Here is a 114,327-nt window from a genome sequence, read left to right as displayed (position 1 = left end):
TTGCGCCGGGTCTGCTCGCGCACGTTGGGCTCGCCGTTGATGACCCGCGATACGGTCTTCATCGAGACGCCGGCGTGCGCGGCGACGTCCTCGATGCGCAGGCCCTGCGTCGCGCGTTTGCTCATCGCGTCGCGCCCGCCGCCGGTGCCGCCCAGATGAAGCTGGCGATGCTGCGCGCCGGCAGGGTGTAGCGGAAGCCGCGTGCGCCATCGGCCACCGCCACGGTGCGTTCGCGGTCGGCGCTGTTGACCGCCACCAGCACTCGCGAGCCGTCGGGATTCAGGAACGCCACGTTGTCCACGCCTTCGCCGCCTTCGCTGGAATCGATGCGCCAGGCCTGCGGCCGCACGAAGCGGCTGGCATGGGCGAGCGCATAGTACTCGTCGGTGCGCACCACGCGCTCGCCGTCCGCGGCGATGTCGACGACGCCGCGACAGGTGTCGCAGCCACCGGCATGCGGACCGCCCTGCAGGTCCAGCGCAAGGTTCCAGAACAGCACGCCGCGCGCGCCGTGGCGCACCGACTGCACGATCAGCCGCCGCGCCTGCAGGGTCAGGCCGCCGCTGCGCAGCGGTTCCCAATCGCCGCCGGAACACTCGGTCATGTAGGCGTCCTTGTCCGGGTAGGCCGCCTGCACCGGGCTCTGCGCGGCGGGATCGCCGGCATAGCAGTGCCACGCGACGGCGGCGACATGACGCCGCGCCCGCGCATCGACGAGCACCGCCAGCGGCTCGTGCGGCTGGTCCCAATTGTGGTCCCAGTCGAAGATCAGCGGCGGATCGCGGCGCGCGTCGAGCAGCGGGCCGAGGTGGCGGCCGATCAATTGCGCGCGCTGGCTCGCCTCCAGGCGCATGCCCGGATAGTCCTTGGGGGTGAAGCCGGGTTCGTTCTGCAGGGTCAGGGCGAAGATCGGCACGCCGGCCTGCGCATAGGCATCGACGTAGCGCAGCAGGTAGCGGGCGAAGGCGTCGTAGTACTCCGGCTTGAGCGTGCCGCCGATCAGGCTGCCGCTGGTCTTCATCCACGCCGGCGCGCTCCACGGCGAAGCCATGATCTTCAGCTCGGGATTGATCGCCAAGGCCTGCCGCGCGATCGGCAGCACGTCGTCGCGGTTGGGAGCGATGCTGAAGTGCGCCAGCGCCGGGTCCGGCGCGTTGTCCGGGGTATCGTCGAGGCTGTAGTGGCGGCGCGAGAAGTCCGAGGCGCCGATGGTCAGCCGCGCGAAGCTCAGTCCCAGGCCGCCGTCGGCGCGCCCGAACAGTTCGCGCATCAGCGCGTCGCGGCGCGGCGGCGGCAGTTGCTGCAGCACCCAGGCCGAGGCATCGGTGATCGATGCGCCGAAACCGAGCATGCGCTGGCGCCGCGCCGCGGCATCGATGCGGATGTCGGCGTGCGCCTGCGTGGTCCAGGTCGCGGCCGGCGCCGGGGCGAGCGCCTGGCGATGATCGTGGGTGGTGATCCAGACCTGGATCGTATCGGCCGGCGCTGGTGGCGTGGCCACGGCGAGGCTGCAGCAGACGCCGAGCAGGGCGCCGCAACAGGCACGTGCAGCGCCTCGCCGGGTAGCGCGCGCGGCCGCGAAACGCCGCGCAAACCCCGTGTTGCGCCGCAACGATTCTATGCGGCGCGACGCCGCATCGGCGAAGAACGTCATGAATTTGCGTGGCTGCGGCATTGCGCGCTCCTACCGGGATTGACCGCACTGGATACAGCGCGTATGACAGCGCTGTCAAAAATGCCGGGAGGGGCAGCACATGAAGGGGATGCAGGAATTCTTCGTCGCCCGCGCACGCCGCGGCGTGCCGGCACGGCGGCTGCTGGCCGTGGCCTGTTGCATCGCCGCGCTGCAGCAGGCGCACGCGCAAACCGCCAGCCCGGCCGTGCCGGCGCAGCAGGACACGGTCGGCACGCTGGACGCGGTGCGCGTCACCGGCATCCGCCATGCCATCGAGACGGCGGTGGAGACCAAGAGCGAATCGTCGCTGATCGTGGAGGCGATCTCGGCCGAGGACATCGGCAAGCTGCCGGACGTGAGCATCGCCGATTCGATCTCGCGGCTGCCGGGCGTGGCCACCCAGCGCGTGGACGGGCGCTCGCAGGTGATCAACATCCGCGGCATGTCCGAGCAGTTCGTCGGCACCACGCTCAATGGTCGCGAACAGGTCAGCACCGGCGACAGCCGCGGCGTGGAGTTCGACCAGTTCCCGGCCGAACTGATCAACGCGGTCACCGTCTACAAGACCGCCGACGCCGCGGTGATCGGGCAGGGCCTGTCCGGCACCGTGGACCTGAAGACGATCCGCCCGCTGGACCTGGACGAGCGCCGCATCGTGGTCAGCGGCAACGGCGAGAAGAATTCCTTCGGCAAGCTCGGCGACGATGGCCACGACACCGGCTACCGCGCCGCGGCGTCCTACGTGGACCAGTTCGCCGGCGACACCATCGGCGTGGCGCTGGGCGTGGCGCGGCTGAATTCGCCATTCCAGGAAAAGCACTACAAGGCATGGTGGTGGGGCAATCCGGACAGCTGGGGCGCCACGCAGCCGGGCAAGCCGCCGGGCGCGGTCGCGCTGCAGGGCTCCGAAGCCTGGATCAAGTCGCGCGAGCTCACCCGCGACGGTGTGATCGGCACGCTGGAGTACAAGCCGAACGAGCACTTCCACAGCGTGCTCGACGGCTACTGGTCCAAGTTCGAGCAGAACGAGACGATGCACGGCGCGATGTGGTCCAACGCGCCGGACTTCAGCAACGCGCTCGGCCAGCAGGTCGCCTATCGCGACATCGTCACCAGCGACCGCCAGGGCGTGCCGATCATCACCCAGGGCACCCTCAGCGGCGTGCAGCCGGTGCTGCGCAACGACCGCAACGACCGCGAGGACAAGCTGCTCTCGGTCGGCTGGACCAACACGCTGCGCTTCGCGCCCTGGGCGCTGAGCCTGGACCTGAACTACTCGCGCGCCGAGCGCCGGCAGTCGCAGCTGGAGACCTACGCCGGGATGGCCGATCCGCAGGACATCGGCTTCGACCTGCCGCTGAGCAACGATTTCGCGCGCTACTCGCTCGCCGACCTGGCCGATCCCGGCGCGGTGTATCTGTGGGACCCGCAGAAGTGGGGGCACGATGGGCGGGTAGAGAATTCCTGGCAGAAGGACGAGATCAAGGCCGGCCGCCTGGAGTTCAACTACGACGTCGACACCGCGCTGGTGCGCAGCTTCGACCTGGGCGTGAACGTCAACCGGCGCAGCAAGGACAAGCGCGCCGATGTGTACTTCGCCGACCTGCCGGGGCGCACGCCAACCCTGGTCGACCCGTCGCTGCTGTATGCGCCAACCTCGCTGGGTTTCGCCGGCATCGGCGACATCCTCAGCTTCGATCCGCGCGCGCTGCTGTCGCGCTACTACGACGTATCCTTGTCGGAGAGCAACGACGACCTGCGCAAGGACTACGTGGTCGAGGAGGACGTCAACACCTACTACCTGCGCGCCAATATCGACATGGACCTGGGCGAGCGCGTGCGCGTGCGCGGCAATGCCGGCCTGCAGTACATCAGCACCGACCAGTCGTCGACCGGCTTCAACGCCAGCGGCGGTGCGGTGGTCGGCGCGCAGACGCTGGGCGCGCGCTACCACGACGCGCTGCCGAGCCTGAACCTGGTGTTCGACTTCGGCGACGGCTGGATGGCGCGCCTGGGCGCGGCCAAGCAGCTGATGCGCCCGCCGATCAACTACCTCAGCGCCGACGCCAGCGCCGCGGTGGACACAACCACCGGACTGTGCAGCGGCAGCGGCGGCAACCCGACCTTGCAGCCGTACCGCGCCGATGCGCTCGACCTGTCGCTGGAGAAGTACTTCGGCTCGGCCAGCTACGTCAGCCTGGCGCTGTTCTACAAGGACCTGCAGACCTACATCTATCGGCAGAACCTGACCTGGGACTTCACCGGCTACAACCCCGACGGGCAGACCCCGGTGTCCAATATCGGCACCTTCAGCACCTGGGCCAACGGCAGCGGCGGCTACATGCGCGGCATCGAGTTCGCGGCCAGCGTCACCGGCGACGTGTTCAGCGAGCGCCTGGACGGCTTCGGCGTGCAGGTCAACGGCTCCTACACCGAATCGTCGATCGACCCCGATCCCAGCGACAACTCGCCCGGCACCGACACCATTCCCGGCCTGTCCAAGATCGTCGCCAACGCCACGCTGTTCTACGAGAAGCACGGGTTCGGCGCGCGCGTCAGCCAGCGCTACCGCGACGCCTACCGCGGCGAGTACGGATCGCTGTTCGGCCAGCGCAGCTACCGCAACACGCTCAGCGAACGCGTCACCGACCTGCAGCTGAGCTACGACTTCCCGGACAGCGGCAGGCTCAAGGGGCTGTCGTTGATGTTCCAGGTCAACAACCTGACCAACGAGGCGTTCCGCACCGAGGTCAGCGCCGCCGGCATCGCGTCGACGGTGTTCTTGCCGGAGGAATACACCGAGTACGGCCGCCAGTACCTGCTCGGCTTCCGCTACAAGCTCTGAACCGGCGGCCGCGTACGCCGCACCGGGCGCCGCGCTGCTGCGCGGCGCCCGGCCGCCCATCGATGGAGGAAACCGCATGTCTACACCGCACCCCTGGGCCCGCGCGCTGCTCGCCGCCGCCAGCCTCGCCGCCGTGGCCGACGCCGCGCCGCCGGCCGCGCAGGATCCGGCCAGCGAGGCGCGCATCGCGCAGATCCTGGGCGGCATGACCCTGGCGCAGAAGGTCGGGCAGATGACCCAGGCCGAGATCAAATCGATCACGCCCGAGCAGGTGCGCCAGTACTACATCGGCTCGGTGCTCAATGGCGGCGGTTCGTGGCCGGGCAAGAACAAGCACGCGCGGGTGCAGGACTGGCTGCAGCTGGCCGACGCGTACTACCAGGCGTCGATGCGCACCGATGCGCAGGTGCCGATCCCCATCGTCTGGGGCACCGATGCGGTGCATGGGCACAGCAACGTGTACGGCGCCACGCTGTTCCCGCACAACATCGGCCTGGGCGCGGCGCGCGACCCGGCGCTGGTCGAGCAGGTCGCGCGCGCCACCGCACAGGCCAGCCGCGCCACCGGCATCGCCTGGGCGTTCGCGCCGACCCTGGCGGTGGCGGAGAATCCGCGCTGGGGGCGCACCTACGAGAGCTTCTCGTCGGACCCGGCGCTGGTGCGCAGCTACGCCGCCGCCTACGTGCGCGGCATGCAGGGCCGGCTCGGCGACGATGCCAGCGTGCTGGCCACCGCCAAGCACTACCTCGGCGACGGCGCCACCGAGCACGGCCGCGACCAGGGCGTGGCGCGGATCGACAAGGTGCGGATGGTCAACGTGCACGGGCAGGGCTACTACGGCGCGATCGAGGCCGGGGTGCAGACGGTGATGGCGTCCTACAGCAGCTGGAACGACGTCGGCGCCGGCGTCGACTACGGCAAGATGCACGGCGCAGAACCGCTGCTGACCGGGGCACTGAAGCAGAAGATGGGCTTCGACGGCTTCGTCGTCTCCGACTGGAACGGCATCGGCCAGGTGCCGGGCTGCAGCAATGCCAGCTGCGCGCAGGCGATCAACGCCGGCGTGGACATGGTGATGGTGCCCGACGACTGGAAGGCGTTCATCGACAACACCGTGGCCCAGGTGCAGTCCGGGCAGATCCCGCAGGCGCGTATCGACGATGCGGTGCGGCGCATCCTGCGGGTCAAGCTGCGCGCCGGGCTGTTCGCGCACAAGCCGTCCGCCAGCCGCTACGCCGGGCGCGAGGATGCGCTGGTGCAGCGCGACCTGGCGCGGCGCGCGGTGCGCGAATCGCTGGTGCTGCTGAAGAACGAGCGCAGCGTGCTGCCGCTGCGCCGCGGCCAGCGCCTGCTGGTGGTCGGCAGGCGCGCCGACAGCATCGCCGACCAGGCCGGCGGTTGGTCGCTGACCTGGCAGGGCACCGACAACGGCAACGCCGATTTCCCCAATGCGCAGAGCATCCTGGCCGGCTTGCGCGAGGTCGGCGGCGCCGCGCAGGTGCGTTATGCCGAGTCGGTTGCCGCGGCGCAACCGGGCAGCTATGACGCGATCGTCGCGGTGATCGGCGAAACCCCGTATGCCGAGGGCAGCGGCGACATCGTCGCCTCCAGCACCATGGCGCACAGCCAGCGCCACCCGGAGGACCTGAAGACGCTGCAGGACGCGGCCGCGACCGGCAAGCCGGTGATCACCGTGCTGTTGTCCGGGCGGCCGCTGTACGTCAACGACCTGCTCAACCTGTCGCAGGCCTTCGTCGCCGCCTGGCTGCCGGGCAGCGAGGGCGGCGGCGTGGCCGACGTGCTGTTCGGCGGCGCGCACGATTTCCGCGGCCAGCTGAGCTTCCCGTGGCCGGCGCAGGCCTGCCCGCCGCCGGTGGCGCCGGCCGATCCGGCGCGTCCGCCGCTGTTCGCGGTCGGCTACGGCTTGCGCTACGCGCGCGGCGGCCGCGTCGGCGCGCTGCCGGTGCAACTGCCGGACAATTGCGGCGCGGCCACTACGCTGCCGGTGTTCAACCTGCGCGATGCGCCGCCGTTCGCGCTGAAGCTCGCCGCGCGCGGCCAGGAGCACGCGCTCGGCGCCGATCTCAACACCGCGCTGCAGTGGCCGCAGCCCGAGCCTGCGCTGAGCGTGCGCACGGTGCAGGTCAACACCCAGCAGGACGCCAAGCAGGTGACCTGGCACGCGCCGGCGCGGCTGTTCGCCAGCAGCCCCGGTGGCCAGAACCTGACCGCGATGGCGCAGGCGCACGCGGCGCTGCAGTTCGACGTGGTGGTGGAGCACGCGCCCAGCGCGTCGGTGACGCTGCGCCTGGGCTGCCTGCGCGGCTGCGGCGACGGCATCGACATCGGCCCGCTGCTGGCCGCTGCCGGCAGCGGCAAGCGCACCGTGACCGTGCCGCTGGCCTGCTTCGCCAAGCGCGGCGCCGACCTGGGCGGCATCGACATGCCGTTCGCGATCGATGCCGATGCGCCGTTCGCGGCCGCCTTCACCCGCATCGAGATCGTCGCCGGCGCCGCGGATGCGGGCGACGCGGTGCAGTGCCAGTAGCCGCGCTGCGCAGCGCAAGCGGCCGCGGCTAGGTTGCGAGCCGGGGATGCGCGTGGCGCCGCCCGGCCCGCGCATGCGTGGCGAAGCGCGCCGGATGTCGGCGGTTCCCGTTCGCGGACGCCGCCGTCCGCGCTCTGCGCTCTGCGCTTGACGCGCGATAGGCTACCCTGGCGCCCCGTTGGTCGTTGGCGTTTTTCGATGTTCCGCTGGTTCGAATCCCTGATCGAGGTCTTCCCGAAGGTGGAGACCGAGATGCCGCCGCGCGGCGTGGCGCGCTTCTACCTGCATTACCTGCGTCCGCTGTGGCCGCTGCTGCTGGCCACGCTGGTGGCCGGGCTGCTGCTGGCGCTGGTGGAAGTGGCGATGTTCGACTTCCTCGGCCGCATCGTCGACATGCTGGCCGAGCGGCCGGGGCCGGAGTTCTTCCACCGCCACGGCGGCGAACTGCTGTGGATGGCCGCCATCGTGCTGGTGGCGCGGCCGCTGTTCGTGGCGCTGCACAACCTGCTGGTCAACCAGGCCATCGTGCCCGGGCTGAGCAACCGCTCGCGCTGGCTGATGCACAACTACGTGGTGCGGCAGAGCCTGGGTTTCTTCCAGAACGACTTCGCCGGGCGCATCGCCAACCGGGTCATGCAGACCGGCACCTCGCTGCGCGAGTCGGCGGTGCAGATGGTCGATGCGCTGTGGTACATCGCCGTCTACACCGGCAGCGCGCTGTGGCTGTTCGCCCAGGCCGACCCGTGGCTGATGGCGCCGCTGCTGGTGTGGCTGCTGGTCTACGTGGGCCTGATGGTGTACTTCGTGCCGCGGATGAAGGAGCGCGCGTGGATCGCCTCGGATGCGCGCTCCAAGGCGATGGGCCGCATCGTCGACGGCTACACCAACATCGCCACGCTGAAGCTGTTCTCGCATGCCGGGCGCGAGCAGAGCTACGTGCGCGAGGCGATCGGCGAGCTGGCGGCCAAGCACCGCCGGCAGACCCGCATGACCACGGCGATGGACACCGCCATCGCCGTCGCCAACGGCTTCCTGATCGCCGCCACCTGCGCGCTGGCGCTGTGGCTGTGGAGCCGCGGCCAGATCAGCGTGGGCGCGATCACCCTGGCCACCGGCCTGGTGATCCGCATCCACAATATGTCCGGCTGGATCATGTGGACGGTCAACGGCATCTTCGAGGACATCGGCGCGGTGCAGGACGGCATGGAGACCATCGCGCAGCCGGCGCAGGTGCAGGACCGCGCCGACGCGGTGCCGCTGCGCGTGGAGCGCGGCGACGTGCGCTTCGAGCACATCCATTTCCACTACGGCAAGCGCGGCGGGGTCATCGCCGGGCTCGACCTGCAGGTGCGCGCCGGCGAGAAGATCGGCCTGGTCGGGCCGTCCGGCGCCGGCAAATCGACCCTGGTCAACGTGCTGCTGCGGCTGTACGACCTGGAGAGCGGACGCATCCTGATCGACGGCCAGGACATCGCCGCGGTCACCCAGGAAAGCCTGCGCGGGCAGATCGGCCTGGTCACCCAGGACACCTCGCTGCTGCACCGTTCGATCCGCGACAACCTGCTGTATGGCCGGCCCGACGCCAGCGAGGCGCAATTGCGCGCCGCGGTGGCCAAGGCGCGCGCCGCCGAGTTCATCGAGCAACTGGTGGACGGCGAGGGCCAGCGCGGCTACGACGCGCAGGTCGGCGAGCGCGGGGTCAAGCTGTCCGGCGGCCAGCGCCAGCGCATCGCCATCGCCCGCGTGCTGCTCAAGGACGCGCCGATCCTGATCCTGGACGAGGCGACCTCGGCACTGGATTCGGAAGTGGAAGCGGCGATCCAGGACAGCCTGGACGAACTGATGGCCGGCAAGACGGTGATCGCGATCGCGCACCGGCTGTCGACCATCGCGCGGATGGATCGGCTGGTGGTGATGGACCTGGGCGCGATCGTCGAAACCGGCACCCACGCCGAACTGGTCGCGCGCGGCGGCCTGTACGCACGGCTGTGGGCGCGGCAGACGGGTGGGTTCGTAGGAGCGCGCTAGCGCGCGGCGTCAGCGCATTCGCGCTGTCGCCCCCACAGTTTGCTACGCAAACCGTGGGCCCCGGCTCACCATCTCCCACATCCCCCGCGCCTGTCGGCGCGCCCCCCTTGACTCAAGGGGGGCTTTTCTCCAGTTGGATCGCGTGAGGTCATCGGGCGCGGGGAACCGCTTTTACGAATCCCCAATCCCGAATCCCGAATCCCCGCCGCTCACTGGATCGGTTCGTCCAGCATCAGCTCCCGCACGAACCGCACCGGCGGCGCGCCGTAGGACAGCACCTGGTCGTGGTAGGCCTTCAGGTCGAAGGTGTCGCCGAGCTTGGCCTGCATCGCCTTGCGCAGGTCCAGGTGTTCCTGCACGCCGACGAAGTAGGTCGGCAGCTGTGCCGAGGTCAGCTGCGCACGCACCCATTTGCCCTCGGCTTCGCTCTGCTGCTGGAAGGTGTCGTGCACCATCAGTTGCATGGCCTGTTCCTTGCTCCAGTTGTCCACGTGCACGCCCTGGTCGAGCAGGGCGTTGGCGAGGGTGCGCAGGTAGAACTTCAGCTGCACCAGGTGGAACAGCGGGTCGTTGTCCAGGTAGCCCTGCTCCTGCATCATCCGCTCGGTGTACACCGCCCAGCCCTCGGCGAACACGCCCGAGCGCAGCACGCCGCGCAGGGTCGAGGGGAACTTGGCAGAGTGCCAGCCTTCCACGTAATGGCCGGGCACGCCTTCGTGGATGCTCAGCAGGTGGATCATGCGGCCGTTGTATTCGCGCAGGAACGATTCGGCCTGCTGCGCGCTCCAGTCGTCGGGAATCGGCGACACCGCGTAGAAGGTCTTCAGGTTCTTGTCCAGCGGGCCGGGCGAGTCGCAGTAGGCCACCGCCACGCCGCGCTGGAACTCTGGCATCAGGATGATGTCCACCGGCGCGTCGGGCAGGGTCAGCAGGTTCTTGCTGCGCACGAACTCGGTGGAGGAGGCCAGCGAGGCCTTGGCATCGTCGACCACCTTGTCGCGCGCCGGATGCTGCGCATAGGCCAGCTCCAGCGCCGCCTCGATCGCGGCCTGCTGCTGCGCGTCGCTCGGCGCATCGACCAGCGCCGGCGCGTTCGGGGCGTCCTTCAGCACGGTGCGGGCGATGCCGTACATCTCCTCGCGCACGCGCTTGAGCTCGGCTTCGGCGCGCTGCTTGATCTCGGCGCGCGACAGCGAGGAATTGAGCGCGAACTTCAGCTTCTGGTCGTACTTCTCCGCGCCGATGCGGAAATCGCCCTTGGCGTTGGGCACCAGGGTCTTGTCCAGCCAGGTCTGCTGTTCGGCCACCGCCTGCTTCAGCCCGTCGATCGCCGCCTGCAGGCGCTGCGCGTCGGCTTCGGGCAGTTCCTTGACGTGCGGGACGATGAAGGTGTCGACGATGCTGAGGATGCCCTGGTTCTGCTTGGCCACGGTCTGCGCGTTGATCAGCGGCACCCGTGCCGGGTCCAGGTTGGCGCGCGCCTGCGCGAACAGCGCGGGGATCTTCTCCATGCGCGCGGTGGCCGATTTCAGCCGCTCCGGCAGCGGCGCGAATTCGCGCGCCATCAGCCCGTAGATCGCGCCGCCGGCCAGGCCGTTGTAGACCTGCGGATCCCAGGCCCAGCTCTGCGCCACCTCGCTGTTCCAGATGTCCGACTGCAACTGGTTGCGCAGGATCGCCGCGTCCACCTGGTTCTCGCGCGAGAGCTTGGCCACGTCCAGCTTGTCCAGTTCGGCCAGCAGCTGCTTGCTCGCGTCCAGGCTCTTCTGCCGGCCGGCGGCGCTGAGGTCGTCCAGTTCGCTGTCGTAGCGGTGGTCGCCGGTCTGGGTGGCGCCGACCGGGGACAGCTGCATCCAGGTGTCGACGGCGCGCTTGGACAGCGCGGCGAAGGCGGTGTCGGCGGCCGGGTCGGCGGCCGCGGCGGCGCTGCCGGGCGCGGCGGCGGATGGCGTCGTCGGGGCATCGGCGGGTTTCTGGCAGCCGGCGAGGGCGGCGAGCAGGGCGGCGGCGAGCAGGTGCTTGCGCATCGGGGTTCCTGTAGTGGGTCGATCCGCCAGCATAGGCGGCCGCCGCTGCGCGCGCACCTGCCGTTGGATTACCCTTGCGCTTCTTCTTGGTCCTCGGAGTGCAGGGATGAACTACTCGGGCAGCTGCCATTGCGGCCGCATCGCATTCGAACTGGAAACCGAGGCGCCGATCGCCGAGGTCTACGATTGCAACTGCTCCATGTGCCGGCGCCGCGGCGGACTGCTGTGGTTCGGCGCGCGCACGGCGCTGTCGCTGCGCAATGCGCCGGAGGCGCTGGGCACCTACCGCTTCAATCGCCTGCACATCGACCATCATCATTGCCCGGATTGCGGCATCGCCCCGTTCAGCGAGGGCACCCACCCCAAGACCGGCGAGGCCACGGTGGCGGTCAACGTACGCTGCCTGCCGCAGGTGGATCTGACGGCGCTGCAGGTGCACAGCGTGGACGGGGCGAGCCTGTGAGGGCGCGGCCCTTGCACTGGGGCGTGCTGTTGCTGGCGTTGGCCGCGGGCGGTTGTTCCAAGCACGCCGACAGCGCCGGCGGTGCGGCCGAAGCGTCCGCGGCGGCACCGACCGCGGATGGACGCGCGGCGATGCTGGCCTACGAGCACGACGTGAGCGTGCAACTGCCGGCGGCGCAGATCGAGGCGCGGCTCAAGCAGGCCCAGGACAGCTGCCTGAGCGGGCGTTTCGGCGTCTGCAACGTGCTGTCGGTGGAACAGCGTGGCGGCGAGCATCCGCAGGCCTCGCTGAGCGTGCGCATCGTGCCCGCTGGGGTCGAGCCGCTGATCGCCCAGGCCGGCAGCGGCGGCGAGATCGGCAGCCGCAGCACCCGCGCCGAGGATCTGGCGCAGGCGGTGCAGGACAACGCCGCCCTGCAGCAGCGGTTGCAGGCCGAGCAGCGGCGGCTGCAGGAGTTCCAGCAGCGGCGCGACCTCAGCGTGGCCGACATGATGAGCCTGTCGGCGAAAATGGCCGAACTCGACACGCAGCTGCTGGCGGCAAGTCAGGACGCGGCGCAGCATCGGCGGCGCATCGAGACGCAGCGGCTGACCCTGCAGTTCGCCACGCCCGACGGCGAACGTGGCCGCAGCGAGATCGGCGAAGCCTTCGCCGACACCGGCGCGATCTTCGCCTCCGCCACCGCCTGGGCGATCCGCGTGATCGCGGCGCTGACCCCGTTCCTGCTGCTCGGCGCGGTGCTGTGGTGGCTGATCGCCTGGCTGCGCCGGCGCCGCAGGCGCGTCTAGGAAGCTGGCGCTCTCTATCACTTGTAGGAGCGGCTTCAGCCGCGACGGGCTCTACCGATGAAGCCCCTCGCGGCTGATGGCCCGAGGCCACCCAAAGCCGCTCCTACAGTCCCCCGGCAGCCGTCCTTCGGCAGCCGAGAGAGAACGCGCTAGCCTTCGTCCTGCTCGAACTCCACGATCACTTCCAGGTCGAAGGCCAATGCCTCCACCGCCTCGCGCAACTTCTGTGCAGTGGCCAGGTTGCCGGCCTCGATCTCGACCTCGTGGGTGCCGGGACCCTGGTCGTCGGGCAGCCCGGCGGAGCTGGAATCGTCGTCGTCCATATGGTTCATCAGGTCGTCGATCTCCTCGACGTGCTCGATGCCTTCCAGGCTGCCGAGCAGGTTGATGATGGCGCGGGCGTCGTCTTCGCTGCCGGTGATGCGGATACGGAGCAGGGGCATGGGCCGTTCTCTGGGTAGGGGAAGGCAAGGCTAGGCAGGCGCCGGCTAAGGCGAAGTGATGACGCCTCAGGATGCGCGCGCGGCCTGCTCCGGCACCGCCGCGTCGAGCACCGGCGACAGCAGCGCGTCGGCCGCGGCGCGCAGCATCGCCGGGGCGATGTAGTGGCGATGCGCGCGCGCGATCGTGGCCATGTACAGGCGCCCGAACCAGTTGCGGCAGGCCACGCGCGTGTCCAAGCTCAGTTCGACGCTGCCATCCTCGTCCAGTGCCACGCCCACGCAACTGCGGAACAGCAGATGGCGGTCGTCGGCGCCGAGCAGCACCTGCGCGCGCCGGTCGTGCGCGGCATGCGCCTGGTCCAGCACCGGGAAGCGGCCGGCGAACAGGCGCTCGCGCTGCGGCGACAGCAGCGAGGACACCGGACAGCCCAGCGGCGAGGTGCGCAGCCGCAGCGGCGCGACCAGCGTGTTGCGGATCCGCATCAACCAGGTCACGCCGAGCGGCGGACGCTGCATGAAGCCCTCCAGCAGCGCCACCATCAGCGCATGCGCGCCGCGCTGGTGCACCTGGTGCGCCTGCAGCCGCAGGCGCACGCTGTCCTGATGATCGTGCGCCGGCAGTTCGCGCCACAGCAGCGAACCGGGCACCGGCTGCGGGTGCGCACGCACCGCCGCCAGCCGCGGCGCCAGCGCGACGAAGCCGGGCGGGTGCCGCCAGCGGCCCAGCGCCTGGCGCAGGCGCCCGCTGAGCGCGCGCAGGCTCGCGCACCAGGCCAGCCGGCGGCTGCCGGGCGAGGCCGACAGCGACAGGCGCACCGTCGGCACCTGCAGCGCCCGCGCCTGCGGCGATGCCAGCAGCGCGGTCACCGTGTCCGGCAGCAGTTCGGTCAGCGTGGCGATGTCGGCGGTGCCGGCCAGCACTTGCGCGCGGACCTCGGCGGCGAGATCGCCGCCGGCCTCGTCGCTGTGGCAGGACAGGGCGAAGAACGCCGGATGCGTCGCGTTCGCGCGCAACGGCGCGAACTGGTGCCAGGTGCCGCCGCCGAAGCGCACGGTGAACAGGCAGTCGGCCGGCAGGTCGACATGGCGCAGCGCGGCCAGGAAATGCTGCGGGTCCTGCTCGAGTTGCGCCATCGACGCGGTGCAGAAGCGCAACTGCGCGCCGCCGCTGCCGGTGATCGCGGTGAACATGCGGTGCCCGGCGTGGCGATGGAAGGGATGCCCGTTCGCGCCGACCGCGAAGGAGAACAGCGAGGTCGTTTCGCCGTTGGCGAAATCGGTGCCGGCCAGACGCGCCGACGGCTCGTCCAGCGCGTCGTGGAAGCTGGGATGCGCGCGCTGGCGCACGCAGGCCTGGGCGATCAGCGGGTCGCCGGCGCCGGCGCCGAGCTGCGCGATCAGCGTCACTTCCACCGGCAGCCCGCCGCTGTACGAGGCCAGGCGCACGGACGGAAAGCCGGTCTGTGCGGCGGCGCGATCCCTGGGCGGGGCGGTGGTCATCGGCGGGCTCCTTGTGGCCGTTGCGGGTAGGGCTCAGACGTTCTTCTTAGCCAGCTTGCGCGCTTCGCGCTTGAGCGGGCCAGCGGTGGGGCAGACCTCGAAGGCGAAGCCGCTGAGCGTGTTGACCAGGTTGTCGGGGGTGAGCCGGTACACCACGAACTGGCCGCGGCGCTCGCTGGACACCAGGCCGGCCGCTTCCAGCACCGACAGATGCCGCGAGATCGCCGGGGCGCTCATCGCGAAGCGTTGCCCGATCTGCCCGGCGCTGAGTTCCTGCGCCGACAGGTAGGCGAGGATCTCGCGGCGCGGGCGGGAGGCGAGGGCTTCGAACACGCGATCGATGGACATCAGGGATTAGATAATTAACGAATTAGCTAATTAATGATGCATTGGTGGCCGCGTGTCAAGCGCCGTATGGGAAGTCCAGTTTCGGGCGATGGCCTTTTGTAGGAGCGGCTTCAGCCGCGACAGGATCCATCGGTAACGCCTGTCGTGGCTGAAGCCGCTCCTACAAAAGCGCAGCCAGGCGAGAACAGTTAGCTCGCCCCCGGCGGCAGCCCCAGCAGCTCGGCCGGCAGCGCCGGCATCGGCGTGCGTTCGTCCAGCGCCTCGCGCTTGAGCCAGTCGATGAACTGGCTGGCCGCCGGGCTGGGCAGGCGGTGGCCGGGATGCACGATGTAGTAGGAGTAGCGCGCCTTCAACGCCGGGCCGGGCAGCCGCACCAGTTCGTAGCGTTGCAGGTACGGCTGCGCGATGTGCTTGCGCGCCAGCACCGCGCCGACGCCGTACACCGCCGCGCGCATCGCGTCGGTGCTGTCGTTGAAGGTGTGCATCGGCGGCAGCGCCACGCCGCGCACCGCGGCGGCGCGGAACCAGTCGCGCCAGCCCTGCGGCGACATGTCGCTGAGCAGCGGCAGCTGCGCGATCTGTTCGGGATGGCGCAGCGTGGCCAGCTGCGGCAGGGCCGGGGAGGCCACCGGGAACAGTTCGTCGTCCATCAGGTGGTGCGAGGTCAGCCCCGGCCACGCGCCCTGGCCGTAGCGGATGCCCAGCTCCGGACCGCCGTCCTCGAAGCGCGAGAACGCCGCGTCGGTCTGGATGTCCAGGCGCACGTGCGGATGCGCCTGGCAGAAGCGCGGCAGCCGCGGCAGCAGCCAGCAGTAGGACAGCGAGCGCAGCGTGGTGATGCGCAGCGGCGCGGTGTCGGCCTGCGGGTGCAGGTTGCCGGCCACCGCGGCGATATCGGCCAGCGCCGCGCTGGCCGCATCGGCCAGCTGCCGACCCTCGGCGGTCAGCTTGACCCCGCGCGCGTGGCGCTGGAACAGCGTCGCGCCGAGCAGCGCCTCCAGCTTGCGCACATGGTGGCTGACCGCGCTGGCGGTAAGGTGCAGTTCCTCCGCGGCATGGGCGAAGTTCTGGTGGCGCGCCGCGGCGGCGAACACGCCGAGCGCGGGCAACAGGGCAGGGCGCAATTGCATCGGCAGACACGCGGCAGATTTGTGGCTCGCGACGATACTACGCGCTTGTGGGCATTGCGACGGCGCGCGATCCTGGCAGCCATGCGCAAGATACGCGGCCGGTGCGGGCCACGTACCGGCGCGGCCCCCGCTTCCCGTGACCCGTTGCCCGTGTGGCTGCAGGCGCACAGGCGCCGCCACACGCGACGGCATCGACAACGAACCCAGGAGACAGCACGGTGAATGCAGCCAACCCCGCGTCCGGCGATCCGGCCGACGGCCTTCCGGCGCCGGCGGTGCGCGACTGGCGCACGCCGCTGGAGCTGCTGTTCCTGGGCATCGTCTGGGGCTGCTCGTTCCTGTTCATGCGCGTGGCCGCGCCGCAGTTCGGCGCCTACGCGCTGGTGGAACTGCGTCTGGCGCTGGGAGCGACGGTGCTGCTGCCGTTCCTGTGGATGGCGCGCGCGCGCTTTCCGCTGCGGCGCTGGCCGACCCTGGCGGCGATCGGGCTGCTCAACTCCGCGCTGCCGTTCCTGCTGTTCGCCTGGGGCGCGCAGCATGCGCCGGCCGCGATCGGCGCGATCTGCAACGCGATGACCGTGCTGTTCACTGCGCTGATCGCGTTCCTGTTCTTCGGCGAGAAGATCGGCGCGCGCCGCGCGGTGGCGCTGCTGATCGGCTTCGTCGGCATCGTGGTGCTGGCCACCGGCAAGTCCGCCGGGCTGAGCGTGGGGCCGGCCGCGTTCGCCGGCGCCACCGCCTCGCTGCTGTACGGCATCGGCTACAGCCTGGTGAAGCGCTACATGAGCGACCTGCCGGCGGCGGCGTCGGCGGCCTCGACCCTGGGCTGCAGCGCCTTGCTGCTGGCGCCGCTGGCATGGACGCACTGGCCGACCGCGCCGGTGCCGGCCGCGGCCTGGGCCTGCGCCGGCGCGCTGGGCGTGGTCTGCACCGGCCTGGCGTTCCTGATGTACTACCGGCTGATCCAGCGCATCGGGCCGGCGCGCGCGTCCACCGTGACCTACCTGGTCCCCGTCTTCGGCGCGCTGCTGTCGTGGTCGATCCTCGGCGAGCCGTTGACCTGGAGCATGCTGCTGGCCGGCGCGCTGATCCTGGGCAGCGTCGCTTTCAGCCAGCGCGCGCGCTAGAGACCGCCGCGATTCCCGTAGGCTGCGTGGCTGCAGTCAGGTTCAAGCCACAGGCCGTCCTTGCACCTGCAGGTGGCAAGGAAAAGCGAGTGGACGGATACTTTTCCGAGCCCGGGTGGCGTGCCCGGGAATCGATGACACGCGCCAAGGACATCCCGATGACCGCTTCCCTGCTCGCATCGCAGTTCGCCTACAAGGCCTGGGCCAATGCCGAACTGCTGCAGGCGCTGGCGCAGATCGATGCGGCAGCGTATCCGGCGCAACGCCTGCGCGCGATCCGGCTGTTGAACCACACCTATGTCGTGGACCGGATCTTCGCCGCGCACCTGGACGGCGGCACGCATGCGTTTACGGCCAGCAACACGCCGCAGACGCCGGAACTGGATGCATTGCACGCGTCCGTCGCCGAATCCGACCAATGGTATGCCGGCTACATCGCCCAACTCGACGCGACCGCATTGCGGCAGTCGCTCGCGTTCCGCTTCACCGACGGCGATGCCGGCCGCATGACCCGCGAGGAAATGCTGTTCCACGTGCTGGCGCATGGCGCCTATCACCGCGGCAACATCGCCATGCTGCTGAGCGAGTGCGGGCTGGAGCAGCCGCGCGAGCTGTTCACCCGCTTCCTGCACGCGCGCGAACCCCAGCGCCGAGGCGCGGCGTCGGCTTAGACGCTGGGCCGCGTCGCCAACGCTAAACCGCGCTGCAGTGCATGAGCTGACGATGAGATGCAATCATGTTTGGCTAGCGACTGGATCTGCCTAACCAACCTGCCTCGACGATCTCGACAGCCGACAAGATTTTCTGCGCAAAAGCGCGAGCCTGCGTCACGTCGAACTCGACCGCAGCTTCGTAGGGCATTGCGACGACCTTGATGAAGATGACGCACTCGTCCTGACGCGCCTCGCAGTCAACGGTCTCTTGGTAAGGCTGCCTGGAGAGGTCGGTCATGTTTGTTGGGGTGCCTGACGTGCAGGTGCGGGGCAACCGGAGCGCGCGTTAGCCAACGCGCGCTCGCAAGCAGTGATTGCTTTGTCGACTAGTTGTTCGCGGAGTTTTCGGCACGTAACCATTACTGCGGTGGCGTGCGCACCGGCAGCGGTACGTTGCACAGGTCGATGTGCCCGGCCGGGCGCTTGTAGAAATCGTCGCGGCGGTTGCGCCGCGCTTCGGCGACGTCGCGGAAGGTCTGGGTGTCGGTGCGCAGCAACTGTAGCGGGGTGCGCTCGGCTGCGGGCAGGTCGCTGGCGAGCTTGATCGCGCGGATCGGGGTGCGCTGTTCGGGCTCGGCGTAGAAGCCCATCGGGTCCGGGCCGCGCGGGATCACGCTGAGCAGTTCCATGCCCTTGACCACGCGCCCGACCACGGTGATGTTGCGGTCCAGCTGCCGCGGCGATTGCCCGGTGACCACGTACAGTTCGGCGCCGATGCTGCTGTCCTCGTCGTTGTTGCGGCCGGCGCCGAGGGTGCCGTAGCAGTGTGCCAGCCAGGCCTTGCCATCCTTGGGATCGCGCGCGGCGGGGAAGCCGTCGACGAAGCCCACTTGCGGCGCCCAGCCGTCGCGGTCGGGCAGCGCCTGGAACGCCAGGCCCTTGGCGTCGCGCTGGAACTCGGCAGGCAGGTGCCGCTTGGCCGACCCCAGCGACTTGGCCTTGCCCGCCTCCTCGCCGTCGGGATCGCCGAACTGCACCACGAAGTTGTCCTGCGAACGGTAGACGCTCAGGCCGTCCCAGAAGTGCTCGTGGGCCAGGGTGCGGATGTTGCCGACATGCTCCGGCGCGAATGCCGGCGCCAGCTCGATGACCACGCGGCCGGCGTCCAGGTCCAGGTACAGCGTGTTGGCCGGGTCCAGCGTGCGCCAGTCGGCGGGCTTGGACGCGTCCAGGATCTGCTGCGGACTGCGGTACGGCGCGGCAGGCGCGGCGGCCAGCGCGGCGGTGGCGGACGACAGCAGCGCGAGGGCGAGCAGGGTGGGGCGCAAGGGCATGACGGCAGCCTGGAGGACGGTAGCCGATTCTTACCCATGCGCCTGCGGTGCGCCAATGGCGGCGTCGCCGCCTCGACGCCGTGCCGGCACGCTCAGCGCGATGGCGCGCGTTGCTGGGCCTCCGCCAGGTCCTGCGTGGCGGACGCGGCAGGCGGCGCGGTCGCGCGCAAGGCATCGAGCTGGCGCACGCTGTCCTGCAGCGGGATGGCCGCGGCGGCCTGCGCATCCACGTAGGCGGTGCGCTTGTCCGCGGCCATCGGGTCGCCCTGCACCGCGAACACGCGGCCGGCGTCGTTGCGCAGCACATGGTCGACCTGGCTCAGGCCTTCGCGCTTGGCCGACAGCAGCAGTTGCGTCGCCAGTTGCGGATCGGCCGGCCTGAGTCTGGCGTCGATCGCGCACTGCATCGCGTAGTCGGGGTGGGTCGGGTCGCGCGGATCGGGCGAAGTAGCCGCGCGCGTGGCCGGTGCGGTGGCCGCCGGATTGGGCTCGGCCCCGCCGATCCCGGCATCGATGCGGGTCAACGCGCCGCTCAGTTCGCCATCGGCGTCGGTGGCGACGGTGAACAGGCGTTGGCTCAGGCCGTGCGGCGAATTGCCCATGTTGCGCGCCAGGCCGACCGCGAAGTCCTGGTTGCTGGCAGTGGCGTAGGCGCCGGCCTGGTCGCGCTCGGACGGGCGCGCCTGCGCCGCCCTTGCGTACTGCTCGCGCAACGCGCCCATCTGCGCTTCGGAGAAGCTCAGGGTCAGGTCCTGGCCGGCGGCGATGGGGCCGTCCGCGGTGTCTTTCCCGGACAACGCGGCGTTGAGCAGTTGCGCCTGATTGCCATCGACCTTGCCGAAGCCGAGCTGGTAACGGCGCGACTCGACGTCTTCGCTGCCGGCGGCATCGAACTGGCGGGTGAGGGTGAGCGGCACGTTGTCGGCGTACTGCAGGCGGCTGCTGACGGTGCTGCTGCCGTCGGCATGGGTGGTGCGCACGTTCTCGCCGCTGTTGCGCTGCCCGGCCAGCTCCACGCTCAGCGATTCGCCCAGGCCGAGTTTGGCGCGGGTCTGCGAACTCATGTTTAGGGTGTCGATCCGCTGCACGTCGCTGACCCCGGAGGTCGGCGCCGGCAGCCGGCCGCTGCCGAGGAAGTCGCGGTAGGCGGCCTGCGCCTGCGGGTCGCGCAGGTCGAAGGTGGCGGTGTGCATGCTGGCCTGGCCGAGCGCGTCCTGGCGGCCGAACATGGCCTGCGCCAACGGCGTCTTCAGCCCGACCATCTCCAGCCGTTCGATCGCCGCGGTGGGGCCGGTCGCCACCCGCACGCGGTGCTCGTCCAGGCGCTGCGCGGCGTAGCTGACGCCCGCCGCGTCGGTCCGTTCGCTGCTGGTGGCGAAGCCGCGGAACGAGGCCTCCAGCGAGGTACGCAGGAACGCCTGGCCGTCGAGCTTGACGCTGCCGCCGACCGGGAGCGTGAGCGGATCGAACGGATTGACCCCGCGCGCGGTCTCGACGCTGGCGTCGCCGGGCAGGCTGACGCTGTAGCGCGCACGTTCGCCGAGCTGGGTCGAATTTTCGGCGCTCGCCGCGTTCCTGCCGCTGGTGGCGCCCTTGAACTGGTGGCCCTGGCGGAACTCCATCTCCAGGCCGAACTCGGTGTTGCCGTCGACGCTGCGGCGGCTGGCGCCCACGCTGCGGGTGGAGACGAGTTCGTGCTGCAACGGTCCGGTACGTCCCAGCGCGTGGCGTTCGGTGCGTTCGGCGGTGACGCTGCCGTCGGCCGGATTCCATTTCAGCGGACCGGCGCTGACGTTGCCGGCGGCACTGCCGAAGGTCGGATCGGTGGCCTGGGCGGGGGGCGTCGTCGAGCTCATGCATTCTCCTTGAGAGCGCCTGCCGGCGCGAGCGGCGGGGACTATAGCCAGGGGAATGTTGCCGATGCGTCAGGCTTTCGTTGTGCGGCCATGACTAGCGGCACATTCGCTATACCTAACTCAACACTAGTATGCATTCCAACCTAGTGGGAGGTGGTCATGGTCGATCCGGATGCGCAGCTGAGGAAGTTCCAGAAGGAGCTGAGCGCGGGCACCGTGTCGCTGGCGCTGCTGGCGGTGCTGGCCGAGGCCGCGGAGCCCTTGTACGGCTACCTGATCGCCAAGCGCCTGGAGAAAGTGGGCGAGGGCGTGCTCAGCGGCAAGCAGAGCGCGCTGTACCCGGTGCTGCGCAACCTGGAGGCGGCCGGCCTGTTGTGCAGCCATGTCGAACCGTCGGTGGCCGGGCCGCCGCGTCGCTACTACCGCATCACCGAACCCGGCCGCGCCACGTTGCAGCACTGGGCCGCCGCGTGGCGCGCCACCCGCGATTCCGTCGATTCCGTCCTGAAGGGGATTTCAGAATGAGCAGCGAACAATTCCAGGCGCGGCCGTTGCCGGCCACCATTCCCGACTACCTGGCGCAACTGCGCACGGCGCTGGCCGGCGCCGATCCGGCGCTGGTCCAGGACGCGCTGTACGACGCGGAGGAATACCTGCGCGCCGAGCTGGCCGAGCAGGGTGGCAAGAGCGAGGCCGAGGTCATCGCCGAGGTCGCCGGCAGTTACGGCGCGCCGGAGGAGGTGGCGGCGATCTATCGCGACACCGAGGTCACCGTGAACCGCGCGCTGAAGCCGCCGGCACCGCCCAGGCGCAAGTCGCTGCTCGGCCGCTTCTTCGGCGTGGCCGCCGATCCGCGCGCCTACGGCGCGTTCTTCTACATGCTGCTGTCGCTGGTCACCGGCATCTTCTACTTCACCTGGGTAGTCACCGGGGTCAGCGTGTCGCTGGGCATGCTGGTGCTGATCATCGGCGTGCCGTTGCTGGTGCTGTTCTTCGGTTCGGTGCGGCTGCTGTCGCTGGTGGAAGGGCGCATCGTCGAGGTGTTGCTGGGCGAGCGCATGCCGCGGCGGCCGCTGTACAGCGCGCGCGAACAGCCGTGGCTGCGGCGCATCGGGCAGATGTTCACCGACGCGCGGACCTGGACCACGATGCTGTATTTCGTGCTGATGCTGCCGCTGGGGATCGTCTACTTCACCGTGTTCGTCACCCTGCTGAGCACCGCGCTGGCGCTGGCGGCGGCACCGCTGGGCCTGTTGTTCCCCAACCAGATCAACGTGGGCCTGTCGTTCGGCGACTTCAGCTTCGCCGATCCCGGCCTGTGGCTACTGCCACTGTTCAGTGCGCTGGGCATCGTGCTGCTGTTCGCCACGCTGCACCTGGCGCGCGGCGTCGGCAAGCTGCACGGCCTGCTGGCCAAGCACCTGCTGGTGCACAGCGCGGCGCAGTGATGGTGATGACGCTGCGGCCGGCGGACGCCGGCCGCGAGCGGGATGCCGCTCAGCCGGCCTTGCGGCTGCCGCGGCGCTTGAGCGGGGTGACGTTGCCGCTCGGTGCCTGCACGGTGGCCGACGCATTGGCGGCGATGAACGCACGCACCTGCGGATAGACGATGTCGCGCCAGCGGCGGCCGCTGAAGATGCCGTAGTGGCCGGCGCCTTCCACTTCCAGATGCTGGCGGCGGTGCGCGGCGATGCCGGTGCACAGGTCCTGTGCGGCGGCGGTCTGGCCCAGGCCGGAGATGTCGTCCAGCTCGCCTTCGATGCTGAGCAGCGCGGTGTCGCGGATCGCCGCCGGATCGACGCGCTCGCCGCCGATCACCCATTCGCCGCGCGGCAGCAGGAACTCCTGGAACACCACCCGGATCGTGTCCAGGTAATAGCGCGCCGGCATGTCCAGCACCGCGTTGTATTCGTCGTAGAAGCGGCGGTGCGCCTCGGCATCCTGCAGGTCGCCCTTGACCAGGTTGGCGTAGAAATCCCAGTGCGACATGAAGTGCCGGCTGGGATTCATCGCCAGGAACCCGGTGTGCTGCAGGAAGCCCGGGTACACCGCGCGGCCGTGGCCCGGATACGCCTGCGGCACGGTGTGGATGACGTTGTGCTCGAACCAGGACAGCGGATTGCGCGTGGCCAGGTTGTTGACCTGGGTCGGGCTGCGGCGCGCGTCGATCGGCCCGCCCATCATCACCAGCGAGCGCGGCGTGGCTTCGCCGCGGCCGGCCATCAGCGACACCGCGGCCAGTACCGGCACGGTCGGCTGGCACACGCTGATCACGTGCAGCTTGTCGGCGCCGATGTGGCGGATGAAGTCCTGCACGTAGTTGACGTAGTCGTCCAGGCCGAAATCGCCGTCGCTCTGCGGCACCATGCGCGCGTCGATCCAGTCGGTGACGTAGACCTTATGGTCGCGCAGCAGGGTGCGCACGGTATCGCGCAACAGCGTGGCGTGGTGCCCGGACAGCGGCGCCACCACCAGCACCGCCGGCTGCTGCTTGAGCCCGGCCACGACCTTGGCGTCGTCGCTGAAACGCTTGAAGCGCAGCAGGCGGCAGAACGGCTTGCGCAGCACTTCCTGCTCGACGATCGGCAGCGGGTGGCCGTCGACCTCGACATGGTCCAGTGCCCACGCCGGCTTCTCGTAGTCCTTGCCGAGCCGGTGCAGCAGCTCATTGGTGGCGGCCAGGCGCTCGGCGCCCGGGAGCGTGGCCCACAGGCTATTGGCGTCGGAGAAGATCTTGGCGTTGGCCGCGGCCTGGTGGACCCAGGGAGCGAGCAGGTTGCGGGTCAGTTCGTGCCACTGGTAGAGCATGCCGGTGTTTCCATCCTGAGCGTATGCTGCCGTGCAGCATATCCTATCGGGTGTGATTGCACCTTAATGGGGCACCAGACCAATCGTCTCCAGCGCCGCCGCATCGCCCGCCAGCGCAGGCGAGAGCCAGCAATGACTGCCCACCGGGCGCAGCCCCAGCGCACCAAACTGGCGCCGGTACCAGCGCGCCGGACGCGGCTGGAAGCCGGCATGGTCGCCGTCGAAGGCGTCCTCCTGGGCGAAGGTTTCCAGGAACGCGACCCCGCCGCACAACTCGGCCAGGCCCGGCAGGCCCTGGCGCAACTCGCGGTTGGGCACGTAGTGCAGCACGTCCGAACACACCAGCAGGTCCACCGGCGCACACGGCCGCAGCCAGGCGAAGTCGCCGAAGCGCGCCGGGCGCAGGTTGCGATGGCGGCCGTAGCGGGCGACCGCGTACTCGCTGCTGTCGAAGCCCAGGTAGCTCAGCTTCGGCCGCAGCTTCAGCAGCGGCGCGCGCCAGGCGCCTTCGCCGCAGCCGATGTCGAGCACGCTGCGGATCGGCCGTTCCAGGTAGTACTCGGCCTGGGCGACGGCGAGCGCGACCTTGCGCGCCAGGCGCGCGCTGCCGCCGATATCGTCGCGGCGATACCAGCGCTGGAAATAGTCGGCGTCGTACTGTTTGTCCATGCGGGGTCGTGGTCCGTGCGGGCGTGATGCGAATCGGCGAAAATGGCGTGACATCCTACGCCAGCGACCCGGAGCCAGCGCATGCAACTCTATCTGTGGATCAAGTCCCTGCACCTGCTGTTCGTGGTCGCATGGATGGCAGCGGTGTTCTACCTGCCGCGGATCCTGGTCAACCTCGCCGAGAGCGCAGGGCAGCCGGACGTGCAGGCGCGGTTGGTGCTGATGGGGCGGCGCCTGTACCGCTTCGGCCACATGATGTTCGGCCTGGCGCTGCTGCTGGGGCTGACCCTGTGGCTGGGCTACAAGGTGCTGCCCGACTTCCCGACGATGGTGGCGCCCGGCAGCGGCTGGCTGCACGCCAAGCTGGCCCTGGTGCTGCTGCTGATGGCGCACTATACGGTGGCCGGGCGCTGGCTCAAGGGCGTGCCCCAGGCGCGCAGGTTGCCGTCCTCGCGCACGCTGCGCTGGTTCAACGAGATCCCAGTGCTGCTGCTGATCGTGGTGATCTGGTTGGTATTGTTCAAGCCGTTCTGAGCGGTGCGAATCGTCCCAACGCTGCGGCCGGGACACGCGTATAAGGGGCGCTGGCGATACCTTTCGGGTCTTTAGCGTTCGGCTTCGACGTAGAGACGGTGCGTGTCGCGGTCGAGCCGGTACAACGAGGCGCAGCGGCCGCGCAGTGCGGTGCTGCGGGCGGCGTGGCGATAGCCGCTGCGGGCCAGTCGCGCGAGCAGAGTTGCGTCGTCATACAGGTAGACGTGTCCCCAGCTGCGGAACACCGTATTGAGGAAATAGCCGCGGGTGGTGATGCCGGCTTCCTTCACCCACGGCAGTTCGCGCCAGGCACCGCTATGTGCGCTTTGCAGGGTCAGATCCAAATCGGAGGTGGCAAAGCGGTGCACGCCACCCGGCTTGAGCAGGCCGCGAGTCCATTCCAGATAGCGGATGAACTGCTTGGGCGTGAGCCGTTCGGCAACTAAGTCGCTGTAGATGGCGTCGAAGCTCTGCGGCGGAAGCGACCCCGGCGCGGTCTGCGGTGTGTCGCCCCATGCCGTGTCGGCGCAGAATGGTAGCACTGCACTGAGCCAGTCTGCGTCCTGCTGCTCGGGACGGATTCCGACGTACAGGGTGCGCAAGCTGCGGTCTACCGCGCCGTAGTCCGGATCCAATGGCAGCTCGACGCCGCTCGCACTGACAAAGCCTTCAACATAGCGCAGGTACCCGGAACCTTCGCTACGATTGATGTGCTCAACCTTGCTTTCAACACCGTCCTTGCACTTGAAGAAGAACCACATCAGCGCGTCGTGGCAGTAGACGGTCGCTTCGTAGCTCCATTGCTGCAGCAACAGGCGCATGCTCTCCCAAGTGTGGAATGCGCAGTGCACCGGCAACAGATAGACCCAGCTTGGATCCTTCGGAATAGCGCGCGGGATCAGCAGATGGATGCCGAGAACACCGCGGTCGGCGACCAACTGCTCGATCGCATCCAGTTCGCGACGGTCCTTCAGATGCTCGAGCACAGCGCAGGCGGTGACCAAGGCGAAGCCACCACGTGGCGGCTGCGATTGCGGCCAGCGGTTGACCACAGGGGTGATGTATTGGTCGTAGCTGAACAGAGTACGCCCGCGCGAGACAAGCTGGGTGGCGAGGTCGCCGACACCCGAGCCCCAATCGAGCATAGGCTTATTGCTATCGATCAAGCCGACGCTGAGCATGGCGTCAATCGCGCGCGCTTGGCCAGCCAGACGACCGGCGCGATTGAATGGGTCGGAGCCGTCGTAGATGGTGCTGTGGAAGCGATGGTTCAATGCGGACCAGTCTTCGTCGGAGAGCCTGAGCAAGCTGGCGCAGGCGACGAAACCGCATCCGGCGCATTTTTCGTAGTCGAGCGTGCCTACGTCCCAGCGGTCGAAGGTTTTGCTGAAGAACGGCTTCATCGAACCGTTGCAAACCATGCAGCGGCTGTCGTAGCAGCGTCCGCCAGCGGTGGATAGTAGCGAGCGGCTCACGGCGTGTTGCAATCCTGAAAGGAAAGAGAGGCGCGCGCGCCGTGGCGGCGCGCTGCCTTCAGCGTGCTGACACCGGTATGTCTGCGGTCTTGGGAGTGAGCAGGATCACCGCTTCAGTGCCCAGTTTCAACTGCACCCATTTGAATCGATAGTCGTAGTCGACGTTGAGACTGTCGAGAAACGCGGGGATGGTCAGCACGTCATCCCACTTGTGATACAGGCACAGCGCCATGCGCGGGCGGAACCGTTCGATGGTCTCGCGCGCACCCTCAAGTGCCGGTATTTCAGCGCCTTCGATGTCCAGCTTGATGAAATCCACGCGCGACAGGCCGCGTTCGCGAACGTAGTCGTCGAGCTTTATCATCGATACCTTGATCTCCCCGGCGTACATCAGCGACATCGAAGCCTGCAGTCGCGTCAGCGCGATCGAAAGTTCCACGCCGCTGCGGTCGCCAAGTGCGTACTTGTTGGCCACAACGTTACCGGCGATGCCGTTGAGATCAAGGTTGCGTTGCAGCAGGACGAGGTTCTCATCAAGTAATTCGAATGCGTGGATCTGACAATCTCCGCCAGTCTTGGCGTGAAACAACACAGCGGTATCGCCGATGAACGCGCCGCCGTCGATGATCACGTCGCCCGGGCGCACGTCGAACCCGGGTGCGGCATACTGGTCGAAGTGGATATCGTGCACGCCGGTGAACCAGTCGTAGCCGAGCAGGGCGAAATCGTGCCCGGCGTCTGCATAGCGACGGAGCACGTATTCGCCGTCGCCGATCCTCTCGCGGCCATGCTCGGCAAACGAGCGTTGGACCACCACGTTGTAGCGTTCGCGCTCGGTCGGTTCGATGCGGTCGATCTTGCCCCAGCGCTTCAGGAACCACAATACGAAGCGAGCCCGTTCGTCCGTGCTCAGTCGCTCGTAGACACCGCTGGAAATGTGCTCGGCGTGCGGCCGGTACGTATCTAACAGCGCGGCGAAGCGCGCCGCATCTTCGGTATCCAGGGCCGCGCCGGCATGTTGCAGATCGGAGAGGAAATTCATGGCGGCCTAGTTTGATGGGATGCGGGAGTGAAGACGGCCGGCCGTACGGCAAGCACAGAACCGCTACCTGTAGCCCCGCGGGCAGTTCCGGACGCTTGTCGGAACTGTCAGACGGCTACGCCGCCTCGTACGCCCCGTAGCCGCGCAGGCGCTCGTAGCGCTTCTGCAGCAACTGCTCGACCGGCAGCTGTTCCAGCGCGTCCAGTTCGTTGAGCAGCACCGCCTTCAGGCGCTTGGCCATCTGCGTGGGATTGCGGTGCGCGCCGCCGATCGGCTCGCGCACGACCTTGTCGACCAGGCCCAGCGCGGACAGGCGCTTGGCGGTCAGGCCCAGCTGCTCGGCGGCGTCCTTGGCCTTGGCCGCGTCCTTCCACAGGATCGAGGCGCAGCCTTCCGGCGAGATCACCGAATAGGTGCCGTATTCCAGCATCAGGGTGCGGTCGCCGACGCCGATCGCCAGCGCGCCGCCGGAGCCGCCTTCGCCGATCACGGTGCAGATCACCGGCACCTTCAGCTCGGCCATCTCCAGCAGGTTGCGCGCGATCGCCTCGCTCTGGCCGCGCTCTTCGGCGCCGATGCCGGGATAGGCGCCGGGGGTGTCGATGAAGGTCAGCAGCGGCAGCTTGAAGCGTTCGGCCAGCTTCATCAGCCGCAGCGCCTTGCGGTAGCCCTCCGGACGCGGCATGCCGAAGTTGCGCGCGACCTTGGTCTTGGTGTCGCGGCCCTTCTGGTGGCCGATGATGACCACCGGGCGCCCGTCGATGCGGCCCAGGCCGCCGACGATGGCCTTGTCGTCGGCGAACGCGCGGTCGCCGGCCAGTTCCTGGAATTCGTCGCAGAACACGTTGATGTAGTCCAGCGTGTACGGGCGCTGCGGATGCCGCGCCAGCTGCGAGATCTGCCACGACGACAGATCGCGGAAGATCTGCGCGGTGCGCACCCGCAGCTTGTCCTGCAGCGCCCGCACCTCGGTGTCGACGTTGACCGCCGGGCCGGTGCTGGCATTGCGCAGTTCCTGGATCTTGGCTTCCAGATCGGCGATGGGTTGCTCGAAGTCGAGGTAGTTCGGATTCATTGGAAACCGTCGTGAACTAAAGCGGCAAGTGTAGCCGAACGGCTGCGGCCAACCCGTACGGGGCCGTGCGGTCGCCGCGGCGCGGGAAACGGAGCGGTGCCGCCGGCAATCAGCGCTGCGGAGCCGCCGCCGGTGCGGCCGCGACCAGCGCGGGGCTGCCGAAGGCCTGGCCGAGCTGCAGCACGAAGTCGTTGCGCGCCTGGTTCGCCTCGGCGCCCAGGTCCGCGCCGAGCGTGGCGGTGGCTGCGGTGAACTGCATCATGGCCTGGAAGTAGTCCTTCTGCAGCTGTAGCTGCTGCGCCGGATCGGACGCGCGCAGATAGCGCGCGTAGACCTGGCGCAGCGGCGCCGCATGCGCCTCGAACGCGGGCGCCAGCGGCGGCAGCGCCGCTGACGCGGGTTCCAGCGTGCGGCGCGGCGCCTGCCAGCCCGGCGCGCGTTGTTGCGCGAAGTAGCCCGGTTGGCCGCTGCCGGCCTCGTAGTAGGCGATGAACTCGGCGGCGCCGAACAGCTTGGTCTTGATGTTGCCGCCGCGGTCGGCGACGTAGGCCACGGTGCGCTCGGGAAACGGTTCGCGCAGCCCGTAGTCCCACTGCTTGCCGATGAACAGCGCGTGTCGCGCCTCGAACGGGCCGCTGACGCTCACTCCTTGCAGGGTCAGCGTGGACTCCACCGTGCCGAAGTTCTTCAGCTTGGAGGCGTCGGTGACGTAGATTTCCCGGCCGATCACGTAGTCGGACAGGGTCGGGTTGATCAGCCCGCCGTGGCCGCCGGCATAGACGATGAAGGGCACTTCGCCCAGCGCTGCGGTCCGTAGCCGGTGTGCGCCCGGCGCCAGCTCGAGCGTGGTCGCGCTGTCCGCGGCCACGTCGTAGGCCTGGTCGTCGACGACGATCCGCAGCGGCGCCGCGGTCGGGTTGTCGACCACGAAGCGCTGCGCTGCTTCACCGCAACCGCCGAGCAGCGCGGCGCACGCCAACAGGATCGAAAAACGCGTCATGGAAGGCACTCGATGCATGCGGAAGGAAGGCGCTGCCCTGGAGTGGGCGGCAGGCTCACGTCGCCCAGGGCGGGTTGTACTTGACCTTGACCGCACGCACGCCGGGATCGGCGCGCAGGGTGTCCAGCAACTGCGGATCCACGCGCACGGAGTGGCTGCCGTTGAGGTCGAGCATGCCGGCCACGCTGCCCTGTTCCGAGGCCAGCAGCAGGTCCAGGCGCAGCGGCGTCTTGCCGGGGCGGTGGCGCGCCAGCAGTGCGTCGATGCGCGGCCAGGTGCTGCGCTGGCGCAGGTCCAGGCGCAGCGACAGGCGTTGCGCGTGGTGGGTGCAGATCTGTTCGTAGTCCCAGCACTGGCGGATGCGCATGGCATAGCCGCCATTGAATTCGTCCTCGCGCACGCCGCCCTTGACGATCAGGATGCGGTCGCGGGTGAGCAGGTGGCCGAACTCGGCGATGGCATCGGTGAACGCGCTGCACTCGACCCGGCCGCGGCCGTCTTCGAGCTGCACGAACACCTGGCTGTCGCCCTTGCGGCGCACGCCGACCACCTGGCCGGCCAGGATCGCGCTGATCTCCGGGCGCCAGGCGCGTTTCTCGCCGTCGCCACCGCCGCCACCGCGGCCGCCGCCGGATTGCGAACAGATCTTCTCCAGCGCGCTCAGGTCGCAGCCGACCAGGTCGCGCACTTCCTCGCGGTACGGATCGAACGGATGGCCGCTGAGATAGAAGCCCAGCGTCTCGCGTTCGCCGGTCAGCAATTGGCCCAGCGCCCATTCCTTGCTTTCCGGCAGCTCCAGGCGCAGCGCCGGCGCGCTGGTGTCGGCGCCGCCGAACAGCGAGTTCTGCCCGGAGGCGCGCTCGCGCGCCATCTGCTCGGTGGCCTTCATCACTTCCGGCAGCTGCAGCATCAGCGTGGCGCGGTTGCTGCCCAGCCCGTCCATCGCGCCGGCGTTGATCAACGCTTCCAGGGTGCGCTTGTTGAGTTTGGCCGATTCCACGCGCGTGCAGAAATCCAGCAGCGAGGCATATTCGCCGCCACGCTCGCGCTCGGCCACGATCGCCTCGCAGGCGCCGCGGCCCACGCCCTTGATCGCGCCCAGGCCGTACTGGATGGTGTCCGGCGTGGCCGCGGCGAACATGTACGCCGAGGCGTTGATCCGCGGCGGCAGCACGGTCAGGCCGAGGTTGCGCACCTCGTCGAGGAAGCCCACCACCTTGTCGGTGTTGTCCATGTCCGAGGACAGCGTCGCGGCCATGAACTCGGCCGGGTAGTGCCGTTTCAGCCAGGCGGTCTGGTAGCTGACCAGCGCGTAGGCGGCGGCGTGCGACTTGTTGAAGCCGTAGCCGGCGAACTTCTCCATCAGGTCGAAGATTTCGTCGGCCTTGGCCTGGCCGACGCCGCCCTTGGCCGCGCCCTCGCGGAAGATCTCGCGGTGCTTGGCCATCTCCGCCGGCACCTTCTTGCCCATCGCGCGGCGCAGCAGGTCGGCGCCGCCCAGCGAGTAGGCGCCGACGATCTGCGCCATCTGCATCACCTGCTCCTGGTACACCATGATGCCGTAGGTGTCTTTCAGGATCGCTTCGGTGCGCGGATCGGGGTAGATGATCTCCTGCTGGCCGTGCTTGCGCGCGTTGAAGTCCGGGATCAGGTCCATCGGGCCCGGACGGTACAGCGACACCAGCGCGATTAGGTCTTCGAAGCGGTCGGGCTTGGCGTCCTTCAGCAGCCGGCGCATGCCCGAGGATTCGAACTGGAACACGGCGCCGGTGTTGCCCGAGGCGAACACGCCCTTGTAGGTGGGCGCGTCGTCGAGCGGGATCGCGGTGATGTCCACCGGCGGGATGCCGGCGCGCGCATGCCGCACGTTGATCGCCTTCACCGCCCAGTCGATGATGGTCAGCGTGCGCAGGCCGAGGAAGTCGAACTTGACCAGGCCGACCTGCTCGACGTCGTCCTTGTCGAACTGGGTGACCGGGTTCTTGCCCAGGTTGTCGACGTCGTGTTCGGCGAACAGCGGGCAGAAGTCGGACAGCGGCGTCGGCGCGATCACCACGCCGCCGGCGTGCTTGCCGGCGTTGCGGGTCAGGTCCTCCAGCTGCCGCGCCAGGTCCATCAGGTCGCGGACGTCGTCCTCGCTCTGGTAGCGCTGGATCAGCTCCGGCGAGGCCATCTCGCTGTCCTTGCCTTCGCCCATCGCATCCTTCAGCGTGATGCCGAGGATGTTGGGGATCAGCTTGGCGACGCCGTCGACCAGGCCGTACGGGAAGCCGAGCACGCGGCCGCAGTCGCGCACCACCGCCTTGGCCGCCATGGTGCCGTAGGTGATGATCTGGCTGACCCGGTCGCGCCCGTACTTGCGCGCGACGTAGTCGATGACCTCGTCGCGACGGTCCATGCAGAAGTCGATGTCGAAGTCGGGCATCGACACGCGTTCGGGATTGAGGAAGCGCTCGAACAGCAGGTTGTACGGCAGCGGATCCAGATCGGTGATCTGCAGCGCCCAGGCCACCAGCGAGCCGGCGCCGGAGCCGCGGCCGGGGCCGATCGGGATGCCCTGGTTCTTGCCCCACTGGATGAAGTCGGCCACGATCAGGAAGTAGCCGGGGAAGCCCATCTTGATGATGGTGTCCAGCTCGAATTCGAGCCGGTCGACGTAGTCCTGGCGGGTCTTGCCCGGCGCCAGCGGGTTCTTCTCCAGGCGCGCGGCCAGGCCCTCGCGCGACTGGCTGCGGATCCAGCTGTCCAGCGTCTCGTTGTCGGGCACGGGATACGCGGGCAGGAAGTAGGTGCCCAACTGCATCTCGATGTTGCAGCGCTGCGCCAGCGCCAGCGTGTTGTCGATCGCGTCGGGGATGTCGGCGAACAGCGCGGCCATTTCCTCGGACGACTTCAGGTATTGCTGGTCGCTGTAGTCGCGCGGGCGCTTGGGGTCATCGAGCACGCGGCCGGAGGAAATGCACACGCGCGCCTCGTGCGCGGCGAAATCGCTGGCGTACAGGAAGCGCACGTCGTTGCTGGCCACCACCGGCAGCCCGCGCATGCCGGCCGCGTGCAGCGCGAACTGGTTGAACGCTTCCTCGCCGTCGCGGCCGGTGCGGGTCAGTTCCAAGTGCAGGCCGTCGCCGAAGATGCGCTGCCAGTCGGCCAGCTGCTGCTCGGCCAGGTCGTGGCGGCCTTCGCTGGCCAGGCGTCCGGCCAGGCTGTCGCGCCCGGCCAGCGCGAACAGGTTGTCGCTGCCGGTCTGCAGCCATTCCGGGCGCAGCGCCACGCCGCCTTCGTTGCGGTGGCCTTCCAGCCAGGCGCGGGTCAGCAGCCGCGACAGGCTCAGGTAGCCGTCGCGGTTGCGGCACAGCACGGTGAGCCGCCACGGCGCCTGGGTGCCGTCGCTGATCAGCAGGTCGGCGCCGGCGATCGGCTTGATGCCCACGCCTTCGGCGGCCTTGTAGAACTTGACCAGCGCGAACAGGTTGTTGAGGTCGGTGACCGCGAGCGCGGGCAACTCCAGTTCGACCGCGCGGCTGAGCAGGTTGGCCTGCTTGGCTTTCTTCGGGTCGGCCTGATCCGGTTTCTCGGGCACACGGATGGTGGAATCCGCCAGCGAGAATTCGGTGTGGACGTGCAGATGGGCGAAGCGGGAAGTGGACATGCGGAACCAGGACGATGCCCGGTCAGGTTAGCGGCGGGAGGCGGGGCGAACAAGGCTTGACAGGGCGGACTCGGGACTCGGGACTCGGGACTCGGGACTCGGGACTCGGGACTCGGGACTCGGGACTCGGGACTCGGGACTCGGGACTCGGGACTCGGGACTCGGGACTCGGGACTCGGGACGGGTCTCATTTGGGGTTGAGCGAGGCCTAGCCGTCGTTGATCGCTTCCGTCGCGCCTGCGCCAGCGAAATTCGCATTCGCGATGCCGAGTCCCGAGTCCCACGTCCCGAGTCCCGGCTCCCCCAGCGCACGGCGCACCGGCGCGAAGCTGCGCCGGTGCTGCGGGCACGGGCCATGGGTCTGCAGCGCGGCAAGATGCGCGGGCGTGCTGTAGCCCTTGTGCAGGTCGAAGCGGTAGTGCGGGTGCTGCTCGTGCAACTGCCGCATCAGGCGGTCGCGGGTGACCTTGGCCACGATCGAGGCGGCCATGATCGCGCGGTCGAGCGCATCGCCGCCGATCAGCGCTTCGGCCGCGCACGGCAGGCCCTTGGGGATGCGGTTGCCGTCGATGCGCGCGAACTGGGCGACGTGGGCTACGCCCTCGACCGCGCGACGCATGCCGAGCATCGTCGCCTGATAGATGTTGATGCGGTCGATCTCCTCGTTGTCGATCAACACCACCGACCAGGCCAGCGCGCGTTCGACGATGCGCGCATACAGCTGCTCGCGGCGCTCGGCGTTGAGCTGCTTGGAATCGTTCAAACCGTTGATGCGCGGCCGCGACGGATCGAACACCACCGCCGCCACCGCCACCGGCCCAGCCAGCGGGCCACGCCCGGCCTCGTCGACGCCGGCGTAGAGCAGCCGGGACACGGGACCCCGAACCCGGGACTCGCAGAGCAGTTCCTGCTGCGGCGATGCTGGATCCGAGCGCTTCATGCCGTTGCTTCTTTCGCGTCCCGCGTCCCGAGTCCCGAGTCCCGGCCCCCCAGCAATTCCGCCACCGCATCGGCAGCCCGCACCGACGCGTCCTGGCGCAGCAACTGATGCAAGCGCAGGTATTCGGGTTGCAGCGCCTCCACCGCCTGCGGGTCGCGCAGCCAGTGCAGCAGCGCGGCCGACAATTTGTCCGCGGTGCAGTCGTCCTGCATCAGTTCCGGCGCCAGATCGCGGCCGGCGAGGATGTTGGGCAGCGCGTAGCGGTCGACCTTCAGCAGGCCCAGCGCCTTGACGATGCGGTAGGTCAGCGGCGCGACCTTGTAGCCGACCACCATCGGCCGCTTCACCAGCATGGTCTCCAGCGTCGCGGTGCCGGAGGCCAGCAGCACCACGTCGGCGGCCAGCAGCGCCGTGCGCGCCTGGCCGTCGAGCAGGTGCGAATACACCACCGGCAAGGCCGAACGCGACAGCTGTTCGGCGATCAGCGCCTTGCACGCGGCGTTGGCCGCCGGCACCACCACGTGCGCGCCCGGCGTCTGCTGCAGCACCTGCCAGGCGGCGGCGAAGAAGGTATCGCCGAGCCGGCCGATCTCGCCCAGGCGGCTGCCCGGCAGCACCGCCAACACGGTCGCGGCGGCCGGCAGGCCGAGTTCGGCGCGCGCCGCGTCGCGGTCGCCTTCCAGCGCGATCGCATCGGCCATCGGGTGGCCGACGAAGCGCGCATCCACGCCGTGCCTGGCGTAGATCGGCGGTTCCATCGGGAACAGGCACAGCACCATGTCGGCGCTGGCGCCGATCTTGGCCGCGCGCTTCTCGCGCCAGGCCCAGACCGACGGGCTCACGTAGTGCACGGTGCGGATGCCGCGCTGCTTGAGCCAGCGCTCCACGCCGAGATTGAAGTCGGGCGCATCGACGCCGACGAACACGTCCGGGCGCCAGTCCAGCAGGCGCTCGCGCAGCGCGCGGCGCAGTTTCAGCAGGCGCGGCAGATGCCGCAGTACTTCCATCAGGCCCATCACCGCCAGTTCGCTGGCATCGAACCAGGTCTGGCAACCGGCGTTGCGCATCGCATCGCCGCCGATGCCGGCGAACTCGGCATCCGGGTACCGCGCGCGCAGCGCCTCGATCAGTCCGGCACCGAGCTGGTCGCCGGAGGCCTCGCCGGCGACGAGGGCGATGCGGATGGAGCGGGGACCGGGGACCGGGGACCGGGGACCGGCAACGCCCAGTACATCGACTCCTCGCTGTTCCCGGGTCCCTGGTCCCCGGTCCCCGGTCCCGGCATTCATCGCAACAACGGCCGCTCGCTGGCTTCGATGAATTCCAGCATCGCGCGCACGTCCTCGCTGTTTTCGGCCAGTACCGCCAGTTGCTGCTTGGCTTCGGCCAGCGGCAGCCCGGCCACGTATAGCGCGCGGTAGGCGCGCTTGATCACGGCCAGGCGCTCGGTGTCGAAGCCGCGGCGCTTGAGGCCTTCGCTGTTGATGCCGCGGGGGCGTCCCAGCGAGTTGCCGCCGACCATGGTGAACGGCGGCACGTCGCCGTTGATCAGCGCGCCCATGCCGAGGAAGGCGTGATCGCCGATGCGGCAGAACTGGTGCGCGCCGGCGAAGCCGCTGATGATCACGTGGTCGCGGACTTCGACATGCCCGGCCAGGGTGGTGTTGTTGGAGAACACGCAATGGTCGCCGACCACGCAGTCATGGGCGACGTGGGTGTAGGCCAGAAACCAGTTGTCGCTGCCGACGCGGGTGATGCCGCCGCCGTTGCCGGTGCCGCGGCTGACGGTGACGAATTCGCGGATCACGTTGCGGTCGCCGATCACCAGTTCGGTGCGCTCGCCGGCGAACTTCTTGTCCTGCGGATCGCCGCCGAGCGCGACGTGCCCGACCAGATGGTTGTTGCGGCCGATCCGGGTCGGACCGACGATGCTGCAATGCGAGCCGATCACGCTGCCTTCGCCGATCTCGACCTCGGCGCCGATCAGGCTGAAGGCGCCGACGCGCACGTCCGCCGCCAGCTTGGCCGACGGGTCGATCACCGCGGACGGATGGATGAGGGGGGCGTTGTCGCTCATTGCAGGTCTCCTGCCAGGCTCATTCGCGGGTGCCGGCGCACAGCACCTCGGCGCAGGCGACGACCTTGCCGTCGACCTTGGCTTCGCCGTAGTACACGGCCATGTTGCGGATCACGCGCTTGATTTGCACGTGCAGCTCCAGCACGTCGCCGGGCACGACCTGGCTGCTGAAGCGGGCGTTGTCGACCTTGACCATGTAGAACAGCTTGGACTGCGCGTCGCGGCCCAACGCCAGCTGGGTCAGCACACCGCCGGCCTGGGCCAGCGCTTCGATGATCAGCACGCCGGGCATGATCGGCTGGCCCGGGAAGTGGCCCTGGAAGAACGGTTCGTTGACGCTGACGTTCTTGTGCGCAACGATCTTGCGGTTCTCGAAGTCGAGCGACACCACCTTGTCCACCAGCAGGAAAGGATAGCGGTGCGGGATCAAGGCCTTGATCTGGGTGATGTCCGGCAGTGTCTGTTCGTGGCTCATTGCTTCTCCTTGCTTACAGACAGGATGCGACGGGCCAGGGCATCGAGCTGCTTGAAGCGCGCGGCGTTCTTGCGCCACGTGCGGTTGTCGGTCAACGGGGTGCCGGAGGAATACTCGCCCGGCTCATGGATGGAGTTGCGCACCACCGATTTGCCGGTGATCACCACCTTGTCGCAGATTTCCAGGTGGCCGACCACGCCGACCGCACCGCCGAGCATGCAGTAGCGGCCGATCTTGGCGCTGCCGGCGATGCCGGTGCAGCCGGCGATCGCGCTGTGCGCGCCGATGTGCACGTTGTGCGCGACCTGCACCAGGTTGTCCAGGCGCACGTCTTCCTCGAGCGTGGTGTCCTCCAGCGCGCCGCGGTCGACGCAGGCGTTGGCGCCGATCTCGCAATCGTCGCCGATCACCACGCCGCCGAGCTGCGGCACCTTGATCCAGTGGCCGGCGTCCATCGCCAGGCCGAAACCGTCGGCGCCGAGCACCGCGCCTGGGTGGATGCGCACGCGTTGTCCCAGGCGCACGCGGGTGACCAGGGTGACCCGGGCGATCAGTTCGCCGCCGGCGCCGACCTGGCAGTCGTCGCCGATCACGCAGCCCGGGCCGATCACGCAACCGTCGCCGATCACGCTGCGCGCGCCGATGCTGACGAAGGCGCCGATGTGGGCGCTGGGGGAGACCTGCGCGCTGGGGTCGATGCTGGCGCTGGGATGGATGCCGGGCGGACGCGCCGGCGCCACGTCGAACAGCGCGGCGATCTTGGCGAAGGCGACGTACGGATCGCGCGCGATCAGCGCGGTGCCAGGCGCCGCTTCGGCATCGTCGGCGCGCAGCACCACCACCGCGGCGGTGCTGTCGGCCAGCTGCGCGCGGTAGCGCGGATTGGCCAGGAAGCTGAGCTGCCCGGGGCCGGCATGCGCCAGCGTGGCGACGCCATGCACGGCGACGTTGCCGTCGCCATGCACCTGCAGGCCGAAGCGCTCGGCGATCTCGTATGCGGTATGGGAAGGAATATTCACGCAGGGATTCTACCGCGTGCCATCGGCACGGTCATGCTGCGCCTGTGCCGCAGGCAGTGCGGCCCGATCAGCCGCCGCCTGCCGAACGCCCAGCTTGCGATCAGCCGACTGGAAAAAGCCCTGCCTTGCTCATGCCAAGCCAAGATCACAGCCAACTGACCGCAGCCAAGCCCCCTTTAGTAAAGGGGGCGCGCCGACAGGCGCGGGGATTTGGGAGAAGACGAGCCGGGGCCCGCGATTCGCATCGCGAATCGTGGGGCGTCAGCGCGAACGCGATGACGCGCTCCCTGGCGGCGGGTGGGCAGTTCTTAGAACTGCCCACCAAACGTGAACTGCAGGCGCTCGATCTCGTCGTTGTCTTCCTTCTTCAACGGGAACGCGTAGCTGATCGAGATCGGGCCGACCGGTGCCCGCCACAGCAGCGCCACGCCGGTGGAGGCGCGCAGTTCGTTGGTCTTGTAGTTGTCCACGCCGTTGAACACGTTGCCGACGTCGATGAACGCCGAGATGCGCGCCGACGGGCTGTCGAACAGCTTCGGGAAATACATTTCCGCCGAGCCCACGGTCTTGAACGAGCCGCCCAGCGGCTGGCCGCGGCTGTAGGAGGCAGTGGCCTCCGAGCGCGGGCCGAGGGTGTTGTCCTCGAAGCCGCGCACGGAGTTGGTGCCGCCGGCGTAGAAGTTCTCGTAGAACGGCAGGCCCGAGGCGGTCACGCGACGGAGCAGGTTGCTGCCATTGCACTCGGCCGCCGTGTAGGCGTTGTTCTGGACCACGCCGCAGATGTCGCGCGAGACGTCGCTGCCGTAGCTGTCGCCGTAGCCGAACTCGGCGCGGGTGTTGAGCACCAGCGAGGGAATGATCGTCCAGTACTTGGAGACCTGGTAGTTCAGCTTCCAGTACTCGACGGTGGAGCCGGGCAGGGTGGCTTCCAGGCCGATGCGCTGGTACAGGCCGCGGGTCGGCATGAAGTAGTCGTTGCGGGTGTCGCGCGCCCAGCCCAGTTCGCTGCGCCAGGCATGGAAGGTCTTCTGCCCGATCGCGTCGATGTAGTTGATGATCGCGTTCGGCGTGTAGCTGGGATAGGTGGTGATCTGGTTGCTGTCGATGCCGAACATCAGCGAGACGGTGTCGTTCTCGGTGATCGGCACGCCGAAGATCATCTGCGCCGCGCCGTTCTTGCTGTTGTACTGGGCGGTGCCGAAGTCGGAGTAGTCCAGCTTGCGGTAGGAGATGTTGTAGCCCAGCGACACGCCGTCGTCGGTGAAGAACGGGTTGGTGTAGGAGAACGCGTAGCGCTCCTGATAGCTGCTGCGCGAAGCGTCCACCGAGACGCGGTTGCCGCCGCCGAGGAAGTTGTTCTGCGACAGCTGGATCGAGGTGGTCACGCCATAGGTCTGCGAATAGCCCAGGCCGAAGGTGAAGCTGCCGGAGGTGGTTTCCTTGACGCTGTAGACCACGTCGACCTTGTCGTTGCTGCCCGGCACCGGCGGCGTTTCCACGTCCACCGACTCGAAGTAGCCCAGCCGCTGCAGGCGGATCTTGGAGCGGTCGATGGCGGCCTGCGAGTACCAGCTGTTCTCGAACTGGCGCATCTCGCGGCGCAGCACTTCGTCGGAGGTGCGGGTGTTGCCCTTGAACACGATGCGGCGGACCGCCACGCGCGGGCCCGGCACCACTTGCAGGTTGATCGCGACGGTGCGCTTCTCGCGGTCGGTGGTCGGGATCGGGTTGACCTTGGCGAAGGCGTAGCCGATGTTGCTGAGCGTGTTGGTGATCGCGTCGGAGCTGAACTCCAGCAGCGCGCGAGAGAAAGTGTCGCCCGGCTTGGGGATGACCAGCTTCTCGACCTCTTCCTGCGGCAGCACGGTGTCGCCGGTGACCTTGATGTCGGAGATCTTGTACTGCTCGCCCTCGGTGATGCCGGCGGTCAGGTACATGTTGCGCTTGTCGGGGCTGATCGAGACCTGGGTGGAATCGACGCTGAAATCGACGTAGCCGCGGTCCAGGTACCAGGAGTTGAGCTTCTCCAGGTCGCCGGACAGCTTTTCCTTGGAGTACTGATCGTCGCGGCGATACCACGACAGCCAGTTGTGCTCGCGCGACTCCCAGCTCTCCAGGATGTCCTCGGTGGCGAACTTCTCGGTGCCGACGATGTTGACGTGCTGGATCTTGGCGGCCTTGCCTTCCTTGATCGCGATCGCCACGTCGACCCGGTTGCGGTCCAGCGGGCTCACCGTCGGAGTGATCTCGACGTTGTACTTGCCGCGGTTGTTGTACTGGCGGGTCAGCTCCTGGGTCACCCGGTCCAGGCTCAGCCGGTCGAAGGTGCCGCCCTCGGTCAGGCCGATGTCGGACAGGCCCTTGAGCAGTTCTTCGCTCTTGATGTCCTTGTTGCCGGTGACGGTCAGCTTGTTGATCGCCGGGCGTTCCTTGACCGTGACCACCAGGATGTTGCCCTGGCGATCGACCTGCACGTCCTCGAAGAACCCGGTGCGGTACAGCGCGCGGATCGCCTCGCCGACCTTGGCGTCGTCGACCGTGTCGCCGCGTTCCACCGGCAGGTAGGTGAAGACGGTGCCGGAGGAGATGCGTTGCAGCCCGTCGACGCGGATGTCGCTGGCGGTGAAGGGCTCCGTCGCCTGGGCCAGCGCCGGCAGGCTGAGGCTGGCGGCGAGGGCGAGGGCTAGCAGGCGGCGAGTGGGAAATCTCGTCATGTCACGTCCGGGTAGAGGTCGATATCGTTGTTGCATGGGCGCCGGCGTAAGACGACGACAGCGGAGTCGGGTGGATCAGCATCGGGTTCATCGCAAGGCCTGGCCGAAGATGTCGTTGTAGAACGCCAACCCCATCAGCCCGGCCAGCATCGTCAGACCGACGACCTGCCCCGCCGCCATGGCGCGCTCGCTCAGCGGGCTGCCCTTGACCAACTCAATAAGGTAATACAGCAAGTGCCCGCCGTCCAAGATCGGGATCGGCAGCAGGTTCATGATCGCCAGGCTCAGCGACAGCAGCGCCAGGAAATACAGGAACCAGTCCGGCCCCTGCTTGGCCGACACGTTGGCGACCTTGGCGATGGTGATCGGCCCGGACACGTTCTTGAGCGAGGCCTGGCCGGTCAGCATGCGCCGGATGACCCCCAGCGTGTCCCCGGCCAGCTTGCCGGTTTCGCGGAACGCGGCCGGGATCGCCGCCAGCGGGCCGTACTGCAGCTTGGCGTCGAACGCCGGTGCCGGGCGGTCCTTGGCTCCGAAACCCACGCCCAGCGTCAGGCCCTGCACCCGCGGATCCTTGCTGGGGGTCAGGCGCACGTCCAGCGCCAGGCGCTCGCCGGCGCGCTCGACCTCGACCAGGCCGCTGCCGCCGTTCCTGGCCAGCGCCTGGACCTGTGGCCCGACCTGGTCGGCGTTGGTGACCGGCGCGCCATCCACCGCCAGCACGCGGTCGCCGGGGCGCAGCACGCCATCGGCCGCCGAGCCTGGGGTCACCTCGGAGATGACCGCCGGCTGCAGGGTGAAGTGCCAGGTGAGGCCGGCCAGGCGCGGCACCTGCTGTTCGTCGAAGCCGGCGGGCAGCTGCGACAGGCGCAGGGTATGCACGCGGCTGGCGCCGTCGCGCGTGTCCTCGGTCTGGATGCGCACATCCGCGCGGTCCATCGCCGCCACGGTCAGCTGCATGCTGGCGTCGCTCCAACTGGACACCTCGCGCGTGCCGATGCGCACGATACGCTCGCCCGGCTGCAGCCCGGCCTGCAGCGCCAGGCCGTCGGCGCGGCCGACGACCGCGGCGTAGTCCTGCTTGCCGATCACGAACATCGCCCACAGCAGCGCCACGCACAGCACCAGGTTGGCGATCGGGCCGGCGGCGACGATGGCGATGCGCTGCCATACGCTTTTGTTGTTGAAGGCCTGGCCGCGCTCGGCCGGGGCCACGTCGCCCTCGCGCTCGTCGAGCATCTTCACGTAGCCGCCCAGCGGGATCGCGGCGATCGCGAACTCGGTGCCGTGGCGGTCGTAGCGCGACCACAGCGGCTTGCCGAAGCCCACCGAAAAGCGCAGCACCTTGACCCCGCAGCGGCGGGCGACCCAGAAATGGCCGAACTCGTGGAAGGTCACCAGCACGCCCAGGCTGACGATCATCCACCAGACGGACCCGATGAAATCACCCATGCGCGTGGCTCATAGGGGCGTGCGTGTCAGACATGGGCAGGCTGGCGGGCAATGGCGAGTTCGGTGATCTTGCGCGATTGCGCGTCCGCCGCGAGCAGCGCGTCCAGGGAGTCGGCCGCGCCTGCAGGCAGCACGGTCAGGGCGTTCTCGACCAGCGCAGGAATCGCTAGGAAACCGATACGGCCCTGAAGAAAGGCTGAAACGGCCACTTCGTTGGCCGCGTTCAGGATCGCCGGGGCGCTGCCGCCGGCCTGCATCGCGCGCCAGGCCAGGCCCAGGCACGGGAACGCGTCCAGGTCCGCCGGCTCGAAATCCAGGCGGCCGTGGGCCAGCAGGTCCAGCCCGGCGACTCCGGACTCGATCCGTTGCGGCCAGCCCAGGCCCACCGCCAGGGTGGTGCGCATGTCCGGCAAACCCATCTGCGCCAAGGTGGAACCGTCGATGAACTCCACCAGCGAGTGCACCAGGCTCTGCGGGTGCACCAGCACCTCGATGCGCGAAGGCGGCAGCGCGAACAGGTGGTGCGCCTCGATCACTTCCAGGCCCTTGTTCATCAAGGTGGCCGAGTCGACCGAGATCTTCGGGCCCATCGACCACTTCGGGTGCGCCACCGCCTGCGCCGGGGTCACCGACTGCAGGCGCGCGCGGTCCCAGCCGCGGAACGGGCCGCCGGAGGCGGTCAGCAGCACCCGCCGCACCTCGGCGCCGGCCTGGCGCGAGCGCAGGCACTGGAAGATCGCGCTGTGCTCGCTGTCGATCGGGATGATCTCGGCGCCGGCCGCGGCGGCCGCGGCGGTGACCAGCTCGCCGGCCAGCACCAGCGATTCCTTGTTGGCCAGCAGCAGGCGCTTACCGGCGCGGGCCGCGGCCAGGGTCGAGGCCAGGCCGGCGGCGCCGACGATGGCGGCGACCACGCTGTCGCAGGCGTCGCTGGCCACCAGCTGCTCCAGCGCGGCGGCGCCGGCATGCGCTTCGGTGCGCAACCCGGCATCGCGCAGGCCGTCGCGCAGCGCCGGGTACAGCGCCGGGTCGGCGATCACCGCGTGCGCCGGCCGGTGCGTGGCGCACAGCGCCAGCAATGCAGCGACGTTGCCGCCGGCGGCCAGCACGCTGGCGCGCAGCCGCTGCGGGTGGCGCGCGATCACGTCCAGCGCGGAGGCGCCGATCGAACCGGTGGCGCCGAGCACGGCGATATGGCGGACAGCGTCGGACATATTCAGAACCCGAAGATGTCCTTGCCCAACGCGAAGATCGGCAGCGCCGCCAGCACGCCGTCGACGCGGTCGAGCACGCCGCCGTGGCCGGGGATCACGTTGCCCGAGTCCTTGGCGCCGACGTGGCGCTTGAGCAGGCTTTCGAACAGGTCGCCGACCACCGAGGCCAGCACGCTGACCGCGGCCACGATCAACAGGCCGGGCAGTTGCGGCAGGGTGACCCCGGCCAGCCAACCGAAGCCGGCGGCGCAGACCAGGCCGGCCAGCAGCCCGCCGACCAGGCCCTCGACGGTCTTGTTGGGGCTGATCCGCGGCGCCAGCTTGTGCTTGCCGAACTGGCGCCCGGCGAAATAGGCGCCGGAATCGGCCGCCCAGACCGTGACCAGCGCGGTCAGCAGCCAGCGGTGCCCGTTCGGCTCGCTGGCGTGGATCAGGCCCAGCGCCGACCAGGCCGGCACGATCGCCAGGGTGCCGGCGGCCAGCTTGAACACCCGCGCGTAGGTAGCGTGGTCGGAGCCGAACTGGAAGAAGCGCAGCCACAGCAGCGCCACGCACCACCAGCCGACGCCGACCAGGGTGGTCAGCTGGAACAGCACCAGCGAGCCGGCCGAGGCCCACACCAGCAGCACCATCAGCAGCAGGTTCAGCACCAGCAGGATGGTGCGCGGCAGGGTGTCGTCGACCTCGGCCAGCTTCAGCCATTCCCATAGGCCGACCAGGAAGATCAGTGCGGCCAGCGCCGCCAGCCATTGCGTCGGCAGCAGCAGGATGGCGCAAATGGCCAGCGGGGCCATGATCAGCGCGGCGATGACGCGGGTACGGGTCATGCGGGTGTGTTCTCCGTCGCCGGGGCGACTTGCGCGCTGGTCAGGCCGAAACGCCGCTCGCGGCTGGCGTAGTCGTCCAGGGCTTGTTGCAGCACCTCGGCGCCGAACTCGGGCCACAGGGTCTCGGTGAACCACAGTTCGGTGTAGGCCAGCTGCCACAGCAGGAAATTGCTGATGCGCACGTCGCCGCCGGTGCGGATGAACAGGTCCGGTGGCGGCAGGTCGGACAGCGCCATGCGCGCCGACAGCAGGTCCTCGTCGATCTGCTCGGGACGCAGGCGCCCGGCCGCCACGTCCTCGGCCAGTGCGCGCGCGGCCTGGGCGATGTCCTGGCGGCCGCCGTAGCTGGCCGCGATCGACAGGTGCAGGGCCTGGTTGTCGCCGGTGCGGGCTTCGGCCTGGGCCATGCGCTCGCGCAGCGACGGGGCGAAGCGCGAGCGGTCGCCGATGAAGCGCACGCGCACGCCGCGCCGCTGCAGTTCCTCGACCTCGCGGTCCAGTGCATGCAGGAACAGCTTCATCAGCGCGTCGACTTCTTCCTGCGGACGGCCCCAGTTCTCGCTGGAGAACGCGAACAGGGTCAGCGCGGGGATGCCGCGCTCCAGGCAGAAGTCGATGGTGCGGTTGACCGCGCGCGCGCCGGCGCGGTGGCCGATCACGCGCGGCCGCCGGCGGCGCTGCGCCCAGCGGCCGTTGCCATCCATGATGATGGCGATGTGGCGGGGCAGGGACATAGCGTGGGGGTCGGAAGGCATGGCCGCGAGGCGCAGGCTCAGACCGCCATCAGTTCCTGTTCCTTGCCCTTGACCACGTCGTCGACGTCCTTGATCGCCTTGTCGGTCAGCTTCTGGATGTCGTCCTCGGCAGCACGCGCCTCATCCTCGGTGACCTTCTTGTCCTTCAGCAGATCCTTGATCTGCTGGTTGGCGTCGCGGCGGATGTTGCGGATCGCGACCTTGCTGTCCTCGCCTTCGCTGTGCACGACCTTGGACAGCTCGCGGCGGCGCTCTTCGGTCAGCGCCGGCAGGTTGAGGCGGATGGTGGTGCCGGCGGTGTTCGGGGTCAGGCCCAGGTCCGAGGCCAGGATCGCCTTCTCCACCGCGCTGACCATCTGCTTTTCCCACGGGCTGATGGTCAGCGAACGGGCATCGGCCACGGCGACGCTGGCGACCTGGCTCAGCGGCATTTCCGACCCGTAGTAGTTGACCTTCAGGTGCTCGACCAGGGCGGTCGACGCGCGGCCGGTACGCACCTTGATGAGCGTATGGCGCAGCGCATCGATGCTCTTGGCCATGCGGGTCTGTGCGTCTTGCTTGATTTCGTTGAGCATCGCCGGTGTCCGTGCTGAATCTGAATCGGACGATTATAGCCGGGAACAGCGAGGTGCCGGGATTGGGGATTGGGGATTGGGGAATCGCAAAAGCGTTGCGCACTGCAGCAGGTTGTCTGCCGCGCGCGCCTCGCAACGGCTCATGCTAGCGGCTGTCGCGTTTGCGAATCTCTAATCCCCAGTCCCGGCCGTTATCAGCTGCGCCCCTTCACCAATGTCCCGATCTCCGCGCCGTGCAGGATCTTCAGCAGTTCGCCGGGCTGGCCCATGTTGAAGATGCGCAGCGGCAAGTCGCTGTCGCGGGCCAGGGCGAACGCGGCGGTGTCCATCACCTCCAGGTTGCGGGCGATCACTTCGTCGTAGGTCAGGCTGTCGAAGCGCACCGCGTCGGCGTGCTTCTTCGGGTCCTTGTCGTACACACCGTCGACCTTGGTCGCCTTCAGCAGCAGGTCGGCGCCGATCTCGATGGCGCGCAGCGCCGCGCCGGAGTCGGTGGTGAAGAACGGATTGCCGGTGCCGGCGGCGAAGATCGCGATGCGCCCCTTCTCCAGGTGGCGGATCGCGCGGCGGCGAATGAAGTCCTCGCACACGTCGTTGATCTTGATCGCGCTCATCACCCGCACCTTGGCACCGAGCTTTTCCAGCGCGTCCTGCATCGCCAGCGCGTTGATGACGGTGGCCAGCATGCCCATGTGGTCGCCGGTGACCCGGTCCATGCCGCCGGCGGCCAGGCCGGCGCCGCGGAAGATGTTGCCGCCGCCGATCACCAGGGCCACTTCGGCGCCGGCCTGCTGCGCCTCGATCACTTCATGCGCGAGGCGGTTGATGACCTTGGGGTCGATGCCGTAATCCCCGTCCCCCATCAGCGCTTCGCCGGAAAGTTTCAACAGGATGCGGCGATAGGCGAGCTGGGACATGGTGACCTCGTTGGGGGGACGGGCAAACCACGTGATTCTAGCCGAAGCGCGCCGCGGAATCTGCCGCGGGCGCGGGTTTCAGGCCAGGGTGTCGCGGAACGAGCGCGCAGTGACGCGGTTGCGGCCGCCGTGCTTGGAGCTATACAGCATGTCGTCGGCGGCCTGCAGCAGGTCCTGCGCGGTGCCGAAGCGCTCGCGCCCGCCCTGGGTGGCGATGCCGGCGGAGAAGCTGATGTGCAGCGGCCCGCTCTTCACCTCGGCCATCGGCCGCTGCACGATCTCGATGAGGATGCGCCGGATCACGTTCAATGCGGCTTCTTCGCTGGTGTTGGGCAACAGCACCAGGAATTCCTCGCCGCCGAAGCGGGCCACGGTGTCGCTGCTGCGCAGCAGCGGCTGCAGGGCCTGCGCGAACGCGCGCAGCACCTGGTCGCCGATCAGGTGGCCGTGGGCGTCGTTGATCTTCTTGAAGTCGTCCAGGTCGATGAAGGCGACCGACAGCGGCCAGTCGTGGCGCGAGGCCAGATCGAACTGCTGGGCCAGCAGGACCTCCAACTGGTGCCGGTTGTAGACCCCGGTCAGCGCGTCGCGACTGGCCTGTTCGGCCAGGCGCCGCGCGCGGTGTTCCGATTCGTCGGCCTGGTGCCGTGCCTGGGTGGCTTCCTGGATCTCGCGCAGGTTGCGCAACACCATCAGTTCGCGGGCATGGCTGATGATCGCGTCGATCCGCTCCGGCTGCACGATGCGCACATCGAAGATCGGGCCGATTTCCGGCAGCGCCGCGGCCATGCCGGCGATCACCTCGTCGAAGCGCCGGCTGTCCAGCTGCAGGTCGCGATAGACCCGCTCCATCGCCAGGCTGCGCGCGGCGTCGGTGTCGGCGGCCAGCCAGATGTCGGCGATGCTGCCGGACAGCAGCACGCAGCGGCTGAACGTGTCCGGCGCCGGCTCGGTGCCGGTGCCGAGGCCGATGCTGCGCTGCAGGTAGTCGGGCAGCTTCCACTTGCGCGCCAGCCAGGCGCCGACCTCGGCGTGGTCGCAGCCCAACTGCTCGCGTTCCAACGCGGCCAGGGCCTCGCTGTCGCCGTTGCCGGCCTCGCGCAGCAGCGGCGCGTATTCGTTGTGGCAGACGTGCAGCAGGGCCAGCGCACCCATGTCCTGCAGCAGTCCGGCCAGCATCAGCTCCTCCTGCTTGCGCAGGCCCATGGCCTGGCCGAGCAGGCGGCTGGCCAGTGCCGACAGCACGCTGCGCTTCCAGATCCGTTCCTGCAGGTCGTTGGATGCGCTGCCGTCGCGCAGGCTCTGCACCATCGAGAAGCCCAGCGCCAGGCTCAGCGCGGCATTGAGCCCGAGCATGGTCAGCGCCTGGCCGAGGTTGTCGATGCGGCGCCGGCTGGCGTACAGCGGCGAGTTGGCGATGCGCAGCATGCGCGCGCTCAGCGCCATGTCCATCGCGATGGTTTCGGCGGTGGTGGCGAGATCGACCTCCGGATCCTGGGCCAGGTCGATGATGCGCAGCGCAATCCCGGGCGGCGAGGGCAGGTTGCGGGAGTGAGCCAGGATGGCTTCGAGTTCAGGGCGCATGCGGTTCCGCGTAAAGTGTGATCGGGGCAGCGATATGCCCCGGCACGCAGAGCGTACCACCGGCAAAAAAAAAGCCGCGACCAAGCGCGGCTTTTTTTTGTCCCGGGACGGCGGACTCAGGCCAGGCCGGCCTGCTTCATCACTTCGGCGGCATAGTCTTCCACCACCTTCTCGATGCCTTCGCCCACGGCCAGGCGCTGGAAACCGATCACGTCGGCGCCGGCGGCCTTGACCGCCTGCTCCACGCTCTGGTCGGTGTTCAGCACGTACGGCTGGCCGTACAGGGTGACCTCGTTGACGATCTTGGCGATCTTGCCGCTGATGATCTTCTCCAGGATGTCGGCCGGCTTGGCCTTGTCCTTTTCCGACATCTTGGCCAGCTCGATTTCCTTTTCCTTGGCGACGAAGTCGGCCGGGACGTCGGACGCCTTCACGTGCGGCGGGTTCATCGCGGCGACGTGCATGGCGATGCCGCGGGCCAGTTCGGCGTCGCCGCCCTTGACCTCGACCAGCACGCCGATGCGGCCGCCGTGCACGTAGGCGGCGACGTTGTTGGCGCTGTCGATGCGCACCAGGCGGCGCACCTGCACGTTCTCGCCGACTTTGGCGATGACCGCGGCGCGGGCTTCCTCGACGGTCTCGCCGCCGGGCAGCTTGGCGCTCTTCAGCGCCTCGGCGTCGGCGGCGCCGGAGCTCAGCGCGGCCTGGGCCACGGCTTCGGTGAAGGCCAGGAAGTTGTTGTCCTTGGCGACGAAGTCGGTCTCGGAGTTGATCTCGACCAGCACGGCCTTGCCGCCGTCCTGGGCCATCGCGATGCGGCCTTCGGCGGCGACGCGGTCGGCCTTCTTGTCGGCCTTGGCCAGGCCCGACTTGCGCAGCCACTCGGCGGCGTTGTCGATATGGCCGGCGTTCTCGGTGAGCGCCTTCTTGCATTCCATCATGCCGGCGCCGGTGCGCTCGCGCAGTTCCTTGACCAGGGAAGCAGTGATTTCCACGGGGTGACCTCACAAAAGGTGGGAAAGGGCCGGCGTGCCGCCGGCCGGGAATTCTGGGAAACGGGCGCTTGCGGCGCCCGCGGACCCGGGCGCGCAGCGCGCGCCGGGTGGCGACTGCGCATGGTCGCGCAATCGCATGGCGCGCCGATTACTCGGCGGCGGGAGCGGCTTCTTCGGCCTTCTTGCCGTTCTTGCGCGGGCCGCGGCCCTTGTCGTCGCCGGCTTCGCTGCTGAACTCTTCCTCGCGCACGCTGGCGGCGTTCGGCGCGGCGGCCTTGCCTTCCAGCACGGCGTCGGCGGCGGCGCGCGCGTACAGCTGCACGGCACGGATGGCGTCGTCGTTGCCCGGGATGGCGTAGTCGACCAGTTCCGGGTTGTAGTTGGTGTCGACCACCGCGATCACCGGGATGCCGAGCTTCTTGGCTTCCTTGATGGCGATGTCTTCATGGCCGATGTCGATGACGAACAGCGCGTCCGGCAGGCGGTTCATTTCCTTGATGCCGCCCAGCGAGGCCAGCAGCTTTTCGCGTTCCCGGCGCAGGGTCAGCACTTCGTGCTTGACCAGCTTGTCGAAGGTGCCGTCGGTTTCGGCCGCTTCCAGCTCCTTCAGGCGCGCCACCGACTGCTTGACGGTGCGGAAGTTGGTCAGCGTGCCGCCCAGCCAGCGCTGGGTCATGAACGGCTGGCCGCAACGCTCGGCTTCTTCCTTCACCGAGTCGCGGGCGCTGCGCTTGGTGCCCAGGAACAGGATGGTGCCGCGCTTCTGCGCGACGCTGGAGATGAAGTTCATCGCGTCGTTGAACAGCGGAACCGTCTTCTCAAGGTTGATGATGTGGATCTTGCCGCGCGCGCCGAAGATGTACGGCGCCATCTTCGGGTTCCAATAGCGGGTCTGGTGGCCGAAGTGGACGCCGGCTTCCAGCATCTGACGCATGGTGACTTGGGGCATTGCAGTGACTCCTGATGGGGAACCGGCCGCGCGCGGGCGATGGTAGGTGAGTCCGCGCATGGACATGCAGGCCCTGGCGGGCTTGCACGACGGTTCCGGGGTTGGGCCTCCCTGCAGCCTTACGTGACCGAACTCCTTGCGGAGCACCCCGGCACGGGCGATGGCAGCAGGTGTGTATTCGCCGGTGCGTCCGGCGTGGACGGTCCGTCGGCCCGGGCGGGCGCAACGAAGCAGCGGAACTATAGCCGGCCGCGGCCGGCGGCGCAAATCCAGGTGCGCCGGGTCATTCGGCCGGCAGCGCGCGCAATTCGGCGTCGCTGTCGAGCCGTGCGGCGAAATGGCCGCCGCGTGCGGTCCCGACCGCGGCCGGCAGCGGCCAGCGCTTCTGTTCCCCGGCGAGCACGTAGCCGGCCAGGTTCTGGAACAGGGTCAGCTGACTGCCGTCGGCGCCGATGAAGCTCAGGTCGCTCAGCCGCGCATGCGCGGTGCCGCGATTGCGCACCTGCAGTTGGTGGCCGTAGGCGCCGGCGATCAGGCTGGCGCTTAGCGCGGCGGCCGGCGCGGCGCCGGACGCGGACAGGAACACCGGCGTGGAGTAGCGCAGCAGCAGCCGCGGTTCGGCGCCGCTGGGCGTATCAGCGGGGGCGCGCTCCTCCAGCACCAGGCGGTAGGCGATCTCGCGATCGGTCGCCGCCGGCCCGGTGCGCACGACCCGCAGCAATTGCCGGCCCTGGGCGGGGATGTCGATCACGTGCGGGCTGAGCTGGACGTCGTCGGTCGGCTGCAGTTGCTCGATGCCCTCGGCCTGGTGCCAGCGGTACAGCTGGGCCTGCGCCCGCCAGGGTAGGTCCTGGGTGTTGTTCAGCCAGATCTCGGCGGTCTGCGCGCCGGGTGCGACGCGCACGATGGCCGGGCTGATGCGCACGCCGGCCGCCGCAGCCAGGCTCGGCAGCAGCGCCAGCAGCAGGCCGGCGATCCAAGCGCGACGGCGCCTGCCCACCTCAGAACGCGACCGTGGTGTAGCGCGCATCCTGTGGCCGCAGCCCGTCCGCCACGCTCAGGCTCAACGCCAGCGCACCGGCCGCGCTGGGCGCGGCGGCGCCGTCGATGCTGACCTGGTAGGGCAACGGGCGGGTGCAGTTCACCTGCGGGGCGCCGGGCTGGTTGCGCCCGGCGGTGCTGATCTCGCAGCTGCGCTGCAGGCGGATGCCGACCCGGAACGCCGCGCTTTCGTTGGCAGCGATGTTCTGCGCTGCCGCATCCGCGCAGACGGCACAGACGCTCGCGAGCAGCAGCGATTGCATGAATGGCCTGGCGATCATGGCGGTATTCCGAGGAAGGCGTGACAGATAACGGCGCGTGGCGGCGCAACTTTACCCAAGGCGCGCGTGCGTTCAGTCCTCAGTAGGTGACCGTCACCTTGACCACGTCGCTGTAGCTGCCCGGGGGCGGCGTCTGCGCGGCCGGCACCTGGCCGTACAGGGTCAGCGACTGGGTGCTGCCGGTGCCGGTGCCGGTCTGGGTGTCGCCGTTGAGGGTGCCGCCCCAGCGCTGGCTGCGCGCCGCGTCGCGGTACAACTCGTAGCGCAGGTATTGGCCAGCGGCGTTGCGCATGCGCCGGATGGTGCCGCTGGCGTACTGGCCGTTGTCCAGGCCGACCTGCCAGGCGGTGCGCCGACGGCAATTCATGCTCAGCGCGGTGGTGTAGTTGAGCGCGGTATCGACCAGGCCGGATTGGCTGCCGAAATCCAGGTCGGCGATGCTGGCGATGGTGCAGACCGGGGCCACGTTGGCCGAACTCACGAACGGGAACTGCGCCGAAGTGGCGCCGCCGGTGCCACCGGTGGTGCAGGAGGCCGGCATGCTCGCCGGGGTGCCGATCAGCGGTTCGTCGTAGCGGTACTGCAGGTTGGTGTACACCCCGCTGAAGCTGTTCTGGTACAGCCCGGTGGCGATGCCGCTCTGCAGCGGGACGCGCCCGTAGACGGTGTAGCTGGCGCTGCCGCTGCCGCCGATCGCCAGCGACGAATAGGCCAGGTCCACCTGCAGTGGCGTGGAGGCGTTCAGCGCGCTGCCCCAGATCAGGCTGCGTGCGCTGTCGCGGTACAGCTGGAAGCCGAGACTGTCGCCGAGCGGATTGAGCATGCGCCGCGACGCGATGCCGAGGCCGCCGCCTTGCGCGCCCTCGCCGATGTTCAGGCACAGGCGCACGTAGATGGTGCCCAGGATGCTGAGCGCACCGGTCTGGCAGGTGACGGTGATCTGGGCGCTGCTGTCGGTGGCCGCGCTGTTGGAGACGTTGCCGAAGTCGAGCGCGGTGGCCGCTGCCGTGCACACGGTGGTGGCGCCGGCCCGCAGCGGCGCCAGCGCCGCGGCCAGCGCCAGCACGGCGGCGCACCGCCATGCGGCGGCGCCGGTCACGGCGCCGGCCCCGCGCTGCAGCGCAGCGGTCCCAGCCGGGCCGGGCGCTGTTGCGGCGTGTGCTCGATGCGCACTCGGCAGCTGCCTGCGGCCATCTCCACCTGCAGTTCGTTGCGTCCGACCCTTAGGCCTTCCAGGTAGGCCTCGCCGTCGTAGCCGACCACCGCGTCGATGCCGGGGCCGCGCACCCGGCTGCCGACCGGCAGCGGGGCGTCGCGCGCATCGTGCAATTGCACCAGCACGCCGTCGCTGGTGCGGATCGGGAAGTCCACCACCACGCCGGTGCGGTCGCGCGGCACCACGATCTGGTCGACCCGCTCCGGACGCATCCGCGGTGGCAGTTGCATCGGATCGATCGACACCTGGTTGTGCTGCCAGCCCATCAGCGGGGTGACCATCAGGAAGCCGCGCGCATCGGTGACGCCGATCGGGCGGTTTTCCAGCAGCACCGGCACGCCGGCGACGCCGTCGGTGGAGACCAGGGCGAAGGCCTGGTCGAGATCGCGGCCGGGGAACCAGCCGCCGCCGATCCGGGCCAGGCCGCCGGAGGCTTCGGCATAGCCGTAGGTCTGGCCGCCGTAGCTGGCCATGCCGGCGGCATAACGCGCGCGCTCGCCGCGCCAGCTGGCCTCGGCCAGGCCGCCGGCGCTGTCCTGGCCGCTGCGCGCCTGCAGCCGCCAACCGCTGCCGCCGTCGCCAGCGGCCGAACGGCTGAGGTCGGCGGCGGTGCTGAGACGGTCGCCGACCCGCTGCAGCGCGACGCTGGCCTGGCGCGCGCCGCTGAGCGCGATCGACCAGCCCAGGTACATGCTGCGGTCGCTGGCCTGGTCCAGGTTCTGGTTGACGCTGAGATTGAGCGAGGACTGCCACGGCAGCGCCCGGGTCCAGAACAGGCTGGCGTAGCGCACGTCGTCGCTGTCCGGGTAGGCCAGGCGCACATAGCTCAGCGACACGTTGCCGATCCGGTCCCAACTGACTCCTGCCAGCGCGCGTTCGCTGATCCGCGGCGGCGGCGCGCCGTACTGCGAGGCCACGTCGCGATAGCCGCGCTGCGCGCGCTGGGTGTCCATCGAGACGTTGAAGCGGCCGTTGTTCCAGCGGTAACTGAGCGCGTACTGGTGGCCGCTGCGGCCATCGCCCTGGCTGTGCGCGAGCGAGGCGCCGACCACGCCGGCCTGGGGCAGCAGCCAGATGCCGCCGGCGCCGGCGTTGCGCACCCCGGCGCCGGCCTCGGCATGCGCCTCGGCGGTAAAGCGGGCGCTGACGCCGCGGCGCCAGCTGGCGCTGGCGACGGTGTCGCCGGCATAGTTGAAGGCATCGCTGCCGTAGCCCTGGCGGACCCGGCCCAGCGCCAGCGACCAGTCGTCCAGACCATCGGCGAGCAGGTCCTGGGTGGCGTAGAACGGGAATTCGACCGAACGGCTGCGGCCGTAGGCGTCGGTGATGACCAGCTGCGCGTTGCCGGCGCCGTCCACGCCGGGCGCGGCCGACAGCTGGAACGGCCCGGCCGGTAGCTCCGAGCCGTACTGGCGGATGCCGTTGACGTACAGGTCCACGCTCGACGGCACCGTCACTTCGCCGAGGAATTCCGGCAGCGGGGTGGTCACCCGGTACGGCTGCAGGCCGAAGTCGCGGCCCACGCGTATCCCGCCCAGGCGCAGCGTGCGGCTCCAACTGGTGCTGCTGCTCAGCGTATCGCCGACCACCACGCTGGTCATGCTCTCGGGCAGCGACCACCACCACTGCGTGTCCAGGCGTATCGCCTGGCTGCGCCAGGCGCGCTGCGGCTCGCGGTACAGGCGGCCGACGAAGGATTGGCGGAACATGCCGCGGCCCAGCACGCCGTCGCCCAAGCCGAAGGCGCGCAGTTCGCCGCTCGCGGTGAGATTGCTGGCGCTGCCCTGGCGGCTGGCGTACAGGTCGTAGTCCAGCAGCGCGCCGGGCGAACTGGTCGCCGGCAGCGCCGGCCCGCCGCCTTGCGCGTCGATGCGGGTCAGCGGCACGTCGAGCAGCGCCACCGGCGCATCGATCGCCAGTCGCTGCAGGCTGGCGTCGTAGCGGTAGCGCACTCCGTCCAGGGTCTCCAGGGCGATCGCGGCGGTGGCATCGTCGGCGATGCGCAGGCCCAGTTGGCGCAGCGTGGCGGCATCGGCGAGCATGCGCGTGCCGGCCTGCTGGAAACGGAACAGCCCGGGCTTGCGGGTTTCGTTCAGGGTGACCTCCAGGTACAGCGTTTCCTGCTCGGACGGCAATTCGACGGGCTGCGCGGCGGCGAGATGCACTGCGCTCGCCCACAGCGCCAGCAGTAGCTCAAGGAGCCTGTGCTTCCAACGCAAGCGACTGAGCAAGGGGCTCACCGTTGATCGTGGCCTTGAACGTGCCATCGGCACGCGCCAGCGCGGGAGGGAGCGGCCAACGCTTGCGCTGGCCCGGCAGGACGTAGCCGGCCAGGCCGTCGGCGATCGCGGCACGGGTGCCGTCGCTGGCGAGGAAATACAGGTCGACCAATTGGGCGTGCTCGCTGCCCTGGTTCACGACTTCCAGCGCCGGCGCGGCGGCGTCGTGGATCAGCCTGGCTTGCAGCGCCGGGGCTGCGGCGACCGCCGGCTTGACGAAGATGGGTACCGAGTAGCGCAGCACGAATTGCAGGCCGGCCGTGCTGCCGGCGGCGGCATCCGCCGCCGGCAGTTCGTCGACCAGCACCCGATAGGTGTCCTCGGTGGCGCGGGGTGCATCGTCCAGGCGGATGATGCGCACCAGTTGCCGCGAGTGCGGCGCCAGTTGCAGCATCGGCGGGCTGATCGCGATCCTGTCGGTGGATTCGAGCAGGTCCTCGCCGTGCTGCTGGCGCCAGCGGAACACCCGCACCTGCGCCTGCAGCGGCGTGTCGCCGCTGTTGCTCAGCCACAGGCCCTGCGCCGATTCCTCCGCGGTCAGCTGCACCGAGGTGGGCGCAACCTGCAGGCTGGCGGCATGGGCCGCCAGCAGTGCCGCCAGCCACAGCGCGGCGGCGAGCGGCAGGCGCAAAACGAGGGATCGGTGCAAGGCCATGGAACGCTCCGGTTACCAGGTGACAGTGGCGGTGACGATGTCGCTGTACGAGCCGGCAGGGTAGTTGGTGCTGGCGACCTGGCCGTAGACGACCAGTGGTTGCACCGCACCATTGCCGGTGCCGGCCTGGGTGTCGTTGCCGATGGTCGAACCCCAGTTCTGGGTGCGCGCCGAGTTGCGGTACAGCGCGTACGGCACGCGTGCGGTATTGCCCGCATCGGCGCTGCCCATGGTGCGCGAGCTCACGGTCGCGCCGGAGCCGCTGCCGGCGTTGAGCGCGATGTTGTACGGGGTGCCCGAGGTGCAGCGCACGTTCAACGTGCCGGTGCTGTTGATCGAGGTCTGGGTGGAATTGACGCTGCCGAAATCGACGTCGGTCGGTGCGGTCTGGATGTCGCAGACGCTGGTGATCTGGATCTTGACGTTGAAGGTGCGCGAATCGGTCTGGGCGGAGGCCACGCCGGTCCCGGCGGCCAGCAGCACAACGATGGCTAGTGCACGATGGAAAGCTTGCATTGGATGAGGCTCTTCGGAATGACGGAGTCCGTCGGAGCCCGGAGCAATGCAAAACGTGCGCCACTGCACATTTATATGGATGTGTATCTAGTTTTTATCAGTGACGAAACTCACGTTTCTACAGGGTTAACTTTGTGAGAAGGGAGGGCGGCGGCCGGGTGCCGAAAAACCGGCAGCCTGCATCGGCGCGTTCAGGAAAGCCCCGGATGAGCGATAATGGTGGGTATGACCGTCAATCTGAAAACCCCCCAGGACATCGAGAAGATGCGCATCGCCGGCCGCCTGGCCGCCGAGGTGCTGGACATGATCGGGCCGCACGTGAAGCCCGGGGTGACCACCGCCGAGCTGGACCGCATCTGCCACGACCACATCGTCAACGTGCAGCAGGCGGTGCCGGCCAACGTCGGCTACCGCGGCTACCCGAAGACCGTGTGCAGCTCGGTGAACAACGTGATCTGCCACGGCATCCCCAGCGAGAGCAAGGTCCTCAAGGATGGCGACATCGTCAATATCGACGTCACCGTGATCAAGGACGGCTGGCATGGCGACACCAGCCGCATGTACTACGTCGGCACGCCGTCGGTGATGGCGCGGCGCCTGGTCGAGGCGACCTACGAGGCGATGTGGCGCGGCATCCGCGCGGTGCGCCCGGGCGCCACGCTCGGCGACGTCGGCAACGCGATCCAGCAGTACGCCGAGGGCGAGCGCTTCAGCGTGGTGCGCGAGTACTGCGGCCACGGCATCGGCAAGGTCTACCACGACGAGCCGCAGGTGCTGCACTACGGCCGTCCCGGCGAAGGCCTGGTGCTCAAGCCGGGCATGACCTTCACCATCGAGCCGATGATCAACGAAGGCTCGCGCTACACCCGCGTGCTGCCCGACGGCTGGACCGTGGTGACCAAGGACCGCAAGCTGTCGGCGCAGTGGGAGCACATGATCGCGGTCACCGAGGACGGCGTGGAAGTGCTGACCCTGTCGCCCGGCGGCCTCGGCGAGCCGTGAGCCTGCTGCCGGCCGGGACCGATGCCGGCATGCCCGATGCGGCCGCCGACGATGCCGACTGGGCCGCGGCGGCGCGGCAAGTGCTGGCCCAGGCCGATGCGCGGCTGAACAAGCGGTTCGACCAGGGCGACGACATCGACCGCCTGCTGGCATTGCGCGCGCGCGCGCTGGACCAGCTGATCAAGCACGCCTGGAGCCGCTGCCTGCTGCGCGATGCCGGGCTGGCGCTGTACGCGGTCGGCGGCTACGGCCGCGGCGAACTGTTCCCGCGTTCGGACATCGACCTGCTGGTGCTCGGCGAACCCGAGCGCCAGCGCGCGCACGAGCAGGCGCTGGCGCGGCTGTTCGCGCTGCTCTGGCATGCCGGCGTACCGGTCAGCCACGCGGTGCGTTCGGCCGCGCAATGCACCACCGCCTGCGCCGACCAGACCGTGCTCACCGCGCTGATCGAGGCGCGTCCGCTGCTGGCCGATGCCGCCGCGCGGGCGTCGCTGGCGGCGGCGATCGCGCCGCAACAGGTGTGGACGCCGCGCGCGTTCTTCCTGGCCAAGCGCGAGGAACTGCAGACCCGCCACCAGCGCTTCGGCGACACCGCCGACAACCTGGAGCCGGACATCAAGGACGGCCCGGGCGGCCTGCGCGACCTGCACACGCTGGGCTGGATGGCGCTGCGCGCGTTCGGCGTGCGCGACCTGGAGGCGCTGATCGGGCTCGGCCACGTCGGCGGCGACGAGGCCGCGGCGTTGCGCCGCGAGCGCCGCGAACTGGCGCGGCTGCGCTACGGCCTGCACCTGGTCGCCAACCGCCCGGAGGAGCGCCTGCGCTTCGACTACCAGAAGACGCTGGCGCAGCGGCTGGGCTTCTCCGACGACGCCGAGAGCCTGGGCGTGGAGAAGATGATGCAGCGCTTCTACCGCAGCGCCGCGATCGTGCGCCGGCTCAGCGACCGGCTGCTGCAGCGCTTCGAGGAGCAGTTCGACGGCGAGGCGCAGCCGCAGCCGCTGGGCGGCGGCTTCTCGCTGCGCCGCGGCTACCTGGCCGCCGATGCCGAGACCTGGCCGCAGGACGATCCGGTGCAGGTGTTCGCGCTGTTCGCGACTTGGGCCGCGCACGGCGAGGTGCGCGGACTGCATTCGCTGACCGCGCGCGCGCTGGCCGAGGCGCTGCCGCAGCTGCCCGCCTACGCCAGCGCCAGCGCGCCGGCGCGCGAGCGTTTCCTGGCCCTGTTGCGCGGCCCGCGCGCGGTGCAGACGCTGACCCGGATGGCGCGGCTGGGCGTGCTCGGGCAATGGATCCCGGCGTTCGCGCAGGTGTCCGGGCGCATGCAGTTCGACCTGTTCCACGTATACACGGTGGACCAGCACACGCTGATGGTGCTGAAGAACATCGCGGTGTTCGCCAGCGCCCGCGCCGACGACCGCTTCTCGATCGCGCACGAGGTGTGGCCGCGACTGCGCAAGCCGGAACTGCTGCTGCTGGCCGGGCTGTTCCACGACATCGCCAAGGGCCGCGGCGGCGACCATTCCGAACTCGGCGCGGTCGACGCGCGCGCATTCTGCGCCGGCCACGGGCTCAGCGCGGCCGATACCGAACTGGTCGCGTGGCTGGTCGAGCAGCATCTGCGCATGTCGGTGACCGCGCAGAAGCAGGACATCTCCGATGCGGAGGTGATCCACCGCTTCGCCACGCTGGTCGGCGACCGCGAGCGCCTGGACTACCTGTACCTGCTGACCTGCGCCGACATCGCCGGCACCAGTCCCAAATTGTGGAACGCGTGGAAGGACCGGCTGCTGGCGGACCTGTACTTCGCCGCCCGGCGCGCGCTGCGCGAGGGCCTGGAGCATCCGCTGCCGGTCGCCGAGCGGGTGCAGGAGGCGCGCGAGGCCACCCGCGCGCTGATGCACATCCAGGGCCACGACGACGCCGTCATCGACCGCCAGTTCGCCGGCATGCCGGACGAGAGCTTCCTGCGCTTCCGTCCCGAGCAACTGGCCTGGCAGGCCAGTTCGCTGATGGAAGTGGAACTGGGCGGCACCCTGGTCAAGGTGCGCCCGGTCACGCCCGACGACGACGCGCTGGAAGTGTTCGTGTACTCGCCCGACCGCGACGGCCTGTTCGCCGCGATCGTGATGACCCTGGACCGGCGCGGCTACGGCATCCACCGCGCGCGCGTACTCGACGCGCCGCACCAGGCGATCTTCGATACCTTCGAGGTGATGCCGGCCGACGCCTTCGCCAGCGGCGATCCCGCGCAGCTGGAAGCCGCGCTGCGCGAGGCGCTGGCCGGCGACCTGACCCGCTTGCGCCCGGCGCGGCGGGTGGTGCCGCGGCAGCTGCGGCATTTCCGTTTCGCGCCGCGCATCGAATTCCGCGAGAGCGTGGACGGCCGCCGCACCCGCCTGAGCTTGGTCGCGCCGGACCGCCCCGGGCTGCTGTCGAACGTGGCGCAGGTGCTGCGTCGCCAGCAGTTGCGCGTGCACGACGCGCGCATCGCCACCTTCGGCGAGCGCGCCGAGGACCTGTTCCAGATCACCGACGAGCACAACCAGCCGTTGCCCGACGCTTCCCGCCAGGCGCTGCATGCCGCACTGCAGGCCTGCCTGGACCCCGATACCCCGCCTGGAGAATCCCGCTAATGGCCACCAAGAAGCCTGCCGCCGCCAAGAAGCCTGCTGCTAAAAAGCCTGCTGCCAAGAACGCCGCCGTCGGCAAGACCACCGCGAAGAAGGCCGTGGCCAAGAAGGCCGTCGCCACCGGCGCCGTCACCAAGCCCGTGGCCGCGCCGAAGTCGCCGGCCAGGCCGGCACGCGCCAAGCCGGTCGCCGGCCCCAGTGCCGACGAACTGAAGTTCACCATCGACAGCGCCTTCGAGCGCCGCGCGGCGCTGACCCTGGACGAGATCGAAGGCTCGACCCGGCCGGTGGTCAATCGCGTCATCGACGGCCTGGAAGCGGGCGAGTTCCGCGTCGCCGAGCCCGATGGACACGGCGGCTGGAAGGTCAACGAGTGGCTGAAGAAGGCTGTGCTGCTGTACTTCCGGGTCAACGAGATGGCCGTGGTCGAAGCGCAGCCGGCGCCGTTCTGGGACAAGGTCGAGTCGCGCTTCGCCGGCTACCACGAGGCTGAGTTCCGCAAGGCCGGCGTGCGCGTGGTGCCGGGCGCGATCGCGCGTCGCGGCAGCTACTTCGGCAAGGACGTGGTGCTGATGCCGAGCTTCACCAACATCGGCGCGCACGTGGGCGAGGGCACGATGGTCGACACCTGGGCCACGGTCGGTTCGTGCGCGCAGATCGGCAAGCACTGCCACCTGTCCGGCGGCGCCGGCATCGGCGGCGTGCTCGAGCCGCTGCAGGCCAGCCCGACCATCATCGAGGACCACTGCTTCATCGGTGCGCGCTCGGAAGTGGTGGAAGGCGTAGTGGTCGGCCACCACAGCGTGATCGGCATGGGCGTGTTCATCGGCCAGAGCACGCGCATTTACAATCGCGCCACCGGCGAGGTGTCCTACGGCTACGTGCCGCCGTACAGCGTGGTGGTGTCCGGCCAGCTGCCGTCCAAGGACGGCTCGCACTCGCTGTACTGCGCGGTGATCGTCAAACAGGTCGACGCCAAGACCCGCAGCAAGACCAGCGTCAACGACCTGCTGCGCGGCCTGGCCGACTGAGGCCGGGCAAGGCCGCCGCGGCGCGACCGCGTGCTGACCCGCGCGGACCGGAGCGCCGCGATGCCTGCGCGCATCGCGCAGCGCTCCAATGGCGGGCGCCCGGTCCGTCACGACCGGGCAAGCGGACGTACATCGGCTGCCGGATACGCTCCGGTGAGGCGTCGTAGTGGCGCCCACCGGCTGGTCGTGTACCACGTCTGCCGCTGTCGCCCTGACAGGAGAAACGTATGCGAATGACGATGTGTGGCTGGTGGCTGGTGCCTGTGTTCGCGCTGTGCGGATGCGGCGCGGCGCCAGATCGCGATGGTTCCGCCAACGCCGGGCGCGGCATTGCGCCGAACGCCGACACCGCGCCTGCGGCACCGAGCCAGGCGGCCGCGGCAGCTTCGACGCCGGCGGCCGATACGGCAGCGGACGCGAAACCGGCCGAGCCGCTGTCCTGCGCCGCCGAACTCGGCGCCGCCGCCGCGGCCAAGCGCGTGGCGACCTGCGTCGCGGTGTCGCCGGCGACCCATCCGCCGTGCAACGCGGCCAACAGCTGCGCCCTGATCGAGGACGAGATCGCACGCAGTTGCGCGCTGTTCGACGGCAAGGGCGCGCCGATGGCGGGCTGCGGGCCTGCGCCCAAGAGCCCGGAGGCGGCCGCCGCCGTGGTGCAGCGCTACTACTCGGCGATCGACGCGCGCGACTACGACGTGGCGTGGCGCCAGTGGGGCGAGGAGGGGCGTCCCGGCCAGAGCCTGGCCGCGTTCACGGCCGGCTTCGCGCACACGCGTTCGACCAAGGTGACGATCGGCACGCTCGCAGCGGGCGACGCCGGCGCGGGGTCGCTCTACCAGCCGGTGCCAGTAACCGTTGAGGCGACGCTGGAGGACGGCACGCAGCAGCGATTCCAGGGCACCTACACCCTGCGCCGCGTCAACGACGTGGATGGCGCCTCGGCGGAGCAGCTGCGCTGGCATATCGGATCGGCCCAGCTCAAGGAAGTGCCGGCGGATTGATGCCGGCGGCGCCGTCGCCATGCGCCGCGGTGCGCCGGCCGGCTTGAACGTGCCGTCGGCCACGCGTCGTATTCGCCGCTTCGGCGCGCCTGCACGATGAAGCCTGGCGCCGCTGCGGCGTCGCCCGCGCGAATGCTGCGCGGCTTGTCGACGATCGAATGCGCCATCGCATGCGCTTTGGGTTGCGCGACGCCTTCATGCATGAGAGCCGCACCGGCGCGGTGGCCTGCATCGGGGTGCAAACCGTCTTACACTCGAACCACGGCTTCCAGCTCAAGGTCTCCGATGCGATTTGGCATGGTGGTGACAGGCGTCGCGTTGATGGCGGCAATGACGCTGGCGGTCGCGGCCACGTCGGTCGCGCGCGCTGGCAACCCGGTGTTCCCCGGCTGGTACGCGGACCCGGAAGCGGTGGTGTTCGACAAGACCTATTGGATCTACCCGACCACCTCGCGGCCCTACGCGCAGCAGACCAGCTTCGATGCCTTCTCCTCGCCGGACCTGGTGCACTGGACCCGGCATGCCGACGTGCTGTCGCTGCCGGCGATCACGTGGGCCAAGCAGGCGCTGTGGGCGCCGGCGGTGGTGCGCAAGGATGGCAAGTACTACTTCTTCTTCTCGGCCAACGACATCCAGAGCGACGCCGAGGTCGGCGGAATCGGCGTGGCGGTGGCCGACAGGCCGCAGGGCCCGTACCGCGACCTGCTGGGCAAGCCGCTGATCGACAAGTTCCACAATGGCGCGCAGCCGATCGACCAGTTCGTGTTCGAAGACGACGACGGCAGCTGGTACATGATCTACGGCGGGTGGAAGCACGCCAACATCGTCAAGCTCAAGGACGACTTCACCGGCGTGGAGCCGATGGCCGACGGCAGCGTGTTCAAGGAGATCACCCCGGCCCCGGAGTACGTGGAGGGCTCGCTGATGTTCAAGCGCGATGGCCGCTACTACTACATGTGGTCCGAGGGCGGCTGGGGCGGGCCGGACTACTCGGTTGCCTATGCGATTGCCGACGCGCCGACCGGGCCGTTCAAGCGTATCGGCAAGGTGCTGCAGCAGGATCCAGCGATCGCTACCGGCGCTGGCCACCATTCGGTGATCCGCGCGCCCGACGACGACAGCTGGTACATCGTCTACCATCGTCGCCCGCTGGGCGAGACGGACCGCAACCACCGGGTGACGTCGATCGAGCGGATGGACTTCGACGCGCAAGGCCATATCCTGCCGGTGAAGATCACCCACGAAGGCGTGCAGGCGCATCCGCTGCGCTGAGCGCCGGTGCCGCGCCGAGCGCGGCCTACCCTGGAAACGCATATGAGCACCACGCTGTACGGATTGAAGAACTGCGATACCTGCAAGAAGGCGACGAAGTGGCTGGACCGTTTCGGCGTGACCTACAGCTTCGTCGACTACCGCGAGCACAAGCCGAGCCCGGAGACCATGGTCGAATGGGCCGGCAAGGCCGGCGGCTTCGACGCGCTGGTCAACAAGTCCTCGACCACCTGGCGCCAGCTGCCGGACAACAAGAAGACGCCCGGGTCCGAGGCCGAATGGAAGCTGCTGCTGCGCGAATACCCGCAGCTGATCCGGCGGCCGGTGGTGATCACCGACGATGGCACGCTGAGCCAGGGTTTCTCGGACAACGGCTTCAAGCAGCGTTTCGGCGTGGGCTGAGCCGGTGTCGGTGGCGCTGCCGCTGCCGTTCGCCGCTTCCTGTAGGAGCGGCTTCAGCCGCGACCGTATCGCCGGAATGTCATTGAAACCCGAATCAAGCGCAGTTGCCGGCATCGCATGGCACCCTGCGTACCTGTCGCGGCTGAAGCCGCTCCTACCGTGACCCCAGACCCATGTCCGACGTCGTCGACCTCACCTGCGAACTGATCGCCCGCCCGTCGGTGACCCCGGACGATGCCGGCTGCCAGGCGCTGATCGCGCAGCGGCTGGCGCGCGCCGGTTTCGCCATCGAGCGGCTGCGCTTCGGCGAGGTCGACAACCTCTGGGCCACCCACGGCGGCGCCGGCGACGACGGCCCGGTGCTGGCGCTGCTCGGGCATACCGATGTGGTGCCGCCGGGGCCGCGCGAGGCCTGGGCCAGCGATCCGTTCGTGCCGCAGATCCGCGACGGCGTGCTGTATGGACGCGGGGCGGCCGACATGAAGAGCGGGGTGGCCGCGTTCGTGGTCGCCGCCGAGCGGTTCGTCGCCGCGCATCCCGATCATCCCGGCAGGTTGGCGCTGTTGCTGACCTCCGACGAGGAAGGCGACGCGCTGGACGGCGTGCGCAAGGTCGCCGAGACCTTCCGTGCGCGCGGCGAGCGCATCGACTGGTGCATCACCGGCGAACCGTCGTCCACCGCGCGACTCGGCGACCTGCTGCGGGTTGGACGCCGCGGCAGCCTGTCCGCCACGCTCGCGGTCAAGGGCGTGCAGGGCCATGTGGCGTATCCGCACAAGGCACGCAATCCGATCCACCTGGCCGCGCCGGCGCTGGCCGAGCTGGTCGCGCGGCATTGGGACGACGGCTACGAGAGCTTCCCGCCGACCAGCCTGCAGATCTCCAATCTGCACGCCGGCACCGGCGCCAACAACGTGATCCCCGGCGAGCTGCAGGTGGCCTTCAACCTGCGCTACAACCCGCACTGGGACGCGCCGCGGCTGGAAGCGGAGATCGCCGCGTTGCTCGATCGCCACGGCCTGGACTGCACGCTGCGCTGGCATCGCAGCGGCGAGCCGTTCTACACCCCGGAAGGACGCCTGCGCAGCGTCGCGCGCGAGGTGCTCGGCGCCTTCGCCGGCGCGGCGCCGGAAGAGAGCACCGGCGGCGGCACCTCCGATGCGCGCTTCATCGCGCCGCTGGGCGCGCAGTGCATCGAGGTCGGTCCGGTCAACGCCAGCATCCACCAGGTGGACGAGCACGTCAGCGTCGCCGACCTGGACGCCTTGCCCGGGTTGTACCTGCGCCTGATCGAACGGTTGCTGGCGTAACAGTTGCGCCGGCCTGCGTGCCGGGTTACGTTCGCCGCATGACCTCGCTGTCCGCCCTCCGCCCGATCCACGCCAACGGCCGCAATAGTGCGCTGGCGAATAATCGTGCGCGGCCGATGCGGGTCTGCGACTAGGCGCTACCGAAACACCACGCCCAGTATCCAGAAAACCCGCATCAGCCGATGCGGGTTTTTTTATGGGTGCGTGGAGTGGCGGATCCCCCACGACAGCCCGGCCATCGATGGCCGGGAATGCAAGTAACACCAACCCCACGACCAGGAGTGTTTCATGTGTTCGATCTTCGGCATCTTCGGCCTGCAACCGGGCGACGACCTGCAGGCGCTGCGCCGGCAGGCGCTGGACTGCTCGCAGCGGCAGCGCCATCGCGGCCCGGACTGGAGCGGCGTGTATGCCGACGACGGCGCGATCCTGGTGCATGAGCGCCTGGCCATCGTCGATCCGGCCGGCGGCTCGCAGCCGCTGCTGTCGGAAGACGGCCAGCTGGCGCTGGCGGTCAACGGCGAGATCTACAACCACCGCGAGCTGAAGAAGCAGCTGGCCCGGCCCTACGCGTTCCAGACCGCGTCGGACTGCGAGGTGATCAATGCGCTGTATCGCGAGGAGCAACCGGCCACGCTGCTCAACCGGCTCAACGGCATCTTCGCCTTCGCGCTGTGGGACAAGGCGGCCGGGCGCGCGCTGATCGCGCGCGATCCGATGGGCGTGTGCCCGCTGTACTGGGGCCACGACCAGCAGGGCCGGCTGCGCGTGGCCTCGGAGATGAAGTCGCTGGCCGACAGCTGCGCCGACGTCGCCCAGTTTCCGCCCGGCCACTACTACGACAGCGCCAGCGGCGAACTGGTGCAGTACTACCGCAAGCCGTGGCGCGACTACGATGCGGTGCAGGGCGTGGAGGTGAGCAAGCAGGAGCTGCGCGAGGCCTTCGAGCGCGCGGTGCACCGCCAGCTGATGACCGACGTGCCGTACGGCGTGCTGCTGTCCGGCGGGCTGGATTCGTCGCTGGTCGCGGCGGTGGCGGCGCGCTTCGCGCGCAAGCGCATCGAGGACAACGACGAGGCCGAGGCCTGGTGGCCGCGCCTGCATTCGTTCGCGATCGGCCTGAAGGGTTCGCCGGACCTGGCCGCCGCGGCGATCGCCGCCGAATCGCTGGGCACCGTGCACCACGGCTTCGAATACACCTTCGAGGAAGGCCTGGACGCGCTGCCGGAAGTGATCCGGCACATCGAGACCTACGACGTCACCACCATCCGCGCGTCCACGCCGATGTTCCTGCTGGCGCGGCGGATCAAGGCGATGGGAGTGAAGATGGTGCTGTCCGGCGAGGGCAGCGACGAGATCTTCGGCGGCTACCTGTACTTCCACAAGGCGCCGAACGCGCGCGAGTTCCACGAGGAGCTGATCCGCAAGCTCGACGCGCTGTACAACTACGACTGCCTGCGCGCCAACAAGTCGATGATGGCCTGGGGCGTGGAGCCGCGCGTGCCGTTCCTGGACGTGGAGTTCATGGACGTGGCGATGCGCATGGACGCGCAGTACAAGATGATCGACAAGACCAACCCCGGCGCGGTGCGCATGGAAAAAGGCGTGCTGCGCGCGGCGTTCGAAGGCTACCTGCCCGAGTCGATCCTGTGGCGGCAGAAGGAGCAGTTCAGCGACGGCGTCGGCTACGGCTGGATCGACGGGCTCAAGGCGCATGCCGAGGCGCAGGTCAGCGATCGCGAACTGGCCGCGGCCGACAAGCGCTTCCCGGTCAACCCGCCGCAGACCAAGGAAGGCTATTACTACCGCACGCTGTTCGAGCGCGCGTTCCCCACGCCTGCGGCGGCCGAGACCGTGCCCGGCGGCAAGTCGATCGCCTGTTCCTCGCCGGCGGCGATCGCCTGGGATGCGAGTTTCGCGACGATGGCCGATCCGTCCGGGCGCGCGGTGGCCGGGGTGCACGAGCAGGCCCTGGCCTCGTGAGCTGAGCGCGGCACTCGCTGCGCGGCGCGCGGGGCTGCGGCCCCGGCGCTGGCTGGCGGCGCCCGGTCGCGCTGCTGGACTATGCAAGCGGCGCTTCCGCGCCGCTGCAATGCGCTGGCGATCGTCGCTTGCCGCGGCGCCGCCGGGTCAGGCGTCGTCGGCAGCGTTGCCGATACCGATGTGGATGCGGCCCTTGCCTTCGCGCTTGGCCGTGTACAGCGCCTGGTCGGCGCGCTTGAGCAGGTCCGCCACGTCGCCGCCGGCGCCCAGCCGCGCGGCGCCGGCGCTGAACGCGAATTCCACGCCTTCCACGCGCAGGCTGCGGACCCGGTCGAGCAACCGTTGCAGCGACGCGCCGACCTGCGCGTCGCTCATGTTCTCGAACAGCACGCCGAATTCCTCGCCACCGAGCCGGCCGATCTTGCAGCGCACGCCGAGCCCGACCAGTTCGGCGGCAAGCGCCAGCAGCACCGCGTCGCCGACGTGGTGGCCATGGGTGTCGTTGACCTGCTTGAAGTCGTCGATGTCCAGCATCGCGAAATGCAGCGTGTCGTGCCCGCGCGCGGTCGCCGCTCGCAGCTGCGTCATCAGCGCGCGGCGGTTGGCGATACCGGTCAACGCGTCGGTCTCGGCCAGGCGCCGGTAGTCTTCCTTCAGCGTGTAGGCGGTGCGCATGGCGCCCACGAACATGCGGTTGAGGGCGACACCGAGCAGCGCCACCACCGCCAGCAGGATCGCCAGCAGCGGAAGATCGCCGGCCACCGGCACCAGTCGCGGCTGTCCGCTGAACATGATCGCCCAGGTGCAGGCCATGGCCAGCAGGTAGTCGCGCGACAGCGAGAACAGCAGGCTGACGCCCAGGCAGATGGTGATCGCCACCGGCAGCACCCAGAACAGCCCGTTTTCGCCCATGGCGTGGAGTTCGACCCGGAACGCGGTGGTCAGCGCGATCACGAACAGGAAGCCGCTCTGCCGCCACTGCCAGAACCGCTTGGCCAGGCTCATGTTCGCCGAGCTGATGAGCAGGGCGACGAACACCAGCGCGTAGCGGGCGTCCAGCGGTCCTTGCAGGTGCGGGTTGCACAGCACCGACGCCGGCCAGGCCACCAGCGTCAGCAGCTGGATGGTCATGATGGAACTGCCGAGCATGCGGCGGATGTGGTTCTGGTACGTCTCGTCGCCGTGCGCGCCTGGTGCGGCGTGGTCGTGGTCGGCAGGAGACAGGCCATCCGGCTCCATGCCCGATGCCTCGAGCGCCCTGGATCGCCGCTCGACTATCGACATGGCCTGGCGCTGCTCGGGCGCCGCCACGCGCGGTCCGCCGGCGGCCTGGCGCCGGACAGCTGCAGCGGAGCGTGCGTCATCGCGGGGGCGGCCATCGCGCTGCGCCGCGCCTTATTCGAAGCGCATGCAGCGCCCGTAGCGTTCGGGCTGGATGTCCACCCCGGAGGCGTCGGCCTGGTTGTTCTTGCGCCACAGATTCTGGCGGAAGTCCGCGCCACTGCAGTTGGCGGCGCGGTCCACGCCGATCGTGTAGGTATAGGGGTTGTCCTTGAAGGTGTTGTTCTCGAAGGTGTTGTCCTGGCTCATGCTGTTGTCCCAGCACAGGATCTCCGGAGTGCGCTGGCGGATCGAGCAGGCAAGGTAGATGCCGGCGCCCTTGTTGCCGGTGAACTGGTTGCCGGCGAACAGGTTGCGCCGCGCATCGGCCAGGTACACGCCCTGGCTGCCGTTGCGCTCCAGGCGGTTGTTGCGGATCTCGCTGTCTTCCAGGTGCTCGGTGGTGATGCCGGCGGCGACGTTGTCGTGGATGTAGTTGTCGATCAGCTTGACCTTGGCGGTGCGGTTGAACGAGACCCCGTCCCAGATCGCGCCGGACACGTCGTTGCGCTCGATCAGCAGGTCGCGGCTGTCGTACTCGCTGAGCAGGCAGGCGCTGCGGCACTTGCTCACGCGCAGCCGGGACAGGCGGATGTTCTGGCCGGCGCGCACCACCACCAGGCTGTTGCTCAGGTACGGGCGCTCGGGCATGAATTCCTTCTCGGCGCTGCCGCCGACGATCTGCAGTTGCTCGACGCTGACGTCGCGGATCGGCCGCTGCGGGCGTTCGTTCTGGTAGTCGCCGACCACGATGACCGGCTGCTGCACGCCGTCCTGCATGCGCAGCACCGTGGCATCGCCCTGGCCGCGCAGGCGCAGGCCGTCGCGCTGGATCGACAGCAGCTTGGTCACGTGGAAGTCGCCGGCGGTGAGGCACACGGTGGCCGGCTTGCCGTCGTTGGGCACGCGGTCGACCGCCGCCTGCAGGTCGTCGCCGGGTTCCGCGCGCACGCTGCAATCGGTGGCAGCGGCGGTGGACGCGGGCGTGGCCGCCGTGGCGCAGCCGCTCGACAGGCAGGCGGCGAGCGGCAACAGCAGGGCGAGCAAGGGGCGGCGAAGCGTCATCGGATACAGGCTCTGCTTGGGGGAGGAGGGCAAGGCGGTTCGGCCGCGGGCGCTGTGCGGCCGCCGTGGCAGGCGGTACCGCGCAGCGCGCGGGCGATGCCGCAATCGGTCATTGTTGCGCAGGCGGTCGTAATGTCAGCGTGTAGCGCGCAGGGCCGGGCAGGAACGGCGTTGCCTGGCCCTGCACCCAGGCGTCGTGGCCGGCGCCCCAGAACGGCGACAGCGGATGCTCGCTCTGGCCGCCGGGCATGTGCGCGATGCCGTCGGCCTCGTGGCCGGGCGCCACCACCATGCGCTCGGAGGCGCCGAAGTCCGGGCGCTGCACCCGCGGCATGTCGTTGTCGCCGGACAGCGGCTCGGCCGGCATGCACAGCCAGCGCTTCAGGAAGCCGGGCAGCGACCGCGCCAGCGGATGGCAGACCGCGGCGGTGTTCTGTTCGCCCCAACGGCGTTGCGGCAAAGGCGCGTCCTGCTCGGGCGCGTCGCGGACCTCGGCGGCGGCGTCCTCCAGCAACGCTTGCCAGCTGCCGTAGCGGCGCGGCAGCAGATGCGGTGGTTGCTGCTGCAGCAGCGGCCAGGCCACCGCTTCCAGCTGCGGCAGCGGCGGCATCGCGTAGTCGGCGCCCAATTGGGCGCGGGCCGGGGCGATCAGACCATCGCGGATCCGGGTCAGCAGCGCCAGGCGCCAGGCGCGCACCAGCCGATAGCTGACCGAATCGGTGCTGGCGCGGCCTTCCCAGTGCTTGCTGGCCTGCGCCAGCGCGTGCAGCGCGGGCGTGGCGGCGCCGCCGTCGCGTTGCTGCAGCAGCGTCCACCAGCGTTGCAGCAGTAGCGCGCGGTCGTCGAGCTGGATCGCCAGCAGCTGGCGCTCGTCCAGCTGCGGATGCAGGCGCAGGTCGTCGCGGATCTGCTGCGCGCGCGCGCCCAGCGCGTAGCCGCCATCGCCGAGCAGCGCGAACTCCTCGCCGCCGACCACGCGTGCGTTGGCGGTCCACAGCTGCCCGTCGGCGGGATCGATGCGCTGCGGCGAATGTTGCGTGGCGACCGGCCAGGGCGCGCAGCGTTGCGCCGCCGGCACGCCTGCGCTGACGTCGTGGACCAGCGCGTCGCTGGGGCACGCCGGGCCGCGCAGCGGCAGCGCACCGAGCACGCGCCAACCGATACGCCCGGCGCTGTCGGCCAGCACCATGTTCTGCGCCGGGGTGGCGATGTGCTGGGCACTGGCGAAGGCGCTGGCCAGCGAATCGGCGCGGGCCAGGTCGGCCAGGCCCAGGTTCAATGCGCCGGGCAGCTGCGCCGCCCAGCGTTGCGCCAACGCGGTGCCGTCCGGCTCGTGCTGCAGGATCGGGCCGTAGACGGTGTCTTCCACGTCCAGCGCGACATCGACGCCGCCGGCCACCTTGATCCGTTCGCGGTGGCGGACCACCGCGGTGCAGCCGGGCTGCGGCGTGGCCGCGCACGGCGTCAGCCGGTACCAGTCGCTGGTGTCGGCGTAGCTGTTGGTGAAGCCCCAGGCGACATGGCCGTTGCTGCCGACGATCACCGCCGGCAGGCCCGGCAGCGAAAACCCGGTGACGTCCACGCGGCCGCCTGGCGCCTGCGCGTCGGCGTAGCGCAGCCGTACCCGGAACCAGAGGCTGGGCGCGCCCAGTTGCAGGTGCATGTCGTTGGCGACGATGGCACGGCCGTCGGCGCTGCGGCTGCCGGCGATGGCCCAGTTGTTGCTGCCCGGCGCGGCATGCTCCGCTGCGCTGCCGTCGGAGGGGGCGTCGGGCAGGGCGCGCAGATCGACTTGGCTGGCGTCGGGCAGCGTGGCGTCGCCGCGCGCCGGAGCGTCCAGGGCGGCGTCCCAGCTGCTGCCGTCGTGGCGCAGCAGCGCGAACAGCGGCGCCGGCAGATGCTGCTGCAGGCGGTACAGCGACAGTTCGCGGTCGCCCTGGCGGCCTTGCAGGTCGAAGTACATCGCCTCGCCGGCCAGCACCGAATCCACCGGCTGCCAGTCGCGCGGTGCCTTGAACAGCAGCAGGTAAGGCCACGGCCGTACCCGCAGCGTGTGCAGGCCGCGATTGACGCCGGCGCTGTAGGCCTGCAGGGCCGCGGCATGGCCACCGCCGAAGGCAGCCAGTTGCGCCCCGGCGCGCGCGCGCAGGCGGTGCGCACGGCGATGCTCGTCCACCCCGAGCGCGGCGCGGCCGACCAGGTCCGACAGTTCGCCGGCGGCGGCGCGGCGCATCAGGTCCATCTGGAAGTAGCGTTCCTGCGCATGCACGTAGCCGAGCGCGCGCATCGCATCGGCCTCGTTGCCGGCGTCGATGGTGACCACGCCCAGCGCATCGCGCTGGATCGTCACCGGCGCCGCCAGCCCGTCCAGATCGACCTGGCCGTCGAGCCTGGCCAGGCTGCCGCGCAGCAGCAGCCACACCACCAGGACCAGGCCGAGCGCCAAGGCCGCCAGCCACAACATCCCTTGTTTCCACCTGCTCCGCATCCACGTTTCTCCGCCGGCCGATATCGGATTCTAGACGCGACTGCGTGTCGTTCCTGTGCCACATGGCCGTGGCGCGTTGGGGCCGGGTCAGTTTCATCGCACGGGTGCGCGATCGGTCGTCGCTGCCGCGTGCAGTGCGCGTCGGCTGGAATCGGGATGCTAATGATTCCGATTGGAACGCGGCGCGCGCGGCTCGGGCACTATGGCCGCCTTAGCTGAAAACGGAGCCTGCCCCATGAAGGGACATCCTGAAGTTGTGCAATGCCTCAAGGACCTGCTGCGCGGCGAACTCGCCGCACGCGACCAGTATTTCATCCACTCGCGACGCTACGAGGATCAGGGCCTGCAGGCGCTGTACGAGCGCATCAACCACGAGATGGAAGAAGAGACCGAGCACGCCGACGCGCTGCTGCGGCGCATCCTGTTCCTGGAAGGCGACCCGGACATGCGCCCGCATGCGTTCGAGCCCGGGCGCACGGTCGAGGACATGCTGCAGAAGGACCTGAAGGTCGAATACGAAGTGCGCGCGAATCTCGCCGCGGGCATGAAGCTGTGCGAGGAGCACGGCGACTACGTCAGCCGCGACATCCTGCTCAAGCAGCTGCAGGACACCGAAGAAGACCACGCCTGGTGGCTGGAGCAGCAACTGGGCCTGATCAAGCGCCTGGGCATGGCGCTGTACCAGACCTCGAAGATGGGCGGGAGTGCGGTGGGGGAGTAACGGGACTCGGGACTCGAAGAGTCCTACCGTCCGCTGCTGTTTTGATGCGAGAAAAAAATCGGCCCGAAAGGGCCGATTTGCTGTTTGCTGTTGCGAGTCCCGAGTCCCGAGTCCCGAGTCCCGGCCTCAAACTCACTCCACCGCCAAGCCATCCACCTTCTGCCAGCCGCGCGGCAACAGCCCGCCGCGACTCGCACGCACGCCCAGGTAGGCGTCCAGGTCCTTGAACGACAGCGACATGGTGCGCTGGCCGCTCTTCACCAGCAGCGTGTTGCCCGGCGCGACCGCGGCGATCGCCACCACCCGCTCGGTGCCGAGCTTGGCCTTGGGGATCTCGATGATCTTGTTGCCCTTGCCCTTGTCCAGCTCGGGCAGGTCGGCGATCGGGAACGCCAGCAGGTGGCCGGCGCTGGTCACTGCGACGATGCGGTCGGTTGCGAGATTGCTCACCGAGGCCGGCGTCAGCACCTTGGCGTTCGGGGTCAGGTTGAGCATCGCCTTGCCGGCCTTGTTGCGGCTGGTCAGGTTCTCGAAGCGGGTGACGAAGCCGTAGCCGTGCGAGGACGCCAGCACCAGCCGGCTGTCGTTCTCGCCGCTGGTCATGGCCTGGAACGAGGCGCCGGAGGCCGGCGAGAAACGCCCGGTCAGCGGTTCGCCGTTGCCGCGCGCCGAGGGCAGGGTATGCGCCAGCGTGGAATAGGCGCGCCCTTCCGAATCCAGGAACGCCACCTGCTGCGTGCTGCGCCCGCGCACCGCGGCCAGCAGGCTGTCGCCGTCGCGGTAGGACAGGCCGGCCGGGTCCACGTCGTGGCCCTTGGCCGCGCGGATCCAGCCCTTCTCCGACATCACGATGGTCATCGGCTCGCTCGGCACCAGCTCGGTCTCGTCGATCGCCTGCGCCGCGCCGCGCTGCACCAGCGGCGAGCGCCGCGCGTCGCCGAACTTCTTGGCGTCGGCGACCAGTTCGTCCTTGATCATCTTCTTCAGCTTGGTCTTGCTGGCCAGCACCGCCTGCAACTGTTCGCGCTCCTTGGCCAGCGCGTCCTGCTCGCCGCGGATCTTCATCTCCTCCAGCCGCGCCAGCTGGCGCAGGCGGGTCTCCAGGATGTAGTCGGCCTGTTCCTCGCTGAGCGCGAAGCGCGCGATCAGCGCCGGCTTGGGCTCGTCCTCGCTGCGGATGATGCGGATCACTTCGTCCAGGTTGAGGAACGCGACCAGCAGGCCTTCCAACAGGTGCAGGCGGCGCTCGACCTTCTCCAGGCGATGGTTGAGCCGGCGCACCACGGTGTCGCTGCGGAAGCGCAGCCATTCCTCCAGCAGGGTCTTGAGGTTCTTGACCTGCGGGCGGCCGTCCAGGCCGATCACGTTGAGGTTGACCCGGTAGCTGCGCTCCAGATCGGTGGTGGCGAACAGGTGGCCCATCAACTGCTCGGCATCGACCCGGTTGGAGCGCGGCACCAGCACCACCCGCACCGGGTTGGCGTGGTCGGACTCGTCGCGGATGTCCTCCAGCCACGGCAGCTTCTTGGCGCGCATCTGTTGCGCGATCTGCTCGATCACCTTGGACGGCGACACCTGGTAGGGCAGCGCGGTGACCACGATGTTGGCGTGTTCCTTCAGGAACGTGGCGCGTGCGCGCACGCTGCCGTGCCCGGTCTCGTAGATCGCCCGCAGGTCCGCGGCCGGGGTGATGATCTCGGCGGTGGTCGGGTAGTCCGGGCCGCGCACGTGTTCGCACAGGTCGGCGACGCTGGCGTCGGGATCGTCGAGCAGGCGGATCAGCGCGCTGACGATCTCGTTGAGGTTGTGCGGCGGCACGTCGGTGGCCATGCCCACGGCGATGCCGGTGGTGCCGTTGAGCAGCAGGTGCGGCAGCCGCGCCGGCATCCAGGTCGGCTCGTCCATGGTGCCGTCGAAGTTCGGCGACCAGTCCACCGTGCCCTGGCCGAGCTCGCCGAGCAGCACTTCGGCGATCGGGGTCAGCTTGGACTCGGTGTAGCGCATCGCCGCGAACGACTTCGGGTCGTCGGTGGAGCCGAAGTTGCCCTGGCCCTCGATCAGCGGGTAGCGGTACGAGAACGGCTGCGCCATCAGCACCAGCGCCTCGTAGCAGGCGCTGTCGCCGTGCGGGTGGTACTTGCCGATCACGTCGCCCACGGTACGCGCGGACTTCTTCGGCTTGGCCGTGGCGTTCAGGCCGAGCTCGCTCATCGCGTAGATGATGCGCCGCTGTACCGGTTTCAGGCCGTCGCCGAGGAACGGCAGGGCGCGGTCCAGCACCACGTACATGGAATAGTCGAGATAGGCGCGTTCGGCGTATTCGCGCAGCGGCAGCTGTTCGAAACCATGGAAGGCGGGGCGGGCGAGATCGGTCATGCGCGGGAAATACCTATAGGGGAACGCGGCGGCGGGCGCCGCAGGTCAGCCGGTCGATTATCCGGATGCGGCCGGCGATGCCAAGCCGCGCGTGGTGCCGGTGCGGCCGGTGCTGGCCAGATAACGGGCCGGAGGATGGCCGAAATGGCCGCGGAAGGCGGTGACGAAGGCGCTGGGGCTGCTGTAGCCGAGCCGGTGCGCGGCATCGGCGACGCTGGCGCCGTCGCTGAGCTGGCGCAGCGCCTCGGCCAGCCGTGCCTGCTGCCGCCAGCCGGCGAAGCCGAGCCCGGTCTCATCGCGGAAATGCCGGCTCAGGCTGCGTGGCGACAATCCGGCCCAGTGCGCCCATTGCGCCAGCGAGCGATCGTCGGCAGGCGTGGCGAGCAGTTGCCCGGCGATGCGCAGCAGGCGCCGGTCGCTGGGCATCGGCAGGTGCAGGCCTTGCAGCGGCGCTTTGCGCAACTCGTCCAGCAGCACCGCGCCGATCCGCTGCTGGTCCGCGTCCAGGGCCTCGGGAAGGTCCCATGAGGCCACCCGCAGCAGCAGTTCGCGCAGCAGGCCGTTGATGCCGATCACGCACGGGCGATCGGGCAGGTCGGCGCAGACGGACGGCGCCACCAGCAGCACGTAGCCGCGCAACGGCCCGGAGATCTGCACCGTATGCATCGCCTGCGGCGGCATCCAGCCGGCGCAACCGGGCGGCAGCGACCAGTGGCCGTGCTCGGTGCGGGTGCTCAGCAGGCCTTCTTCCACGCAGATCATCTGGCCGCGGACATGGCGGTGCCAGTCCACCTCGTGCTCCAGCGCGACCGGCTTGTGCGCCAGGAACGCGAGCAGCGACGGGCCATCGGCCCGCTCGAACCAGTCCTTCGCGCGCGGATCGAGCAGATGGGCCGGTTCGTGGCCGGATGCTGACGGCGAGGATGGCGCGATTTCGATATTCATTGTCCCGATTGTAATACTTGGCCAGGCCTGTCCGGGACTAGAGTGTGCGCTCGCCGGCGTTGCGTTGCTGCAACGCAGCATTTGTTTGTAGGTGAGATATTTCCTTGACATATATTTCTATATGAAAATAATTAGCACCCATGAACTGCGCTCCCTCCCTTCCCGATCCGCCGTCGTTCGGCCTGCTGCTGCGGCAGGTGCGCGACGGCCTGATGCGGCGCCTGGATGACTCCATGGCCGAGCTCGAGCTCGGCCTTGGCTTCAGCCACTACATCGGCATGAAGGCGCTGGCCTACATGGCGCCGTGCACCGCCAACGAACTGGCCCAGGCCATCGGCCAGAACCCCAGCGCGGTCACCCGCCTGCTGGACAAGCTCCAGGACCTGGGCTGGGTGCGCCGCGAAGCGCATGCGCAGGACCGCCGCGCGCTGCAGATCGTGCTCACCGACGAAGGCCGAGCGCTGTGGCAACAGCTCAAGCGGCGCGGCGACGAGACCATCGCCAGCGCGCTGCGCGATCTTTCCGCCGACGAGCGCGAGCACCTCACTTCGCTGTTGATCCGCGTCCGCGATTCCCTCAATTCGCCATGAATCCGCTTATGAACCTCTCCGCTTCGTCCCATCGCCTGCGCCCGTTCGCGGCCGCGGCACTCACCCTGGCGCTGGCCGCCTGCGCCAGCAGCCGCGGCCTGGAGCCGCAGGGCCGCAGGCTCGACGCCGACCAGCAGCTGCAGGCCGGCAAGACCCTGGCCGCCGACCAGCTGGCGCCGGCCGCGTGGCCGCAGCAGGACTGGTGGAAGGCGCTGGGCGACCCGCAGCTGGACGCGCTGATCGCCGAGGCGCTGCAGGGCACGCCGAACCTGGAAGCGGCCGACGCGCGGCTGCGCCTGGCGCAGGCCCAGGCCGGCGCGGCCAATGCCGACCGCGGCGCCAAGCTGTCGCTGTCGGCCGGCTATACCGGCCTGCAGCTGCCCAAGGGGCTGGCCGGCGACGAGATCGGCGGCAAGTACATCCACAACGAGCAGGCGCTGCTGAACTTCAGCTACGGCTTCGACCTGTGGGGCGGCAAGCGTGCGGCCTGGGAAGCGGCGGTGGACCAGGCGCATGCGGCGCAGGTCGATGCCCAGGCCGCGCGCCTGGACCTGTCGGCGGGCGTGGCCCGCGCCTATGCGCAGCTCGGCTACGCCTGGCGCCTGTACGACCTGGCCGGCGAAGAGCTGGCGCGCTCGGACAACAGCCTGAAGCTGGTGCGGCAGCGCGTCGCCGCCGGCATCGACAGCAACCTGCAGCTGCGCCAGGCCGAGGCGCGGGTGCCGGCGGCGCGCCAGCAGCAACAGGCCGCGCAGCAGCAGATCGACGAAGCGCGTACCGCGCTGGCGGCGCTGCTCGGGCGCGGCCCGGATCGCGGCCTGCAGATCGAGCGGCCGCGGCCGCTGGACCCGGTGGCGGTGCAACTGCCGTCGGTGCTGCCCAGCGACCTGCTCGGGCGGCGCCCGGACGTGGTCGCCGCGCGCTGGCGCGTGGAGGCTTCCTCGCAGAGCATCGGCGCGGCCAAGGCACAGTTCTATCCCAGCATCGACATCCTCGCGCTCGGCGGCGTGGCCGCGACCAATCCCTCCGACCTGTTCAAGGGCGACGCCGTGCTGGGCGTGTTCGCGCCGAGCCTGAGCCTGCCGCTGTTCGACAGCGGCCGCCTGCGCAGCCAGCTGGCCGAGCGCGACGCGCAGTACGACCTGGCCGTGGCCGACTACAACCAGGCGCTGGTGGCGGCGCTGCGCGAGGTCGCCGACCAGGTCAGCGCGGCGCGCTCGCTGGCGCAGCAGGCGCAGCAGCAGGCGCAGGCGGTGGACACCGCGCAGGCCGCCTTCGACCTGGCGCAGCAGCGCTACCGCGCCGGCATCGGCAACTACCTGGACGTGCTGAGCGTGCAGCAGCAACTGCTCGAGGCGCAGCAGCGCCTGGCCTCGCTGCAGTCCAACCAGATCCTGGTGTCGGTGCGCCTGAACCAGGCGCTGGGCGGCGGCTACGAAGCCACCTCCGCGGCCGACGCTCCGTTGACCTCTTCCGCTTCCACGCATTCCTGAGACCGCCGCAATGAATCAGACAACGACCCCCGATTCCTCCGCTCCCGCCCCCAGCCGGCGCGGCAAGCTGCTGCGCGGCCTGGCCGTGGTGGTGGTGCTGGTGCTGATCGCGCTGGCGATCTGGTACTTCGTCTCCGGCCGCTGGCACGAAGACACCGACGACGCCTACGTGCAGGGCAACCTGGTGCAGATCACGCCGATGGTGGCCGGCACCGTGGTCAGCATCGGCGCCGACGACGGCATGCGCGTGCAGCGCGGCCAGTTGCTGGTCAAGCTCGACCCGGCCGATACCCAGGTCGCGCTGCAGCAGGCCGAAGCCAACCTGGCGCGGACCGTGCGCCAGGTGCGCGGCCTGTTCCGCAGCGTGGAAGGCGCGCAGGCCGAACTGTCGGCGCAGCAGGTGACCCTGCAGCGCGCACGCGCCGACGTCGCCCGCCGCAGCAGCCTGGTCGCCACCGGCGCGATCTCCGCCGAAGAGCTGGCGCATGCGCGCGACCAGCTGGCCGCCGCCGAGGCCGCGGTCAGCGGATCGCGCGAGACGGTGGAGCGCAACCGCGCGCTGATCGACGACAACGGCGTGGCCCACCAGCCCGACGTGCAGGCCGCCGCCGCGCAGGTGCGCCAGGCGTTCCTCAACAACGCCCGCAGCGCGATCGTCGCGCCGGTCTCCGGCTACGTCGCGCGGCGTTCGGTGCAGGTCGGCCAGCGCGTGCAGCCCGGCACCGCGCTGATGGCGGTGGTGCCGCTGGAGCAGGTGTGGGTGGAAGCCAACTTCAAGGAAACCCAGCTCAAGCACATGCGCTTGGGCCAGCCGGTGGAGCTGGAGTCGGACCTGTACGGTGGCGCGGTGCGCTACCAGGGCACGGTGCAGAGCCTGGGCCTGGGCACCGGTAGTGCGTTCTCGCTGCTGCCGGCGCAGAACGCCAGCGGCAACTGGATCAAGATCGTGCAGCGCGTGCCGGTGCGCATCGCCATCGATTCCAAGCAACTGGCGCAGAACCCGTTGCGCATCGGCCTGTCGATGAAGGTGGACGTGAACCTGCACCAGCAGAACGGCGGCGTGCTGCCGAGCAAGTTCGCCACCGGCACGTTGCTGGACACCGACGTCTACGCGCAGCAACTGGGCCAGGCCGATGAGGCCATCGCGCAGATCATCCACGCCAACCTGCCTGCCGCCGCCAAGGCGAACTGAGCCCGGCCATGTCCAACCAAGCTGCCATTCCTGCCGCGCCCGGGGCACCGGGCGCGCCTGCGCTGGGCTTCCGCCCGCCCAGCGTGGCGTTGTGCACGATGGGCCTGGCGATGGCCTCGTTCATGCAGGTGCTCGACACCACCATCGCCAACGTCTCGCTGCCGACCATCGCCGGCAACCTCGGCGCCAGTTCGCAACAGGCGACCTGGGTCATCACCTCGTTCGCGGTCAGCAACGCGATCGCGCTGCCGCTGACCGGCTTCCTGAGCCGCCGCTTCGGCGAGACCAAGCTGTTCATCTGGGCCACGCTGGCGTTCACCGCCGCCTCGCTGCTGTGCGGGTTGGCGCAGAGCATGGGCATGCTGGTGGTGTCGCGCGCGATCCAGGGCTTCGTGTGCGGGCCGATGTATCCGATCACGCAGAGCCTGCTGGTGTCGATCTACCCGCGCGAGAAACGCGGACAGGCCTTGGCGCTGCTGGCGATGATCACCGTGGTCGCGCCGATCGCCGGGCCGATCCTCGGCGGCTGGATCACCGACAACTACAGCTGGGAATGGATCTTCCTGATCAACGTGCCGCTGGGCATCATCGCCGCGGTGGTGGTCGGCGCGCAGCTGCGCGACCGCCCCGAACCGACAGAGCGCCCGCGCATGGACTACGTCGGCCTGATCACCCTGATCATCGGCGTGGGCTGCCTGCAGCTGGTGCTGGACCTGGGCAACGACGAGGACTGGTTCAACTCGGACAAGATCATCGTGCTGGCCGCGGTCTCGGTGGTGGCGCTGGCGGTGTTCCTGATCTGGGAACTGACCGACAAGGATCCGATCGTCAACCTGCGCCTGTTCCGCCACCGCAACTTCCGCGCCGGCACGCTGGCGCTGATCGTGGCCTACGCCGCGTTCTTCAGCGTATCGCTGCTGATCCCGCAGTGGCTGCAGCGCGACATGGGCTACACCGCGATCTGGGCCGGCCTGGCCACCGCGCCGATCGGCATCCTGCCGGTGATCATGACCCCGTTCGTCGGCAAGTACGCCCCGCGCTTCGACCTGCGCATGCTCGCCAGCATCGCCTTCATCTTCATGGCGGCGACCAGCTTCATGCGCTCGGACTTCAACCTGCAGGTCGATTTCGCCCACGTGGCCGGGGTGCAGTTGCTGATGGGCGTGGGCGTGGCGCTGTTCTTCATGCCGGTGCTGCAGATCCTGCTGTCGGACCTGGACGGGCGCGAGATCGCGGCCGGCTCCGGCCTGGCCACGTTCCTACGCACGCTGGGCGGCAGCTTCGCCGCCTCGCTGACCACCTACCTGTGGGCCAAGCGCACGCAGATGCACCACGCGCATCTTACCGAGCACATCTCCACCTACACGCCGGGGATGCAGGAACAGGTGCAGGCGATGGGGCAGGGCGACCTGCAGACCGGCGCCGCGTTCCTCAACAACACCATCAACCACCAGGCCTCGCAGATGGGCTTCAACGACATCTTCTACCTGTTGGGCTGGACGTTCCTGGGCATCATCTTCTTCCTGTGGCTGGCCAAGCCGCCGTTCGCGGGCGGTGGCGGTGCGGCCGCCGCAGGCGGTCACTGAGTCCGGGCTGCCGGCAACCACGAAACCCCGCCTGGTGCGGGGTTTCGTTTGTGCGCGGACGCCGCGCGCCCACACCGGCCTGCGCTGGCGCCGCGCTTGCCGCCGCGGCGATCGGCAGACCAGAATGCCGCTCCCTCGCAAGCATCGGCAGGTTCGACATGCAGCGTTTTCTGCGCGCCTTGTGGTCTGGCTCGGACTTCTCGCCGCCGCGTCGCCGCGGTGCGCGCGCCTGGCAGGGTGCGGCGTTGCTGCTGTCCCTCAGCTTCCTCGGCGTTGGCGGCGCGCAGGCCGAAACCGGCGTGGCAGCGACCACGCCGGCCGATCGCCTGCACGAAGCCTGGTGGGCGCAGCGCCATGAGCAGGTGTTGGCGCAGGTGCGCGCGCAGCCGGACGCGCCGCTGCTGCTGATCGGCGATTCGATCACCCACAACTACGACAAGGCCGACGCGCCGGACGAGGACTTCCAGCCGACCTGGCAGACCTTCTACGGCAGCCGCGGCGCGCTCAACCTGGGCTTCAGCGGCGATGCCACCGAGCATGTGCTGTGGCGGCTGCAGCATGGCGAAGTGGATGGCCTGCGGCCGAAGGTGGCGATGCTGCTGATCGGCACCAACAACACCGGCCACGAAAACCACAGCGCGGCGGATACCGTGCTCGGCATCGACGCGGTGGTGGCGACGCTGGAACAGCGCCTGCCGCACACGCGCATCCTGCTGCTCGGCCTGCTGCCCAGCGCGGTGTCGGCGCAGAAGAGCGCGCGCGATGTCGAGGTCAACCGCGCGCTGGCGGTGCGCTACGGCGACAACCCGCGCGTCACCTATCTGGATATCGGCGCGGTGTTCGGCAAGGACGGCGCGCTCGACCAGGGCCTGTTCTACGACCCGCGGCTGCGTCCGGCCGGCAAGGCGCTGCATCCGGACACGCGCGGCCAACGGCGCATGGCCGAGGCGATCGAGCCGACCCTGGCGCGGCTGCTCGGCGAGCCGCCGCGGGTCCCTTTGGCGGCGATGACGCAGGCAAATACCGCGCTGGTGCCGGTGCCGTGGCTGGAGCAGGATTCCTACGACTGGTACGCGCGCCACCACGCCGCGCTGGACGCGGCGCGCCGGCTGCAGCCGGAGGTGGTGATGATCGGCGACTCGATCACCCACTTCTGGGCCGGGCCGCCGCAGGCCACCCGGGTCAGCGGCGCGCAGGCCTGGCAGCGCACCTTCGGCGCGCGCAAGGTATTGAACCTGGGCTTCGGCTGGGACCGTACCCAGAACGTGCTGTGGCGGCTGCGCCAGGGCGAGCTGGACGGGCTGGCGCCGCGCTGGGTGGTGATCAACATCGGCACCAACAACCTCACCGGTACCGACAACGCGCGTGCCAGCACGCCGCAGGAAACCGCCGACGGCGTGGCCGCGGTGGTTGCGCAGGTGCGGCAGCGGCTGCCGCGCAGCAAGATCGTGTTGATGGGCATCCTGCCGCGCGGCTTCGCCGCCGACGCGCCGCGGCGCGAACCGATCGTGCAGACCAACCGTTTGCTGGCCGCACGCTTCGGCCACGACCCGGCGGTGCGCTGGCTGGACATCGGTGCGCGCTTCCTGCAACCCGACGGCAGCCTGCCGCAGGCGCTGATGCCCGACAGCACCCACCCCAGCGAGGACGGCTACCGGATCTGGGGCGAGGCGTTGCGCGAGGTCGGCGTCGGCGATTGAAACACTGCTTGGGGGAGCGGTGTTGCCCTGCCAGGGCGGCACCCGGCCACGCTGGCCGTCGGCGTCGATCAGCGGCGCGCCGTTTTTCTCTGTAGGAGCGGCTTCAGCCGCGACCGGATCTGTCCGGGAACGCCCCGGTCGCGGCTGAAGCCGCTCCTACAGGGGATGTCCGCTGGTGGATGCGGCGGCGGACTCAGCCCTTGTCCGGCTTGAGCAGCTCCAGCACGGCTTCGCGGCGCCGCGCCGGCAGGTTGCGGTAGCGGGTCAGCAATGCCTGCTCGTGCGCGTCGTGCGCCTGCAGCGCGTAGTCCCCCGGCAGCTCATGCACGCGCGCGCCCTGGCCCTGGCCGCAGATCAGTTCGTCGAGCGAGCGCTTGAGCACGCCGCGCAGGTTCGGCAACAGGCGGAAGCTCGGGGTCTCGCGATCGTTTTCCCAGGCCGACACCGACGACTTGGTCACGCCCAGCGCGAAGCCCAATTGTTCCTGGGTGAGCCCGGCGGCTTTCCTGGCTTCGCGCAAACGGTCGCCGAAGCTTTTCATCGCGGTGGGCCTTGCTGAGACGGGGCCTACCAAGATATGGAGCATCTACAACCTTGTCGTACAGCCATGCTTGACTCTAGATGTTCTGAGATTCAATACTTTGGCGGTGCGGGCCACGCTGACGCGTGAGGACATGCACGCCGGACAAGGACGACCCAGGAGTACGCAGTGCTGCGCCCATTTTCCATTGCCGTCGCGGCGACGGCGCAACGGACCACCGTGCGGTCGCGCCGGGCCGCCCGGGCCGGTGCCAGCGCGCGTTGCGCGGATGCGGCATGGCCACCTACGAAGTGAAGCTCAGGCGCGTGGCGCAGCTGGAGCCGACACTGTCCGTGTTGGTCCACGCCGCCAACGCCTACGTGGCCGCGCGCGCAGCCGAGCGCCACAATCCCGGCTATCGCGCGTACCTGGTGGCGGTATGGGTGGAAGGCGTGCGCGTGGACCTCGGCGCGTTCCGGCGGCTGGAGCGCTGAGCGCGCCGCGGATGCGGGAACAGGCATGCGTGCATGCCGGCGCTGTTGCTGTCGCGTGGCGTTGTGCAGCGATCGCCCTCGCAGCGACGCGCGGCGGAATCCGGCGAGCATGCGGTCGCCGCGGCTACGCGGAGGCGTGGGCTATCGGAGTGGACGTGGTGAGACGTGCGGCGCAGGCAACAAAAAACCCGCCGAAGCGGGTTTTTCTTTAAGGCTCTTGCTGTATCGATGGTGCCCAGGAGAGGACTCGAACCTCCACGAAGTTGCCCCCGCTAGCACCTGAAGCTAGTGCGTCTACCAATTCCGCCACCTGGGCGATACAGGCGCGGAATTCTGCTGGCAGTGCGCGGTGCTGTCAAGCAAGTTAGTGCGTGCATGGCGTGCGATCGCGGCGCGCTGGCCGAACCGCTCCTGCGGCGCGACCCGGGCATGCATGCGGGGGCGATCGCGTTATCGGGGCAGGAGGGATGCCGGCCGCCTCGGCAAGCCAAGCGCTGACGCATCGGCGACAACATGGGACCGCAGTCGTTGTAGTTGTAGGAGGGCTTCGGTCCCGACGCGACACAGCCGGCAAAGCGCCGGACAGGCGTCCTCCCCACAAAGCCCGAGCAGGGCATGCACGGGTGACGCACGCCGCAGCGGCGAACGCCAGGCAAAAAAAATCCCGCCGAAGCGGGTTTTTCTTTACGACTCTTGCTGTATCGATGGTGCCCAGGAGAGGACTCGAACCTCCACGAAGTTGCCCCCGCTAGCACCTGAAGCTAGTGCGTCTACCAATTCCGCCACCTGGGCGATACAGGCCGAGAATTTTGTCGGTTGCGCGCGCCGCTGTCAAGCCTTGCCTGCCGACGCCGCGTCGGCCGTGGCGCGTGCTGTCGGCGGTGCGTGCAACCGACGCTCCTGAGGGAGGGTCCAGCGCGAAAGCGCAGGTCTTGGGCGGTCGCGCCGCAGTGGCCGAGCGTGGCACCGCTCCGCCGATGGGGCAGGGGGCATCGTCAGGTTGCAGTCGCTGCTGCTGCCCGGATGCACTTGGTGGCGCGGGAACTGCCGAATTTGGCACGCCATCGCGGCGTGCGGCGACGTGTTCGGCGGCGGTGGACGCGTCGTCGTCGGCGATCCCCCACGAGGCGCCGATGCGCAGGCCTCCGCGGCCGGCGGTGGCAGGACACCGCCGTGGTCGGGCATGCACTGGTTCGAGCCGGTCGCGACGCGGCCGAAACGCCAGCGCATGGCACGCGTTCGATCACGGCACGCATCCAGCGGCCTGGCGACGCACACGGAATGTGCCGTTCGCTGCCCGCGCGTCCCCTGGCGCCGCGTCGTTCGCCGGCGTTGACAAGGGCGCGCGCTGCCCGCAGAATTCGCGGCCTTCAGCGCCCAGATGGCGGAATTGGTAGACGCACTAGCTTCAGGTGCTAGCGGGGGCAACTTCGTGGAGGTTCGAGTCCTCTTCTGGGCACCACATGCAAGACGCGGGAGCGCTGAACTCCCGCAACGACCGGCCCGCTGACGCGGGCCTCGTCGTTTCTGGGCGGCCCCGGTCCGGGACCGGGTTTGCCTGCGTTGACGGCCCAGCGAGTACCATGGGTGAATGACCAATCGAAAAACCAAGTCCGGCAAGCCCGGCAAGTCTGCGTCCCACGACACGCCCGCCAGCAAGGGCGGCGCCCCGGCCGCACCGCCTGCGGCGAAGAAATCCCGGATGCCGTCGTGGATGCCCAGTCTCCCCAGTTTCCTGCGGCGTAGCCCCAAGCCGCCGTTGCAGCCGCTGCATCCGCCCGAGCCTGTGTCCGCACCGGCCTCGCGCAACGCACCGTCCTCGCGCAAGAAACCTGCCGCGGTCGCCGATCCGTTCGCCGCGCGCGAGGCCGAGCGCTATGCCGAACCGATCGCCAGCCGCGAGGCGATCCTGCAGCTGCTCGACCGCTGCGATGGCCCGCAGACCCTGGAAGAACTGGCCACGCAGCTCGGCCTGACCGAGCCCTCGCGCAGGGAGGCGTTGAGCAAGCGTCTGGGCGCGATGCTGCGCGAGGCGCAACTGGTGCAGAACCGCCGCGGCGGCTACGCGCCGGTGCAGCAGACCAACCTGATCCCCGGCGTGGTGATCGCCAATCCCGACGGCTTCGGCTTCCTGCGCCCGGACGAGGGCGGCGACGACCTGTTCCTGCCGCCGTACGAGATGCGCAAGGTGCTGCATGGCGACCGCGCGCTGGCCAACGTCACCGGCATCGACCGCCGCGGCCGCCGCGAAGGCAGCATCGCGCGGGTGATCGAGCGCGGCCTGAGCCGGCTGATCGGCCGTTTCAGCATGGAAGGCGGCATCGCCTACGTGGTGCCGGACGACAAGCGCATCCAGCGCAATATCCAGATCCCGACCGATGCGATGGGCGAGGCCCGCGACGGCCAGCTGGTGGTGTGCGAACTCACCTCCACCCCGGACGGGCGGCGCCCGCCGATCGGCAAGATCATCGCGGTGCTCGGCGACAAGCTGACCCCGTCGCTGGTGGTGGAAACCGCGATCCACGGCCGCGAACTGCCGTACGAATTCCCGCAGGCGGTGCTCGACGAAGCCGCGGCGGTGCCGCTGACGGTGGAGCCGGCCGCGATCAAGGGCCGCGTGGACCTGCGGCAGACGCCGCTGGTGACCATCGACGGCGCCGACGCCAAGGACTTCGACGACGCGGTGTTCTGCGAACCCAACGCCGACGGCTTCCGCCTGGTGGTGGCGATCGCCGACGTGTCGCACTACGTGCGCCCGGGCACGCCGCTGGACGCAGAAGCGATCCGGCGCGCGACCTCGGTGTACTTCCCCGGCTTCGTGGTGCCGATGCTGCCGGAGACGCTGTCCAACGGCATCTGCTCGCTCAATCCCAAGGTCGACCGCATGTGCTTCGTCTGCGACATGCAGATCGATCGCCAGGGCGAAGTGGGCGGCGCGCGCTTCTACGAGGCGGTGATGAATTCGCATGCGCGGCTCACCTACGACCAGGTGTGGCAGGCGGTGGGCGAGAAAGACGAGCAGGTGCGCAAGGACGTGGCCGCGGTGCTGCCGCAGATCGAGCGCCTGTACCAGCTGTTCCACGTGCTGGCCAAGGCGCGTTCGCGCCGCGGCGCGATCGAGTTCGAGACCTCGGAAGTGCGTTTCGTGCTCGACAACACCGGCGAAGTGACCCAGGCCGGCATGCTGGTGCGCAACGACGCGCACAAGCTGATCGAGGAATGCATGATCGCCGCCAACGTGGCCGCGGCGCGGCACCTGCTGGAGGCGCGCATCCCGGCGCCGTACCGCGTGCACGAGCGGCCGCCGGAGTCCAAGTACGCGGACCTGCTCGAGTTCCTGAAAGAATTCAAGCTGAGCTTGCCGCCGTGGAGCAAGGTGGTGCCGGGCGACTACACCAAGCTGCTGAAGAAGGTGCGCGAGCGCCCCGACGCGGCCTTGCTGGAGTCGGTGCTGCTGCGCAGCCAGAGCATGGCGGTGTACTCGCCGGACAACGCCGGCCACTTCGGCCTGGCGCTGGAGGCGTACGCGCACTTCACCTCGCCGATCCGCCGCTATCCGGACCTGCTGGTGCACCGCGCGATCAAGTACGCGCTGACCCACGGCGCGCCGGACAAGTACCTGTACTCGCCGCGCGAGATGGCGGCGCTGGCGCTGCAGTGCTCCGAGCGCGAGCGCCGTGCCGACGAGGCCGAGCGCGAGGTCGACGAGCGCTACCGCGCGGCGTGGATGGAAAAGCACGTCGGCGGCCAGTTCGACGGCGTGGTCAGCGGCGTCACCAGCTTCGGCCTGTTCGTGGAGCTGGACCAGTCCAAGGTCAACGGCCTGATCCACGTGACCCAGCTGCCGCAGGACTATTACCAGTTCGACGCGGTGCGCAAGACCCTGTCCGGCGAGCGTCGCGGCATGCAGTTCCGGCTCGGCGACCGGGTCCGCATCCTGGTGCTGAAGGCGAGCATGGAAGAGCGCAAGATCGACTTCCGCCTGGTCGTGGAAGGCGAGCCGATGACCGACATGCCGCCGCCGCCGGAACGCGGCCAGCAGCAGCCGGCCAAGCGCAAGAAAAAGAAGTACTGATGGCGCAGGATCGCGGCGGGCCGCCCAGCGGCCGCCGCGATCGCTGGCTCCTTGCGCGATGCGCAGGGGGCGCTTCCTGCGCGATGCGATTCGTAGCGGAGAGCGGACATGGAGCATGACGACTACAGCGGAGGTTGCCAGTGCGGCGCGGTGCGCTTCCACGTGCGCGGCCGGCTCGACGACGCCTCGATCTGCCATTGCCGGATGTGCCAGAAGGCGTTCGGCGCCTACTACGCGCCGCTGGTGTCCACGCGCGGCGCGGAGTTGGTATGGACGCGTGGCGCGCTGAAGCATTTCCAATCCTCCAATCTGGTGCGGCGCGGTTTCTGCGCCGACTGCGGCACGCCGCTGACCTACGAGGCGCCGGACGGCATCGCGGTGGCCGCCGGCGCGTTCGACGATCCGGCGGCGCTGCCGCCGCGGATCCAGTACGGGTTGGAGGGCAAACTGCCGTTCGTCGATGGCCTGCACCGCTTGCCGGCGATTCGCACCGATGCCGATCTGGACGCGGCGCCATTCCTGGCGCAGGTGGTGTCGCACCAGCATCCGGACCACGACACCGAGCGCTGGCCCGCCTGAGCCGGGCTGCTGCGGTGCCATGCGGCTTTTCTGTAGATCGCGCCTGGTGGGCTCACGTTCGCGACAGGACTCCTGCGCGCTTGGCCCCGGTCGCGGGGCCGCATGGAGGCGGGCGCGGTCCGGCCCGCGCGCCGGCAATGTGACGTGGGCGCCGGCAACGCCTACCATTCCCGCTTTCCTTCCTCGCAGTCTCCGCCTCATGAGCAAGCAGAACCAGTGGATCGTCGGCGTCAACGCCGTGGCCTCGTCGATCGAGAACGATGCCGACAACGTGCGCGAAGTGCTGGTCGAGGCGGGCAGCAAGAATCCGCGGCTGGTGGAGATCGAAGAGAACGCACGGCGCAAGGGCATCGAGGTGCGGCGGGTCAACACCCAGGCGCTGGACGGCGTCGGCGGTTCGGTGCGGCACCAGGGCGTGGCTGCGCGCTATGCGGCGGCGCGCACCTGGGGCGAGAACGAACTGGAAGGGCTGGTCGCCGCGGCCGAAGGCCGCGCGCTGCTGCTGGTGCTCGACGGGGTGCAGGATCCGCACAACCTCGGCGCCTGCCTGCGCAGCGCGGCCGCCGCCGGTGCGACGGCGGTGGTGATCCCGAAGGACAAGTCGGCGCCGGTCAATGCCACCGTGCGCAAGACCTCGGCCGGCGCCGCCGATCGCATTCCGATCGTGGCGGTGACCAACCTGGCGCGCTGCCTGCGCGACCTGCAGAAGCAGGGCGTGTGGATCTACGGCCTGGTCGGCGAAGCCGAGACCTCGCTGTACGCGCAGGACCTGCGCGGCAACGTGGCGCTGGTGCTGGGCGGCGAATCCGACGGCCTGCGCCGGCTGACCCGCGAGCATTGCGACGGCCTGGTCAAGATCCCGATGCCCGGCGACATCGAAAGCCTCAACGTGTCGGTGGCGACCGGCGTGACCCTGTTCGAGGCGGTGCGCCAGCGCATGGGGTGAGCGGCGCGCGCGCAGGCGGCTGATCGCTGGAAAGCGCGGCGCCACGCCGTGTCTGCGCAACCTGCCCGAAGGCGGCTCCGTCGGCCTGCGGGCAACGCGCGGCGCCGCTGCGCCGGAGCCGGGCGCGGCACGCGGATCCACCCGCGGCGGCGGATTTTTGCCTACCATATGCGCTCTCCCCGTGTTCCGTTCCGGCAATGAGCCAGCATCGCCTCCGTCTCGCCGATCCTGGCCGGCTATCGTGCCCGTGTCCTGGTGCGTGTCGTCCATCGCCGAGTTGGATCGACACGCGCCGCTCCTGCAGCCGCCCGGGGTTGTGCCGGCGCCCGAAGGCGAACGTCTGTCCACATGCTTGTCCTTGCTTGCCGCGTGCGTGCGCAGGAACCTTGCGGCGTGCCCGGGGATGGCCGGCACGTCCTGGCGCGCTTCGGGTCGGATCCGCTAGGTGAGGGGAGTGGCGCCGTTGCATGCGGCGGCTGGCCGCCGCGCCGCGCCCGCGTGGTTGCCGGTCCTGCTGGCGTTGCTTGCCTTGGTGTTCGGGGCAGAGGCCGCCGCGACGAACGCCACGCCCGATGCCGGGCCGCCGCCGCTGCGCGACTACGCCGTGGACGCGTGGACCTCGCGCAACGGCCTGCCGCACAACTCGCTGCGCGACCTGGCGCAGACTGCGGACGGGCGCCTGTGGTTCGCCACCTGGGAAGGGCTGGTGCGCTACAACGGCCTGGATTTCGCGGTGATCGACCGCAGCACCCATCCGGGACTGCCCGACAACGGCGTCGGTTCGCTATACGTCGGCCGCGACGGCGCGCTGTGGCTCAGCGACTCGCGCGGCAACCTGGGGCGCTACGACCGCGCCGGCAACTGGCGCTTCTGGGTGCAGCCGCCGGGCTGGCCGCGCGCGTTGATCCACGCCATGACCCAGGACCGCCACGGCCGCCTGTGGCTGCTGTTCGAAGGCAACGGCCTGGGCTGCCTGTGGCCGGACGGCCGCTTCGACTACCAGCCGGCGCCGCCGGACCTGCCGCTGGCGGCGAGCTTCCCGCATATCGCCGTCGACGACCGCGACCGGGTCTGGATCGGCAGCCTCGACGGCCTGCTGTACCGCGACGCGCAGGGCGTGCTGCGGCGCGCGCCGGCGGCGTTTGGGCTGCCGCCCGGCCTGGCTTGGCCGTATCGCGACGCCGACGGCACGCTGTGGCTGGTCGCCGGCGAGAACGTGTACCGGCTGCAGGGCGAGCGCGCGGTGCTGATGCATCGGCTGCCGGGCTACGGCCATTTCACCGCGATGCTGTGCGATCGCAACGGCGCGCTGTGGCTGGGCACCGAGAACCGGGGCCTGCTGCGCATCGGCCGCCATGGCGTCGAGCACATGGCGCCGGGCGAGGTGCTGCCCAACGGCCGCGTGGTGAGCCTGCTCGAGGACGCCGAGGGCAGCATCTGGATCGGCGCCAACGGCGGCCTGTTCCGGTTGCGCGAAACCCTGTTCACCAGCTACACGCGCCGCGACGGACTCAGCGGCGACTACGTGCGCGCCTTGCTGGAGGCGCCCAACGGCGCGCTGTGGATCGGCAGTGCCGCCGGCCTCGACCGGATGGCGGCGGACGGCACGGTCGCGCCGGCCGGATTGCGCAACGCCAACGGCAGCGCGCCGTCGGTGCTGAGCCTGGCGCGCGGCGCGGACGGCGACCTGTGGGTCGGCACCTATGCCGACGGCGTGTACCGGATGCGCGACGGCCGCGTGCGCCGCCACTACGGCCAGGGCGATGGCCTGCCCAGCGGCCACGTGCGCACGATCAGCGTGGACCGCGCCGGCACGGTGTGGATCGGGACCCAGCGCGGGCTGGTGCGCATCGACGGCGAACAGGCGCGGGCCGCCGCCGTGCCGGGCCTGCCGCAGGGCCTGATCACCGCGCTGGCCAGCATCGACGGCGCGCTGTGGATCGGCTCGGTCGAAGGCGCCTCGGTGCTGCGCGACGGCCGCGTGCAGCGGCTGCCGCTGGAGCCGCTGGGCGGCGCGCGCAGCGTGTTCGGCTTCCAGGCGCTGGGCGGCGACGTGTGGATCTCCACCGATCGCGGCCTGCACCGCTATCGCGACGGCCGCCTGGCGCGGGTCGGGCTGGAGCAGGGCATGCCGGTGGACGCGGTGTTCCAACTGGTCCGCGACCGCCTCGGCGACGTCTGGATCAGCAGCAACCGCGGCGTGCTGCGGACCAGCGCCGCTGCGCTCGACGCGGCCGCCGACGGCCGCGGCGGCAGGTGGCAGGTGACCCGCTACAACGAGATCGACGGCATGGCCAACGCGCAGGGCAACGGCAGCTCCGGCCCGTCGATGATCGTGCGCGGCGACGGCAGCGTGTGGCTGGTCACCGCCGGTGGCGTCAGCACGGTCGATCCGCGCCGTCTGCAGCGTTTCCGCGAACGCCTGCCGCCGCCGGCGGCGATCGAGAACGTGTTGCTGGACGGGCGGCCGTTCGCCTGGCGCGGCCAGTCGCGCCTGCCCGGCGCCACGCGCATCGCGGTGTCCTACGTCGGGCTCAGCTACCTGCTGCCCGAGCGCATCCGCTACCGCACCCGGCTCGAGGGCCTGGACGCGGGCTGGGTGGAGCGCGGCCAGCAGCGCAGCGTCGAGTTCATCGGCCTGCCGCCGGGCGACTACACCCTGCACGTGGCCGCGGCACACCCGGATGGCGCGTGGAGCACGCGCGAAGCGGTGTGGCGGTTCAGCGTAGCGCCGCTGTGGTGGCAGCGGCGCAGCGTGCAGGCCGGCGCCGCGCTGGCGCTGCTGCTGGGCATGGTGGCGCTGTACCGCTACCTGATCGGCCGCTACAAGCGCCGCAACCTGCGCCTGGAACGATTGGTCGAGCAGCGCACCGGCGCGCTGCGCCTGCAGACCGAACGGCTGTTGCAGGCCGACGCCGACAAGAACCGGTTGCTGGTCGAACTGCAGGACCAGGCCGACGCGTTCGAGCGCCAGGCCCACGAGGATGCGATGACCGGGCTGCCGAACCGCCGGCATTTCGACGAAGTGCTGGTCCGCGAGGTCATGCGCGTGCACCGCAGCGGCAGTCTGCTGTGCCTGCTGGTGATCGATATCGACCGCTTCAAGCAGATCAACGACGGCTACTCGCATGCCACCGGCGATGCGGTGCTGCGCGAGGTCGGACGCCTGCTCGGCGAGGCCTGCCGCGGCTCCGACCTGCCGGCGCGGCTGGGCGGCGAGGAATTCGCGGTGCTGCTCAGCGACACGTCGCTGGCCGATGCCGAACGCGTGGCCGCACGCCTGCGCGAGCTGTTCCATGCGCGCCCGCAGTGGGCCGACGCGCCAGCGCTGCGGGTGACCTTCAGCGCCGGGCTGGTGGCGCTGAGCGGGGAGGAGACGCCGAGTCAGCTGCTGCAGCGTGCCGACGCGGCGCTGTACCGGGCCAAGAGTGGCGGGCGGGACCGGGTCTGCGTGGGGTGAGTGCGGGTGCGGCGGCGGCTCCAGGCAGGCAACGGCGCCTACCGCGCATCCGGCCGTCGTGGCGAGATCGGGCACGCGATCGCGGCACCGTCGGGAAACTGCAGCCGCTGTCGCCGATGGCGTGCCGTCGCCAAACCGGCCGCCCAGCCTCGGTTGCTTGTGCAGAGGAGCGCCAGACGCCGCGCTTGCTCGCACCGCCGAGCCGAGCCACTGGCCCACGTGGTCAGGGAGCTGGCGTCTGCAAGAACTTGAACATGACGTGGGCGTCCACCAGGCCCAGCTGCCGATGCCGGAAGGCCTTGGGCAGCGTGCCGACGATGGCGAAGCCGAGCTTCCGGTACAGCGCCATGGCCGGCACATTGGTGCTTACGACATAGTTGAACTGCATCGCCATGAACCCCTCGCGCTGCGCCTGGGCGAGGCTGTGCTCGACCAGCGCGCGGCCCACGCCCTGGCCTTGCGCGGCGGGGTCCACCAGGTAGGTGGCGGTGGCGACGTGCGAGCCCAGGTCCGGGTAGTTGGCGCCCAGTTTGTACATGCCGAGCAAGCGCGCGCCGGCCATGGCCACAGATGCGATGTGGCCCCCGAACCAGTGCGCGCGAAAGGTGTCCCGGTCCAGGCCGTCGGCAAACGGCAGTGCGTCGCCAGGGGCGATGACGGCCTGGAAGAGCAGCCACATCGCCTCCAGGTCGGCCAGCCCGGCCTGCCGGATCAGCATGGTCGCGGGCAGGGAGCTCACCTGCGTTCGCTCGGGGCCGGTCGGCAAGGCGGGTCGGCCTGCTGGCGCCTGGTCAGGCCTGGTCGGCCGTCAGCGATCCCAGGCTGAAGCCGGACACCGCGTTGATCTTGCCGCGCCACAGCACGCCGCGGTTGTTCGGCAACGGTTGGCCGCCAGGCGAAAAGTGGCGCGAATCGATCAAGTGGATGAACTGCGGCGGCGACGTGGTCTGCTCGCCGTTCTCCGAGTCATAGATGGAGGCATGGCTGGCGAAGGCCTGGCGAATGCTCTCCTTGCCTTCGGCGTCGCCGGGATAGGCGGCGGAGAATTCCTGCGCGAAGGTCTCGAAGTACTTCTTGCCGCTGACCAGCACGCCCGAGACGATGGCCCCCTCGACGAACAGGGTGACGCCGAACTGCACGGTGGACGTGTTGACCACGGTGACGAGTTTCTGCAGATACCAGTCGACGCTCTGGCCGTCGAACGACAGCTTGATCTGTTCCGGACTGGATTGATTTTCGTCTTGAGCGGTCATGCGGTTCTCCTCGGTGGAGCGGCTAGGGCGTGCGCTGAGCCGTACCGCGAAACGGCGTGGCTTGCATGGAATGCCAGACAGTGGCCGGCCGACTGGTTTGACGGTGCAAACCTGCTTCCCCAGCACTGCTGCCCGAGTGTGCCACAGTCGGCATTGCGGCCGTGGCGCGGCGCGGTCTTGTGGCTCTTCTTGAAGATGCAGGGCCTGTCGACCGCGGCGCTGACGCCTGGCGCAGCGTCTTCGCGCCGCCGGCTGCAGTGGTGCGGAACGGCCAGCGCGCGGGCCGCGTGCGCCGCGCTCAGCCGATCTGCGGTGCCGGCCAGGCGTTGGCGATCTTGCAGAACAGCCGCGCGGTCTGCTCGGTGTCGTACACCGCGCTGTGCGCGTCGGCGGCGTTCCAGTCGAAGCCGGCCGCCTGCACCGCGCGCGCCAGCACGGTCTGGCCGTAGGCGATGCCGGCCAGGGTCACCGTGTCGAACACGCTGAAAGGGTGGAACGGGTTGCGCTTGTGGCCGCAGCGCGCGACCGTGGCGTTGAGGAAGTTCAGGTCGAAGTGCGCGTTGTGGCCGACCAGGATCGCGCGCTGGCAACCGTATTTCTTCACCGCTGCGCGCACCGGCGCGAACACGTGGTCCAGCGCCTCGCGCTCGGGCTTGGCGAAGCGGAACGGGTGGTCGAGGATGATGCCGGTGATTTCCAGCGACTTCGGGTCGATGGCGGTGCCGGGCGCCGGCACCACGTGCGCGCTGGCGGTGACGCCGGGATACAGCTGGCCGAAATCGTCCATCTCGATCGGCACCGCGGCGATCTCCAGCAGCGCGTGCCGGTTCCAGTCGAAGCCGCCGGTCTCCACGTCCACCACCACCGGCAGATAGCCGCGGAAACGCCGCGACATGGGGGTGATGGCGAGGGGCTGGGACGGGCTGTCGACGTGATCGTTCATGCGTCCAGGGTAGCAGAGCGCGGCTAAACGCCCGCCGCTGGCGGTCGCGCGCGCATGGCTTGGGTACATCGGGGCAGGCGTAAGCCGGCGGTGCAGGCGCCGTGCGTAGCAGCGCGGATTCCTGAGGATCGCTGGAGTGGAGCGGCATTGGAGCCGAGCATTCGCAGGCTGCGACGTATGTGGGGCGTGTCCGGATGAGCGTCGGGTGATCGGTTGCGGCGGGCATTGCCGGTAATGCCCGTCGCGACTGAAGTCGTTCCCACAAGGCGGGCGGCACGCTGTTTCGGCGCTGCGTGGTGCGCAACAAAAAGGCCCCGCCGAAGCGGGGCCTTGATTGCGGTCGTTGCCTGGATCAGCGGCTGTTGGCGATGACGCTGGTGATGATGCCGGTGGCCACGGCGATCAGCACGTACTGGTTGTCGACCCGGCGCCACTCGTGGCCGCGCGGCGGCGCCCTCAGCCCGTGCTTGCGGTAGTCCGACACGCGATCGCCGCGATGGCCGAGCGCCAGCCGTTCGCCGCGCTTGTGGTTGCGCCAGCCTTCGTGACGGCCGTTGTCGTGGCGATCGTCGCGGCGATCGTCATGGCGGTTGTCGCGGTGATCGTCGCGATCGTCGTCGTGGCGCGCCTGCTGCGGGCCGCGGTCGTCGCGGTGGTCGTTGCGGTCCTGGGGCGGACCGTGATCGCGATCGCGGCCGTCCTGGCCGGCGGCGAAGGCGCCGCCGGAGGCCAGCAGCGACAGTGCGAGGACCGAACCGATGATGCGCTTCATGGTGTCTCCTGGGTGGTCGGTGGAGAACGGCTCCACGCGTATCCGCACCGTACGCGCCCATAGATGAACGCGATGGATTGCCAGGGAATTCAGCAGGTTGCAGGTGCCGATAGGTGTCGCCACCTACCGGTTGCCTGGCCAAGCCGGGGAATCGCGCTCAGATTCCGGTGGTGGTGCTGGTCTCGTCGCGCTTGTCGCGCGGCGGCAGCGGCTGGTCGCCATGCACCAGGAACCACACGTTCTCGGCGATGTTGGTGGCGTGGTCGCCGATCCGTTCCAGGTTCTTGGCCATGAACAGCAAATGCGTGCACGGGGTGATGTTGCGCGGATCTTCCATCATGTAGGTCAGCAGTTCGCGGAACAGCGCGGTGTACTGCGCATCCAGCAGCGCATCGCCCTGGCGCACCCGCAGCGCCGCGTCGGCGTCGCCGCTGCGGTAGGCGGCCAACGCTTCGCGCACCTGTTGCGCGGCCAGCGTGCCGAGCTGGCGCAGGCCCAGCGTTTGCGGCATCGGCGGCGAGGTGTTCAGCGCGATCGAGCGCTTGGCCACGTTCGCCGCGTAGTCGCCGATGCGCTCGATGTCGGCCGGGATGCGCAGGCCGGCGAGGATCTCGCGCAGGTCGCGTGCCATCGGCCCGCGCAGCGCCAGGCGCATCACGTCGTGGCTGATCGATTGCTCGAGCGCGTCGATCGCCTCGTCATTGACGACGATGCGCAGCGCGGCGTTGTCGTCGCGGCGTTCGACCACGTCCAGCGCCGCTTCCAGCTGCGCCACCGCGGTCTCGCCCATGCGCACGATCTCGGCCGCGATGCGGTGCTGCTCTTCGTCGTAGCTCTTCACGATGTGCTCGTTCGGCTGGGTATTCATGTCGTAGGTCCGTTGAAGTCGTTAGTGTCGCCGCGGCCATTCCTGGCGTTGCGGGGCTGGCGTCGGCGCGTCCGGCCCGGCCTCCATGGCCGGGGCCGGCGATCGCGGCCGATGCCGTTCGGGCAGCGCCCGGGCGCTGCCGCTTACCCGAAGCGGCCGGTGATGTAGTCTTCGGTCTGCTGCTTGCTGGGCTGCGAGAAGATGATCTCGGTACGGTCGTGCTCGATCAGGTCGCCCAGGTACATGAAGGCGGTGTAGTCGGACACGCGCGCGGCCTGCTGCATGTTGTGGGTGACGATGACGATGGTGTAGTCGTTCTTCAGCTCTTCGACCAGCTGCTCGATGCGGCTGGTGGAAATCGGGTCCAGCGCCGAGGTCGGCTCGTCGAGCAGCAGCACGTCCGGGCGCAGCGCCACTGCGCGGGCGATGCACAGGCGCTGCTGCTGGCCGCCGGACAGGCCCAGCGCGCTCTGCCCGAGCTTGTCCTTGACCTCGTCCCACAGCGCGCCCTGGCGCAGCGCCTGCTCGACGCGATCGGTCATGTCCGCCTTGGACAGCTTCTCGTGGTGGCGGATGCCGTAGGCGACGTTCTCGAAGATGGTCATCGGGAACGGCACCGGCTTCTGGAACACCATGCCGACCTTGCTGCGCAGGCGGTTCATCGGGTACTTCGGCGACAGGATGTTCTCGCCGTCCAGCAGCACCTCGCCGCGCGCTTCCAGCTTCGGATACAGCGCGTAGATGCGGTTGAAGATGCGCAGCAGCGTGGACTTGCCGCAGCCGGAGGGGCCGATCAGCGCGGTGACGCGCTTTTCCGGCACCTCGATGTTGATGCCCTTCAGCGCGTGGTACTTGTCGTAGTAGAAGTCCAGGCCGCGCGCGGCCACCTTGACCGGCGATGGCGCCAGCGCGGTGTGCCCGGTGGGCATGGCGATGCGGTGCATCGGTGCGGCGTTGTGCTGATCGTTCATGGCCGGTTCCATAGGGGAATCAATCGTTGGATGTCTTGTAGCGGCTCAGCAGGCCGCGCGCGCCGAGGCTGACCAGCAGCACGAACACGGTGAGCACCAGCGCGCCGGACCAGGCCAGCTGCTGCCAGGTCGGGTAGGGGCTGCCGGCGAAGGAGTTCATCACCACCGGCACGCTCGCCATCGGCTGCATGACGTTGTTGTTCCAGTACTGGTTGCCGAACGCGGTGAACAGCAGCGGCGCGGTCTCGCCGCTGATCCGCGCCAGCGCCAGCAGCACGCCGGTGACGATGCCGGCCGAGGCGCTGCGGTACAGCACCTGGATCGTCACCTTCCATTGCGGGATGCCCAGCGACAGCGCCGCTTCGCGCATCTGCGAGGGCACCAGGCGCAACATCTCGTCGGTGGTGCGCACCACCACCGGCAGCACGATGAAGGCCAGCGACAGCGCGCCGGCCATCGCCGAGAAGCGCCCGCCGGTCTGCATCACGTACAGCGTGTACACGAACAGGCCGAGCACGATCGACGGCGCCGACAACAGGATGTCGTTGACGAAGCGCACCACCTGGCCGGTCTTGCGCGCATTGCCGTATTCGGCCAGCCAGGTGCCGGCGGCCACGCCCAGCGGAGTGCCGATCAGCAGCGCCAGGCCGCACATCACTGCGCTGCCGAAGAACGCGTTGGCCAGGCCGCCGTCTTCGCCCGGCGGCGGGGTCATGCGGGTGAACAGGTCGACGTCGATGCCGGCGATGCCCTTGGACACCAGGGTCCACAGGATCCAGCCCAGGAACGCCAGCCCGAACAGCGCGGTGAGGCAGGACAGCAGCAGCGCGAAGACATTGACCACGCGGCGGCGGTTGTACAGGCGATCGGCGATGTCGGCGGCCATCAGTTGCCCTCCCTGCGCGACAGTTGCTGCAGCATCAGGCGGGCGATCGCCAGCACGATGAAGGTGACGATGAACAATACGAAGCCCAGCAGCAGCAGCGCCGAGCGGTAGGTCTCGGTGGCCTCGCCGAAGTCGTTGGCGATCAGCGCGGCGATGGTGGTGCCCGGCTCCAGCAGCGACGGCGACAGCCGCACCGTGTTGCCGACGACGAACGCCACCGCCATGGTCTCGCCGAGCGCGCGGCCCAGGCCCAGGAAGATGCCGCCGATCACCGCCGAGCGGGTGTAGGGCAGCACGATGTCCCAGCTTACTTCCCAGCGCGTGGAGCCCAGCGCGTAGGCCGACTCCTTCAGCCGCGTCGGCACGGTCAGGAACACTTCGCGCATCACCGAGGAGATGAACGGGATCACCATGATCGCCAGTACGAAGCCGGCGGTGAGCAGGCCGATGCCCAACGGAGGGCCCTGGAACATCGGACCGATGATCGGCAGCGTGCCGACGTGGTCGTTGAGCCACGGCGTGCCGTACTCGGTCATCACCGGCACCAGCACGAACAGGCCCCACATGCCGTAGATGATCGACGGGATGCCGGCCAGCAGCTCGATGGCGGTGCCGACCGGTCCGCGCAGCCAGCGCGGCGATACTTCGGTCAGGAAGAAGGCGATGCCGTAGCTCACCGGCACCGCGATCAGCATCGCGATCATGGCGGTGACCAGGGTGCCGTAGATCGGCGCCAGCGCGCCGTACTTGTTCTCGACCGGGTTCCATTCGCTGGAGTAGAAGAAGCTCAGGCCCTGCATCTGCAGGGCATGGCGGCCACCCCACAGCATCGACAGCGCCGCGCTGGCCAGCGCGACGAGGACGAACACGACGGTGGCGGTGAGTATCCAGCGGAACAGACGGTCGGCACGGGCGTCGCGCAGATCGCGTCCGCGGGGCGCCGTTATCGCTTCGGGAATGACAGTGGCGTTCATGGGCTCGGTGTTTGCCGGAGCGCGCAGCTGCGCGATCCGATCGTGGCCGCGGCGGGGGTGGCCGCGCGCGGTGGGTGGCTGCGTCGCTCCCGCGCAAGCGGGAACCCGAAAGTCCGGAATACGTCGTACCGATGCGGCGACCGGCGCTGCCTGCTGCAGCGCCGGTCGCGTGTCACGTGCGCGGCGCGTGCTGCCGCCGCGTGCACGCTGCCGCCGGCGAGGGCGGCAGCGCGGTTGCGCTTACTTGAACTCCTTGGCCCAGTACGCCTCGATCTGCTGCACCAGCTCCGGCGGCAGCGGCACGTAGTGCAGGTCGTTGGCCTGCGGCTGGCCCTTCTCGAACGCCCACTTGAAGAACTCCAGGGTCGCCTTGCTGCGCGCCGCATCCTTGGGCTGCTTGTGCATCAGCATGAAGTTGGTGGCGGTGATCGGCCACGCCTGCGCGCCGGCGGCGTTGGTGATGACCAGGTTGAAATCCTTGGCGTTGGCCCAGTCGGCCGACGCGGCCGCCGCGGCGAAGCTTTCGGCGTTGGGCTGCACCCAGTTGCCGGCCGCGTTCTGCAGCGAGGCGTACGGCATCTTGTTCTGCAGCGCGTAGGCCAGTTCGACGTAGCCGATCGAGCCCTTGATCTGCTGCACGTACGAGGCCACGCCTTCGTTGCCCTTGCCGCCGACGCCGCCCGGCCACTGCACCGAGGTGCCTTCGCCGACCTTGCTCTTCCACTCCGGGCTGACCTTGGACAGGTAGTTGGTGAAGTTGAAGCTGGTGCCCGAGCCGTCGGAGCGGTGCACCAGGTTGATCTTGGTGGTGGGCAGGGTGGTGCCGGGGTTCAGTGCGGCGATCGCCGGATCGTTCCAGGTGGTGACCTTGCCGAGGAAGATGTCGGCCAGCACCGCGCCGGTCAGCTTCAGCTTGCCCGCTTCCATGCCGTCCAGGTTGACCACCGGCACCACGCCGCCGATCGCCGACGGGAACTGGCCGAGGCCGGCGGCGGCCAGTTCGGCGCTGTCCAGCGGCTTGTCGGAGGAACCGAAATCGACCGTGCCGGCCTTGATCTGGGCGATGCCGCCGCCGGAGCCGATCGACTGGTAGTTGATCTTGTTGCCGGTGGCGGTGTGGTAGTCGGCCGACCACTTGGACACCAGCGGATAGATGAAGGACGCGCCGGCGCCGGAGATCTCCGCGGCGGTCTTGGCGCCGTCGGCCGGAGCGGCTGCGGGTGCGCCACCTGCCGCATCGGCGGCACCCTGCGGCTTGTCGCCATTGCCCGGCTGGCAGGCAGTGACGGCGAAGGCGAGGGCCAGGGACAGGACGGCAAAGCGTGCCGGCTGCAGTTTCATGGGGTCACTCCGTAGCGAAGAGGGCCGGACGGGCCGGCGGATGCACGCTATGAAATGATGTTTTTGTTACAGCCTCATGACGCAGCTGCCCATCCGTGAGATTGATCAAGAAAAACAACCGCTTCGCCTCCCTTGTCCGGTCGGGAGAGGGGCCGGGGTGAGGGTAGGGGCGAAGCCACGCGCAGCTTGCTGCGCCTGCAGCTTGTGAGCCTGCACGCAGGCACCGCCTGGGCCGGCACCGTCCTGCGTATCTCCTGATCCGCCTTGCGGGCGCATTCCCCTAGGAGAGGGCGTGCGCCCCGATGGAGAGAAGAAACAAAAAACGCGGACCCCGTGAGGGGCCCGCGTCCTGGTAGCGATCGGCGGGAGAGAGAGCGCCGATCAGTACTTCAGGTTGGCGCTCCAGTAGGCGTCGATCTGCTTGACCAGCGCGTCCGGCAGCGGCACGTAGTCCAGCTGCTTGGCCTGCGCGTCGCCATTGGCGTAGACCCACTTGAAGAAGTCCTTGGTGGCCTTGGCGCTGGCCGGGTTCTTCGGCTGCTTGTGGACCAGGATGAAGTTGGTCGCGGTGATCGGCCACGAGGTCTCGCCCGGGGCGTTGGTCATCACCAGGTAGAAGTCCTTGGCGTTGGCCCAGTCGGCGCTGGCGGCCGCGGCGGCGAAGCTCTCGTCGCTGGGCTGCACGAACTTGCCGGCGGCGTTCTTCATCGAGGTGTAGGACATCTTGTTCTGCAGCGCATAGGACAGCTCGACGTAGCCGATGCCGCCCTTGATCTGCTTGACGTAGGCGGCGACGCCTTCGTTGCCCTTGCCGCCGATGCCGACCGGCCACTGCACCGCGGTGCCTTCGCCGACCTTGCTCTTCCAGTCCGGGTTGACCTTGGACAGGTAGTTGGTGAAGTTGAAGCTGGTGCCCGAACCGTCGGAGCGGTGCACCACGGTGATCTTGCCGTCGGGCAGCTGCACGCCCGGGTTCAGGGCGACGATCGCCGGGTCGTTCCAGGTCTTGACCTTGCCCAGGAAGATGTCGGCCAGGGTCTTGCCGTCCAGCTTCAGCGCGCCCGGGGCGATGCCCTGCACGTTGACCACCGGCACCACGCCGCCGATCACCGACGGGAACTGGGCCAGGCCCGAAGCGGCCAGGTCGTCCGGCTTGAGCGGCGCATCGGAGGAACCGAAGTCGACCGTGGCGGCCTTGATCTGGGCGATACCGCCGCCGGAACCGATCGACTGGTAGTTGACCTTCTTGCCGGTGGCGGTGTTGTAGTCGGCCGACCACTTGGACATGACCGGATAGATGAAGGAGGCGCCGGCGCCGGTGACATCGGCGGCGTTGGCGGCGAACACGAACGACGCGGCGACGGCGGCGGCCAGGACGCGGGATTTGAGCGAGAAGATCACGGAGGAAGCTCCTGAAGGGTGGTATGCGGGGCACCGCACGCGGCCATTACATAACCGTTCGATGACAGCGACACGGCTGTTACATGACGGAAACATGACGCCGCGGCGGCGCAGGGTGCGGGTGCGGAGCGCGACGGTCGCGCCCCGCACCGGCTGGAGCGATTACCAATAGAACTGCGCGCGCGCTTCGAGGATGTTCGGCTTGTCGCTGACGTTGCCGCGGACGGTGCTGCTGTACTTGCTGCTGTCGACCATGACGTAGTTCAGCGCGAACTTGAAGTTGGAATGCCAGTACCAGTTGGCGCCGACCGTCCAGGTGTTCATCTTGCCGCCGAGCACGCCGTCGACCAGCGGTGCGCCGACCGGACGCGCGACCAGGTCGCCATCGTTCAGGTCGATGCTGTCGTAGCGCACGCCCAGCTGCCACATGCCGCTGGCCGGCTCGTTCGGCAGCGGGGTGGTCGGCACGCCGGCCTTGTAGCCCCAGGTCTCGCCGGTGATGTTCCACACGCCGCTGAGGTACCAGCCGTCGGTGCTGTAGTTGTCGCTGGCGCCGTAACGCTCGACCTTGGCGTTGTAGTACTCGCCCTGGGCCTTGAACGGGCCGGTGACCCACATCGCTTCGCCGCCGATCACGCCGATGCGGTCGGTGTTGGTCAGGTTGCCGCTGTCGACCAGACGCACACCGGACAGGTCGGCGTTCGGACGTGCGCGCAGGCGCAGCGTGTCGGCGTCGGTGTCGTAGTTCACGTAGCTCAGGCCGAAGTGCAGGATGTTGCCCGACTCGTTGATCGGCGCGAAGGTGCCGCGCGCGCCGTAGCCGCTGCCGTGCGCCAGGTTGCGGCTCAGCTCGCGGCCGAACACGCTGCCGACCACGCTCCAGTTGCTGTCGCCGAAGCCGACCGCGCCGCCGAGACGACGTGCCACCGCGTAGGTGTTGGTGACCGAGGACTTGGAGATGAAGTCGTTGTTCTTGGTGCTGGACAGTTCTTCCAGGCTGTTCGGCTGCTTGTACTGGCCGACCTGCAGGAAGTTGTTGGCGTTGCCGCCGAACTTGTACTTGATGTTGGTGTCCAGGAACTTGCCGCTGCTGCGCACCGTGGTGCCGTTGTTGGACGATTCGCGCAGGGTGCTGGCGTCGTAGCCCAGGACCCACTCGAAATTGCCCGGGCCCTTGCCCTTGGCGACCAACTCGGCGCGGCGAAGGCCGAAATCGGTGTTCTTGCCGTTGTTGCCGGTGGTGCCGTTGAGGTCCTGGACGTCGTTGTCGTACCAGCTGCCGTCGGCCTGGACCAGGCCTTCGAAGGAGATTTCCGAGCCGCCGATCACGTCGATGGCGATCTCGGCGTGAGCGGCGGGCGCGAACATCGCAGTGAGCACGGCTGCCGAGAGGAGGGTGCGAGACAGTTTCATGGGTTGCCTGGGCGGTGGAAGATGCGCGCAGGCTAATATGTGAAGATTGCGTAAATATGACACTTGGCGGACAGGGCCGCGCAGGCTGGCGCCCGCTGCCGCGCCGTCTGCATCATTGGACGCCCGCCATGTTGCGGTCCGATGGCGTGCAGATGAAATCGGCGCGCCGCTGCCGCGCACGACACGCATCACAAACTGCGGCATCGTCTCGCCACCGCGCCATCGATCGGCTTTTTTGTGCGCTGCACCACTTGTCGCTACCGGCCACGCTGGTTAGCGTGGAGGCATGAACTCGCATGCCCGCAAGCGGATGCCGATGCTCGCCGCACTGCTGTTGATCGCGTTGCTGGCGCTGATGCCGTCGATGCGTTCGGCGCCGCCGGCAGTGCCGCCGCCGCAGGCCGATATCGGCTTGACGGGGGCGCACGAATTGCCGGCGACGGATGCGCACGACGCATCGCGCAGCATTGCCGACCAGCTCGACCAGCTGGCTTGCGACGACACGCCGGTACTGCCGGCCGCGGCGTGGCGGCCGACACGGGTGGCGCCCCTGTGGCCCGAGCCGGCGGCATGGCACGGCGCCGGCACCCATCCGCGGCCGCGGCTGCGCCCTCCCAGCGCCTGAGACGGCGGATCCGATCGCGCCCGGCCGCCGGCCGCTGCGATCGCCGATCCGCCGCCACCCGCACGTCATCGCCTGCCGCGCTCGCGCAGTGCACCGACGGCACGGCCCTCTCACTTCTTCCCCCGTTCTGCGGCACCGCCGCGGCGACACCTTCCCCTTGTTCCGAGGTTCCCCCATGCAAAGCCTGCTCGATGGTTTCCGCCACTTCCGCAAAGAGGTCTATCCGCGCCAGCGCGGCCTGTTCCGGCAACTGGCCGGCGGCCAGACCCCACACACGCTGTTCATCACCTGCGCCGATTCGCGGGTGATGCCGGAGCTGATGTTCGCCGCGCAGCCCGGCGAACTGTTCGTCTACCGCAACATCGGCAACGTGGTGCCGCCGTACTCGCAGCACGTCAGCGGCGTGGTCGCGGCGATCGAGTACGCGGTGGCGGTGCTGCAGGTGAAGCACATCGTGGTCTGCGGTCATACCGACTGCGGCGCGATGAAGGCGGTGCTCAATCCCGACGCGCTGCGCGACGTGCCGAACGTGGCCGCCTGGCTCAAGCACACCGACAGCGCGCGCCAGGTCGCCGCGCAGCACGATCACGCCGGGCACGCCGAAGACGCGCTGCACTGCCTGACCGAGGAGAACGTGGTGTCGCAACTGGACCACCTGCGCACGCAGCCGGTGGTGGCGGCGCGGCTGGCGCGCGGCGCGCTGCGCATCCATGGCTGGATCTACGACATCGCCCATGGCGAGATCCGCGCCTTCGACGCCGAGCAGGGCCGCTTCGTGCCGCTGCTGCCGGAAGAGGGCAAGCGTCCTCCCGAAGCCACCCCGCGCCCGCGCCTGGCGCCGGTGCTGCGCGACGTCGCGGTCTGAAGGAGTCGAACATGCGAACCATGACAGACCGATCCGACGCCGGCGCTTCCGCGTTCGCCGGCTACTTGCGCAACGGCGCGTTCGGCCGCGACCTGCTGGCTTCGGTGGTGGTGTTCCTGGTCGCGCTGCCGCTGTGCATGGGCATCGCGATCGCCTCGGGCATGCCGCCGGCGGCCGGACTGATCACCGGCATTGTCGGTGGCCTGGTGGTCGGCTTGATCGCCGGTTCGCCGCTGCAGGTCAGCGGCCCGGCGGCCGGGCTGGCGGTGCTGGTGTTCGAACTGGTGCGCGAGCACGGCGTGGCGGCGTTGGGGCCGGTGATCCTGCTGGCCGGCGCGATCCAACTGGTGGCCGGGGTGTGCCGGGCCGGCGTGTGGTTCCGCATGACCTCGCCGGCGGTGGTCGCCGGCATGCTGTCGGGCATCGGCATCCTGATCGTCGCCTCGCAGGCGCACGTGCTGATGGATGCGGCGCCGAAGGCGCGCGGCCTGGAGAACTTCGCCGCATTGCCGGCGACGCTGTGGCGCGCGCTGGACGCCGGCGTGGGTCGCGCCGCCTTGCTGGTCGGGCTCGGCACCATCGCGATCATGCTGGCCTGGGAGCGGATGCGTCCGCAGCGGCTGCGTTTCGTGCCTGGCGCGTTGCTGGCGGTGGTGGCGGTGACCGCGTGGGTGCAACTGCAGGGCGTGGACGTGCGCAAGGTCGACGTGCCGGCCAACCTGCTCTCGGCGATCCACACGCCGACGCTGGCGCAGATGCTCGGCGTGTTCGACGCGACGCTGCTGCTGTCGGCCTTCACCTTCGCCTTCATCGCCAGCGCCGAGACCTTGTTGTCGGCGGCGGCGGTGGACCGCATGCACGACGGCCCGCGCACCCATTACGACCGTGAACTCGCCGCGCAGGGCGTGGGCAACATGCTGTGCGGCTTCCTCGGCGCGTTGCCGATGACCGGGGTGATCGTGCGCAGCGCGGCCAACGTGCAGGCCGGCGCCGCCACCCGCGCGTCGACCATGCTGCATGGCGGCTGGCTGCTGGTGTTCGCGTTGCTGTTGCCGTGGCTGCTGCGGATGACGCCGGTGGCGTGCCTGGCCGGGATCCTGGTGTACACCGGGCTGAAGATGGTCAAGCTGGGGCAGGTGCGCGAGCTGGCCGCCTATGGCCGCGGCACCGCCGCGATCTACCTGGCGACCACCTTCGCCATCGTCACCACCGACCTGCTCACCGGCGTGCTGATCGGCTTCGCCTTGTCGCTGCTGCGGCTGGCGCTGCAGCAGTCGCGGTTGAAGGTCGGCGTGCATGCGCACGAGGACGCCGACGGCAGCGCCGCGGCGGGCGCCGGCAAGCTGCGCCTGTCGCTGGAGGGCTCGGCGACCTTCCTGCGCGTGCCGACGATGGCGCGGACCCTGGAACGGCTGCCGCCCAACACCGAGTTGCATCTGGATGTGGCGCGGCTGCACCACGTCGACCACGCCTGCCTGGAACTGCTGCGCGACTGGAGCCGCAACGCCGCCGCCCGCGGCTGCGCGCTGGTGGTGGACTGGAAGGAACTGGACCGGCGCGTGGAAGGGCAGCGCGCGGCGTAGTTGGCCGCGTGGGGCAAGCGCTCCTACAGTGCGCCCAGCCGGCTATCCGAAGGCCGTTGTAGGAGCGGCTTCAGCCGCGACGAGCGAAGCGGTGTGGTTTTCGTAGTGGCATGCAGTCGGGACTGAAGTCCCTCCCACAGTAGGCTCTGCAGCTCCGCTTCGTCAGGGACGCTCTTTGTGGGAGCGACTTCAGTCGCGACGAGTGAAGCTGCGAGAGCTCGGCTTCGGAAGCTGTCGCGGCTGAAGCCGCTCCTACAGTGCGCCCAGCCGGCTATCCGAAGGTCGTTGTAGGAGCGGCTTCAGCCGCGACGAGCGAAGCGGTGTGGTTTTCGTAGTGGCATGCAGTCGGGACTGAAGTCCCTCCCACAGAAGGCCCTGCAACTCCGCTTCGTCAGGGACGCCCTTGTGGGAGCGACTTCAGTCGCGACGAGTGAAGCTGCGAGAGCTCCGGCTTCGGAAGCTGTCGCGGCTGAAGCCGCTCCTACAGTGCGTCCAGCCGGCTATCCGAAGGCCGTTGTAGGAGCGGCTTCAGCCGCGACGAGCGAAGTGGTGTGGTTTTCGTAGTGGCATGCAGTCGGGACTGAAGTCCCTCCCACAGCAGGCCTTCAACTCCGCTTCGCCAGGAAAGGCTCTTGTGGGAGCGACTTCAGTCGCGACGAGTGATGCTGCGAGAGCTCCGGCTTCGGAAGGTGTCGCTGCTGAAGCCGCTTCTACAGTGCACCGGGTCGGCGATCCGACGGCCGTCGTTCCAACAGCCTCACCCCGGCGTCTTGTCCTTGAACCGGCACAGGTCGCGGATCACGCAGCGCGGGCAGTCCGGTTTGCGTGCCTTGCACACGTAGCGGCCGTGCAGGATCAGCCAGTGGTGCGCGTCGTGCATGAACGGCGCCGGCACCCGCTTGAGCAGGCCGTCCTCGACCGCGCGCACGTCCTTGCCGGGGGCCAGGCCGGTGCGGTTGGCGACGCGGAAGATGTGCGTGTCCACGGCGATGGTCGGCTCGCCGAAGGCGGTGTTGAGCACCACGTTGGCGGTCTTGCGGCCGACCCCGGGCAAGGCTTCCAGCGCGGCGCGGTCGCGCGGTACTTCGCCGGCGTACTGCTCGACCAGGATGCGGCAGGTGGCGATCACGTTCTTGGCTTTCGCGTTGAACAGGCCGATGGTGGAGATGTAGCGCTTCAGCCCGTCCTCGCCCAGCGCCAGGATCGCCGCTGGCGTGTTCGCCACCGGGTACAGGCGGCGCGTGGCCTTGTTGACCCCGACGTCGGTGGCCTGCGCCGACAGGATCACCGCGATCAGCAGTTCGAACGGGGTGCTGTAGTCCAGTTCGGTGGTCGGCGTGGGATTGAGTTCGGACAAACGCGAGAACAGTTCGTGGATCTCGGCCTTGCTCAAGGTGCGTCCGCGCCGCGGCGCGGCGGCGAGTGCGGGCATTGCAGTCATGGCGTTCCCCGTGCGGCGGCCTTGGCCTTGGCCCGCGCCAGGATCGCCGCCGCCGCCGGCGGCAGCGATGGGGCGCTTGCGGCGACAGCCGCGGGCGGCGCCGCACGGCGGGCCTCGCGCGCGGCGGCGCGGCGCGCCAGGCGCGCTTCGCGGGCGCGGTAGCGCTCGCGCGCGGCCCAGGCCTCGCGCAGGCGCCGCTGCGCCGCCAGCAACTGCGCGCGCAGCTGCGGATGCGCCGGGTCGAGCAGGTCGTCGTCGGCGTCGCCGGCGTAGTCCATCAGGCCGCCGTCGATCGCCGCATCGAGATCGTCGTCGAGCACCCAGCGCAGCAATTGCAGCGGCGCGGCGGGGGAGGGCGAGGCAGGCATCGGTGCGCGCGGCTCAGCGGTTGCGGAACAGCGGCGGGCGCCGCTCCAGGAACGCGCGGGTGCCTTCGCGCATGTCCTCGCTGGAAAACAGCAGGCCGAACTGCGCGGTCTCGTATTCGAGGCCTTGCTCGATCGCCGATTCGCCGCCGACCTGGATCGCGTCGAGGATGCCGCGCAACGCCAGCGGCGCGGCGCCGGCCAGTTGCCGCGCCAGCTGCAGCGTCGCCTCGCGCAGGTCGGCGGCCGCCACCACGCGGTTGACCAGGCCCAGCTGCAGCGCGCGCGCCGCGTCGATCGGCGCGCCGAGCAGGCACAGCTCCAGCGCCGCGGCGCGGCCGACCAGCCGCGGCAGGCGCTGGGTGCCGCCGAAGCCGGGGATCAGCCCCAGATTGATCTCCGGCTGGCCGAAGCGGGCGCTGTCGGCGGCCACGCGCAGGTGGCAGGCCATGGCCAGTTCCAGCCCGCCGCCGAGCGCGAAGCCGTTGACCATCGCCAACACCGGCTTGGGCATGCGCTCGATCCGGCGCATCAGGCGCTGGCCGAGGTGCGAGAAGTCGCGGCCCTGAACCGGTGTAAGTTCGTTCATCTCGGCGATGTCGGCGCCAGCCACGAAGGCCTTTTCGCCAGCGCCGGTCAGTACCACCACGCGGATCGCGGGGTCGGCCTCGGCTTCGGCGAAGGCCGCATCCAGGCCCTGCAATGTTTGGCGATTCAACGCGTTGAGCTTGTCGACGCGGTTCACGGTGACGATGCGGATCGCATCCTGGGTATCGGTGACGACCGGCGCGCCGGACATGGCCATTCCTGAGATGTAAAAAAAAAGTGAAGGGAACTCTGGGCGCGCCGGCCTGTCACACCTGCGTCCCGTCGGTAGCGGTTATGCGCCGCGGCGGCTATCCTAACGCGTCATCTCAGGCGGCACAGGCCGTCCTGTGCCACCACCCTGGAGAATTGTTTGATGAAGTTGCGTTCTATTGCGGTCGCCGTGGCGGCCCTAGCCCTGAGCGGCAATGCGTTCGCCCAGGACACCTCGTCCGAGAAGGGCAAGCTGAGCTATTACTTCGGTTACGACTACGGCAACAACCTTGCCGAACTGTCCGGCCGCGGCGAGCAGCTCGATATCAATGCGGTGGTGAAGGGCTTGCAGGATGCCTACGCCAAGAAGCAGCCGGCGGTCGCCGCCGACCAGCTGAAGCCGGCCGTCGAAGCGTTCCAGAAGCGCGAGCAGGGCCGTGCCCAGCAGGCCAAGGCCGACTACGAGAAGGCCGCTGCCGAGAACAAGACCAAGAGCGACCAGTTCATCGCGCAGAACAAGGCCAAGGCCGGCGTGCAGACGCTGCCCAGCGGCGTGCAGTACCGCGTGATCGAAGCCGGCAAGGGCGCCAAGCCGACCCAGGCCAGCACCGTGCAGCTGGAAGTGGCCGGTCCGTATCCGTTCGGCCAGCGCCCGGCGCAGGCGCGTCCGGCGCAGCAGATTCCGTCGATCAAGGTCAGCGAAGTCGAGATGCAGGCCATGCGCGACACGCTGCTGCAGATGCCGGCCGGTTCCAAGTGGGAAGTGACGCTGCCGCCGGACAAGGCCTATGGCGCCGACCCGCGCACGCCGTTCCCGCCGAACGTGGCGGTGCAGTTCGAGATCAAGCTGATCAGCGTCAAGTAAGCGCGCTGCCCAGTGCATGACCAGTGCGCCGGCGGCAACGCCGGCGCATTTTTTTGTGGCGCGCAAAGTGCCGCCGCCGACGAATCGCGCTAGGCTGATCAGGTGTCGAATCCGATGGATCCCGTCCCCCATGTATTGCTCACGCCCTGTATCGGTCTGTGCACGCTCGATGCGCAGGGCTATTGCGCCGGCTGCCTGCGCAGCGGCGACGAGATCGCGCGCTGGCGTGGCATGAGCGACGCCGAGCGCCAGCACTACATGCAGGACGTGCTGCCGGCGCGCGGCTGGTCGCCGACGCCGGGCCAGCGCCTGGCCGAACGCACGCGGCTGCTGCGCGCGTTGCATCCGCTGCAGCGGCCGCCCGCAGGCCCGGGCTGGAATCACCACGAACTGCACGATCTGCTGCCCGACGGGGTGTTGGCCGAGGCCGCGGTGCTGGTCGGGCTGCTGCCGCGCGCCGATGGCGCCCACGTGTTGCTGACCCGGCGCACCGACGGCCTGCGCCACCACGGCGGCCAGGTCAGTTTTCCCGGCGGCCGCATCGAAGCCGACGACGCCGATGCGGTGGCCGCGGCGATCCGCGAAAGCGAGGAAGAGATCGCGCTGTCCGCGGCGCAGGTCGAACCGCTGGGCTATCTGGACCCGTTCGTGACCATCAGCGGTTTCCGGGTGACCTCGGTGGTGGCGGCGATCGATCCGGCCTTCGTGCCGCAGCCGCATCCGGGCGAGGTGGCGGAAGTGTTTGAAGTGCCGCTGGCCTATCTGATGGCGCCGGACAACCTGCGCAGCATCGAGACCGACTACCGCGGGCGGCCGCGCGCGGTGCTGGAATACGGCTGGCCGGGGCAGCGGATCTGGGGCGCGACCGCGGCGATCCTGCTCAACCTGCGTCGACGACTGGAGCAAACCGCATGAGCGATCCGTTACCCGATTGGCAGCAACTGGTCGCCGCGCCGGCGCTGGCGGCCGCGCTCGACCACCCCGACCTGCGCCTGGTGGATGCGCGTTTCGCCGCGGCCGCGCTTGCCGATCCGCAGGCCGCGCAACTCGCGCGCCAGGCCTATACGCAGTCGCATCTGCCCGGTGCGATGTACGCCGATCTCAACACGGACCTGTCCGACCTCGGCCGCCCAGGCCTGGGCCGGCATCCGTTGCCCGAGGCCGACGCGTTCGCGCGCACGCTCGGCCGCTGGGGTATCGCGCCGCACACCCAGGTGGTGGTCTACGACGCCGGCGACGGCAGCATGGCCGCGGCGCGGCTGTGGTGGATGCTGGGCCTGCTCGGGCATCGTCGCGTCGCCGTGCTCGATGGCGGCCTGGCCGAATGGCGCCGGCTCGGCCTGCCGGAAACCGATGCCGCAGCCGCGCCTTCGCCGCAACCGCCGTATCCGCAACGCTTCGATACCAGCCGCATCGCCGATGCCGAGGAAATCGCCGCGCGCCTGCACGAGGCGCCGGGCTGGCTGCTGGATGCGCGTGCCGGCGAGCGCTTTCGCGGCGAGGTCGAGCCGATCGATCCGCTCGCCGGGCACGTGCCCGGCGCGATCAACCGCCCGCTGGGCCAGAACCTGCGCGACGGACGCTTGCGTGCGCCGCAGGAGCTGCGCGCCGAACTGGAGCCGCTGCTGCACGGGCGCGATCCGCGCGAGGTGGTGCTGATGTGCGGATCGGGCGTGACTGCCTGCCATCTGTTGCTGGCGCTGGAACATGCCGGCCTGCACGGCGCGCGCGTCTATGCCGGATCGTGGAGCGGCTGGATCGCCGATCCGGCGCGGCCGCGCGCCAGCGGCTGAGCGCGGCACGCGGTGCGCGTGCCGCGGATCGGTGCGAGGAAACACATGGTGGCAAGCACAGAAACTGAGGCGATGCGGTGGCGTGGAGTGTGGATGCTGGCGGTCGCGCTGAGCCTGGCCGCCTGCGGCGAGCGGCCGCGCGCTGCCGGCGCCGACGCGTCGCCGGCATCGCAATCCGGCGCGCACTACCGGATGGCGGTGGAGCAGCACCGCGCCGAGCGCGTGGCGCGGTTGCGCGCGCCGGCCGGCTGGCTCAGCTACACCGGCTCCGGCCGGTTGCGCAGCGGCGAGCACCGGGTCGGCAGCGCCGTGGGGAACGACGTGCAGTTGCCGGCCGGTCCGGCGTACCTGGGCCGCTTGCGGATCGACGACGAGGCCGGCGTGTTCTTCGAGGCCGCGGCGGACGTGGCGGTGACGGCGCACGGGCAGCCGTTCGGTGCCGGTCGCCTCGGTACCGACGCGGCGCACGGCACCGAGACGCGGCTGGCGCTGGGCGAGCAGGAGTTCTACGTGGTGCGCACCGGCAACCTGTTCGGCTGGCGCTTCCGCGATCCGCACGCGGCCGCGCGCAGCGGCTTCCGCGGCATCGACTATTTCCCGATCGATCCGCGCTGGCGCGTGGTGGCCGACTGGCACCCGGCCGCGACGCCGCGCGCGATCGTCCTGCTCACCTCGATCGGCACGCCGCAGCCGCTGGCGCTGGCGGGCGTCGCCGAATTCACTCTCGGCGGCCGCCGCTATCGGCTGCAGGCGCTGCGCGAGGATGCCGGCAAGCGGGTGTTCTTCCCGTTCTCCGACCGCACCAGCGGCCGCGAGAGCTACGGCGGCGCGCGTTACCTGTTCGTCGAGCCGCCGCAGGGCGAGCGCGTCGTGCTGGACTTCAACCTGGCGCAGAACCCGCCCTGCGCGTTCACCGCGCACGTGGTATGCCCGCTCGCCCCGGTCGCCAACCGCCTGGAGCTGGCGGTGACCGCGGGCGAGAAGAACTACCTCGGTCCGCGCTGAGCGTGCGGCGTTGTGGCGTCGTGCGCAGTGGCACGGCGCGGCGGGTGTCTTTTGTAGGAGCGGCTTCAGCCGCGACACACGCCATCAGGCTGCCTGCCGCGGCTGAAGCCGCTCCTACAGGAGCCTGCGCCAACGGCGTCAGTGGTCGGAAACCGCATCCGCCGAAGGCACATACGGCGTCAGCGCCACCGCCTGCAGCACCTGCGCCCACGGAAAGCGCGGACCGGGATCGAGCTTGCGCTGCACCTGCAGCGCCGGATCGTCGCTGGCCGGTTCGCGGCTGCGGTCCAGCGCGTCGTGGCCGGCGATGTGGCGCAGCTGCGGCAACTGCGCCTGCAGCTGGCGCAGCAGGGCGATCAGCGCCTGGATCTGCGCCGGCGGATACGCTTCGTCCAGCGCCTGGTGGCGCGAATCCAGCCAGTGCGGGTAGCGTCCGCGGTTGACCAGTTCGATGCCCAGCGACTGCGGGTTGTAGCCGCGCACGTGGTGCGCCACCCGCTGCAGCGGCACGTAGCGGTGCACGCTGCCGTCGCGGTCGATGTAGAAGTGGCCGCTGTTGCCGGTGCCCGACGGATACAGCACGCGTTCGCCGTAGGCGCGTGCGCTGGCCAGGTCGGGCAGTTCGGTGCAATGGATCACCGCCAGGTCGATCGCATCCAGCGTGCGCGCCTGCAGCCGTTCGACGTAGGGCAGGGGGGCATCGTGGATCGGCAACGGCGGGGTCTGCGACATGCGCGGATGCTAGCATTCGCCGATCACTCCGAAGCCCGATGATGACTCTGAATCCCGATAGCCCGCTGGCGACGCTGCTCGCCACGTTGCCGCGCGCCGGACGCGTGGACTGGATAGGCCTGCGTCCGGCGCGCGACGTGCCGATGCTCGAGGTGGCGCAGGCGCTGGCGCATGCCGACGGCGGCCTGTTCGGCGACCGCTACGCGGGCAGCAACGGCAAGCGCGGGGTGACCCTGATCCAGGCCGAACACCTGCCGGCGATCGCCGCGCTGGCCGGCCATGCGCAGCTGGCGCCGGCGACCCTGCGCCGCAACCTGGTCGTCTCCGGCATCCCGCTGATCGCGCTGAAGGGGCGCCGCTTCCGCATCGGCGAGGTCGAGTTGGAAGGTCTCGCGCCGTGCGACCCGTGTTCGCGCATGGAAGACGCGCTGGGCGCGGGCGGCTACAACGCGATGCGCGGCCATGGCGGGCTGTGCGCGCGGATCGTGCACGGCGGCACGCTGCGCCTCGGCGATGCGGTGGTGGCGCTGTGAGCCGCGGCCACTGCATCCTGGTGCACGGCTTCGAGAGTGGCCCGGATGCGATCAAGGTCGCGGCGCTGGCCGAGGTCGCGCAGCGCCTGGGCTGGAGCCACGAGCGCCCGGATTTCACCGACTTGGACGCGCGCCGCGAGGTCAGCCAGCTCGGCGACGTGCCGGCGCGGCTGCAGCGCCTGCTGGCGCTGGCGCAGGCCGCCGCGCAGCGCGGGCCGTTGGTGCTGGCCGGGTCCAGCCTGGGCGCGTACATCGCCGCGCAGGTGTCGCTGCAGGTGTCGGTGCGCGGCCTGTTCCTGATGGTGCCGCCGACGCGGTTGGGCTGGATGCCGGCGCTGGACGCGGCGCCGGTGCCGATCTCGATCGTGCACGCCTGGCACGACGAACTGATTCCCGCCGCCGAGGTGATCGCCTGGGCGCAGGCGCGCGCGGCGCGGCTGCTGCTGGTCGACGACACGCACCGGCTGGGCGCCCACGTCGAGACCTCGGCACGGGCCTTCGCCGAACTGCTGGAAACGCTGTGAGCGGCGCTCTCTGCGTCGCGCGCTACGCCAACCGGAGTCACCGATGGAACTGAACATCCGCGCCGAAACGGCCGCCGACCACGCCGCGATCGAGGCGCTGACCCTGGTCGCGTTCTTCCGCGTCGTGCACAGCCGCCACGACGAGCAGCAGGTCATCGAAGGGCTGCGCGCGGACGGCGCGCTGACCCTGTCGCTGGTGGCCGACCACGACGGCTACGTGGTCGGCCACGTGGCGGTGTCGCCGCTGCAGCTGTCCGACGGCAGCCGCGGCTGGTATGCGCTGGGGCCACTGTCCGTGGGGCCGGGCCATCAACGCCAGGGGCTGGGCACGCGGCTGGTGCGCGAGGCGCTGGCGCAGTTGCAGGCGCTGGGCGCGGCCGGCTGCGTGGTGCTCGGCGAGCCGGCGTTTTTCGCCCGTTTCGGCTTCGCTCCGGAACCCGGGTTGGCGCTGCCCGGCGTGCCGGCCGAGTACTTCCAGGCGATCGGTTTCGGCGACCGCCTGCCGCCGGTGGCCGAGGCCGAGTACCACGCCGCGTTCCTGGCCGGCGGCTGAGCGTCGCCGCCGCTTCGCGGCCAGACCGCGCGCACGCGGGTTACCATCCTGGCTCAGATTAGTGAGCTAGCCGAGGATTCC

The 114,327-nt window shown here is 69.5% G+C and carries 95 protein-coding genes, 3 tRNA genes and 3 pseudogenes (1 of these 101 running past the window's edge); 40 read left to right on the top strand and 61 right to left on the bottom strand.

What is annotated here, in order from left to right:
• Both NUG20_RS14105 and NUG20_RS14100 read right to left on the bottom strand, forming a co-directional pair.
• On the bottom strand, positions 1 to 125 hold the start of the coding sequence (locus tag NUG20_RS14105; protein ID WP_263395083.1) for a LacI family DNA-binding transcriptional regulator. It extends 904 nt beyond the left edge of the window; the window shows 125 of its 1,029 coding nt (coding positions 1-125); it begins with the start codon at positions 123 to 125; the stop codon falls past the left edge of the window.
• Positions 122 to 1,501, bottom strand: a complete 1,380-nt coding sequence (locus tag NUG20_RS14100) for a glycoside hydrolase family 30 protein (RefSeq protein ID WP_263395082.1) — start codon at positions 1,499 to 1,501, stop codon at positions 122 to 124. The genes NUG20_RS14105 and NUG20_RS14100 overlap by 4 nt, the downstream gene beginning before the upstream one ends.
• A 253-nt stretch (positions 1,502 to 1,754) precedes the next feature.
• Here NUG20_RS14100 and NUG20_RS14095 point away from each other — a divergent pair, with 253 nt between their 5' ends.
• From NUG20_RS14095 to NUG20_RS14085, 3 genes are all read left to right on the top strand, one after another.
• Positions 1,755 to 4,520 carry a TonB-dependent receptor gene (locus NUG20_RS14095; RefSeq protein WP_263395081.1) on the top strand — a complete coding sequence of 922 codons (2,766 nt, stop codon included), beginning with the start codon at positions 1,755 to 1,757 and terminating at the stop codon, positions 4,518 to 4,520.
• 76 nt (positions 4,521 to 4,596) lie between these two features.
• A complete protein-coding gene (locus NUG20_RS14090) occupies positions 4,597 to 7,068 on the top strand; it encodes a glycoside hydrolase family 3 protein (protein ID WP_263395080.1) in 2,472 nt (823 codons plus the stop codon).
• 198 nt (positions 7,069 to 7,266) lie between these two features.
• On the top strand, positions 7,267 to 9,096 hold the full coding sequence (locus NUG20_RS14085; protein WP_263395079.1) for an ABC transporter ATP-binding protein: 1,830 nt from the start codon (positions 7,267 to 7,269) through the stop codon (positions 9,094 to 9,096).
• 209 nt (positions 9,097 to 9,305) lie between these two features.
• On the opposite strand, the gene NUG20_RS14080 is transcribed toward NUG20_RS14085, so the two are convergent.
• Positions 9,306 to 11,123: a DUF885 domain-containing protein gene (locus NUG20_RS14080; RefSeq protein ID WP_263395078.1), complete on the bottom strand. Its 1,818-nt coding sequence runs from the start codon at positions 11,121 to 11,123 to the stop codon at positions 9,306 to 9,308.
• Between the two features lie 106 nt (positions 11,124 to 11,229).
• On the opposite strand from NUG20_RS14080, the gene NUG20_RS14075 reads away from it, so the two are divergent.
• The gene (locus NUG20_RS14075; protein WP_263395077.1) at positions 11,230 to 11,586 is read left to right on the top strand and encodes a GFA family protein; all 357 of its coding nucleotides are present in this window, start codon (positions 11,230 to 11,232) and stop codon (positions 11,584 to 11,586) included.
• A gap of 11 nt (positions 11,587 to 11,597) precedes the next feature.
• Entirely contained in the window at positions 11,598 to 12,374 is a 777-nt protein-coding gene (locus NUG20_RS14070) for a DUF4349 domain-containing protein (protein ID WP_263395076.1), read from the top strand.
• A gap of 149 nt (positions 12,375 to 12,523) precedes the next feature.
• Here the strand turns inward: NUG20_RS14070 and NUG20_RS14065 are convergent, their stop codons facing one another.
• The 4 genes from NUG20_RS14065 to NUG20_RS14050 all read right to left on the bottom strand — a co-directional run bounded on the left by NUG20_RS14065 (position 12,524) and on the right by NUG20_RS14050 (position 15,795).
• Positions 12,524 to 12,817: a hypothetical protein gene (locus NUG20_RS14065; RefSeq protein ID WP_263395075.1), complete on the bottom strand. Its 294-nt coding sequence runs from the start codon at positions 12,815 to 12,817 to the stop codon at positions 12,524 to 12,526.
• A gap of 66 nt (positions 12,818 to 12,883) precedes the next feature.
• On the bottom strand, positions 12,884 to 14,317 hold the full coding sequence (locus NUG20_RS14060) for a DUF2867 domain-containing protein (RefSeq protein WP_263395074.1): 1,434 nt from the start codon (positions 14,315 to 14,317) through the stop codon (positions 12,884 to 12,886).
• 33 nt (positions 14,318 to 14,350) lie between these two features.
• Positions 14,351 to 14,665, bottom strand: coding sequence for a metalloregulator ArsR/SmtB family transcription factor (locus tag NUG20_RS14055; protein ID WP_263395073.1), 315 nt, complete (start codon positions 14,663 to 14,665; stop codon positions 14,351 to 14,353).
• Positions 14,666 to 14,853: 188 nt separating this feature from the next.
• Positions 14,854 to 15,795, bottom strand: coding sequence for a LysR substrate-binding domain-containing protein (locus NUG20_RS14050; RefSeq protein WP_263395072.1), 942 nt, complete (start codon positions 15,793 to 15,795; stop codon positions 14,854 to 14,856).
• A 218-nt stretch (positions 15,796 to 16,013) separates the two neighbouring features.
• On the opposite strand from NUG20_RS14050, the gene NUG20_RS14045 reads away from it, so the two are divergent.
• Positions 16,014 to 16,922 (top strand): DMT family transporter, encoded by a 909-nt coding sequence (locus NUG20_RS14045; protein WP_263395071.1) that lies wholly within the window; start codon positions 16,014 to 16,016, stop codon positions 16,920 to 16,922.
• A gap of 158 nt (positions 16,923 to 17,080) precedes the next feature.
• Positions 17,081 to 17,593: a DinB family protein gene (locus tag NUG20_RS14040; protein ID WP_263395070.1), complete on the top strand. Its 513-nt coding sequence runs from the start codon at positions 17,081 to 17,083 to the stop codon at positions 17,591 to 17,593.
• A gap of 73 nt (positions 17,594 to 17,666) precedes the next feature.
• Here the strand turns inward: NUG20_RS14040 and NUG20_RS14035 are convergent, their stop codons facing one another.
• The 3 genes from NUG20_RS14035 to NUG20_RS14025 all read right to left on the bottom strand — a co-directional run bounded on the left by NUG20_RS14035 (position 17,667) and on the right by NUG20_RS14025 (position 20,765).
• Entirely contained in the window at positions 17,667 to 17,873 is a 207-nt protein-coding gene (locus NUG20_RS14035) for a hypothetical protein (RefSeq protein WP_263395069.1), read from the bottom strand.
• 121 nt (positions 17,874 to 17,994) lie between these two features.
• Positions 17,995 to 18,909, bottom strand: a complete 915-nt coding sequence (locus NUG20_RS14030) for a peptidylprolyl isomerase (protein ID WP_263395068.1) — start codon at positions 18,907 to 18,909, stop codon at positions 17,995 to 17,997.
• Positions 18,910 to 19,001: 92 nt separating this feature from the next.
• Complete coding sequence (locus NUG20_RS14025; RefSeq protein WP_263395067.1) at positions 19,002 to 20,765, bottom strand: XVIPCD domain-containing protein; 1,764 nt, start codon at positions 20,763 to 20,765, stop codon at positions 19,002 to 19,004.
• A 159-nt stretch (positions 20,766 to 20,924) separates the two neighbouring features.
• Between NUG20_RS14025 and NUG20_RS14020 the strand changes: the two genes are divergently transcribed.
• Both NUG20_RS14020 and NUG20_RS14015 read left to right on the top strand, forming a co-directional pair.
• On the top strand, positions 20,925 to 21,290 hold the full coding sequence (locus tag NUG20_RS14020; RefSeq protein ID WP_263395066.1) for a PadR family transcriptional regulator: 366 nt from the start codon (positions 20,925 to 20,927) through the stop codon (positions 21,288 to 21,290).
• Positions 21,287 to 22,213: a sensor domain-containing protein gene (locus NUG20_RS14015; protein WP_263395065.1), complete on the top strand. Its 927-nt coding sequence runs from the start codon at positions 21,287 to 21,289 to the stop codon at positions 22,211 to 22,213. Before NUG20_RS14020 ends, NUG20_RS14015 begins: the two co-directional genes overlap by 4 nt.
• A 130-nt stretch (positions 22,214 to 22,343) precedes the next feature.
• Here the strand turns inward: NUG20_RS14015 and phaZ are convergent.
• Together phaZ and NUG20_RS14005 are read right to left on the bottom strand one after the other, a co-directional pair.
• Positions 22,344 to 23,573: pseudogene (gene phaZ, locus NUG20_RS14010) on the bottom strand (polyhydroxyalkanoate depolymerase); the annotation flags it as partial.
• A gap of 63 nt (positions 23,574 to 23,636) precedes the next feature.
• Positions 23,637 to 24,242: a class I SAM-dependent DNA methyltransferase gene (locus NUG20_RS14005; protein ID WP_263395063.1), complete on the bottom strand. Its 606-nt coding sequence runs from the start codon at positions 24,240 to 24,242 to the stop codon at positions 23,637 to 23,639.
• A gap of 81 nt (positions 24,243 to 24,323) precedes the next feature.
• Here NUG20_RS14005 and NUG20_RS14000 point away from each other — a divergent pair, with 81 nt between their 5' ends.
• Entirely contained in the window at positions 24,324 to 24,776 is a 453-nt protein-coding gene (locus NUG20_RS14000) for a HemJ family protein (protein ID WP_263395062.1), read from the top strand.
• A gap of 71 nt (positions 24,777 to 24,847) precedes the next feature.
• Here the strand turns inward: NUG20_RS14000 and NUG20_RS13995 are convergent, their stop codons facing one another.
• From NUG20_RS13995 to NUG20_RS13870, 26 genes and pseudogenes are all read right to left on the bottom strand, one after another.
• Positions 24,848 to 26,179, bottom strand: coding sequence for a methyltransferase domain-containing protein (locus NUG20_RS13995; protein WP_263395061.1), 1,332 nt, complete (start codon positions 26,177 to 26,179; stop codon positions 24,848 to 24,850).
• Between the two features lie 130 nt (positions 26,180 to 26,309).
• Positions 26,310 to 27,293 carry an FkbM family methyltransferase gene (locus NUG20_RS13990; protein ID WP_263395060.1) on the bottom strand — a complete coding sequence of 328 codons (984 nt, stop codon included), beginning with the start codon at positions 27,291 to 27,293 and terminating at the stop codon, positions 26,310 to 26,312.
• 115 nt (positions 27,294 to 27,408) lie between these two features.
• Entirely contained in the window at positions 27,409 to 28,368 is a 960-nt protein-coding gene (locus NUG20_RS13985) for an acetyl-CoA carboxylase carboxyltransferase subunit alpha (protein WP_263395059.1), read from the bottom strand.
• A gap of 109 nt (positions 28,369 to 28,477) precedes the next feature.
• Positions 28,478 to 29,368 (bottom strand): hypothetical protein, encoded by an 891-nt coding sequence (locus NUG20_RS13980; RefSeq protein WP_263395058.1) that lies wholly within the window; start codon positions 29,366 to 29,368, stop codon positions 28,478 to 28,480.
• 55 nt (positions 29,369 to 29,423) lie between these two features.
• Positions 29,424 to 33,017 (bottom strand): DNA polymerase III subunit alpha, encoded by a 3,594-nt coding sequence (dnaE, locus tag NUG20_RS13975; protein WP_263395057.1) that lies wholly within the window; start codon positions 33,015 to 33,017, stop codon positions 29,424 to 29,426.
• A 304-nt stretch (positions 33,018 to 33,321) separates the two neighbouring features.
• A pseudogene (locus NUG20_RS13970) lies at positions 33,322 to 33,921 on the bottom strand (ribonuclease HII); the annotation flags it as partial.
• Between the two features lie 32 nt (positions 33,922 to 33,953).
• A complete protein-coding gene (gene lpxB / locus NUG20_RS13965) occupies positions 33,954 to 35,186 on the bottom strand; it encodes a lipid-A-disaccharide synthase (RefSeq protein WP_317852750.1) in 1,233 nt (410 codons plus the stop codon).
• A gap of 56 nt (positions 35,187 to 35,242) precedes the next feature.
• The gene (gene lpxA, locus NUG20_RS13960; RefSeq protein WP_263395055.1) at positions 35,243 to 36,034 is read right to left on the bottom strand and encodes an acyl-ACP--UDP-N-acetylglucosamine O-acyltransferase; all 792 of its coding nucleotides are present in this window, start codon (positions 36,032 to 36,034) and stop codon (positions 35,243 to 35,245) included.
• Positions 36,035 to 36,053: 19 nt separating this feature from the next.
• Entirely contained in the window at positions 36,054 to 36,509 is a 456-nt protein-coding gene (gene fabZ / locus NUG20_RS13955; RefSeq protein ID WP_263395054.1) for a 3-hydroxyacyl-ACP dehydratase FabZ, read from the bottom strand.
• Complete coding sequence (gene lpxD / locus NUG20_RS13950) at positions 36,506 to 37,528, bottom strand: UDP-3-O-(3-hydroxymyristoyl)glucosamine N-acyltransferase (RefSeq protein WP_263395053.1); 1,023 nt, start codon at positions 37,526 to 37,528, stop codon at positions 36,506 to 36,508. The genes fabZ and lpxD overlap by 4 nt, the downstream gene beginning before the upstream one ends.
• A 308-nt stretch (positions 37,529 to 37,836) precedes the next feature.
• Positions 37,837 to 40,242, bottom strand: coding sequence for an outer membrane protein assembly factor BamA (gene bamA, locus NUG20_RS13945; RefSeq protein WP_263395052.1), 2,406 nt, complete (start codon positions 40,240 to 40,242; stop codon positions 37,837 to 37,839).
• An 87-nt stretch (positions 40,243 to 40,329) separates the two neighbouring features.
• Entirely contained in the window at positions 40,330 to 41,694 is a 1,365-nt protein-coding gene (gene rseP / locus NUG20_RS13940; protein ID WP_263395051.1) for an RIP metalloprotease RseP, read from the bottom strand.
• Between the two features lie 26 nt (positions 41,695 to 41,720).
• Positions 41,721 to 42,908 carry a 1-deoxy-D-xylulose-5-phosphate reductoisomerase gene (gene dxr / locus NUG20_RS13935; protein WP_263395050.1) on the bottom strand — a complete coding sequence of 396 codons (1,188 nt, stop codon included), beginning with the start codon at positions 42,906 to 42,908 and terminating at the stop codon, positions 41,721 to 41,723.
• Between the two features lie 2 nt (positions 42,909 to 42,910).
• Entirely contained in the window at positions 42,911 to 43,735 is an 825-nt protein-coding gene (locus NUG20_RS13930) for a phosphatidate cytidylyltransferase (RefSeq protein WP_263395048.1), read from the bottom strand.
• Positions 43,732 to 44,469 (bottom strand): polyprenyl diphosphate synthase, encoded by a 738-nt coding sequence (gene uppS / locus NUG20_RS13925; protein ID WP_263395047.1) that lies wholly within the window; start codon positions 44,467 to 44,469, stop codon positions 43,732 to 43,734. The genes NUG20_RS13930 and uppS overlap by 4 nt, the downstream gene beginning before the upstream one ends.
• A 38-nt stretch (positions 44,470 to 44,507) precedes the next feature.
• Positions 44,508 to 45,065 (bottom strand): ribosome recycling factor, encoded by a 558-nt coding sequence (gene frr / locus NUG20_RS13920; protein ID WP_263113025.1) that lies wholly within the window; start codon positions 45,063 to 45,065, stop codon positions 44,508 to 44,510.
• A gap of 194 nt (positions 45,066 to 45,259) precedes the next feature.
• Complete coding sequence (gene pyrH, locus NUG20_RS13915) at positions 45,260 to 45,982, bottom strand: UMP kinase (RefSeq protein ID WP_104558608.1); 723 nt, start codon at positions 45,980 to 45,982, stop codon at positions 45,260 to 45,262.
• A gap of 78 nt (positions 45,983 to 46,060) precedes the next feature.
• Complete coding sequence (locus NUG20_RS13910) at positions 46,061 to 47,566, bottom strand: sensor domain-containing diguanylate cyclase (protein WP_263395046.1); 1,506 nt, start codon at positions 47,564 to 47,566, stop codon at positions 46,061 to 46,063.
• A gap of 116 nt (positions 47,567 to 47,682) precedes the next feature.
• Complete coding sequence (gene tsf, locus NUG20_RS13905; protein WP_263395045.1) at positions 47,683 to 48,561, bottom strand: translation elongation factor Ts; 879 nt, start codon at positions 48,559 to 48,561, stop codon at positions 47,683 to 47,685.
• Between the two features lie 148 nt (positions 48,562 to 48,709).
• Complete coding sequence (rpsB, locus tag NUG20_RS13900) at positions 48,710 to 49,510, bottom strand: 30S ribosomal protein S2 (protein ID WP_263395044.1); 801 nt, start codon at positions 49,508 to 49,510, stop codon at positions 48,710 to 48,712.
• Between the two features lie 283 nt (positions 49,511 to 49,793).
• Positions 49,794 to 50,510: a fimbrial biogenesis chaperone gene (locus NUG20_RS13895; RefSeq protein WP_263395043.1), complete on the bottom strand. Its 717-nt coding sequence runs from the start codon at positions 50,508 to 50,510 to the stop codon at positions 49,794 to 49,796.
• Between the two features lies 1 nt (position 50,511).
• Positions 50,512 to 50,832 (bottom strand): hypothetical protein, encoded by a 321-nt coding sequence (locus NUG20_RS13890; RefSeq protein ID WP_263395042.1) that lies wholly within the window; start codon positions 50,830 to 50,832, stop codon positions 50,512 to 50,514.
• Positions 50,833 to 50,911: 79 nt separating this feature from the next.
• Positions 50,912 to 51,931, bottom strand: coding sequence for a Csu type fimbrial protein (locus NUG20_RS13885; protein WP_263395041.1), 1,020 nt, complete (start codon positions 51,929 to 51,931; stop codon positions 50,912 to 50,914).
• On the bottom strand, positions 51,928 to 54,213 hold the full coding sequence (locus NUG20_RS13880) for a fimbria/pilus outer membrane usher protein (protein WP_263395040.1): 2,286 nt from the start codon (positions 54,211 to 54,213) through the stop codon (positions 51,928 to 51,930). The genes NUG20_RS13885 and NUG20_RS13880 overlap by 4 nt, the downstream gene beginning before the upstream one ends.
• Positions 54,214 to 54,241: 28 nt before the next feature.
• Positions 54,242 to 54,982: a fimbrial biogenesis chaperone gene (locus NUG20_RS13875; protein ID WP_263395039.1), complete on the bottom strand. Its 741-nt coding sequence runs from the start codon at positions 54,980 to 54,982 to the stop codon at positions 54,242 to 54,244.
• Positions 54,983 to 54,994: 12 nt separating this feature from the next.
• Positions 54,995 to 55,498 carry a Csu type fimbrial protein gene (locus NUG20_RS13870; protein ID WP_263395038.1) on the bottom strand — a complete coding sequence of 168 codons (504 nt, stop codon included), beginning with the start codon at positions 55,496 to 55,498 and terminating at the stop codon, positions 54,995 to 54,997.
• Between the two features lie 225 nt (positions 55,499 to 55,723).
• Here NUG20_RS13870 and map point away from each other — a divergent pair, with 225 nt between their 5' ends.
• From map to asnB, 8 genes and pseudogenes are all read left to right on the top strand, one after another.
• Complete coding sequence (gene map / locus NUG20_RS13865) at positions 55,724 to 56,500, top strand: type I methionyl aminopeptidase (protein WP_317852749.1); 777 nt, start codon at positions 55,724 to 55,726, stop codon at positions 56,498 to 56,500.
• A 29-nt stretch (positions 56,501 to 56,529) separates the two neighbouring features.
• Complete coding sequence (locus tag NUG20_RS13860) at positions 56,530 to 59,136, top strand: [protein-PII] uridylyltransferase (RefSeq protein ID WP_263398489.1); 2,607 nt, start codon at positions 56,530 to 56,532, stop codon at positions 59,134 to 59,136.
• Positions 59,137 to 59,177: 41 nt separating this feature from the next.
• Positions 59,178 to 60,164 (top strand): annotated as a pseudogene (gene dapD / locus NUG20_RS13855) (2,3,4,5-tetrahydropyridine-2,6-dicarboxylate N-succinyltransferase); the annotation flags it as partial.
• Positions 60,165 to 60,391: 227 nt separating this feature from the next.
• Entirely contained in the window at positions 60,392 to 61,165 is a 774-nt protein-coding gene (locus NUG20_RS13850; RefSeq protein WP_263395035.1) for a hypothetical protein, read from the top strand.
• A gap of 321 nt (positions 61,166 to 61,486) precedes the next feature.
• Positions 61,487 to 62,437 (top strand): glycoside hydrolase family 43 protein, encoded by a 951-nt coding sequence (locus NUG20_RS13845; protein ID WP_263395034.1) that lies wholly within the window; start codon positions 61,487 to 61,489, stop codon positions 62,435 to 62,437.
• Positions 62,438 to 62,479: 42 nt separating this feature from the next.
• Positions 62,480 to 62,839: a Spx/MgsR family RNA polymerase-binding regulatory protein gene (locus NUG20_RS13840; RefSeq protein ID WP_263395033.1), complete on the top strand. Its 360-nt coding sequence runs from the start codon at positions 62,480 to 62,482 to the stop codon at positions 62,837 to 62,839.
• Positions 62,840 to 63,012: 173 nt separating this feature from the next.
• On the top strand, positions 63,013 to 64,149 hold the full coding sequence (gene dapE, locus NUG20_RS13835; RefSeq protein WP_263395032.1) for a succinyl-diaminopimelate desuccinylase: 1,137 nt from the start codon (positions 63,013 to 63,015) through the stop codon (positions 64,147 to 64,149).
• A 288-nt stretch (positions 64,150 to 64,437) separates the two neighbouring features.
• The gene (gene asnB, locus NUG20_RS13830; RefSeq protein ID WP_263395031.1) at positions 64,438 to 66,132 is read left to right on the top strand and encodes an asparagine synthase B; all 1,695 of its coding nucleotides are present in this window, start codon (positions 64,438 to 64,440) and stop codon (positions 66,130 to 66,132) included.
• Between the two features lie 147 nt (positions 66,133 to 66,279).
• Here the strand turns inward: asnB and NUG20_RS13825 are convergent, their stop codons facing one another.
• The 3 genes from NUG20_RS13825 to NUG20_RS13815 all read right to left on the bottom strand — a co-directional run bounded on the left by NUG20_RS13825 (position 66,280) and on the right by NUG20_RS13815 (position 71,065).
• The gene (locus NUG20_RS13825; RefSeq protein ID WP_263395030.1) at positions 66,280 to 67,371 is read right to left on the bottom strand and encodes a GGDEF domain-containing protein; all 1,092 of its coding nucleotides are present in this window, start codon (positions 67,369 to 67,371) and stop codon (positions 66,280 to 66,282) included.
• Positions 67,372 to 67,527: 156 nt separating this feature from the next.
• On the bottom strand, positions 67,528 to 68,577 hold the full coding sequence (locus NUG20_RS13820; RefSeq protein WP_263398488.1) for a right-handed parallel beta-helix repeat-containing protein: 1,050 nt from the start codon (positions 68,575 to 68,577) through the stop codon (positions 67,528 to 67,530).
• Positions 68,578 to 68,686: 109 nt separating this feature from the next.
• On the bottom strand, positions 68,687 to 71,065 hold the full coding sequence (locus tag NUG20_RS13815; RefSeq protein WP_263395029.1) for a penicillin acylase family protein: 2,379 nt from the start codon (positions 71,063 to 71,065) through the stop codon (positions 68,687 to 68,689).
• A 235-nt stretch (positions 71,066 to 71,300) separates the two neighbouring features.
• Between NUG20_RS13815 and bfr the strand changes: the two genes are divergently transcribed.
• A complete protein-coding gene (gene bfr, locus NUG20_RS13810) occupies positions 71,301 to 71,786 on the top strand; it encodes a bacterioferritin (RefSeq protein WP_263395028.1) in 486 nt (161 codons plus the stop codon).
• A gap of 132 nt (positions 71,787 to 71,918) precedes the next feature.
• Here bfr and parC read toward each other — a convergent pair whose 3' ends face one another.
• Together parC and NUG20_RS13800 are read right to left on the bottom strand one after the other, a co-directional pair.
• Positions 71,919 to 74,162, bottom strand: coding sequence for a DNA topoisomerase IV subunit A (parC, locus tag NUG20_RS13805; RefSeq protein WP_263395027.1), 2,244 nt, complete (start codon positions 74,160 to 74,162; stop codon positions 71,919 to 71,921).
• A gap of 57 nt (positions 74,163 to 74,219) precedes the next feature.
• Positions 74,220 to 75,107: an AraC family transcriptional regulator gene (locus tag NUG20_RS13800; RefSeq protein WP_263395026.1), complete on the bottom strand. Its 888-nt coding sequence runs from the start codon at positions 75,105 to 75,107 to the stop codon at positions 74,220 to 74,222.
• Between the two features lie 140 nt (positions 75,108 to 75,247).
• Here NUG20_RS13800 and NUG20_RS13795 point away from each other — a divergent pair, with 140 nt between their 5' ends.
• The 5 genes from NUG20_RS13795 (at position 75,248) to NUG20_RS13775 (ending at position 81,668) form a co-directional block, all read left to right on the top strand.
• Positions 75,248 to 75,697, top strand: coding sequence for a MarR family winged helix-turn-helix transcriptional regulator (locus tag NUG20_RS13795; protein ID WP_263395025.1), 450 nt, complete (start codon positions 75,248 to 75,250; stop codon positions 75,695 to 75,697).
• 8 nt (positions 75,698 to 75,705) lie between these two features.
• Positions 75,706 to 77,190 (top strand): efflux transporter outer membrane subunit, encoded by a 1,485-nt coding sequence (locus NUG20_RS13790; protein WP_263395024.1) that lies wholly within the window; start codon positions 75,706 to 75,708, stop codon positions 77,188 to 77,190.
• Positions 77,191 to 77,200: 10 nt separating this feature from the next.
• Entirely contained in the window at positions 77,201 to 78,382 is a 1,182-nt protein-coding gene (locus tag NUG20_RS13785; RefSeq protein WP_263395023.1) for an HlyD family secretion protein, read from the top strand.
• A gap of 8 nt (positions 78,383 to 78,390) precedes the next feature.
• Positions 78,391 to 79,968 (top strand): DHA2 family efflux MFS transporter permease subunit, encoded by a 1,578-nt coding sequence (locus NUG20_RS13780; RefSeq protein WP_263395022.1) that lies wholly within the window; start codon positions 78,391 to 78,393, stop codon positions 79,966 to 79,968.
• A gap of 158 nt (positions 79,969 to 80,126) precedes the next feature.
• On the top strand, positions 80,127 to 81,668 hold the full coding sequence (locus NUG20_RS13775) for a GDSL-type esterase/lipase family protein (RefSeq protein ID WP_263395021.1): 1,542 nt from the start codon (positions 80,127 to 80,129) through the stop codon (positions 81,666 to 81,668).
• A 193-nt stretch (positions 81,669 to 81,861) separates the two neighbouring features.
• Here the strand turns inward: NUG20_RS13775 and NUG20_RS13770 are convergent, their stop codons facing one another.
• Positions 81,862 to 82,209, bottom strand: a complete 348-nt coding sequence (locus NUG20_RS13770; RefSeq protein WP_263395020.1) for a type II toxin-antitoxin system RelB family anti-toxin — start codon at positions 82,207 to 82,209, stop codon at positions 81,862 to 81,864.
• A gap of 275 nt (positions 82,210 to 82,484) precedes the next feature.
• On the opposite strand from NUG20_RS13770, the gene NUG20_RS13765 reads away from it, so the two are divergent.
• Positions 82,485 to 82,682 (top strand): hypothetical protein, encoded by a 198-nt coding sequence (locus tag NUG20_RS13765; protein ID WP_263395019.1) that lies wholly within the window; start codon positions 82,485 to 82,487, stop codon positions 82,680 to 82,682.
• Between the two features lie 229 nt (positions 82,683 to 82,911).
• Here NUG20_RS13765 and NUG20_RS13760 read toward each other — a convergent pair.
• Positions 82,912 to 82,998, bottom strand: a tRNA-Leu gene (locus tag NUG20_RS13760).
• A gap of 389 nt (positions 82,999 to 83,387) precedes the next feature.
• A tRNA-Leu gene (locus tag NUG20_RS13755) sits at positions 83,388 to 83,474 on the bottom strand.
• A 583-nt stretch (positions 83,475 to 84,057) separates the two neighbouring features.
• Between NUG20_RS13755 and NUG20_RS13750 the strand changes: the two genes are divergently transcribed.
• The 5 genes from NUG20_RS13750 (at position 84,058) to NUG20_RS13730 (ending at position 91,742) form a co-directional block, all read left to right on the top strand.
• A tRNA-Leu gene (locus tag NUG20_RS13750) sits at positions 84,058 to 84,144 on the top strand.
• Between the two features lie 129 nt (positions 84,145 to 84,273).
• Positions 84,274 to 86,757 (top strand): ribonuclease R, encoded by a 2,484-nt coding sequence (gene rnr, locus NUG20_RS13745; RefSeq protein ID WP_263395018.1) that lies wholly within the window; start codon positions 84,274 to 84,276, stop codon positions 86,755 to 86,757.
• Between the two features lie 108 nt (positions 86,758 to 86,865).
• Positions 86,866 to 87,336, top strand: a complete 471-nt coding sequence (locus tag NUG20_RS13740) for a GFA family protein (RefSeq protein ID WP_263395017.1) — start codon at positions 86,866 to 86,868, stop codon at positions 87,334 to 87,336.
• 199 nt (positions 87,337 to 87,535) lie between these two features.
• A complete protein-coding gene (gene rlmB, locus NUG20_RS13735) occupies positions 87,536 to 88,282 on the top strand; it encodes a 23S rRNA (guanosine(2251)-2'-O)-methyltransferase RlmB (protein WP_263395016.1) in 747 nt (248 codons plus the stop codon).
• A gap of 532 nt (positions 88,283 to 88,814) precedes the next feature.
• On the top strand, positions 88,815 to 91,742 hold the full coding sequence (locus tag NUG20_RS13730) for a ligand-binding sensor domain-containing diguanylate cyclase (protein ID WP_263398487.1): 2,928 nt from the start codon (positions 88,815 to 88,817) through the stop codon (positions 91,740 to 91,742).
• 223 nt (positions 91,743 to 91,965) lie between these two features.
• Here NUG20_RS13730 and NUG20_RS13725 read toward each other — a convergent pair whose 3' ends face one another.
• The 11 genes from NUG20_RS13725 to NUG20_RS13675 form a co-directional block, all read right to left on the bottom strand.
• A complete protein-coding gene (locus NUG20_RS13725; RefSeq protein ID WP_317852748.1) occupies positions 91,966 to 92,460 on the bottom strand; it encodes a GNAT family N-acetyltransferase in 495 nt (164 codons plus the stop codon).
• Between the two features lie 73 nt (positions 92,461 to 92,533).
• On the bottom strand, positions 92,534 to 92,995 hold the full coding sequence (gene gvpU / locus NUG20_RS13720) for a gas vesicle accessory protein GvpU (RefSeq protein WP_263395014.1): 462 nt from the start codon (positions 92,993 to 92,995) through the stop codon (positions 92,534 to 92,536).
• Between the two features lie 298 nt (positions 92,996 to 93,293).
• Positions 93,294 to 93,938 (bottom strand): ribonuclease T, encoded by a 645-nt coding sequence (gene rnt / locus NUG20_RS13715; protein ID WP_263395013.1) that lies wholly within the window; start codon positions 93,936 to 93,938, stop codon positions 93,294 to 93,296.
• Between the two features lie 352 nt (positions 93,939 to 94,290).
• Entirely contained in the window at positions 94,291 to 94,710 is a 420-nt protein-coding gene (locus NUG20_RS13710; protein ID WP_263395012.1) for an RcnB family protein, read from the bottom strand.
• Between the two features lie 157 nt (positions 94,711 to 94,867).
• The gene (gene phoU / locus NUG20_RS13705; protein WP_263395011.1) at positions 94,868 to 95,578 is read right to left on the bottom strand and encodes a phosphate signaling complex protein PhoU; all 711 of its coding nucleotides are present in this window, start codon (positions 95,576 to 95,578) and stop codon (positions 94,868 to 94,870) included.
• Between the two features lie 143 nt (positions 95,579 to 95,721).
• Positions 95,722 to 96,549: a phosphate ABC transporter ATP-binding protein PstB gene (pstB, locus tag NUG20_RS13700; protein ID WP_263395010.1), complete on the bottom strand. Its 828-nt coding sequence runs from the start codon at positions 96,547 to 96,549 to the stop codon at positions 95,722 to 95,724.
• Between the two features lie 19 nt (positions 96,550 to 96,568).
• Positions 96,569 to 97,438 (bottom strand): phosphate ABC transporter permease PstA, encoded by an 870-nt coding sequence (gene pstA, locus NUG20_RS13695; protein ID WP_263398486.1) that lies wholly within the window; start codon positions 97,436 to 97,438, stop codon positions 96,569 to 96,571.
• A complete protein-coding gene (gene pstC / locus NUG20_RS13690; RefSeq protein ID WP_263395009.1) occupies positions 97,435 to 98,409 on the bottom strand; it encodes a phosphate ABC transporter permease subunit PstC in 975 nt (324 codons plus the stop codon). The genes pstA and pstC overlap by 4 nt, the downstream gene beginning before the upstream one ends.
• Before the next feature lie 240 nt (positions 98,410 to 98,649).
• Positions 98,650 to 99,750 carry a phosphate ABC transporter substrate-binding protein PstS gene (pstS, locus tag NUG20_RS13685; RefSeq protein ID WP_263395008.1) on the bottom strand — a complete coding sequence of 367 codons (1,101 nt, stop codon included), beginning with the start codon at positions 99,748 to 99,750 and terminating at the stop codon, positions 98,650 to 98,652.
• A gap of 381 nt (positions 99,751 to 100,131) precedes the next feature.
• Complete coding sequence (gene pstS / locus NUG20_RS13680; protein ID WP_263395007.1) at positions 100,132 to 101,151, bottom strand: phosphate ABC transporter substrate-binding protein PstS; 1,020 nt, start codon at positions 101,149 to 101,151, stop codon at positions 100,132 to 100,134.
• A 162-nt stretch (positions 101,152 to 101,313) separates the two neighbouring features.
• A complete protein-coding gene (locus NUG20_RS13675) occupies positions 101,314 to 102,564 on the bottom strand; it encodes an OprO/OprP family phosphate-selective porin (protein WP_263395006.1) in 1,251 nt (416 codons plus the stop codon).
• A gap of 286 nt (positions 102,565 to 102,850) precedes the next feature.
• Between NUG20_RS13675 and NUG20_RS13670 the strand changes: the two genes are divergently transcribed.
• The 3 genes from NUG20_RS13670 to NUG20_RS13660 all read left to right on the top strand — a co-directional run bounded on the left by NUG20_RS13670 (position 102,851) and on the right by NUG20_RS13660 (position 105,637).
• Entirely contained in the window at positions 102,851 to 103,189 is a 339-nt protein-coding gene (locus NUG20_RS13670; protein ID WP_263395005.1) for a hypothetical protein, read from the top strand.
• A 175-nt stretch (positions 103,190 to 103,364) separates the two neighbouring features.
• On the top strand, positions 103,365 to 104,054 hold the full coding sequence (locus NUG20_RS13665) for a carbonic anhydrase (RefSeq protein WP_263395004.1): 690 nt from the start codon (positions 103,365 to 103,367) through the stop codon (positions 104,052 to 104,054).
• Between the two features lie 20 nt (positions 104,055 to 104,074).
• Entirely contained in the window at positions 104,075 to 105,637 is a 1,563-nt protein-coding gene (locus NUG20_RS13660; protein WP_263398485.1) for a SulP family inorganic anion transporter, read from the top strand.
• A gap of 757 nt (positions 105,638 to 106,394) precedes the next feature.
• Here NUG20_RS13660 and nth read toward each other — a convergent pair.
• Genes nth through NUG20_RS13645 form a run of 3 tightly spaced genes read right to left on the bottom strand, consistent with a single transcriptional unit; the run spans position 106,395 to position 108,242 of the window.
• Positions 106,395 to 107,069: an endonuclease III gene (nth, locus tag NUG20_RS13655; RefSeq protein WP_263398484.1), complete on the bottom strand. Its 675-nt coding sequence runs from the start codon at positions 107,067 to 107,069 to the stop codon at positions 106,395 to 106,397.
• Between the two features lie 5 nt (positions 107,070 to 107,074).
• Positions 107,075 to 107,446 carry a hypothetical protein gene (locus tag NUG20_RS13650; RefSeq protein WP_263395003.1) on the bottom strand — a complete coding sequence of 124 codons (372 nt, stop codon included), beginning with the start codon at positions 107,444 to 107,446 and terminating at the stop codon, positions 107,075 to 107,077.
• 13 nt (positions 107,447 to 107,459) lie between these two features.
• Positions 107,460 to 108,242: an enoyl-CoA hydratase/isomerase family protein gene (locus tag NUG20_RS13645; RefSeq protein ID WP_263395002.1), complete on the bottom strand. Its 783-nt coding sequence runs from the start codon at positions 108,240 to 108,242 to the stop codon at positions 107,460 to 107,462.
• A 162-nt stretch (positions 108,243 to 108,404) separates the two neighbouring features.
• Here NUG20_RS13645 and NUG20_RS13640 point away from each other — a divergent pair, with 162 nt between their 5' ends.
• From NUG20_RS13640 to NUG20_RS13625, 4 genes are all read left to right on the top strand, one after another.
• Positions 108,405 to 109,106, top strand: coding sequence for an FKBP-type peptidyl-prolyl cis-trans isomerase (locus NUG20_RS13640; RefSeq protein ID WP_263395001.1), 702 nt, complete (start codon positions 108,405 to 108,407; stop codon positions 109,104 to 109,106).
• Between the two features lie 114 nt (positions 109,107 to 109,220).
• Complete coding sequence (locus NUG20_RS13635; protein WP_263395000.1) at positions 109,221 to 110,021, top strand: NUDIX hydrolase; 801 nt, start codon at positions 109,221 to 109,223, stop codon at positions 110,019 to 110,021.
• Complete coding sequence (locus NUG20_RS13630) at positions 110,018 to 110,899, top strand: sulfurtransferase (RefSeq protein WP_263394999.1); 882 nt, start codon at positions 110,018 to 110,020, stop codon at positions 110,897 to 110,899. Before NUG20_RS13635 ends, NUG20_RS13630 begins: the two co-directional genes overlap by 4 nt.
• Positions 110,900 to 110,971: 72 nt before the next feature.
• A complete protein-coding gene (locus tag NUG20_RS13625; protein ID WP_263394998.1) occupies positions 110,972 to 111,904 on the top strand; it encodes a DUF1684 domain-containing protein in 933 nt (310 codons plus the stop codon).
• A 138-nt stretch (positions 111,905 to 112,042) separates the two neighbouring features.
• Here NUG20_RS13625 and NUG20_RS13620 read toward each other — a convergent pair whose 3' ends face one another.
• Positions 112,043 to 112,636 carry an N-acetylmuramoyl-L-alanine amidase gene (locus NUG20_RS13620; RefSeq protein ID WP_263394997.1) on the bottom strand — a complete coding sequence of 198 codons (594 nt, stop codon included), beginning with the start codon at positions 112,634 to 112,636 and terminating at the stop codon, positions 112,043 to 112,045.
• A 41-nt stretch (positions 112,637 to 112,677) separates the two neighbouring features.
• Between NUG20_RS13620 and NUG20_RS13615 the strand changes: the two genes are divergently transcribed.
• From NUG20_RS13615 to NUG20_RS13605, 3 genes are read left to right on the top strand one after another with little or no spacing between them, the layout of a single operon-like run.
• A complete protein-coding gene (locus NUG20_RS13615; protein ID WP_263394996.1) occupies positions 112,678 to 113,169 on the top strand; it encodes an MOSC domain-containing protein in 492 nt (163 codons plus the stop codon).
• Positions 113,166 to 113,693, top strand: a complete 528-nt coding sequence (locus tag NUG20_RS13610; RefSeq protein ID WP_263394995.1) for an alpha/beta hydrolase — start codon at positions 113,166 to 113,168, stop codon at positions 113,691 to 113,693. Before NUG20_RS13615 ends, NUG20_RS13610 begins: the two co-directional genes overlap by 4 nt.
• A 43-nt stretch (positions 113,694 to 113,736) precedes the next feature.
• Positions 113,737 to 114,246: a GNAT family N-acetyltransferase gene (locus NUG20_RS13605; RefSeq protein WP_263394994.1), complete on the top strand. Its 510-nt coding sequence runs from the start codon at positions 113,737 to 113,739 to the stop codon at positions 114,244 to 114,246.
• The last annotated feature ends 81 nt before the right edge of the window (positions 114,247 to 114,327 follow it).

The sequence above is a fragment of the Xanthomonas sp. CFBP 8443 genome, assembly GCF_025666195.1.
Classification (GTDB): Bacteria; Pseudomonadota; Gammaproteobacteria; order Xanthomonadales; family Xanthomonadaceae; genus Xanthomonas_A.
Note: the sequence above shows the minus strand (reverse complement) of the source record. Positions and strands in the feature narration are given on the sequence as shown.

Coding starts and splice junctions, on each gene's coding strand:
- NUG20_RS14095 (WP_263395081.1), top strand. CDS start 1,755: ATGAAGGGGATGCAGGAATTCTTCGTCGCCCGCGCACGCCGCGGCGTG.
- NUG20_RS14090 (WP_263395080.1), top strand. CDS start 4,597: ATGTCTACACCGCACCCCTGGGCCCGCGCGCTGCTCGCCGCCGCCAGC.
- NUG20_RS14085 (WP_263395079.1), top strand. CDS start 7,267: ATGTTCCGCTGGTTCGAATCCCTGATCGAGGTCTTCCCGAAGGTGGAG.
- NUG20_RS14080 (WP_263395078.1), bottom strand. CDS start 11,123: ATGCGCAAGCACCTGCTCGCCGCCGCCCTGCTCGCCGCCCTCGCCGGC.
- NUG20_RS14075 (WP_263395077.1), top strand. CDS start 11,230: ATGAACTACTCGGGCAGCTGCCATTGCGGCCGCATCGCATTCGAACTG.
- NUG20_RS14065 (WP_263395075.1), bottom strand. CDS start 12,817: ATGCCCCTGCTCCGTATCCGCATCACCGGCAGCGAAGACGACGCCCGC.
- NUG20_RS14060 (WP_263395074.1), bottom strand. CDS start 14,317: ATGACCACCGCCCCGCCCAGGGATCGCGCCGCCGCACAGACCGGCTTT.
- NUG20_RS14055 (WP_263395073.1), bottom strand. CDS start 14,665: ATGTCCATCGATCGCGTGTTCGAAGCCCTCGCCTCCCGCCCGCGCCGC.
- NUG20_RS14050 (WP_263395072.1), bottom strand. CDS start 15,795: ATGCAATTGCGCCCTGCCCTGTTGCCCGCGCTCGGCGTGTTCGCCGCC.
- NUG20_RS14040 (WP_263395070.1), top strand. CDS start 17,081: ATGACCGCTTCCCTGCTCGCATCGCAGTTCGCCTACAAGGCCTGGGCC.
- NUG20_RS14035 (WP_263395069.1), bottom strand. CDS start 17,873: ATGACCGACCTCTCCAGGCAGCCTTACCAAGAGACCGTTGACTGCGAG.
- NUG20_RS14030 (WP_263395068.1), bottom strand. CDS start 18,909: ATGCCCTTGCGCCCCACCCTGCTCGCCCTCGCGCTGCTGTCGTCCGCC.
- NUG20_RS14025 (WP_263395067.1), bottom strand. CDS start 20,765: ATGAGCTCGACGACGCCCCCCGCCCAGGCCACCGATCCGACCTTCGGC.
- NUG20_RS14020 (WP_263395066.1), top strand. CDS start 20,925: ATGGTCGATCCGGATGCGCAGCTGAGGAAGTTCCAGAAGGAGCTGAGC.
- NUG20_RS14015 (WP_263395065.1), top strand. CDS start 21,287: ATGAGCAGCGAACAATTCCAGGCGCGGCCGTTGCCGGCCACCATTCCC.
- NUG20_RS14005 (WP_263395063.1), bottom strand. CDS start 24,242: ATGGACAAACAGTACGACGCCGACTATTTCCAGCGCTGGTATCGCCGC.
- NUG20_RS14000 (WP_263395062.1), top strand. CDS start 24,324: ATGCAACTCTATCTGTGGATCAAGTCCCTGCACCTGCTGTTCGTGGTC.
- NUG20_RS13995 (WP_263395061.1), bottom strand. CDS start 26,179: ATGAAGCCGTTCTTCAGCAAAACCTTCGACCGCTGGGACGTAGGCACG.
- NUG20_RS13990 (WP_263395060.1), bottom strand. CDS start 27,293: ATGAATTTCCTCTCCGATCTGCAACATGCCGGCGCGGCCCTGGATACC.
- NUG20_RS13985 (WP_263395059.1), bottom strand. CDS start 28,368: ATGAATCCGAACTACCTCGACTTCGAGCAACCCATCGCCGATCTGGAA.
- NUG20_RS13980 (WP_263395058.1), bottom strand. CDS start 29,368: ATGACGCGTTTTTCGATCCTGTTGGCGTGCGCCGCGCTGCTCGGCGGT.
- dnaE (WP_263395057.1), bottom strand. CDS start 33,017: ATGTCCACTTCCCGCTTCGCCCATCTGCACGTCCACACCGAATTCTCG.
- lpxA (WP_263395055.1), bottom strand. CDS start 36,034: ATGAGCGACAACGCCCCCCTCATCCATCCGTCCGCGGTGATCGACCCG.
- fabZ (WP_263395054.1), bottom strand. CDS start 36,509: ATGAGCCACGAACAGACACTGCCGGACATCACCCAGATCAAGGCCTTG.
- bamA (WP_263395052.1), bottom strand. CDS start 40,242: ATGACGAGATTTCCCACTCGCCGCCTGCTAGCCCTCGCCCTCGCCGCC.
- rseP (WP_263395051.1), bottom strand. CDS start 41,694: ATGGGTGATTTCATCGGGTCCGTCTGGTGGATGATCGTCAGCCTGGGC.
- dxr (WP_263395050.1), bottom strand. CDS start 42,908: ATGTCCGACGCTGTCCGCCATATCGCCGTGCTCGGCGCCACCGGTTCG.
- NUG20_RS13930 (WP_263395048.1), bottom strand. CDS start 43,735: ATGACCCGTACCCGCGTCATCGCCGCGCTGATCATGGCCCCGCTGGCC.
- uppS (WP_263395047.1), bottom strand. CDS start 44,469: ATGTCCCTGCCCCGCCACATCGCCATCATCATGGATGGCAACGGCCGC.
- frr (WP_263113025.1), bottom strand. CDS start 45,065: ATGCTCAACGAAATCAAGCAAGACGCACAGACCCGCATGGCCAAGAGC.
- pyrH (WP_104558608.1), bottom strand. CDS start 45,982: ATGTCCCAGCTCGCCTATCGCCGCATCCTGTTGAAACTTTCCGGCGAA.
- NUG20_RS13910 (WP_263395046.1), bottom strand. CDS start 47,566: ATGCGCCCTGAACTCGAAGCCATCCTGGCTCACTCCCGCAACCTGCCC.
- rpsB (WP_263395044.1), bottom strand. CDS start 49,510: ATGCCCCAAGTCACCATGCGTCAGATGCTGGAAGCCGGCGTCCACTTC.
- NUG20_RS13890 (WP_263395042.1), bottom strand. CDS start 50,832: ATGATCGCCAGGCCATTCATGCAATCGCTGCTGCTCGCGAGCGTCTGT.
- NUG20_RS13875 (WP_263395039.1), bottom strand. CDS start 54,982: ATGGCCTTGCACCGATCCCTCGTTTTGCGCCTGCCGCTCGCCGCCGCG.
- NUG20_RS13870 (WP_263395038.1), bottom strand. CDS start 55,498: ATGCAAGCTTTCCATCGTGCACTAGCCATCGTTGTGCTGCTGGCCGCC.
- map (WP_317852749.1), top strand. CDS start 55,724: ATGACCGTCAATCTGAAAACCCCCCAGGACATCGAGAAGATGCGCATC.
- NUG20_RS13860 (WP_263398489.1), top strand. CDS start 56,530: ATGCCCGATGCGGCCGCCGACGATGCCGACTGGGCCGCGGCGGCGCGG.
- NUG20_RS13850 (WP_263395035.1), top strand. CDS start 60,392: ATGCGAATGACGATGTGTGGCTGGTGGCTGGTGCCTGTGTTCGCGCTG.
- NUG20_RS13845 (WP_263395034.1), top strand. CDS start 61,487: ATGGCGGCAATGACGCTGGCGGTCGCGGCCACGTCGGTCGCGCGCGCT.
- NUG20_RS13840 (WP_263395033.1), top strand. CDS start 62,480: ATGAGCACCACGCTGTACGGATTGAAGAACTGCGATACCTGCAAGAAG.
- dapE (WP_263395032.1), top strand. CDS start 63,013: ATGTCCGACGTCGTCGACCTCACCTGCGAACTGATCGCCCGCCCGTCG.
- asnB (WP_263395031.1), top strand. CDS start 64,438: ATGTGTTCGATCTTCGGCATCTTCGGCCTGCAACCGGGCGACGACCTG.
- NUG20_RS13825 (WP_263395030.1), bottom strand. CDS start 67,371: ATGGAGCCGGATGGCCTGTCTCCTGCCGACCACGACCACGCCGCACCA.
- NUG20_RS13820 (WP_263398488.1), bottom strand. CDS start 68,577: ATGACGCTTCGCCGCCCCTTGCTCGCCCTGCTGTTGCCGCTCGCCGCC.
- NUG20_RS13815 (WP_263395029.1), bottom strand. CDS start 71,065: ATGCGGAGCAGGTGGAAACAAGGGATGTTGTGGCTGGCGGCCTTGGCG.
- bfr (WP_263395028.1), top strand. CDS start 71,301: ATGAAGGGACATCCTGAAGTTGTGCAATGCCTCAAGGACCTGCTGCGC.
- parC (WP_263395027.1), bottom strand. CDS start 74,162: ATGACCGATCTCGCCCGCCCCGCCTTCCATGGTTTCGAACAGCTGCCG.
- NUG20_RS13800 (WP_263395026.1), bottom strand. CDS start 75,107: ATGAATATCGAAATCGCGCCATCCTCGCCGTCAGCATCCGGCCACGAA.
- NUG20_RS13795 (WP_263395025.1), top strand. CDS start 75,248: ATGAACTGCGCTCCCTCCCTTCCCGATCCGCCGTCGTTCGGCCTGCTG.
- NUG20_RS13790 (WP_263395024.1), top strand. CDS start 75,706: ATGAACCTCTCCGCTTCGTCCCATCGCCTGCGCCCGTTCGCGGCCGCG.
- NUG20_RS13785 (WP_263395023.1), top strand. CDS start 77,201: ATGAATCAGACAACGACCCCCGATTCCTCCGCTCCCGCCCCCAGCCGG.
- NUG20_RS13780 (WP_263395022.1), top strand. CDS start 78,391: ATGTCCAACCAAGCTGCCATTCCTGCCGCGCCCGGGGCACCGGGCGCG.
- NUG20_RS13775 (WP_263395021.1), top strand. CDS start 80,127: ATGCAGCGTTTTCTGCGCGCCTTGTGGTCTGGCTCGGACTTCTCGCCG.
- NUG20_RS13770 (WP_263395020.1), bottom strand. CDS start 82,209: ATGAAAAGCTTCGGCGACCGTTTGCGCGAAGCCAGGAAAGCCGCCGGG.
- NUG20_RS13765 (WP_263395019.1), top strand. CDS start 82,485: ATGGCCACCTACGAAGTGAAGCTCAGGCGCGTGGCGCAGCTGGAGCCG.
- rnr (WP_263395018.1), top strand. CDS start 84,274: ATGACCAATCGAAAAACCAAGTCCGGCAAGCCCGGCAAGTCTGCGTCC.
- NUG20_RS13740 (WP_263395017.1), top strand. CDS start 86,866: ATGGAGCATGACGACTACAGCGGAGGTTGCCAGTGCGGCGCGGTGCGC.
- rlmB (WP_263395016.1), top strand. CDS start 87,536: ATGAGCAAGCAGAACCAGTGGATCGTCGGCGTCAACGCCGTGGCCTCG.
- NUG20_RS13725 (WP_317852748.1), bottom strand. CDS start 92,460: ATGCTGATCCGGCAGGCCGGGCTGGCCGACCTGGAGGCGATGTGGCTG.
- gvpU (WP_263395014.1), bottom strand. CDS start 92,995: ATGACCGCTCAAGACGAAAATCAATCCAGTCCGGAACAGATCAAGCTG.
- rnt (WP_263395013.1), bottom strand. CDS start 93,938: ATGAACGATCACGTCGACAGCCCGTCCCAGCCCCTCGCCATCACCCCC.
- NUG20_RS13710 (WP_263395012.1), bottom strand. CDS start 94,710: ATGAAGCGCATCATCGGTTCGGTCCTCGCACTGTCGCTGCTGGCCTCC.
- phoU (WP_263395011.1), bottom strand. CDS start 95,578: ATGAATACCCAGCCGAACGAGCACATCGTGAAGAGCTACGACGAAGAG.
- pstB (WP_263395010.1), bottom strand. CDS start 96,549: ATGAACGATCAGCACAACGCCGCACCGATGCACCGCATCGCCATGCCC.
- pstC (WP_263395009.1), bottom strand. CDS start 98,409: ATGAACGCCACTGTCATTCCCGAAGCGATAACGGCGCCCCGCGGACGC.
- pstS (WP_263395008.1), bottom strand. CDS start 99,750: ATGAAACTGCAGCCGGCACGCTTTGCCGTCCTGTCCCTGGCCCTCGCC.
- NUG20_RS13675 (WP_263395006.1), bottom strand. CDS start 102,564: ATGAAACTGTCTCGCACCCTCCTCTCGGCAGCCGTGCTCACTGCGATG.
- NUG20_RS13670 (WP_263395005.1), top strand. CDS start 102,851: ATGAACTCGCATGCCCGCAAGCGGATGCCGATGCTCGCCGCACTGCTG.
- NUG20_RS13665 (WP_263395004.1), top strand. CDS start 103,365: ATGCAAAGCCTGCTCGATGGTTTCCGCCACTTCCGCAAAGAGGTCTAT.
- NUG20_RS13660 (WP_263398485.1), top strand. CDS start 104,075: ATGACAGACCGATCCGACGCCGGCGCTTCCGCGTTCGCCGGCTACTTG.
- nth (WP_263398484.1), bottom strand. CDS start 107,069: ATGCCCGCACTCGCCGCCGCGCCGCGGCGCGGACGCACCTTGAGCAAG.
- NUG20_RS13650 (WP_263395003.1), bottom strand. CDS start 107,446: ATGCCTGCCTCGCCCTCCCCCGCCGCGCCGCTGCAATTGCTGCGCTGG.
- NUG20_RS13645 (WP_263395002.1), bottom strand. CDS start 108,242: ATGTCCGGCGCGCCGGTCGTCACCGATACCCAGGATGCGATCCGCATC.
- NUG20_RS13640 (WP_263395001.1), top strand. CDS start 108,405: ATGAAGTTGCGTTCTATTGCGGTCGCCGTGGCGGCCCTAGCCCTGAGC.
- NUG20_RS13635 (WP_263395000.1), top strand. CDS start 109,221: ATGGATCCCGTCCCCCATGTATTGCTCACGCCCTGTATCGGTCTGTGC.
- NUG20_RS13630 (WP_263394999.1), top strand. CDS start 110,018: ATGAGCGATCCGTTACCCGATTGGCAGCAACTGGTCGCCGCGCCGGCG.
- NUG20_RS13625 (WP_263394998.1), top strand. CDS start 110,972: ATGCGGTGGCGTGGAGTGTGGATGCTGGCGGTCGCGCTGAGCCTGGCC.
- NUG20_RS13620 (WP_263394997.1), bottom strand. CDS start 112,636: ATGTCGCAGACCCCGCCGTTGCCGATCCACGATGCCCCCCTGCCCTAC.
- NUG20_RS13615 (WP_263394996.1), top strand. CDS start 112,678: ATGACTCTGAATCCCGATAGCCCGCTGGCGACGCTGCTCGCCACGTTG.
- NUG20_RS13605 (WP_263394994.1), top strand. CDS start 113,737: ATGGAACTGAACATCCGCGCCGAAACGGCCGCCGACCACGCCGCGATC.